110 protein-coding genes and 1 tRNA gene (2 of these 111 running past the window's edge) are annotated in these 108190 nt (G+C 64.8%); 54 read left to right on the top strand and 57 right to left on the bottom strand.

Translation table 11 applies throughout. The annotated features are described in order from the left end of the window. From ACVWYQ_RS04980 to ACVWYQ_RS04995, 4 genes are all read right to left on the bottom strand, one after another. Positions 1–58, bottom strand: partial view of a NirA family protein gene (locus ACVWYQ_RS04980; RefSeq protein WP_275509922.1) — the 5' portion only. The gene continues 1724 nt to the left of window position 1, outside the view; only the first 58 of its 1782 coding nucleotides appear in the window; the start codon lies at positions 56–58; its stop codon lies beyond the left edge, outside the window. Positions 59–392: 334 nt separating this feature from the next. Beyond that, on the bottom strand, positions 393–1556 hold the full coding sequence (locus ACVWYQ_RS04985) for a CmpA/NrtA family ABC transporter substrate-binding protein (protein ID WP_157287585.1): 1164 nt from the start codon (positions 1554–1556) through the stop codon (positions 393–395). Continuing rightward, complete coding sequence (locus ACVWYQ_RS04990; protein ID WP_036012463.1) at positions 1553–2143, bottom strand: ANTAR domain-containing response regulator; 591 nt, start codon at positions 2141–2143, stop codon at positions 1553–1555. The genes ACVWYQ_RS04985 and ACVWYQ_RS04990 overlap by 4 nt, the downstream gene beginning before the upstream one ends. Before the next feature lie 247 nt (positions 2144–2390). Next, positions 2391–2954, bottom strand: coding sequence for a hypothetical protein (locus ACVWYQ_RS04995; RefSeq protein ID WP_271537978.1), 564 nt, complete (start codon positions 2952–2954; stop codon positions 2391–2393). A gap of 280 nt (positions 2955–3234) precedes the next feature. Between ACVWYQ_RS04995 and rimO the strand changes: the two genes are divergently transcribed. Next, on the top strand, positions 3235–4554 hold the full coding sequence (rimO, locus tag ACVWYQ_RS05000; protein ID WP_271537977.1) for a 30S ribosomal protein S12 methylthiotransferase RimO: 1320 nt from the start codon (positions 3235–3237) through the stop codon (positions 4552–4554). Between the two features lie 100 nt (positions 4555–4654). Here the strand turns inward: rimO and ACVWYQ_RS05005 are convergent, their stop codons facing one another. After that, positions 4655–5596, bottom strand: a complete 942-nt coding sequence (locus ACVWYQ_RS05005; protein ID WP_404541036.1) for a hypothetical protein — start codon at positions 5594–5596, stop codon at positions 4655–4657. A gap of 123 nt (positions 5597–5719) precedes the next feature. On the opposite strand from ACVWYQ_RS05005, the gene ACVWYQ_RS05010 reads away from it, so the two are divergent. Continuing rightward, positions 5720–6877: a tetratricopeptide repeat protein gene (locus ACVWYQ_RS05010; RefSeq protein WP_456725488.1), complete on the top strand. Its 1158-nt coding sequence runs from the start codon at positions 5720–5722 to the stop codon at positions 6875–6877. A gap of 437 nt (positions 6878–7314) precedes the next feature. Continuing rightward, complete coding sequence (locus ACVWYQ_RS05015; RefSeq protein ID WP_456725489.1) at positions 7315–8505, top strand: acetylornithine transaminase; 1191 nt, start codon at positions 7315–7317, stop codon at positions 8503–8505. 113 nt (positions 8506–8618) lie between these two features. On the opposite strand, the gene ACVWYQ_RS05020 is transcribed toward ACVWYQ_RS05015, so the two are convergent. The 3 genes from ACVWYQ_RS05020 to pcsA all read right to left on the bottom strand — a co-directional run bounded on the left by ACVWYQ_RS05020 (position 8619) and on the right by pcsA (position 11180). After that, on the bottom strand, positions 8619–9593 hold the full coding sequence (locus tag ACVWYQ_RS05020) for a quinone oxidoreductase family protein (RefSeq protein WP_404541030.1): 975 nt from the start codon (positions 9591–9593) through the stop codon (positions 8619–8621). Between the two features lie 85 nt (positions 9594–9678). Next, entirely contained in the window at positions 9679–10404 is a 726-nt protein-coding gene (locus ACVWYQ_RS05025) for a TerC family protein (RefSeq protein WP_036012482.1), read from the bottom strand. Next, entirely contained in the window at positions 10401–11180 is a 780-nt protein-coding gene (gene pcsA, locus ACVWYQ_RS05030; protein WP_404541028.1) for a phosphatidylcholine synthase, read from the bottom strand. Before pcsA ends, ACVWYQ_RS05025 begins: the two co-directional genes overlap by 4 nt. An 87-nt stretch (positions 11181–11267) precedes the next feature. Between pcsA and ACVWYQ_RS05035 the strand changes: the two genes are divergently transcribed. Next, a complete protein-coding gene (locus tag ACVWYQ_RS05035; RefSeq protein ID WP_404541026.1) occupies positions 11268–12452 on the top strand; it encodes a UbiH/UbiF family hydroxylase in 1185 nt (394 codons plus the stop codon). 227 nt (positions 12453–12679) lie between these two features. On the opposite strand, the gene ACVWYQ_RS05040 is transcribed toward ACVWYQ_RS05035, so the two are convergent. After that, positions 12680–13633, bottom strand: a complete 954-nt coding sequence (locus ACVWYQ_RS05040) for an AEC family transporter (RefSeq protein ID WP_157288139.1) — start codon at positions 13631–13633, stop codon at positions 12680–12682. Positions 13634–13739: 106 nt separating this feature from the next. Here ACVWYQ_RS05040 and hspQ point away from each other — a divergent pair, with 106 nt between their 5' ends. Continuing rightward, on the top strand, positions 13740–14072 hold the full coding sequence (gene hspQ, locus ACVWYQ_RS05045) for a heat shock protein HspQ (RefSeq protein WP_008564941.1): 333 nt from the start codon (positions 13740–13742) through the stop codon (positions 14070–14072). Between the two features lie 296 nt (positions 14073–14368). Here hspQ and ACVWYQ_RS05050 read toward each other — a convergent pair whose 3' ends face one another. After that, a complete protein-coding gene (locus tag ACVWYQ_RS05050; RefSeq protein WP_271537971.1) occupies positions 14369–15205 on the bottom strand; it encodes an invasion associated locus B family protein in 837 nt (278 codons plus the stop codon). A gap of 258 nt (positions 15206–15463) precedes the next feature. On the opposite strand from ACVWYQ_RS05050, the gene ACVWYQ_RS05055 reads away from it, so the two are divergent. From ACVWYQ_RS05055 to ACVWYQ_RS05065, 3 genes are all read left to right on the top strand, one after another. Continuing rightward, on the top strand, positions 15464–17314 hold the full coding sequence (locus ACVWYQ_RS05055; protein WP_271537991.1) for an extracellular solute-binding protein: 1851 nt from the start codon (positions 15464–15466) through the stop codon (positions 17312–17314). 4 nt (positions 17315–17318) lie between these two features. Beyond that, the gene (locus ACVWYQ_RS05060) at positions 17319–18821 is read left to right on the top strand and encodes a class I adenylate-forming enzyme family protein (protein WP_271537970.1); all 1503 of its coding nucleotides are present in this window, start codon (positions 17319–17321) and stop codon (positions 18819–18821) included. Between the two features lie 87 nt (positions 18822–18908). Beyond that, complete coding sequence (locus tag ACVWYQ_RS05065; RefSeq protein WP_271537969.1) at positions 18909–20132, top strand: GGDEF domain-containing protein; 1224 nt, start codon at positions 18909–18911, stop codon at positions 20130–20132. Positions 20133–20261: 129 nt separating this feature from the next. Here the strand turns inward: ACVWYQ_RS05065 and mfd are convergent, their stop codons facing one another. Together mfd and ACVWYQ_RS05075 are read right to left on the bottom strand one after the other, a co-directional pair. Continuing rightward, positions 20262–23780, bottom strand: coding sequence for a transcription-repair coupling factor (gene mfd, locus ACVWYQ_RS05070; protein ID WP_456725490.1), 3519 nt, complete (start codon positions 23778–23780; stop codon positions 20262–20264). Continuing rightward, positions 23777–24070, bottom strand: a complete 294-nt coding sequence (locus ACVWYQ_RS05075; RefSeq protein WP_404541021.1) for an FAD assembly factor SdhE — start codon at positions 24068–24070, stop codon at positions 23777–23779. The genes mfd and ACVWYQ_RS05075 overlap by 4 nt, the downstream gene beginning before the upstream one ends. A 191-nt stretch (positions 24071–24261) precedes the next feature. Between ACVWYQ_RS05075 and recG the strand changes: the two genes are divergently transcribed. After that, positions 24262–26370, top strand: a complete 2109-nt coding sequence (gene recG / locus ACVWYQ_RS05080; RefSeq protein WP_404546209.1) for an ATP-dependent DNA helicase RecG — start codon at positions 24262–24264, stop codon at positions 26368–26370. 160 nt (positions 26371–26530) lie between these two features. Here the strand turns inward: recG and ACVWYQ_RS05085 are convergent, their stop codons facing one another. The 3 genes from ACVWYQ_RS05085 to glmS form a co-directional block, all read right to left on the bottom strand. Then, positions 26531–27388 carry an NAD(P)-dependent oxidoreductase gene (locus ACVWYQ_RS05085; protein WP_404541019.1) on the bottom strand — a complete coding sequence of 286 codons (858 nt, stop codon included), beginning with the start codon at positions 27386–27388 and terminating at the stop codon, positions 26531–26533. Between the two features lie 103 nt (positions 27389–27491). Next, positions 27492–28262 carry a DUF502 domain-containing protein gene (locus ACVWYQ_RS05090; RefSeq protein WP_157286027.1) on the bottom strand — a complete coding sequence of 257 codons (771 nt, stop codon included), beginning with the start codon at positions 28260–28262 and terminating at the stop codon, positions 27492–27494. Between the two features lie 83 nt (positions 28263–28345). Then, positions 28346–30172 (bottom strand): glutamine--fructose-6-phosphate transaminase (isomerizing), encoded by a 1827-nt coding sequence (gene glmS, locus ACVWYQ_RS05095; RefSeq protein ID WP_271537965.1) that lies wholly within the window; start codon positions 30170–30172, stop codon positions 28346–28348. 209 nt (positions 30173–30381) lie between these two features. Here glmS and ACVWYQ_RS05100 point away from each other — a divergent pair, with 209 nt between their 5' ends. Then, positions 30382–30600: a hypothetical protein gene (locus ACVWYQ_RS05100; protein ID WP_036012532.1), complete on the top strand. Its 219-nt coding sequence runs from the start codon at positions 30382–30384 to the stop codon at positions 30598–30600. A 6-nt stretch (positions 30601–30606) separates the two neighbouring features. On the opposite strand, the gene glmU is transcribed toward ACVWYQ_RS05100, so the two are convergent. Then, the gene (gene glmU, locus ACVWYQ_RS05105) at positions 30607–31962 is read right to left on the bottom strand and encodes a bifunctional UDP-N-acetylglucosamine diphosphorylase/glucosamine-1-phosphate N-acetyltransferase GlmU (protein ID WP_456725491.1); all 1356 of its coding nucleotides are present in this window, start codon (positions 31960–31962) and stop codon (positions 30607–30609) included. A gap of 174 nt (positions 31963–32136) precedes the next feature. On the opposite strand from glmU, the gene ACVWYQ_RS05110 reads away from it, so the two are divergent. The 3 genes from ACVWYQ_RS05110 (at position 32137) to ACVWYQ_RS05120 (ending at position 34363) form a co-directional block, all read left to right on the top strand. After that, positions 32137–33516 carry a hypothetical protein gene (locus tag ACVWYQ_RS05110; RefSeq protein ID WP_456725492.1) on the top strand — a complete coding sequence of 460 codons (1380 nt, stop codon included), beginning with the start codon at positions 32137–32139 and terminating at the stop codon, positions 33514–33516. A 133-nt stretch (positions 33517–33649) separates the two neighbouring features. Further along, the gene (locus tag ACVWYQ_RS05115) at positions 33650–34090 is read left to right on the top strand and encodes an MgtC/SapB family protein (protein ID WP_036012541.1); all 441 of its coding nucleotides are present in this window, start codon (positions 33650–33652) and stop codon (positions 34088–34090) included. 117 nt (positions 34091–34207) lie between these two features. Continuing rightward, positions 34208–34363: a hypothetical protein gene (locus ACVWYQ_RS05120; protein WP_162131179.1), complete on the top strand. Its 156-nt coding sequence runs from the start codon at positions 34208–34210 to the stop codon at positions 34361–34363. A 33-nt stretch (positions 34364–34396) separates the two neighbouring features. Here ACVWYQ_RS05120 and ACVWYQ_RS05125 read toward each other — a convergent pair whose 3' ends face one another. Continuing rightward, positions 34397–34543: a hypothetical protein gene (locus ACVWYQ_RS05125; RefSeq protein WP_157286031.1), complete on the bottom strand. Its 147-nt coding sequence runs from the start codon at positions 34541–34543 to the stop codon at positions 34397–34399. A gap of 141 nt (positions 34544–34684) precedes the next feature. On the opposite strand from ACVWYQ_RS05125, the gene ACVWYQ_RS05130 reads away from it, so the two are divergent. Beyond that, on the top strand, positions 34685–35065 hold the full coding sequence (locus tag ACVWYQ_RS05130) for a hypothetical protein (protein ID WP_036039729.1): 381 nt from the start codon (positions 34685–34687) through the stop codon (positions 35063–35065). On the opposite strand, the gene ACVWYQ_RS05135 is transcribed toward ACVWYQ_RS05130, so the two are convergent. Continuing rightward, complete coding sequence (locus tag ACVWYQ_RS05135; RefSeq protein ID WP_456725493.1) at positions 35025–36584, bottom strand: glycoside hydrolase family 17 protein; 1560 nt, start codon at positions 36582–36584, stop codon at positions 35025–35027. The two genes, ACVWYQ_RS05130 and ACVWYQ_RS05135, sit on opposite strands and share 41 nt — an antisense overlap. A 328-nt stretch (positions 36585–36912) precedes the next feature. Between ACVWYQ_RS05135 and ACVWYQ_RS05140 the strand changes: the two genes are divergently transcribed. From ACVWYQ_RS05140 to ACVWYQ_RS05175, 8 genes are all read left to right on the top strand, one after another. Further along, positions 36913–37500, top strand: a complete 588-nt coding sequence (locus ACVWYQ_RS05140) for a beta-1-3, beta-1-6-glucan biosynthesis protein (protein WP_456725494.1) — start codon at positions 36913–36915, stop codon at positions 37498–37500. Positions 37501–37731: 231 nt separating this feature from the next. Then, positions 37732–40395: a glycosyltransferase gene (locus ACVWYQ_RS05145; RefSeq protein ID WP_404541009.1), complete on the top strand. Its 2664-nt coding sequence runs from the start codon at positions 37732–37734 to the stop codon at positions 40393–40395. A gap of 320 nt (positions 40396–40715) precedes the next feature. Next, a tRNA-Lys gene (locus tag ACVWYQ_RS05150) sits at positions 40716–40791 on the top strand. Between the two features lie 179 nt (positions 40792–40970). Continuing rightward, complete coding sequence (locus tag ACVWYQ_RS05155; protein WP_036012559.1) at positions 40971–41318, top strand: response regulator; 348 nt, start codon at positions 40971–40973, stop codon at positions 41316–41318. A 115-nt stretch (positions 41319–41433) separates the two neighbouring features. Then, positions 41434–41625, top strand: a complete 192-nt coding sequence (locus ACVWYQ_RS05160; RefSeq protein ID WP_246732387.1) for a hypothetical protein — start codon at positions 41434–41436, stop codon at positions 41623–41625. A gap of 1442 nt (positions 41626–43067) precedes the next feature. Then, positions 43068–43265, top strand: coding sequence for a hypothetical protein (locus tag ACVWYQ_RS05165; RefSeq protein WP_404541006.1), 198 nt, complete (start codon positions 43068–43070; stop codon positions 43263–43265). 43 nt (positions 43266–43308) lie between these two features. Beyond that, positions 43309–43467 (top strand): hypothetical protein, encoded by a 159-nt coding sequence (locus ACVWYQ_RS05170; protein WP_164936882.1) that lies wholly within the window; start codon positions 43309–43311, stop codon positions 43465–43467. 324 nt (positions 43468–43791) lie between these two features. After that, the gene (locus tag ACVWYQ_RS05175) at positions 43792–43962 is read left to right on the top strand and encodes a hypothetical protein (RefSeq protein ID WP_198399911.1); all 171 of its coding nucleotides are present in this window, start codon (positions 43792–43794) and stop codon (positions 43960–43962) included. Between the two features lie 13 nt (positions 43963–43975). Here ACVWYQ_RS05175 and ACVWYQ_RS05180 read toward each other — a convergent pair whose 3' ends face one another. Beyond that, positions 43976–44647: a hypothetical protein gene (locus ACVWYQ_RS05180; RefSeq protein WP_456725495.1), complete on the bottom strand. Its 672-nt coding sequence runs from the start codon at positions 44645–44647 to the stop codon at positions 43976–43978. A gap of 1268 nt (positions 44648–45915) precedes the next feature. Further along, positions 45916–49014, bottom strand: coding sequence for a DEAD/DEAH box helicase (locus ACVWYQ_RS05185; protein ID WP_456727124.1), 3099 nt, complete (start codon positions 49012–49014; stop codon positions 45916–45918). Between the two features lie 536 nt (positions 49015–49550). On the opposite strand from ACVWYQ_RS05185, the gene ACVWYQ_RS05190 reads away from it, so the two are divergent. After that, on the top strand, positions 49551–49796 hold the full coding sequence (locus ACVWYQ_RS05190) for a hypothetical protein (RefSeq protein ID WP_404541002.1): 246 nt from the start codon (positions 49551–49553) through the stop codon (positions 49794–49796). 4 nt (positions 49797–49800) lie between these two features. On the opposite strand, the gene ACVWYQ_RS05195 is transcribed toward ACVWYQ_RS05190, so the two are convergent. Together ACVWYQ_RS05195 and ACVWYQ_RS05200 are read right to left on the bottom strand one after the other, a co-directional pair. After that, entirely contained in the window at positions 49801–50193 is a 393-nt protein-coding gene (locus tag ACVWYQ_RS05195; protein ID WP_157286040.1) for an NUDIX hydrolase, read from the bottom strand. 134 nt (positions 50194–50327) lie between these two features. After that, the gene (locus ACVWYQ_RS05200) at positions 50328–51407 is read right to left on the bottom strand and encodes an AI-2E family transporter (RefSeq protein ID WP_404541000.1); all 1080 of its coding nucleotides are present in this window, start codon (positions 51405–51407) and stop codon (positions 50328–50330) included. 227 nt (positions 51408–51634) lie between these two features. On the opposite strand from ACVWYQ_RS05200, the gene ACVWYQ_RS05205 reads away from it, so the two are divergent. Both ACVWYQ_RS05205 and ACVWYQ_RS05210 read left to right on the top strand, forming a co-directional pair. Then, positions 51635–51862 carry a hypothetical protein gene (locus ACVWYQ_RS05205; protein ID WP_157286041.1) on the top strand — a complete coding sequence of 76 codons (228 nt, stop codon included), beginning with the start codon at positions 51635–51637 and terminating at the stop codon, positions 51860–51862. Between the two features lie 102 nt (positions 51863–51964). Further along, positions 51965–52267 carry a hypothetical protein gene (locus ACVWYQ_RS05210; protein ID WP_027575377.1) on the top strand — a complete coding sequence of 101 codons (303 nt, stop codon included), beginning with the start codon at positions 51965–51967 and terminating at the stop codon, positions 52265–52267. A 26-nt stretch (positions 52268–52293) separates the two neighbouring features. Here the strand turns inward: ACVWYQ_RS05210 and ACVWYQ_RS05215 are convergent, their stop codons facing one another. From ACVWYQ_RS05215 to ACVWYQ_RS05225, 3 genes are all read right to left on the bottom strand, one after another. Continuing rightward, complete coding sequence (locus ACVWYQ_RS05215; protein WP_456725496.1) at positions 52294–52689, bottom strand: hypothetical protein; 396 nt, start codon at positions 52687–52689, stop codon at positions 52294–52296. Between the two features lie 177 nt (positions 52690–52866). Beyond that, entirely contained in the window at positions 52867–53082 is a 216-nt protein-coding gene (locus tag ACVWYQ_RS05220) for a hypothetical protein (protein ID WP_157286042.1), read from the bottom strand. A gap of 281 nt (positions 53083–53363) precedes the next feature. Continuing rightward, entirely contained in the window at positions 53364–53528 is a 165-nt protein-coding gene (locus ACVWYQ_RS05225) for a hypothetical protein (protein WP_404540997.1), read from the bottom strand. Positions 53529–53834: 306 nt separating this feature from the next. Here ACVWYQ_RS05225 and ACVWYQ_RS05230 point away from each other — a divergent pair, with 306 nt between their 5' ends. From ACVWYQ_RS05230 to ACVWYQ_RS05240, 3 genes are all read left to right on the top strand, one after another. After that, a complete protein-coding gene (locus tag ACVWYQ_RS05230; protein WP_404540995.1) occupies positions 53835–54422 on the top strand; it encodes a formyltransferase family protein in 588 nt (195 codons plus the stop codon). A 240-nt stretch (positions 54423–54662) separates the two neighbouring features. Then, positions 54663–55013 (top strand): hypothetical protein, encoded by a 351-nt coding sequence (locus ACVWYQ_RS05235; RefSeq protein WP_157286043.1) that lies wholly within the window; start codon positions 54663–54665, stop codon positions 55011–55013. Continuing rightward, entirely contained in the window at positions 54958–55503 is a 546-nt protein-coding gene (locus ACVWYQ_RS05240; protein ID WP_271537936.1) for a hypothetical protein, read from the top strand. Before ACVWYQ_RS05235 ends, ACVWYQ_RS05240 begins: the two co-directional genes overlap by 56 nt. A 51-nt stretch (positions 55504–55554) precedes the next feature. Here the strand turns inward: ACVWYQ_RS05240 and ACVWYQ_RS05245 are convergent, their stop codons facing one another. Next, the gene (locus tag ACVWYQ_RS05245; RefSeq protein WP_271537934.1) at positions 55555–55953 is read right to left on the bottom strand and encodes a RidA family protein; all 399 of its coding nucleotides are present in this window, start codon (positions 55951–55953) and stop codon (positions 55555–55557) included. Between the two features lie 152 nt (positions 55954–56105). On the opposite strand from ACVWYQ_RS05245, the gene ACVWYQ_RS05250 reads away from it, so the two are divergent. Both ACVWYQ_RS05250 and ACVWYQ_RS05255 read left to right on the top strand, forming a co-directional pair. Continuing rightward, entirely contained in the window at positions 56106–56981 is an 876-nt protein-coding gene (locus tag ACVWYQ_RS05250) for a DMT family transporter (protein WP_456725497.1), read from the top strand. A gap of 201 nt (positions 56982–57182) precedes the next feature. Further along, on the top strand, positions 57183–58616 hold the full coding sequence (locus ACVWYQ_RS05255) for a caspase family protein (RefSeq protein ID WP_275509946.1): 1434 nt from the start codon (positions 57183–57185) through the stop codon (positions 58614–58616). A 241-nt stretch (positions 58617–58857) separates the two neighbouring features. Here the strand turns inward: ACVWYQ_RS05255 and ACVWYQ_RS05260 are convergent, their stop codons facing one another. Together ACVWYQ_RS05260 and cysK are read right to left on the bottom strand one after the other, a co-directional pair. Then, positions 58858–59097, bottom strand: a complete 240-nt coding sequence (locus ACVWYQ_RS05260) for a BrnA antitoxin family protein (protein ID WP_157286049.1) — start codon at positions 59095–59097, stop codon at positions 58858–58860. A 3-nt stretch (positions 59098–59100) separates the two neighbouring features. Further along, on the bottom strand, positions 59101–60078 hold the full coding sequence (gene cysK, locus ACVWYQ_RS05265) for a cysteine synthase A (protein WP_157286050.1): 978 nt from the start codon (positions 60076–60078) through the stop codon (positions 59101–59103). Between the two features lie 223 nt (positions 60079–60301). Between cysK and ACVWYQ_RS05270 the strand changes: the two genes are divergently transcribed. Beyond that, on the top strand, positions 60302–60520 hold the full coding sequence (locus tag ACVWYQ_RS05270) for a hypothetical protein (protein ID WP_036028144.1): 219 nt from the start codon (positions 60302–60304) through the stop codon (positions 60518–60520). Positions 60521–60535: 15 nt separating this feature from the next. Here the strand turns inward: ACVWYQ_RS05270 and tgt are convergent, their stop codons facing one another. Continuing rightward, on the bottom strand, positions 60536–61681 hold the full coding sequence (gene tgt, locus ACVWYQ_RS05275) for a tRNA guanosine(34) transglycosylase Tgt (protein WP_404540989.1): 1146 nt from the start codon (positions 61679–61681) through the stop codon (positions 60536–60538). Positions 61682–61894: 213 nt separating this feature from the next. Between tgt and ACVWYQ_RS05280 the strand changes: the two genes are divergently transcribed. From ACVWYQ_RS05280 to ACVWYQ_RS05295, 4 genes are all read left to right on the top strand, one after another. After that, a complete protein-coding gene (locus tag ACVWYQ_RS05280) occupies positions 61895–63079 on the top strand; it encodes a patatin-like phospholipase family protein (RefSeq protein ID WP_404540987.1) in 1185 nt (394 codons plus the stop codon). 135 nt (positions 63080–63214) lie between these two features. After that, positions 63215–63961, top strand: a complete 747-nt coding sequence (locus tag ACVWYQ_RS05285; protein WP_036012628.1) for a TetR/AcrR family transcriptional regulator — start codon at positions 63215–63217, stop codon at positions 63959–63961. Between the two features lie 254 nt (positions 63962–64215). Next, positions 64216–64818, top strand: coding sequence for a PepSY domain-containing protein (locus ACVWYQ_RS05290; protein ID WP_192893429.1), 603 nt, complete (start codon positions 64216–64218; stop codon positions 64816–64818). Positions 64819–65076: 258 nt separating this feature from the next. Further along, complete coding sequence (locus ACVWYQ_RS05295) at positions 65077–66102, top strand: aspartate-semialdehyde dehydrogenase (RefSeq protein WP_404540986.1); 1026 nt, start codon at positions 65077–65079, stop codon at positions 66100–66102. A 97-nt stretch (positions 66103–66199) separates the two neighbouring features. On the opposite strand, the gene queA is transcribed toward ACVWYQ_RS05295, so the two are convergent. The 5 genes from queA to coaD form a co-directional block, all read right to left on the bottom strand. Further along, a complete protein-coding gene (gene queA / locus ACVWYQ_RS05300) occupies positions 66200–67273 on the bottom strand; it encodes a tRNA preQ1(34) S-adenosylmethionine ribosyltransferase-isomerase QueA (protein ID WP_404540984.1) in 1074 nt (357 codons plus the stop codon). Positions 67274–67417: 144 nt separating this feature from the next. After that, positions 67418–67882, bottom strand: a complete 465-nt coding sequence (locus ACVWYQ_RS05305) for a peptidylprolyl isomerase (RefSeq protein ID WP_018642141.1) — start codon at positions 67880–67882, stop codon at positions 67418–67420. Continuing rightward, positions 67879–68304, bottom strand: a complete 426-nt coding sequence (locus ACVWYQ_RS05310) for a hypothetical protein (RefSeq protein WP_271537919.1) — start codon at positions 68302–68304, stop codon at positions 67879–67881. The genes ACVWYQ_RS05305 and ACVWYQ_RS05310 overlap by 4 nt, the downstream gene beginning before the upstream one ends. Positions 68305–68313: 9 nt before the next feature. Further along, entirely contained in the window at positions 68314–68877 is a 564-nt protein-coding gene (locus tag ACVWYQ_RS05315; protein ID WP_271537917.1) for a peptidylprolyl isomerase, read from the bottom strand. A 39-nt stretch (positions 68878–68916) separates the two neighbouring features. Beyond that, positions 68917–69411 carry a pantetheine-phosphate adenylyltransferase gene (gene coaD, locus ACVWYQ_RS05320; protein WP_036028155.1) on the bottom strand — a complete coding sequence of 165 codons (495 nt, stop codon included), beginning with the start codon at positions 69409–69411 and terminating at the stop codon, positions 68917–68919. A gap of 269 nt (positions 69412–69680) precedes the next feature. On the opposite strand from coaD, the gene ACVWYQ_RS05325 reads away from it, so the two are divergent. Next, positions 69681–69938, top strand: coding sequence for a hypothetical protein (locus tag ACVWYQ_RS05325; RefSeq protein WP_036012649.1), 258 nt, complete (start codon positions 69681–69683; stop codon positions 69936–69938). Positions 69939–70019: 81 nt separating this feature from the next. Here the strand turns inward: ACVWYQ_RS05325 and gyrA are convergent, their stop codons facing one another. The 3 genes from gyrA to ACVWYQ_RS05340 form a co-directional block, all read right to left on the bottom strand. Beyond that, positions 70020–72752 carry a DNA gyrase subunit A gene (gene gyrA, locus ACVWYQ_RS05330; RefSeq protein WP_404540981.1) on the bottom strand — a complete coding sequence of 911 codons (2733 nt, stop codon included), beginning with the start codon at positions 72750–72752 and terminating at the stop codon, positions 70020–70022. 192 nt (positions 72753–72944) lie between these two features. Beyond that, the gene (locus ACVWYQ_RS05335; protein WP_404540979.1) at positions 72945–73343 is read right to left on the bottom strand and encodes a DUF2306 domain-containing protein; all 399 of its coding nucleotides are present in this window, start codon (positions 73341–73343) and stop codon (positions 72945–72947) included. A gap of 148 nt (positions 73344–73491) precedes the next feature. Then, entirely contained in the window at positions 73492–73986 is a 495-nt protein-coding gene (locus tag ACVWYQ_RS05340; protein WP_025036423.1) for a single-stranded DNA-binding protein, read from the bottom strand. Between the two features lie 437 nt (positions 73987–74423). Here ACVWYQ_RS05340 and ACVWYQ_RS05345 point away from each other — a divergent pair, with 437 nt between their 5' ends. The 5 genes from ACVWYQ_RS05345 to ACVWYQ_RS05365 all read left to right on the top strand — a co-directional run bounded on the left by ACVWYQ_RS05345 (position 74424) and on the right by ACVWYQ_RS05365 (position 81045). Further along, positions 74424–75221 carry an outer membrane protein gene (locus tag ACVWYQ_RS05345; RefSeq protein WP_271537907.1) on the top strand — a complete coding sequence of 266 codons (798 nt, stop codon included), beginning with the start codon at positions 74424–74426 and terminating at the stop codon, positions 75219–75221. Between the two features lie 237 nt (positions 75222–75458). Then, a complete protein-coding gene (locus ACVWYQ_RS05350; RefSeq protein WP_157286061.1) occupies positions 75459–76157 on the top strand; it encodes an outer membrane protein in 699 nt (232 codons plus the stop codon). Positions 76158–76380: 223 nt separating this feature from the next. Then, positions 76381–77136 (top strand): outer membrane protein, encoded by a 756-nt coding sequence (locus tag ACVWYQ_RS05355; protein ID WP_275499975.1) that lies wholly within the window; start codon positions 76381–76383, stop codon positions 77134–77136. 275 nt (positions 77137–77411) lie between these two features. Beyond that, positions 77412–80393 carry an excinuclease ABC subunit UvrA gene (uvrA, locus tag ACVWYQ_RS05360; protein WP_456725498.1) on the top strand — a complete coding sequence of 994 codons (2982 nt, stop codon included), beginning with the start codon at positions 77412–77414 and terminating at the stop codon, positions 80391–80393. Between the two features lie 82 nt (positions 80394–80475). Beyond that, positions 80476–81045: a DinB family protein gene (locus ACVWYQ_RS05365; RefSeq protein ID WP_275499632.1), complete on the top strand. Its 570-nt coding sequence runs from the start codon at positions 80476–80478 to the stop codon at positions 81043–81045. Between the two features lies 1 nt (position 81046). On the opposite strand, the gene ACVWYQ_RS05370 is transcribed toward ACVWYQ_RS05365, so the two are convergent. Beyond that, positions 81047–81583: an RNA 2'-phosphotransferase gene (locus ACVWYQ_RS05370; RefSeq protein ID WP_157286065.1), complete on the bottom strand. Its 537-nt coding sequence runs from the start codon at positions 81581–81583 to the stop codon at positions 81047–81049. Between the two features lie 72 nt (positions 81584–81655). Between ACVWYQ_RS05370 and ACVWYQ_RS05375 the strand changes: the two genes are divergently transcribed. Continuing rightward, positions 81656–81802 carry a hypothetical protein gene (locus ACVWYQ_RS05375; RefSeq protein WP_275509955.1) on the top strand — a complete coding sequence of 49 codons (147 nt, stop codon included), beginning with the start codon at positions 81656–81658 and terminating at the stop codon, positions 81800–81802. Between the two features lie 273 nt (positions 81803–82075). Here ACVWYQ_RS05375 and ACVWYQ_RS05380 read toward each other — a convergent pair whose 3' ends face one another. Continuing rightward, the gene (locus ACVWYQ_RS05380; protein ID WP_456725499.1) at positions 82076–82231 is read right to left on the bottom strand and encodes a DUF5615 family PIN-like protein; all 156 of its coding nucleotides are present in this window, start codon (positions 82229–82231) and stop codon (positions 82076–82078) included. A gap of 1 nt (position 82232) precedes the next feature. Then, positions 82233–82460 carry a DUF433 domain-containing protein gene (locus ACVWYQ_RS05385; RefSeq protein ID WP_100230657.1) on the bottom strand — a complete coding sequence of 76 codons (228 nt, stop codon included), beginning with the start codon at positions 82458–82460 and terminating at the stop codon, positions 82233–82235. A 98-nt stretch (positions 82461–82558) separates the two neighbouring features. Here ACVWYQ_RS05385 and ACVWYQ_RS05390 point away from each other — a divergent pair, with 98 nt between their 5' ends. Next, a complete protein-coding gene (locus tag ACVWYQ_RS05390) occupies positions 82559–83200 on the top strand; it encodes an HAD-IA family hydrolase (protein ID WP_275509956.1) in 642 nt (213 codons plus the stop codon). Between the two features lie 114 nt (positions 83201–83314). Here ACVWYQ_RS05390 and ACVWYQ_RS05395 read toward each other — a convergent pair whose 3' ends face one another. The 6 genes from ACVWYQ_RS05395 to ACVWYQ_RS05420 form a co-directional block, all read right to left on the bottom strand. After that, complete coding sequence (locus ACVWYQ_RS05395; RefSeq protein ID WP_404540973.1) at positions 83315–84268, bottom strand: YVTN family beta-propeller repeat protein; 954 nt, start codon at positions 84266–84268, stop codon at positions 83315–83317. Positions 84269–84270: 2 nt separating this feature from the next. After that, complete coding sequence (locus tag ACVWYQ_RS05400) at positions 84271–84834, bottom strand: SRPBCC family protein (RefSeq protein ID WP_404540971.1); 564 nt, start codon at positions 84832–84834, stop codon at positions 84271–84273. Positions 84835–85779: 945 nt separating this feature from the next. Next, a complete protein-coding gene (locus ACVWYQ_RS05405) occupies positions 85780–86547 on the bottom strand; it encodes an AAA family ATPase (RefSeq protein WP_275499638.1) in 768 nt (255 codons plus the stop codon). A 96-nt stretch (positions 86548–86643) separates the two neighbouring features. Next, the gene (locus ACVWYQ_RS05410; protein ID WP_271537887.1) at positions 86644–87504 is read right to left on the bottom strand and encodes a PCC domain-containing protein; all 861 of its coding nucleotides are present in this window, start codon (positions 87502–87504) and stop codon (positions 86644–86646) included. Between the two features lie 9 nt (positions 87505–87513). Beyond that, positions 87514–89121, bottom strand: a complete 1608-nt coding sequence (locus tag ACVWYQ_RS05415) for an acyl-CoA synthetase (RefSeq protein ID WP_404540969.1) — start codon at positions 89119–89121, stop codon at positions 87514–87516. A gap of 105 nt (positions 89122–89226) precedes the next feature. Then, on the bottom strand, positions 89227–89721 hold the full coding sequence (locus tag ACVWYQ_RS05420; protein ID WP_404540967.1) for a hypothetical protein: 495 nt from the start codon (positions 89719–89721) through the stop codon (positions 89227–89229). Positions 89722–89815: 94 nt separating this feature from the next. Between ACVWYQ_RS05420 and ACVWYQ_RS05425 the strand changes: the two genes are divergently transcribed. Together ACVWYQ_RS05425 and ACVWYQ_RS05430 are read left to right on the top strand one after the other, a co-directional pair. After that, positions 89816–90172 (top strand): hypothetical protein, encoded by a 357-nt coding sequence (locus ACVWYQ_RS05425; RefSeq protein ID WP_271537881.1) that lies wholly within the window; start codon positions 89816–89818, stop codon positions 90170–90172. 83 nt (positions 90173–90255) lie between these two features. Then, on the top strand, positions 90256–90531 hold the full coding sequence (locus ACVWYQ_RS05430) for a GNAT family N-acetyltransferase (RefSeq protein ID WP_225133681.1): 276 nt from the start codon (positions 90256–90258) through the stop codon (positions 90529–90531). 49 nt (positions 90532–90580) lie between these two features. Here ACVWYQ_RS05430 and ACVWYQ_RS05435 read toward each other — a convergent pair whose 3' ends face one another. Next, entirely contained in the window at positions 90581–90976 is a 396-nt protein-coding gene (locus tag ACVWYQ_RS05435) for an SPW repeat protein (RefSeq protein ID WP_198399913.1), read from the bottom strand. A gap of 320 nt (positions 90977–91296) precedes the next feature. Between ACVWYQ_RS05435 and ACVWYQ_RS05440 the strand changes: the two genes are divergently transcribed. Continuing rightward, positions 91297–91572, top strand: a complete 276-nt coding sequence (locus ACVWYQ_RS05440) for a GNAT family N-acetyltransferase (protein ID WP_036044205.1) — start codon at positions 91297–91299, stop codon at positions 91570–91572. A 53-nt stretch (positions 91573–91625) separates the two neighbouring features. Here ACVWYQ_RS05440 and ACVWYQ_RS05445 read toward each other — a convergent pair whose 3' ends face one another. Next, positions 91626–92024 (bottom strand): DUF3597 domain-containing protein, encoded by a 399-nt coding sequence (locus ACVWYQ_RS05445; protein WP_157286077.1) that lies wholly within the window; start codon positions 92022–92024, stop codon positions 91626–91628. Positions 92025–92362: 338 nt separating this feature from the next. Here ACVWYQ_RS05445 and ACVWYQ_RS05450 point away from each other — a divergent pair, with 338 nt between their 5' ends. After that, positions 92363–93271, top strand: coding sequence for a DUF2189 domain-containing protein (locus tag ACVWYQ_RS05450; protein ID WP_275509962.1), 909 nt, complete (start codon positions 92363–92365; stop codon positions 93269–93271). Positions 93272–93390: 119 nt separating this feature from the next. Further along, a complete protein-coding gene (locus ACVWYQ_RS05455) occupies positions 93391–94215 on the top strand; it encodes a lytic murein transglycosylase (RefSeq protein WP_271537869.1) in 825 nt (274 codons plus the stop codon). Positions 94216–94287: 72 nt separating this feature from the next. Here the strand turns inward: ACVWYQ_RS05455 and ACVWYQ_RS05460 are convergent, their stop codons facing one another. Next, positions 94288–94551, bottom strand: coding sequence for a hypothetical protein (locus tag ACVWYQ_RS05460; protein ID WP_271537867.1), 264 nt, complete (start codon positions 94549–94551; stop codon positions 94288–94290). A 554-nt stretch (positions 94552–95105) separates the two neighbouring features. Here ACVWYQ_RS05460 and ACVWYQ_RS05465 point away from each other — a divergent pair. The 4 genes from ACVWYQ_RS05465 to ACVWYQ_RS05480 all read left to right on the top strand — a co-directional run bounded on the left by ACVWYQ_RS05465 (position 95106) and on the right by ACVWYQ_RS05480 (position 98565). Then, entirely contained in the window at positions 95106–95258 is a 153-nt protein-coding gene (locus ACVWYQ_RS05465) for a DUF1127 domain-containing protein (protein WP_007590701.1), read from the top strand. Positions 95259–95385: 127 nt separating this feature from the next. Beyond that, positions 95386–96813 carry a methylenetetrahydrofolate--tRNA-(uracil(54)-C(5))-methyltransferase (FADH(2)-oxidizing) TrmFO gene (gene trmFO, locus ACVWYQ_RS05470; RefSeq protein ID WP_157286081.1) on the top strand — a complete coding sequence of 476 codons (1428 nt, stop codon included), beginning with the start codon at positions 95386–95388 and terminating at the stop codon, positions 96811–96813. A gap of 7 nt (positions 96814–96820) precedes the next feature. Beyond that, positions 96821–97915: an AMP-binding enzyme gene (locus tag ACVWYQ_RS05475; RefSeq protein WP_128261565.1), complete on the top strand. Its 1095-nt coding sequence runs from the start codon at positions 96821–96823 to the stop codon at positions 97913–97915. 95 nt (positions 97916–98010) lie between these two features. Beyond that, positions 98011–98565 carry a CAP domain-containing protein gene (locus ACVWYQ_RS05480; protein WP_198399917.1) on the top strand — a complete coding sequence of 185 codons (555 nt, stop codon included), beginning with the start codon at positions 98011–98013 and terminating at the stop codon, positions 98563–98565. 12 nt (positions 98566–98577) lie between these two features. Here the strand turns inward: ACVWYQ_RS05480 and ACVWYQ_RS05485 are convergent, their stop codons facing one another. Then, positions 98578–99051: a VOC family protein gene (locus tag ACVWYQ_RS05485; protein ID WP_008547150.1), complete on the bottom strand. Its 474-nt coding sequence runs from the start codon at positions 99049–99051 to the stop codon at positions 98578–98580. A gap of 148 nt (positions 99052–99199) precedes the next feature. On the opposite strand from ACVWYQ_RS05485, the gene ACVWYQ_RS05490 reads away from it, so the two are divergent. Further along, complete coding sequence (locus ACVWYQ_RS05490; RefSeq protein ID WP_404540963.1) at positions 99200–100378, top strand: aminotransferase class V-fold PLP-dependent enzyme; 1179 nt, start codon at positions 99200–99202, stop codon at positions 100376–100378. A gap of 7 nt (positions 100379–100385) precedes the next feature. Here the strand turns inward: ACVWYQ_RS05490 and ACVWYQ_RS05495 are convergent, their stop codons facing one another. Genes ACVWYQ_RS05495 through yajC form a run of 6 tightly spaced genes read right to left on the bottom strand, consistent with a single transcriptional unit; the run spans position 100386 to position 106027 of the window. Beyond that, a complete protein-coding gene (locus ACVWYQ_RS05495) occupies positions 100386–101627 on the bottom strand; it encodes a threonine ammonia-lyase (protein ID WP_271537858.1) in 1242 nt (413 codons plus the stop codon). 45 nt (positions 101628–101672) lie between these two features. Beyond that, a complete protein-coding gene (locus ACVWYQ_RS05500) occupies positions 101673–102536 on the bottom strand; it encodes a phytoene/squalene synthase family protein (protein ID WP_271537856.1) in 864 nt (287 codons plus the stop codon). Next, on the bottom strand, positions 102533–102916 hold the full coding sequence (locus ACVWYQ_RS05505; RefSeq protein WP_028179505.1) for an Mth938-like domain-containing protein: 384 nt from the start codon (positions 102914–102916) through the stop codon (positions 102533–102535). Before ACVWYQ_RS05505 ends, ACVWYQ_RS05500 begins: the two co-directional genes overlap by 4 nt. Before the next feature lie 60 nt (positions 102917–102976). Further along, positions 102977–103996 (bottom strand): protein translocase subunit SecF, encoded by a 1020-nt coding sequence (gene secF / locus ACVWYQ_RS05510; RefSeq protein WP_271537853.1) that lies wholly within the window; start codon positions 103994–103996, stop codon positions 102977–102979. A gap of 10 nt (positions 103997–104006) precedes the next feature. Beyond that, a complete protein-coding gene (gene secD / locus ACVWYQ_RS05515; RefSeq protein ID WP_271537851.1) occupies positions 104007–105611 on the bottom strand; it encodes a protein translocase subunit SecD in 1605 nt (534 codons plus the stop codon). A gap of 47 nt (positions 105612–105658) precedes the next feature. Continuing rightward, positions 105659–106027, bottom strand: a complete 369-nt coding sequence (gene yajC / locus ACVWYQ_RS05520) for a preprotein translocase subunit YajC (RefSeq protein WP_036012751.1) — start codon at positions 106025–106027, stop codon at positions 105659–105661. 182 nt (positions 106028–106209) lie between these two features. Between yajC and ACVWYQ_RS05525 the strand changes: the two genes are divergently transcribed. Next, positions 106210–107190 (top strand): ATP-binding protein, encoded by a 981-nt coding sequence (locus ACVWYQ_RS05525; protein ID WP_271537849.1) that lies wholly within the window; start codon positions 106210–106212, stop codon positions 107188–107190. A 176-nt stretch (positions 107191–107366) separates the two neighbouring features. Here the strand turns inward: ACVWYQ_RS05525 and ACVWYQ_RS05530 are convergent, their stop codons facing one another. Further along, positions 107367–108190: the 3' portion of a peptidoglycan DD-metalloendopeptidase family protein gene (locus ACVWYQ_RS05530; protein ID WP_404540959.1), read on the bottom strand. 562 nt of this gene lie beyond the right edge of the window; only the last 824 of its 1386 coding nucleotides appear in the window; its start codon lies off the right edge, out of view; it ends in the stop codon at positions 107367–107369.

Below are 108190 nucleotides of genomic sequence, written 5' to 3' on the forward strand. Positions count from 1 at the left end.
CTTCGAGATAGCGTTTCTGCTCGTCGGTAAAGTCGACTGAGAGCGTATCGATTTTCATGGTCGGTAACGAAGCTCCTGCGGCCACCAAAGTGGCTTCGACGGATTGGCGCGACCCGCGAGGAACTGAAGGCTGGCTCAGAAGCCGGCTTCGTCACCCACGGTCCGATCAGCTTCGTTGCTGCGGGACTTGGCTCAGCAGGCACCTATGACAAGCTGGCCGCAGCGCAACATTCAAGTTGCGTGCCAGCTTGGTCGAAATAAAAACCAATGAAGTTTCAGATAATTAGGATGGGACCCGGAAACTGCCGGCTTGGGAACTCTCCCGAAATACGAGCAGCCAGCTCAAACATTAGCCAAGGATCTTAGATGCTCAAAAGCGAAGCAACCGCGAATCAGGCCTTCCAGCGGCCGACTCCGAAGGCCTCGAGATGCCCACGGATATCGGCGGGGTCGAAGGCCGGACCGGCAAAGGCGCCGAACGCTGCGGGAGCCTCAAGCGGCGCCCTGTTGCCGAGCGCCGCGTCGTAGAGATCGGGCCTGAACACCGCCATCGCCGTCTTGACCCCGTCAGGGGTGAGCGCCGTCTGGCCCCAGCGCACCATCTGCGCATAGAGCCAGGCGGCCTGGACCGGATCGGGCCGCCCTGCCCCTTCGCGTCCGACCAGCAGGTAGCGGCCGCTTTCGCGGAAGGTGCCATCGGGCGAGATCTTCAGGCGCCCCGTGAGGGTGCGTTGGATGACCTCGGCGTCGACGCCGATCCGTTCGGGTTGCGCCAGGATCTGCGCCGCCTCGGTCCGGTTCTCGGGATGCTCGATGAACTCGGCGGCCTTCACGGCTGCCCGCACCAGGGCTGCGACCACGTCCGGATTCTTGTCGGCCCAGGTCTGGCGGATCGCCAGCACCTTCTCCGCCGCACGGACCAGAATGTCGGCGACGAAATGCAGGATATGGCCGACGCCGAGATCGACCGCGACCGAGTTCCAGGGCGCGCCGACGCAGAACGCATCGACATGGCCGTTCTTCAGACTGTCGACCATATAGGGCGGCGGCAGCACCACGAGGCGCACGTCCTCGTCGGGATCGACGCCCGCCGCCGCCATCCAGAACCGCAATTGATAATTGTGGGTGGAGAACGGGAAGGTCATGCCGAAGGTGAGCGGCTCGGCCCCCGCCTTGCGGCGCTTGGCAACCACCTTCGCCAGCGCTTTCGCCGTCGCCATCGGGTCGAAGCGATCGCCGTCGATCTCCTCCATCAGCGCGGCATGGAGCGCCGGCGACACCGTGATGGCATTGCCGTTGATGCCGAGATTGAAGGCCGCGGCGATCGGCACCTTGACGTGACCGAGGCCGAGCGAGGACGCGATCGCCACGGGCGCGAGCAGATGCGCCGCGTCGAACAGGCCGATATTGAGCTTGTCGCGGACGTTGGACCAGGAGACCTCGCGCACCAGCTCGACCTCGAGCCCCTCGGCGGCGGCAAAGCCTTTGTCCACCGCGACGATCAGCGCGGCGGCATCGACCAGCGGAATGAACCCGATGCGGAGGGGAACGGTCATTTCAGCATCTCCGACGCGGTGATGATCGACTGCGCGATCTCGCCGATTTTCTTCTTCTCGCGCATCGCGGTGGAGCGCAGCAGCACATAGGCCTCGTCCTCGGTCAGGCCCTTCACCTTCATCAGAATGCCCTTGGCGCGCTCGATGATCTTGCGGTCCTCGAGCTGCGACTTGGTGCGCTCCAGTTCCTCCTGGAGCTTGGCGAAGGCGTTGAAACGGGACACGCAAAGGTCGAGGATCGGCTTGATGCGCTCCTTCTTCAGCCCGTCGACGATATAGGCCGACACCCCCGCCTCGACCGAGGCCTGGATCGAGGCTGAATCGCTCTGGTCGACGAACATGGCGACCGGCCGCTTCACCGCGCGGCTGACCTGGAACATCGCCTCCAGCACGTCGCGGCTGGGGTTTTCGAGATCGATCACGATGATGTCGGGGTCCGCCGCATAAATACGGGCCAGCAGGCTCTGCATCTCGCTGATATGGACGACTTGGGTAAACCCGGCCTCGCGCAATCCCTCCTCCAGGATCGCGGCCCGGATCGGGCTTTCGTCGACGATCACGATTTTGGGCGACTGTTCGGCGCTCATGGCTCACTCACGGCAGCTGATTCATCCATAGCACGCCGGATCGCCCTGCAAAGGGTTGTAATTATGCGCAATTGGAACTAGCTCAGGCAGGTCAATCAGGCAGATCCGATATGGATCAGACGGCTGCGCCCAAGGTCAGCTTCGTGTCGCTCGGGTGTCCTGACACAACGTAAACTTTCCGTGCCACCCACCCGCAAGAAAACGCTCACGCAGGTCAGCCTTCAGCTGCGAAGCAGAACTCATGCTCTCACGGAATCTTCGCGCCAACGATCATCTTGTCGAGAAGTGGCACCGCGGCCAGCACCGCCGCCTCAGTGCGGCCGGAGACCGCTAGCCGCACGACGTAGGAATTGCCGTCCTTGTCGCGGTCGGCGTAATGCGCGATGACTTCGATCGGCTGGTCCTTCAAGGACGGATTGTCGTAGCGGTTGATGATGACCTTCGGGCTGACCGAGGGAAGCGTGGTGATCTTGGCATGGTCGCCGGATGTCGTCGCCCAATCCTTATCACTCGTTGCGATCCATTGAACCAGTTCGGTCCGGTCCTCGTTATAGCGGCCCTCGGCATAGATGATTGCTTCTGCTTTACCGAATGTCTTCCCTTTAGGAACGAACATCGATGCGCCGTATTTGAGACTCGCGGCCTCGTCCCTCGCCCAACCATGAGGTGCTTTCACGCGTGGCCTGAATTCCGGGCACAATCGTTCCTGCCGATCGCAGACATGGATGATCTTGTCGACTTCAGCGCGGGCCGGAAACATGGCGCCATAAGAAACGGTGACGAAAGCCAAGCCGAAGATGAAGCGGCGCATCGTGGTTAAGCTCCGTGAAATCAAGCAAGAAACCGAATAACAACCAAAACGGGCGTGTTCGAGCAATTCACCTCGGATCCTCCACTCGCTCGATCCGAATGAGCTTCCAGACCAGGAACCGTCAGTCAGTAATATCGTCGCTGGTGACTGGCCGATCACGCCAACTACGCGCGCGTACTGCTTTAGCCGCGCGCCGCATACGTTAGTTGTTGAATTTCGCCATCGGTTCAATTACTTGGATCGCAAATCCACACAATTCAGATAGGCTCCAGGCGATTACATGGACAGAGCGCCGCGCATTTCATTCACGTCACTCGGCTGCCCCAAGGCCTTGGTGGATTCCGAGCGCATCATCACGCGCCTGCGCGCGGAGGGCTATGAGCTCGCCCGCAAGCATGACGGGGCGGACATCGTCATCGTCAACACCTGCGGCTTCCTCGACAGTGCCAAGCAGGAATCGCTCTCGGCGATCGGCGAGGCCATGGCCGAGAACGGCAAGGTGATCGTAACAGGTTGCATGGGCGCGGAACCGGAAGCGATCGAGCAGGCCTATCCGGGCGTGCTCTCCATCACCGGCCCGCAGCAATATGAGAGCGTGCTCGACGCCGTGCATCGTGCACTGCCGCCGGCGCACAATCCGCATCTCGACCTGGTGCCGCCGCAGGGCATCAAGCTGACCCCGCGCCACTACGCCTATCTGAAGATTTCCGAGGGCTGCAACAACCGCTGCACCTTCTGCATCATTCCGAAGCTGCGCGGCGACCTCGTCTCGCGTCCCGCCGATGACGTGCTGCGCGAGGCCGAGCGCCTCGTCGGCGCCGGCGTCAAAGAGCTCCTGGTGATCTCGCAGGACACTTCAGCCTACGGCGTCGATCTCAAATATGCCGAGAGCCCGTGGAAGAACCGCCAGGTCCGCGCAAAATTCCTCGACCTCGCGCGCGAGCTCGGCGAGTTGGGAGCCTGGATCCGGCTGCAATATGTCTACCCCTACCCGCATGTCGACGAGGTCATTGCGCTGATGACCGAGGGCAAGGTGCTGCCCTATCTGGACATCCCGTTCCAGCATGCGAGCCCCGAGGTGCTGAAGGCGATGAAGCGTCCGGCGGCGCAGGACAAGACGCTGGCGCGGATCAAGCGCTGGCGCGAGGAATGTCCCGATCTCGCCTTGCGCTCGACATTCATCGTCGGCTTCCCCGGCGAGACCGATGCCGACTTTGCCTATCTGCTCGACTGGCTCGAGGAGGCCGAGATCGATCGGCTCGGCTGCTTCAAATACGAGCCGGTCGCCGGCGCCACCTCGAACGCGATCGAGAACCCCGTCCCTGAAGAGGTCAAGCAGGAGCGCTACAACGCGCTGATGGCCCGGCAGCAGAAGATCTCGGCGCGGCGGCTGAAGCGCAAGGTCGGCACGCGGCAGCAGGTCATCATCGACGAGGTCGGCCCAACCGTGGCGAAGGGCCGCTCCAAGGCCGATGCGCCGGAGATCGACGGCGCGGTCTATCTCTCCAGCCGCCGCCCCTTGCGTGTCGGCGAGATCGTCACCGCCAAGATCGAGCGCGCCGACGCATACGATCTGCACGGCAGCGTCGCCGGGTTCTGACCGCATTCCGTCATTGCGAGCGTAGCGAAGCAATCCAGAATCCCTCCGCGGGAACAGTCTGGATTGCTTCGCTGCGCTCGCAATGACAGTGTGGAGACGATCACGCCAGCCATTTCGGCACCCAGCGCTCCGGCCTTGGTGCGCGGGCGAGATCGGCCTGAGCCTCGGATAACTTCGCCGGTTCGCCGTCGATGGTCGGGCGCGCATCGTATTCGAAGCTCGGCATGACGCGGCCGTCGGCGTAGAGGCCGAACCTCATCGCATACCATAACCCGAGCTCAGGCTGAGCCTTCCACATCTGTTCGCGCAGATCGCGCAGCAGGGATTCGATCGAAGCGGCTTCCTCGAACGGCTGCGGTCCGCGCGTCAGCACGCGCGCTTGGTATTGCTTGCCGACGATCGCGACCTCGAAACGCGTCTTATCCCAGGCATTCTTGCCCTTGGGCAGATGGGCGGCCAGCCGCCAGCCGAGTTCGGCCATCATGCGATGGTTGGCCCAATAGTCCTCGCGGTCCCGGCTCCATTTTTCCATGAAGCCGCGGAAATCAGGCAGCTCCGGCGCTCCGTCGTCACACGTCGCCTTGTCGACAACGGGCTGGCCAGCGAGCCATTGCGCAAGTTCGACGGTCTGAGGCTCGACGTCGTCACGCGGCTTCAGATCGCTCCAGGCCCTGTCGAATTGCTGCGACGTCAGCCTCGTCAGCAGCGCATCGAGGCTCGGCGCCAGCAGCTCGTAATCACCCTCGGAGCCCAGACCGACGATCGGCGGATTGTCGCGATCAAGACCCGCGCCATACCAGCCGCCGACGACCGAGCCGTCAGGCAGGCGCATGAACAGCGAGAACCTGTCGCGCAAGGGACTGCCGTCGACGATCGGCGCGGAGTCCGAGAATTGGCCCTGCAGCGAGAAGCAGCCGACGCTGCCCCACGGGCGCCCTTTCAGCCAGGCCGCAAAGTCGACCAGCAGCGGCGGCGCCTCGATGCCGGGCGGAAACGCGCCGCGAATGCTGTCGAGGTCAATCGGATAGGGCGTATCGGACAAGGCTTTGAGCTATTTGGTTGGTCCCGCCTTCTTGGTCTGGGCGGTGGCGCATTCGGTTCGAACCAAGTCGCGTCCTTCGATCACAAACGCGCTAGAGGCGCAATGGTTTCGACGCGGGAAACAATGAAACACGATGAAACGTCAGGGATTCTCCTCAAGCTGTCTGCAATCGGCCTGACGATGGCCCTGCTCGCGTTTCCGGCCCCCGCCGACGCGCGATCGCCATCCACGGCGCAGGCCCGCCAGTGGTGCTTCGCAAGCGACGGCGGAGGCAGCGACGACCGGCGCTTCGCCGGCTGCTCGGCCCTGCTCAAGGCCAATCCCGACGATGTGCACGCGCTCGCCAATCGCGGCGAAATGTTTCGGCGACGTGGCGAGCCCGAGCGTGCCGTGGCGGACTTCAGCCGTGCCATCGAGCTCGGTGCCAGGGATCCCGACCTCCTGTATAATCGCGGCATCGCCTATGACGATCTCGGCGAGGCCGATCGCGCCATTGCCGACTACACGCGCGCCATTCGGCTGAACGCCCGCGACCCGCTCTATTTCAACAACCGCGGCAACTCCTACATTCACAAGAAAGCGTACGAGCTCGCGATGGCCGACTACGATCGGGCCATCAAGCTCGATCCGAAATTCGCGCTCGCCTATTTCAATCGCGGCACCGCCTTCAGCAACCACGGCGACGATGCGCGCGCACTTGCGGACTTTAATCTGTCGATCAAGTTCGACCCGAACTACGGGCCGGCCTACGGCAACCGTGCCCGCATTTATCGCGACCGCGGCGACCGCCCCCGAGCGCTGGCCGATTTCGCCAGATCAGTCGATCTCAGTCCGAACAACGACCGCGACTATTATGCGCGCGCGAACATGAATTTTGATACGCACGATTATGCGCTGGCGCTCGACGATTACGACCGCTCCATCAGAGCGAATGCGAACCGCGCGGACGTGTTCAATTCGCGCTGCTTCACCCGCGCGATCGTCGGCCGCCTGCAGGAGGCGCTGGCCGATTGCGAGCAGTCGCTCAAGATGACTCCCAACGAGGCCTACACGCTGGACAGCCGCGCCCTCGCCCATCTCAAGCTGGGCAACCTCGACGCGGCGATCGCCGATTACGATGCCGCGCTGAGCATCAAGCCGGGGCTCGACGGCTCGCTCTACGGCCGCGGACTGGCGAAGCGCAAGAAGGGTGACAGCGAAGGCGCCGAGCGCGACATCGCGGCCGCAAAGGCGATCAACGCCGGCATCGCCGATGTGTTCTCGCACTATGGCGTGGAGTAAGCGTCACGTTAGGAATGTGACACTATAATGCATTCACGCAGCGGTCACGGACTCGGCCTAACTCTGCCCGCGCTGTCCGGAATTCGCCGCTCAAGCTGCTGCGCGTCGGGCTGATGACACGGATTGGGGCGACGAAGAAGCCGAGGAAGCCGCGCACCCGACCTGACCGATGCACGCTCGGCGAGCATCTTGCGAAATGCCTGCTTGACAAGTCCTGCCATTCGGCTGTACGGACGCGCCCCATGATCAACGCTCGGACCAACCAGCGCACCGAAATGCTCCGCCGTCGCTCGCGCGACGACGAGAGGGTGCGCCATGTCCGAGGACGCCGCTGAACCACTGAATTCAGCCAGTTTTTCGAGAAAGGCCGCACCCGCAAGGTGCGGCCTTTCTGCTTTTTGCGCCCTTTTTCCACCCCGCCTCCAGAGGAGTACGACATGACCACGCATCCGTATGACGCGCTGATGGACATCACCGCACGGCCGAAGACCGTGTTCGTCCGCGGCGCCGGCTCCTACCTCTGGGACGACAGCCGCAAGCGCTATCTCGACTTCGTGCAGGGCTGGGCCGTGAACTGCCTCGGCCATTCCCCGCCCGCGATCGCCGACGCGCTCGCAGCTCAAGCCAGGCGGCTGCTGACGCCGAGCCCGGCCTTCTACAACGAGCCGAGCCTGAAGCTGGCGCAGGCGCTGGTCGAGAACAGCGCCTTCGATCAGGTGTTCTTTGCCAATTCGGGCGCGGAAGCCAATGAGGGGGCGATCAAGCTCGCGCGCAAATATGGCAGCCTGCACAAAGGCGGCGCGTTCGAGATCATCAGCTTCGAAGGCGGCTTCCACGGCCGGACGCTGGCGACGATGTCGGCCTCGGGCAAGAAGGCGTTCGAGCCGCTGTTCGAGCCGAAGGTCGCGGGCTTCAAGAAGGCCAAGCTCAACGACATCGGCTCGGTGGAAAAGCTGATCAACGCCAATACCGTCGCCGTGATGCTCGAGCCGATCCAGGGTGAATCCGGCGTATGGCCTGCGACCGATCAGTTCCTGCAGCAGCTGCGCGCGCTGACCGAGGCGCATGGCCTCTTGCTCATCTTCGACGAGATCCAGACCGGCATCGGCCGGACCGGAAAGCTCTTCCATTACGAGCACACCGGCATTGCGCCCGACATCATGACGCTCGGCAAGGGCATCGGCGGCGGCGTGCCGCTCGCGGCCCTGCTCGCGAGCGAACGCGCCTCATGCTTCGAGCACGGCGATCAGGGCGGCACGTTCAACGGCAACCCGATCATGTGCGCGGCGGGCCTCGCGGTGCTCGAGGAGGTCAAGAAGCCCGACTTCCTGAAGGCGGTCACCGAGACCGGCCTCCTGCTCGAAAGCGAGCTGCAGAAGGTCTCGGCCCGGCATGGCCTCGGTGGCGTGCGCGGGCGCGGCCTGTTGCTCGCGCTCGATCTCAAGCTGCCGATCGCACCCGGCATCGTCGCGCAGGCGTTCGAAGCCGGCGTGCTGCTGAACGCGCCGCAGGTCGACAGCTTGCGCTTCATGCCGGCATTGAACGTCACGAAGGAAGAGATCGCCGAGATGATCGAATGTCTCGACGCGATCTTGACCAAGGCCGGCGCGGCGAGACGCGTCGCATAGTGCTGTAGGGTGGGCAAAGCGAAGCGTGCCCACCATTTTTCACCGCAATGAAGATGGTGGGCACGGCGCTCCGCGCCTTTGCCCACCTTACGAAACCGCCGATGCCGAAAGAGTTACGGCTTCAAGATCGAAGCCCCCGTCGTCTTGCGGCTTTCGAGATCGGTGTGCGCCTTGGCGGCGTCCTTGAGTGCGTAGGCGTGGTTGATCGGCACGTGCAGCTTGCCGTTGATGACCGCGGCGAACAGGGTGTCGGCGCCTTCGAGCAGTTCCTTGCGCGTGCCGACATAATCGTTGAGCTTCGGTCGCGTCGCGAACAGCGAGCCGTGATTGTTGAGCTCGGCAATCGCGAATGGCGGCACGGGGCCCGAAGCATTGCCGAACGAGACGAACATGCCGCGCGGCTTCAGGCAGGACAGCGAGCCCGGGAACGTCGCCTTGCCGACGCCGTCATAGACGACGTCGCAGCCCTCGTTGCGGCTGATCTGCTTCACGCGCGCAACGAAATCCTCCTCGTTGTAGAGGATGACGTGATCGCAGCCATTGGCCTCCGCAAGCTCGGCCTTCTCGCGCGAGCCGACGGTGCCGATGACATGCGCGCCAAGCGCCCTCGCCCATTGGCAGGCGAGCAGGCCGATGCCGCCGGCGGCGGCGTGGACCAGAACGCGATGATGCGGCTCGACCTTGAAGGTCTTGTGCAGCAGATACCAGACCGTCAGCCCCTTCAACATCAGCACGGCGCCCTGCTCGTAGGTGATGTGATCGGGCAGCTTGACCAGCTTCTCCCAGGGGATGTTGCGCTCGCCGGTATAGGCGCCGAGATTGTGGTAATACGCAACGCGATCGCCGGGGTGAAAATTCGTGACGCCTGGCCCGACCGCTGTGACCTCGCCCGAGGCCTCATTGCCGGCGATGAAGGGAAGCCCCGGCGCCTTGTAGAGGCCGGTGCGGTAATAGACGTCGATGAAGTTGAGGCCGACCGCGTGCTGGCGGATGCGCACCTCGCCGGGCCCGGGCGCCGGCACGTCGACGCTCTCATAGACCAGGGCTTCGGGGCCTCCGACCTTGTGCACACGGATGGCTTTCGTCATCACCTGACCTCCTCTTCTTGCGGCTGAGCGAAAGCCATCGCGCCCGCCTTGTCAACTCGACGCCGACTGGAACGACCCAACGCGACTACTTGGCGGCTTTCCGGCGGTTGCGCCTCGCCAGCACGTTGAAGAACTCCACCGCCGCCGAGAACGCTATTGCGAAATAGATGTAGCCGCGCGGAATGTGGAAGTGGAATCCGTCCGCAACCAGCGCGACGCCGATCAGCACCAGGAAGGCCAGTGCAAGCATCTTGGTGGTCGGATGCTCCGCGACGAATCGCGCCACCGGGCCCGCCGAAACGTACATGACCGCGCATGCGATCACGACCGCCGCGATCATGATCTTGATGTCCTCGGCCATGCCGATCGCGGTGATGATCGAGTCCAGCGAGAACACGATGTCGATGATCACGATCTGGACGATCACCCAGAAGAAGGCGCTGCCTGTGGAGTCCTTCTCGCTCGCGTCGTGATCGGATTCGACCTCGCCGTGAATCTCATGTGTGGCCTTGGCGATCAGGAAGAGGCCGCCGCCGATCAAGATGAGGTCGCGCCAGGAAAAAGCATAGCCCTGGATCGAGAGCACCGGAGCGGTCAGGCCGATCAGCCAGACCAGGAGACTGAGCAAGATGAGGCGAAAGACCAGTGCCAGCGCAAGCCCGATCTGGCGCGCGCGCTGCGCCGGTTTCTCGGGAAGACGCGAGACGAGCACCGAGATGAAGATGACGTTGTCGATGCCGAGCACGATCTCGAGCGCCGTCAAGGTGAGCAGCGCGGCCCAGGCTTCCGGGCTGGTCAGCAGCTCCATCACGCCGATAATCTCGCCAGGGATTTCGCCAACCGGATCAAGGCATCGCTGAAGCTGATCCAGAGCGCGATGGCGCAGAGCACGATGGTCACCCCGGTGCCGACGCGAAAATCCATTTGCAGTGTGTAGAAGGCGAGCACCGCCCAAATCGCGATCAGCGACATCGTCAACCAGCGCAGCCGCACGACCCTGACAGGGTGCAGCACATGGAACGGCACGAACGTCAGCACGACCAGCGCGGCGACCAGCAGCGTCGCCCACAGCGGCGGCCAATGCAGCAGGAACAGATAGAACGCGGCCGCGTTCCACAGCGCCGGGAAGCCGCGGAAATGATTGTCGTCGGCCTTCATGCGCTGGTCGGCGAAGTACAGTGCACTGGTGACGATGATGGCGATGCCGAGCAAGGGAGCCGCGACCGGCAGCAGCATGCCGCTCGCGACGATCGCATAGGCCGGCACGAAGACATAGGTGCAGAAGTCGACCACGAGATCGAGCACGTCGCCCGACCAGTTCGGCTGCACGTTCTTGACGTCGAGTCGGCGCGCGATCGGCCCATCGATCGCGTCGATGATCAGGGCGACGCCCAGCCATTGAAACATCGCCGCCCAGTGCTCGCGCACGGCCTCCAGCATCGCCAGGAGCGCGAGCGCCGCGCCGAACGCGGTGAAGATGTGCACCGAGAAGGCTGCGGCGCGGATCGCCGGTCTCGGCTTCAGGGAATCCTGCTGCGTATCCATGGCTTCTGCTATCAGAATGCGACCGGTTTGCACATCCGCCATTGCGGCGCACGATCGCAAAATTCGCCATAAAATCAGGGAAATATAGGTGGGCTTGAATTTGCCGCCCGGCGTGTCAAATGTCGTTCCATGATAGACGCATCGACACTCCATGACGCGGCCGTGATTGGCGGCGGACCTGCCGGCCTTGCCGCGGCGATCGCCCTGGCGCAGGCGGGTGCCCGGACCGCACTGGTGGCGCGCCGCGTTCCCTATGCCGACAATCGCACCACCGCATTGCTCGGCGCCTCCATCGATCTATTGGAAGGCCTCGACGTCTGGTCGCGCTGCAGAGACAAGGCGGCTGCGCTGGAAGTCATGCGCCTCGTCGACGACACCGGCCGGCTGTTTCGTGCGCCGGAGGTGCGCTTCTCCTGTCACGAAATCGGCCTCGATGCGTTCGGCTATAACATCGACAATCGCTCGCTGATGCTGGCGCTGGAAGCGCGCGCGGCCGAGCTGCCCAATCTCGTCCGCTTCGACGACGAGGCCGAAAGCGTCGTCATCGAAGCCGTCGACGTCGCGCTGCGCACGGCGTCCGGACAGTTTCTCTCGGCCCGCCTGGTGGTGGGCGCCGACGGCCGGCACTCGCTGTGCCGCGAGGCTGCTGGCATCGAGGTGACGCGGCGCGAGTTGAACCAGACCGCGTTGACCTTCAACGTCAGCCATGCCCGGCCGCATCGCAACGTCTCGACCGAGTTCCACACGCCGCACGGGCCTTGCGTGTTCGTGCCCCTGCCCGGCGACCGCTCCAGCATCGTCTGGGTCGCAGCGCCTGCGCAGGCTGAACGGCTGCGCGGCTTGAGCGACGAGGAGCTGTCGGCGGCGATCGAGAAGCAGTCGCATTCGATCCTGGGCCGGATGAATGTGGAGCCGGGGCGCAACCTGTTCCCGCTCGCGATCGAGCGGCCGAAATGCTTCGGCCGCGACCGTATCGCGCTGGTCGGCGAAGCCGCCCATGTGGTGCCGCCGATCGGTGCCCAGGGACTGAATCTCGGTCTGCGCGATGCCGCCGACATTGCCCGGCTCGCGGGCGAGGCCATCGCCGCGGGACGGGATCCGGGCGCGGACGACGTGCTCAAGCGCTATGACCGCGCGCGCCGGCCGGACATCTTGAGCCGCACCTTTGCGATCGACATCGCCAACCGCTCTTTGCTCAACGACTTCCTACCGCTCCAGCCCGTCCGCGCCGTCGGCATGCACCTCCTCGGCGCCATCGGCCCGCTCCGCCGCTTCGCCATGCGCGAAGGCCTGACGCCGACCTGGCGGCGGTAGCCTTATAGCCTTTAGGTTGAACAGACATGCCGCGGGCTCGGTGCAACCTCTCCCGCTTGCGGGGGAGGTCGGCGCGAAGCGCCGGGTGGGGGCTCTCTCCGCGACGGGATTTTTTCTGCACTCTCGACAATCCCGACGCGGAGAGAGCCCTCTCCCCGACCCTCTTCCGCAAGCGGGAGAGGGAGCGCACCGGCCCCGCGGAAGAGATCAAGCCAATCTCATCACCATCAAGGAAACGCCAACCTTCCCGTCTGGATCGCCCACATCACGCTGGTCAGCGTGACCACCGAGGCGAAGGTGCCGAGCAGCACTGCGACGGAGGCGGACTCGATCCAGGCATCGTTCTGCCGGGCGATGACGAACACGTTGAGCGCCGGCGGCAGCGCGGCCATGAGCACGGCGGTGGCCGCCCAAGGCTGCGCAAACGGGCCGAACGCCAACATCAGGGCGAACGCCGCGAGCGGATGGATCAGCAGCTTGACCGCGATCACGCCCGGCACCTCCCACGGCACCCGATCGAACGGGCGGAGCGCCACGGTGACGCCGAGCACGAACAGCGCGGTCGGCGCGGCCGCGTTCTGCAGGAAGGTGATGGTGCGGTCGAGCGCGACCGGCAGCTCGATATGCAGCGCCGCCACCGCCGCGCCGAAGCAAGCCGACATGATCAGCGGATTGAGCACGATCTGCTTCAGCACGACGCCGAAAGCGTGGACGAGCGAGGGATGGTCGCGGTCGGAAAGCTCGATCAAGAGCGGCACGATCGTGAACAGGAAGATGCTGTCGCAGCAGAAGATCAGCGCGGTCGGCGCAGCCGCCTTCGGCCCCAGCACCGCGAGCGCAAGGCCAGGGCCCATGTAGCCGATATTGCCATAGCCGCCGGAGAGGCCCGCGAGCGTCGCCTCGCGCAGCGTCAGCCGTCCGAGCAGCTTGCCGACCACGAGCGCTAGCGTGAACGCCGCGACCGTCGACAGCGTCGTCGCCACCAGGAACGGCGGGTTATTCAATTCCGAAAACGGCGTCTTCGACATGATCGCGAACAGCAGCGCCGGCAGCGACACGTAGAGCAGGAAGAAGTTCATCCAGGCGAGCCCCGATTCCGGGATGGACTTGACCTTGCCGCAGGCAAAACCGACGAAGATCAAGCCGAAATAAGGCAGCGCCAGATTGAGGATATCGACCATTGCTGAAGTTTTTTCTGAAGGCTTGGGGGCTATCCGCCCCGGAGACGAAGGTTAATTCCAGCTGAGGGCACTAGCATCGGCCACAATCCTGGTCTATCGACGGGGGATGATTAAAGCGCGGACCGCCAAATTCCAGATCGGACAGGTCGTTCGCCACCGGATCTTCTCGTTCCGGGGGGTGATTTTCGACATCGATCCGGAATTCAACAACACCGAGGAATGGTGGTTATCGATTCCCGAGGAAGTGCGACCCCACAAGGACCAGCCGTTCTATCACCTGCTCGCGGAGAACGCGGAATCCGAATACGTCGCCTATGTCTCGGAGCAGAACCTATTGCCGGACGATTCCGGCGAGCCGGTCCGGCATTCCCAGGTCGCCGAGATCTTTATCAAGGACAAGGCCGGCGGCTATCGCCCGCGCAATCCCTCGCTGAACTAAAGCTTCAGAAACCGGGCCGGCGCCTCGGCTCCACCTCTCCCCGACGGGGAGAGGTCGGATTGCTATGGCGCGCATTGCGCGCCTGAGCAATCCGGGTGAGGAGCCGCAGCGCCCAGTGAGACTGTAACCCCTCACCCGGATCGCATCTTGCGATGCGATCCGACCTCTCCCTTCGGGAGAGTTGAACGGAGCCCGATAGTCGGCACCGCGTCCGTTGAGAATTGCGCACCATCGAGCGGCCAGCAAAAAAGGCGCTCCAACCGAGCGCCTTTTTCACGTCCGGGATTTTATCCCGATTACTTCTGACCGGTCGGAGCCGCGCCGGGCGCGCCACCACCCTGCTGCTCGAGCTTCTTGCGTTGCTCTTCGGCCTTCTTCTGCAGCTCTTCCTGCAGCTTCTTCTGGGTCTCCTCGAACACCTTCGGATCGGTCGGCGGACCGTCATAGGCCTTCTGGAATTCGCCGGTGAGCGGCAGCGGCAGCGTCAGCGGCGCGCCGTTGGCATTGATCGCCTGGACAACGAGATTCTGGCCCTTCTTCATGTTGTTGATGAGCTCGGGCGTGGCCTCGTAGTCAGACATGCAGCCGTTCTGGAAGCAGATCACATAGGGCTGCTGCAGCGGCGCGTTGCTGTCGACGATGATGCGGGTGCCGTGCACGAGCTGCATGCCGAGCGGCAGCGTCACGCGCAGGATCTTCTTCGGTTCGCCTTCCGGCTCAATGATCACGGCCGCGATGACCGGCTGGCCCGATTCGATGCGGCCGTCCTTGCCGGTGAAGCAGACCTGCTTGGCATTGGCGTCCTGGCCCTTGAGGCAGAACTTGGTCCAGGGCGCATAGATCAGCTGGATCTGCTGGTCGGCGGGCTGGGCTCCGCCCTGCTGCGGGGCGCCTTGCGCCGGAGCCTGCTGGGCCTGCGGGGATGCTGCGGGCGCCGGAGCCTTGGGAGCTGCCTTGGGAGCAGCCGCCTTCGGAGCCGGGGCCGGGGAGGCCTTGGGCGCGGCGGGGGCGCCTGGGGCCGGCGCAGGGGTCTGAGCCTCGGCGGCAAACGGAACGGCCAACGCCGTCGCCGTCAACAGGGCGAGAAGTCGCCCGCGCGGCCGGACGGACGCGGCCAAGTAACGGAAATTCATTGCGGAAAACCCTTTCTGAACGGGAAGTGCCCGAACCGCTCCGAAGCGCCGAACCTGGCCGCCTTGGGCGCGGCTCTCTCCCCGTCAATTGAGGCGGATAAGTGACGGGCTCGACGCTCTTGCGCGATTGGGTGCCTTCTTAACGTGGCCGACGAAAAGATCAATGCCGACAAGCGTCTTTGGCCGGTCTGGTGCGAAAGCCCCATCAAATTCCCTGTGATAAGATTCGCCCGACGGTCCTCGAATCACCTTGTGCCGATGTTCATGTTCCAGCGCCTCTTCGAGGGCCCCGGCCTCGGCCTCCGCCTCTATACGCTTGCCCTTGCGCTTGCCGGGATGCTGTCGGCGGGCACCGCCGCGGCCGAGGAGGCCCATGCGATCGCCATGCACGGCAAGCCGGCGATGCCCGCCGGCTTCAGCCACATGCCCTACGCCGACCCCGATGCCCCCAAGGGCGGTCGCCTGACCTGGGGCATTCTCGGCACCTTCGACAGCCTCAATCCCTTCATCGTGAGGGGATTGGCGGTGCAGCCGGTCCGCAACTACGTGGTCGAGAGCCTGCTGGCGCGCGGACAGGACGAGCCGTTCACGCTTTACGGCCTGCTCGCCAGGACCGTCGAAACCAATGACGAACGAAGCTTCGTCACCTTCCACCTCGATCCCCGCGCTCGCTTCTCCGACGGCAAGCAGGTCACGGCCGAGGACGTGCTGTTCTCCTGGCAGCTGCTGCGCGACCACGGCCGCCCCAATCACCGGCAGTACTACGGCAAGGTCGCCAAGGCCGAAGCGCCCGATCCCCTCACCGTCCGATTCGACCTGACAGGCGCCAACGACCGCGAGCTGCCGCTGATTCTCGGCCTGATGCCGATCCTGCCGAAGCACGCCATCGACGTCGCGACCTTCGAGGAGACGACGCTGACCGCGCCGATTGGCTCAGGCCCCTATCGCGTCACCGCGGTGAAGCCCGGCGCCAGCGTGACGCTTGCGCGCAATCCCGATTATTGGGGCCGCGACCTCGCCATCAATCGCGGGCTCTACAATTTCGACGAGATCCGGCTCGACTATTTTCGCGAGGCCAACGGGCAGTTCGAGGCGTTCAAGCGCGGCCTCTACGATTTCCGCGTCGAGCACGAGCCGCTGCGCTGGCACGACGGCTATGACTTTCCGGCAGCCAAAAGCGGCGAGGTGATCCGCGACACCGTCAAGCCCGGCCTGCCGCAGCCGTCCGAATTCCTGGTGTTCAACACCCGCCGTCCTGTCTTCGCCGACATCCGCGTGCGGCAGGCTCTGACGCTGCTTTTCGACTTCGAGCTGGTCAACCGCAGCTATTTCTTCGCCCTCTATTCGCGCGTGGCCGGCTATTTCGCCGGCTCGGAGCTGTCGGCCTATGGCAGGCCTGCGGATGCGCGCGAGCGTGAGCTGCTCAAGCCGTTCGCCGCAAAGATTCCGCCCGACATCCTGGACGGCAGCTACCGCCTGCCGGTCACCGACGGATCAGGCCGCGACCGCACCACGCTGCGCGCGGCGCTGAAGCTGCTGTCGGAGGCCGGCTACGATCTCGACGGCACCGTGCTGCGCAATCGCGCGACCAAGAGCCCCTTCACCTTCGAGATCATGGTCACGACGCGCGACCAGGAGCGCATCGCGCTCGCCTTCCAGCGCGACCTCAGACGCGCCGGCATTGAGGCCAGCGTGCGCTCGGTCGATCCCGTGCAATTCGACCAGCGCCGGCTCGCCTACGAGTTCGACATGATCCAGAACCGCTGGGACCAATCGCTGTCGCCCGGCAACGAGCAATATTTCTATTGGGGCAGCGCGGCCGCGGACAATCCGGGCACCCGCAACTACATGGGCGCCAGGGATCCCGCCGTCGATGCCATGATCGCCGCCCTGCTCGAGGCCCGTGAACATACGGATTTCGTTTCGGCGGTGCGCGCGCTCGACCGCGCCCTGATCGCGGGCTTCTACACAATCCCGCTGTTTAACGTATCGGAGCAATGGATCGCGCGCTGGAATCGGATAGAACGGCCCAAGACCACCTCGCTCTCGGGCTATTTGCCGGAGACCTGGTGGTCGAAGGGGCAGCCGCAAGCTCATCAAGCGAAGTGACGCCGTGAACCAGCCAGCAATATCGCCGACGCTCGACACACTGTTTCAGCGCACGCTGATGCGGCAGCCCCACGCGACCGCCCTGCTCGATCCGCTCAACAAGACACGCATCACCGGGCACCATCCGCGGCGGATGACCTACACCGAGGCCGATACCGCCATCGAGGCGCTGTCGGCGCATTTCGTCGAATCGGGCCTGCCGGCCAATTCCGTGATCGCGATCCAGTTGCCGAACACTGTCGAGTTCGTGCTGACCGTGCTCGCCGCCCATCGCGCCGGCCTCGTCGTCGCCGTGCTGCCGCTGCTCTGGCGCCATGCGGAACTGACCGCCGCGCTCAACCGCACCGCCGCGCGCGCCATCGTTACCATGAGCACGGTCGACGGCGTCAGCTATGCCGATCTGGCCATGCACGCCGCGGCCGAGGCGTTCTCGATCCGGCACGTCTACGGCTTCGGAAGCGACCTGCCCGAAGGCATGGCTTCGCTCGACGACGTCCTGGCACGCCCGCCCGGCACCACGCGCGCCGTGATCCAGGACGGCCGCAAGGCGGCCATGATCTCCTTCGACGTCACGGCGGAGGGCTTCCGCCCGGTGCCGCGGCCGCATTTCAGCCTGATCGCGGGCGGCCTTGCGATGTCGCTCGAAGCCGACATCAAGCAGGGCGCGACCGTGATGGCGGCGTTCACGCCGATGTCGTTCGCAGGGCTCGCCTCCTCGCTCGCGGTGTGGCTGCTCTCGGGCGGCACGCTGGCGCTGCATCATCCGTTCGAGAACGATGTGCTGGAGCAGCAGATCAACGAGCACGAATGCGAGGTGCTGATCGCGCCGGCGCAGCTCGCGCTGCGGCTCGGCGATGCCGACCTCGCGGCGCGGATGCCCACCTTGCGCAACGTCATCGGCCTGTGGCGCGCGCCCGAGCAGGTCGCGGCGAGCGATGCCTGGATCGCGCCGCATGCGCCGCTGACCGACGTCTATCTGTTCGGCGAGGCCGGATTGTTCGGCGCCCGCCGCGGCGAGGACGGCATGCCGGTGCCTGTCATGCCCGGGCCGCACGGCGCTCCGCGCGAGCAGTCCGGCTCCTCCATCGCCGGCGAGATCCTGCTGACGCCGAAGGGCACGCTCGGCCTGCGCGGTGCGATGGTGCCGATCGCGGCCTACGCCCCGCCGCAGCCGGTCGGCGAGACGCTGACGGCGCAGCCACCGCGTGACTATGTCGACACCGGCTATGCCGCGCGGCTCGATCGCCCGAGCGGCGCGATCTGCATCACCGCGCCGCCCTCCGGCATCATGGCGGTCGGCGGCTATCGCTTCCTCTCCAACGATTTGCAGGAATGGGCGCGCCGGCTCGGCCAGGGCGCCCTGCTCACGGCGCTGCCCGACCGCCTCTCCGGTCACCGGCTCGCCGGGCGAGCCCAGGACAATGCCCGCGCCCGCGAGGCGCTCAGCGAGCTCGGGCTTAACCCCCTGATGGTCGAGGCTTTTCGCGACCGCTCCGGGCCGGTCTAGGCGCGGTTTCAGCGCCTGCGTTGACGCAGCATTAAGGCGGCCAAACTAGATTGCGGCGGCAAATTGTTGCGCGATCAGAGTTTTTACATGTCCCAGGCGGGCCCGATCCTGTTTGTGTCCGATGCCGAACGCCCCGCCTTCGTGGCGGCGCTGGACGAGGCCCGGCTCTTTCCCGTCGTCGACACCGACTGGACCAGCGCGCCGCGCGCGGTCGAAGAGGTGCAGCCGGCCGCGGTTCTCGCTGCGGTCCATGCCGGGCACGAGCCGCATGTGACGCGGCTCGCAAAGACGATCGCCGCTCAATCGCTTTACCTGCCCTTCGTGGCCCTGGATGCGGCGGGCACGCTGCCGCACAACGCCCTGCCCTTCTCCTCGCGCGGCGGCAGTCCCGACCGGCTGATCGCGCGGCTCCGGGCGGCGCTGCGCGTGCGGACATTGCACGCAACGGTTCTGCGCCGGCTGCCCGAAGTGAAAATCGCGCTGCCGCAGGGCGATCCCGCACGCGATGCCACCGTGCTCCTGATCGGCCGCGGCGCGGCTTACCCTGCGCTCTCCGTCGCGTTCGGCGAACGCGTCGGCGTGGTCGGTGCGCTCTCGATCGAGGCTGCCGCAAAACACCTCAATACCCGCGACCTCGACGGCGTCGTGCTCGCCGAAGGTTTTACCGCGCGCGTGACCGATGCGTTTCTGACCGTGCTCGCCGAGGACACCCGCTTCCGCAGCCTGCCCGTGGTCGTCACCGCCCACCACCTCACCCAGAGCTACGACCTGCCCAATCTCGAGCTGATCACCGGCGAGCCGCCGAGGATCGCGGCCAACGCGCTGCCCTTGATCCGCCAGCACGCCATGGAAGCGCAGCTGAGCCGCACGCTACGCTCGATCGATGCCGGCGGCTGGCTCGATCCACGCAGCGGCCTGCTCACGGTGGAAGCCTTCGCCCGCGATTTCGCCAAGGCTGTCGAGCAGACGCTGGCCCGCGGCGGCGGCCTCTCGGTCGCGCGCTTCGCCTTCGATCCCAACAATCCTCGCGCCCAGCTCGACGCCGCCCGCATCCTCAGCCGCCTGATGCGGCAGATGGATTTTGGCGCCGCGCAGAAGGACGGCTCGGTCATCGTCGTGTTCGCCGAGACCGACTTCCGCACCGCGCATATGATCGCGCGCCGCCTGTCGGCGGTGATGCGGCACACCTCCAACGGCAAGCACGAGATGCGCAGCGATCCCGTCGTCAGCGTGGACTCGCTGTCGCCGTCGGACACGGCAAGGTCCTTGCTGGCGCGGCTGTCGGCGGACGCATCGAGGGCGGCGTCGTAGTTTTTCGCGAGCTGCAGCAACGAGCACCGTCATTGCGAGCGCAGCGAAGGAATCCAGATTCTCTGCGCGGAGAGACTCTGGATTGCTTCGTCGCAAGGGCTCCTCGCAATGACGTGGTGAGAGCCGGGCCTACGCCGCCTTCTTGCTCTCTGCGAGCTGCGCCAGCTGCCGCATGATCTCCGTCGTGCCCGCGAGCCGCTCTTCCGGCGTCTCCCAATCCTGCAGGAACACCACCTTCATATCGGGGCGCACCTTGGCAGCCTGGCCGTAGCTGCGGATGAAGGTCACGAGGCGTTCCGGATAGGCGAAGGAATTGTCGCGGAAGACGATGACGGCGCCCTTTGGACCCGCGTCGATCTTCTCGACATTGGCCCTGCGGCAGAACGCCTTGATCGCGGCGACCTTGAACAGATAGCGCACCTCGTCCGGCAGCACGCCGAAGCGGTCGCGCATCTCGGCGCCGAAATTCTCGATCTCCTCCTCGGTGTCGAGATCGGCCAGGCGCCGGTACAGCGACAGCCGCACCGAGAGGTCGCTGACATAGTCCTCCGGAATCAGCACGGGCATGCCGATGGTGATCTGCGGCGACCAGCGATCGGCGGCGGGCTCTGAGACGCCGGCCTTGAGGTTGACGATCGCCTCCTCCAGCATCGACTGATAGAGCTCGAAGCCGACCTCCTTGATGTGGCCGGACTGCTCCTCGCCGAGCAAATTGCCGGCGCCGCGGATGTCGAGGTCGTGGGACGCCAGCTGGAAGCCGGCGCCCAGCGTCTCCAGCGACTGCAGCACGGTGAGCCGGCGCTCGGCCTGCGCCGTGATCTTCTGCTGCGCCGGCAGCGTGAACAGCGCATAGGCCCGCAGCTTGGAGCGGCCGACGCGGCCGCGCAGCTGGTAGAGCTGGGCAAGGCCGAACATGTCGGCGCGGTGGACGATCAGCGTGTTGGCGTTGGGGATGTCGAGGCCGGACTCGACGATCGTGGTCGACAACAGAACGTCGAACTTGCCGTCGTAGAACGCGGTCATGATGTCCTCGATCACGGCCGGCGGCATCTGGCCATGCGCGACCGCGACCTTCATCTCGGGCACGTTCTTGTCGAGGAAGTCCTTGACCTCGGCGAGGTCGTCGATGCGCGGCACGACGTAGAACGCCTGGCCGCCGCGATAGCGCTCGCGCAAGAGCGCCTCGCGGATCATCAGGGGATCGTGCGGGGCGACGAAGGTGCGCACCGCGAGGCGATCGACCGGTGGTGAAGCGATGATCGAGAGCTCGCGGACGCCGGTCAGTGCCAATTGGAGCGTGCGCGGGATCGGGGTTGCCGACAGCGTCAGCACGTGCACCTCGGCGCGCAGCGCCTTCAGCCGCTCCTTGTGGCTGACGCCGAAATGCTGCTCCTCGTCGACGATGAGCAGGCCAAGGTCGCGGAATTTGATCGCCTTGCCGAGCAACGCGTGGGTGCCTACGACGATGTCGACCGAGCCGTCGGCGATGCCCTTCTTGACCTCGTTGAGCTGCTTGGTCGGGATCAGGCGCGAGGCCTGTGCGACATTGACAGGAAAGCCTTTGAAGCGCTCGCTGAAGGTCCGGTAGTGCTGGCGCGCCAGCAGCGTGGTCGGCACCACGACCGCGACCTGCTTGCCGTCGAGCGCCACGGCGAAGGCGGCGCGCAGCGCCACCTCGGTCTTGCCGAAGCCGACGTCGCCGCAGATCAGGCGATCCATCGGGCGGCCCTTTTCGAGATCCTTCAGCGTCGACTCGATCGCGCCCAGCTGGTCCTCGGTCTCGTCATAGGGGAAACGTGCGCAGAACTCGTCATAGACGCCCTGCTGCACCGGCAGCTTCGGGGCCTCGTGCAGCATGCGCTCGGCCGCGATCTTGATCAGCTCGCCCGCGATCTCGCGGATGCGGTTCTTCAGTTTTGCTTTTCGGGTCTGCCAGCCCGAGCCACCGAGGCGGTCGAGCTCGACCGTGGTTTGATCAGAGCCGTAACGCGACAGCAGCTCGATGTTCTCGACCGGCAGGAACAGCTTGGTCTCGGCGGCATAATGCAGCTCGAGACAGTCATGCGGCGCGCCGGCGACGTCCAGCGTCTGCAGGCCGATGAATCGGCCGATGCCGTGATCGACGTGGACGACGATGTCGCCGGCGGTGAGGCTCGTCACCTCCGAGATGAAATTGTCGAGCTTGCGACTGGCCTTGCGCGGCCGCACCAGGCGGTCGCCGAGGATATCCTGCTCGCTGATGACGGCGATCTCGTCGGTCTCGAACCCGCTCTCGAGGCCGAGCACCGCGAGCATGGTCTCGTTGCGCGGCGTCGCCTGCACCGTCCGCCAGGAATTGACGCTGGTGGTGTGGGCGAGCTTGTGGTCTCGCAGCATCGAGGTCATGCGGTCGCGCGAGCCCTCCGTCCACAGCGCGATCACGACCTTCTTGCGCTGCGCCTGCAAGGCCATCACATGCGCGACGACGGATTCGAATACGTTGACCTTGCTGTCGTTGCGCTCCGGCGCGAAATCGCGGCCCTTGCGCGCACCTGCATCGACGACGCCGGTGCCGTCGGTCGGCACCGAGAACGGCGTCAGCCGCGCCAGCGGGATATCGCCGAGGCGCTTGGCCCATTCCTCCTCGGTCAGATACAGCCGGTCGGGCGGCAGCGGCTTGTAGATCGCGCCGCCGCCGGGATGCTCCATCGCCTCGCGCCTGGCCTCGTAATAGTCGAGGATCTGCTTGAATCGCTCGCGCACGGCGTCCTCGGCCTGCGGCTCGATCGCGATCGCAGCGCCTTGCAGATAATCGAACAGCGTGTCCATCCGGTCCTGGAACAGCGGCAGCCAGTGCTCCATGCCGGGATGGCGGCGGCCCTCGCTGACCGCTTCGTACAGCGCATCGTCGCGCTCGGGCGCGCCGAACTCGGCGACATAGCCCATGCGGAATCTGCGGATGGTGTCGGTGACGAGCTGGAACTCGGAGACCGGCACGAGGTCGAGCGAACGCATGTCGAGCAGCGTGCGCTGGGTCTCGGCGTCGAAGGAGCGGATTGATTCCAGGCTGTCGCCGAAGAAGTCGAAGCGCACCGGCTGCTCGAGGCCGGCCGGAAACAAATCCAAAATGCCGCCGCGCACCGCGTATTCGCCGGGCTCGCGCACGGTGGAGGAGCGGTTGTAGCCGTTGTGCTCGAGCCAGGCGACAACGGTGTCCATCGGCACGACGTTGCCCGGCGCGACCGACAGCGCCTGCGCCGCGACCAGCTCGCGCGCAGGCACGCGCTGCACCACCGCGTTCACCGTCGTCAGCACGATCAGCGGCTTGTCGCTGCCGGTGAGCGAGGCCAGCCGCGCCAGCGTGGTCAGGCGCTGGGCGAGAACGCCGCCATGCGGCGAGACGCGGTCATAGGGTTGGCAATCCCAGGCCGGAAAGGCCAGCACCGGCAGATCGGGCGCGAAGAACCGCAATCCGCGCTCGAGCGACTGCATGCGCCCGCCGTCGCGGCAGACGACCGCAAGGCTGACCGCCGGCTTCTTCGGCCGCCCCGCGATGGCACGGGCGAGATCGGAGACGATAAGGCCTTCGGCACCTTCCGCGACATTGGCGAGCGTCAGCGCGCGGCCGGGCGCGAGCAGCTCGGCCGGAGATTTCATTCCCTGCTTCATGCGTTGCCGTCCGCGATCGGAAACGCCGCCTTGATGCGGGCAAACAGCGCGCCGGCGACGTCGGCCGGCAGCACCTTGTCGCCCGTGATGGCGGCATAGAGATCGGGATCGTTGACCTCGAGCAAGGTTTCGAGCTGGCTCAGGTCGTCATCGGACAGATTGCCGATCTCGGCATCCGCGAAGCGGCCGAGGATCAGGTCCATCTCGCGCGTGCCGCGGTGCCAGCAGCGGAACAGAAGCCGCTTGCGGCGGTCATCCAGCCCGCTGCTCGATCGTGTCGTTCCCGTCATGTCTCAAATCCAGTCAAACGCAGAAAGCCCGGACGTGCCGGGCGGGGGTGATATAGCCACTCGAAGAGGCCATGTCAGCCCTTTGTTGTTGCAATTGTTTATGCTCGTCATTGCCGGGCTTGACCCGGCAATCCATCCTCTTGAATAGATGGATGCGCGGGTCGAGCCCGCGCATGACGATTGCTGCACAAATGCGCCCCAGCCTGCTCAATCCGCTGTTTGCTCCCGTGACCAGCCTGTCCGGCGTCGGTCCGAAGCAGGACAAGCTGCTGCAGTACCTGCTCAGCCGCAGCGAGACGCCGCGGCTGGTTGATCTGCTGCTGCATCTGCCGAGCCAGGTCATCGACCGCCGGGCCCGGCCGAAGATCCGCGACGCGGCCGTTGGAACCATGGTGACACTGGAGGTCACCGTCGATCGTCACCGCCCGTCCCCGCCGCGCAACGCGCGCGCGCCGCATCTGGTCTACGCCAGCGACGATACCGGCGACGTTGTGCTGACCTTCTTCCGCGCCAAGCCGGGCTATGTCGAGAAGCTGCTGCCGGTCGGTGAGAAGCGCTACGTCTCCGGCACGCTGCAGATGTATGACGGCATCCCGCAGATCGTGCATCCCGATCGCGTGCTCGACGAGGAGGCGATCGCAAAGCTCTCCGGGATCGACCCCGTCTACCCGCTGACGGAAGGCCTCGCGCTCGGCTCGCTCCGCCGCGCGATCGCGCAGGCGCTGCAAAAGCTTCCCGCACTGCCGGAATGGATCAGCCCGGAGGTGCTGCGCCGCTGCGACTTCCCGCCGATTACGGAAGCGCTCAACCGCGTGCATCAGCCGGTCGAGCTGACCGACATCCTGCCCGACCGTCCCTTCTGGTCGCGCCTCGCTTTCGACGAGCTGTTGGCCGGCCAGCTCGCGCTTGCCCTGATCCGCGCGCAGCTGCGCCGCCCCGCCGGCGTGCGCAATGCCGGCGACGGACATCTGCGCAACAAGATCATCGACGCCCTGCCTTACGCGCTGACGCCGTCGCAGCGCAACGCTGCGGCGGCGATTGCCGAAGACCTCAAGCAGCCGCTGCGCATGCTGCGCCTGCTGCAGGGTGACGTCGGCTCAGGCAAGACCGTGGTGGCGCTGCTCGCGGCCGCCGCGGTTGCAGAGGTCGGCAAGCAGGCGGCGCTGATGGCCCCGACCGAGATTCTGGCGCGCCAACACATCAAGACCATCGCCCCGCTTGCCGAGCGCGCCGGCATGCGTGTCGCCATCCTCACCGGCCGCGAGAAGGGCAAGGAGCGGCGCGAGATCATCAGCCAGCTTGCCGACGGCGAGATCGACCTGCTCGTCGGCACCCATGCGCTGATCCAGGACGATGTCGTGTTCAGGGATCTCGCGCTCGCCATCGTCGACGAGCAGCACCGTTTCGGCGTGCGCGAGCGCCTCGCGCTGACGTCCAAGGGCGAGGCTGTCGACGTGCTGGTGCTGAGCGCGACCCCGATCCCCCGCACGCTGGTGCTGACCTATTTCGGCGACATGGACATCTCCGAGCTGCGCGAAAAGCCGGCCGGCCGCCAGCCGATCGATACCCGCGCCGTGCCGATGAGCCGCATCGGCGAGGTCATGGAAGGCGTCGGCCGTGCGGTCGAAGCCGGCAAGCTGGTCTACTGGATCTGCCCCCTGGTCGAGGAGTCCGAGGCTGAGGGCACCGAGCATCTCACCAACGCCACCAAGCGTTTCGAGACCCTGCAAAAGCGCTTCGACGATCGCGTCGGGCTCGTCCACGGCCAGATGAAGGGCACCGAGAAGGACCGCGTTATGGCCCAGTTCGCCGCGCACGAGATCGGCCTGCTGGTCGCGACCACCGTGGTCGAGGTCGGCGTCGACGTTCCGGCCGCCACCATCATGGTGATCGAGAACGCCGAGCGTTTCGGTCTTGCCCAGCTCCACCAGCTCCGCGGCCGCATCGGGCGCGGCTCCGAAGCATCGACCTGCATCCTGCTGTATGGCGAGCCGCTCGGCGAGATGTCGAAGGCGCGGCTGAAAGTGATCCGCGAGACCACCGACGGCTTCCGCATCGCCGAGGAAGACCTGAAGCTGCGCGGCGAAGGCGACGTGCTGGGCGTACGCCAGAGCGGCCTGCCCGGCTACCGCATCGCGCGCCCGGAGGTGCATGGCCAGTTGATCGCCCAGGCAAGAGACGAGGCTCTGCGAATCCTTAAAGAGGATCCGAAGCTCAAAGGCGAGCGCGGTGAGGCGCTGCGGTGCCTGCTGTATCTCTATGAACGAGACGAAGCGATTCCGCTGATCGGAGCGGGTTAACATTGAGGCAGTGCCGCAAGGTTCGTGACAGACGCAAAGGCACCGGATCCTCCACGTCATTGCGAGCGCAGCGAAGCAATCCAGACTGCCTCCGCGGAAAGATTCTGGATTGCTTCGCTGCGCTCGCAATGACGTGTTGAGGGAGCGAGAATGCGCGCGATCAGGCCTTCTTCCGCGCGATGCTCGCCGCGAATGCCTTCATCAGCTCCGCATCCACAGCCTCCCCCATCGCATCCTCCGCCAGATGCTCGAACCACCGCGCAAAGCCCTCGTAGATCTGGCTGGCCGGATGATCGGGCCCGAGGAATCCTGAAATCTCCCGCATCTCGGCGACCCAGCGATAGGCCTTCGGAATCATGTCGGGCAGCGCGATCTCGAGCCGCGCCAGGATGGCGGGTTGGCTCAGCGCGAGCTCGTCGCGGAGCGCATCGGCTGCGCCCGCCCTCGTGGCTGCGATCACCATCGCCGAGCCGATGCCGGCGAGGCCCTTGACGATGCCGGCATAGGACATTTTCAACGCGGACGCCGCGCCGACCGGGCCTTGGACGATCCGCACGTCGAGGCCGAGATCCCCAAGCACGGCAACGTCCTTGGCGTGCTCGCCCGACATGTAGAAGGCCGGGCTCTTGCCACCTGGCTGCGGCGGAAAGCCGATGATGCCGGCATCGACGAACGGCGCCTGCACCGAGCCGATGATCTCCTCGATTCTTTGCACGGTATCGACATTGACGGCATTGCAATCGACCACGACCGGCTTCTTCTCGCGCCTGACGATCAGCGCGGCCAGCCGTTCGGCCAGCGCGACGGCCTGGCCCGGCGGCACGATCGAGAGGATGATGTCGGCGTCCGCGATCGCGTCGTCCTCGGCGCCGACCATGCCGGCGTCCGCCGCACGTTTGCGCGTCGCCTCGCTCCGCCCCTGCAGCGACGTCAGCACGCGCGCACCGTTCTCGCTGAGGCGGCGGGCCACGGCGCTGCCCATTGCACCGGGCGCGAGGATCGCAATGGTTTTGGACATCGTGCACTCCAGGTCGAATTCCGAGCGGCAGGTTCGGTCGAGCTGAGCCTAGCAGAGGACGAATGCGCCCGCGTGAACGCGACCATCCCGCAACGGAATGGCCCTACTCCGCCTTCGCAGGCTCGGGCCGGAGCGTGGAGGCATTGGCGATCCGCGCAGCATTCGCCATGCCCGCAAGCGCGGCCGCCTTCTTCGGATCGGGCGACGAGCCCGGCTGCACCACGCCGGCCGACATGATCAGCGTCGCGGCGTCCTCGGCGGTGAGATCGACCTCGATGATCTTGCTCTTGGGGACATAGAAGAAAAAGCCGGTTGTCGGATTCGGCGAGCACGGCAGGAACACCGACACGTGCTCCTCCTGCCCCGGCAGGCTGCGCGAGATGTCCTCGTTCGGCGATTGCGAAATCAGCACGATCGACCACATGCCCGGCGAAGGAAACTCGACCAGGCCAACTCTCCGGAAGCTCGAGCCCTTGCCCGAGAACAGCGTCTCGAACACCTGCTTCAGGCCGCGATAGATCGCGCGCACCGCCGGGATCCGGCCGAGAAAGGTCTCGCCGACATCGACCAGCGTGCGGCCGATCAGATTGGCCGCGAGGAAGCCGACCAGCGTCAGCGTGAAGAATGCGACAATCAGTCCCCAGCCGGGAATGACGTAGGGAAGATAGGTTTCCGGCCGGTAGGCCAGCGGCACAAACGGCCGCACCACGCCGTCGACCCAGGTGACGAACCACCAGACCAGATAGAGGGTGATAGCGATCGGCCCCGTCACCACGAGGCCAGTCAGGAAATAATTGCGGAAACGGCCCATCAGACCGGTATGCGGTTCCGGAACGGGATCAAGAGGCGCAGGCGCGTCGTCGCGGGGGGTCATTCGGGTTCCAGGTCGGTCGCTACCACAAGCTAGAGTCTTCTAGCAGGTTTTGGAAGAGAGCGGCCGATCGATATCCAGATTGCCTATTCCACGGTCACCGATTTCGCGAGATTGCGCGGCTGGTCGACGTCGGTCCCCATCACGACGGCCGTGTGATAGGCGAGCAGCTGCACCGGGACGGCATAGACCATCGGCGTGAAGGCTGCTGCCATATCGGGCATGACGATGGTGACGAGGGACTCGACCGTCGCCTCCGCCGCGCCCATGGCATCGGTCATCAGGATGATGTTGCCGCCGCGCGCGGCGACCTCCTGCATGTTGGAAACCGTCTTCTCGAACACGCGATCATGTGGGGCGATGACGACGACCGGCATGGTCTCGTCGATCAGCGCGATCGGGCCGTGCTTGAGCTCGCCGGCGGCATAGCCCTCGGCGTGGATGTAGGAGATCTCCTTCAGCTTGAGCGCGCCTTCGAGCGCCAGCGGGAAGCTGGTGCCGCGGCCGAGATAGAGCACGTCGCGCGACTTGGCGATCCGGTGCGCCAGCTTCTCGATCTGGAGCTCGCTCGTGAGCGCATCGGCCATCAGGCGCGGAACCTCGACGAGCCCGTGGACCAGCTTGGTCTCGTCGTCGTCCGACAATTCGCCGCGCGCCTTGCCGGCCGCGATCGCAAGGTTTGCCAGCACCATGAGCTGGCACGTGAACGCCTTGGTCGAGGCGACGCCGATCTCCGGTCCCGCCAGCGTCTGCAGCACCGTCTCGCTCTCGCGCGCGATCGTCGAGGTCGGCACGTTGACGACCGCGATCGTGTGCACGCCCTCGGCCTTGGCATAGCGCAGCGCCGCCAGCGTGTCGGCGGTCTCGCCCGACTGCGAGATGAAGATGGCGAGGTCGCCCTTGCGCAAGGGGGCCTCGCGGTAGCGGAATTCGGAGGCGACGTCGACCTCGACCGGCAGGCGCGCAAAGCGCTCGAACCAGTATTTGGCGACGAACCCGGCATAGCTCGCTGTGCCGCAAGCGGTGATGTTGATGCGCTGGATGTTCTTGAAATCGAACGGCAGCTTGACCGGCAGCGCGACGCGCTCGGTCGCCATGTCGACGTAGCGCGCCAGCGTGTGGCCGACCACCTCCGGCTGCTCGTGGATCTCCTTGGCCATGAAGTGACGGTAATTGGCCTTGTCGACCAGCGAGGTCGAGGCGGCGTGCCTGATCTTGTCGCGCTGGACGGCATGGCCGTCCTTGTCGAAGATCGCGGCGCTCTTGCGGGTCAGCACCACCCAGTCGCCGTCCTCGAGATAGCTGATCGTGTCGGTGAACGGGCCGAGCGCGATGGCGTCCGAGCCGAGATACATCTCGCCGTCGCCGTAGCCGATCGCCAGCGGCGGGCCGTTGCGGGCACCGATCATGAGGTCGTTGTCGCCGGCGAAGATGAAGCCGAGCGCGAAGGCGCCGCGCAGGCGCGCCAGCGTCAGCTTCACCGCTTCCACTGGCTTATTGCCGCGCGTGAGCAAATCGTCGACGAGATGCAGCACAATCTCGGTGTCGGTCTCGGTGTGGAACACCGTGCCCTTCTTTTCGAGCTCCTCGCGCAGCTCGCGGAAATTCTCGATGATGCCGTTATGGACCACGGCGACGCGCTCGGTCGCGTGCGGGTGGGCGTTGTTGACGGTCGGCTTGCCGTGGGTGGCCCAGCGGGTGTGACCGATGCCGGTGGTGCCCTTGAGCGGCTCGGCCTCGAGCCGCTTCTCCAGATTCTTCAGCTTGCCCTCGGCGCGGCGGCGCTCCAGGTGCTTGCCTTCGAGCGTGGCAACGCCCGCGGAATCGTAGCCGCGATATTCGAGACGTTTGAGCGAATCCACCAATTGCTCTGCAACCGGCGCGCGCCCGAGAATGCCGACAATCCCGCACATGCGGATCACTATCCCCCAAATCGTCGAAAAATCGCCTAAACGACGCGCCCGGTTTTTAGCGAAAATCGCAGGGAACCAGATACTCAATAATTATTGCTGATTGAGACAGCACGGGCGCGACCGCTGCGTCGATTTGGCGGGCTTAAACCGCGCGCGTTAACCTATTCTCAATACATTTGGCCAACGATTCCGGTCGGGAGAACCAGGCCATGAAAGGCTCATCCGACCGCAAGGGTCTGTCGTCGATGTATCTGCGCGCCAGCGAGACCACGGGCACGCACCTTGCGCATTGGCCGCCGCCGCTGCGCGGCAAAGAGAACAAGCCCCTCTTCATCAAGCATCCCGAAGGCGAGCCGGTGAAGCGCGCCAAGCCGCGCGGCTGGCGCCTGACCCGCGCGATCTTCTCCGAATTCGCCGACGAAGAATAGCGCCGCTCACGTCTCCGGCTTCTTGCCGCCGGTCTTCATCTCGCGATAGCGCGCCGCGCCGCCCTCGCGAATGGTCTGCTGGTTGCGCTCCAGCGCCATCGCGTCGTCGGGTACGTCCTTCGTGATCACCGAGCCCGAGCCGATATAGGCGCCATTGCCGATCGTCACCGGGGCGACCAGCGAGGAGTTGGTGCCGACGAAGGCGCCCTGCCCGATCACCGTCTTGTGCTTCTTGAAGCCATCGTAGTTGCAGGTGATGGTGCCGGCGCCGATGTTGGAATTGGCGCCGACGGTGGCATCGCCGATATAGGAGAGATGGTTGACCTTGACGCCGGCCTCCAGCGTCGCCGCCTTAGTCTCCACGAAATTGCCGATGCGCGCGCCGTCGCCGAGCGAGGTGCCGGGACGCAGCCGCGCATAGGGTCCGATCGAGACCTTCTTGCCGAGCGTGGTCTCGACGATGTGCGAGAACGAGTGGATCACCGCGCCGTCCGCGATCGACACGCCGGGGCCGATCACCACGAACGGCTCGATCGTCACGTCCTTGCCGAACACGGTGTCAGTGGACAGATACACCGTCTCCGGCGCGATCAGCGTGACCCCGGCCTCCATCGCCGCCCTGCGCAAACGCGCCTGCATTACGGCTTCGGCCTCGGCCAGCTGCGCCTTGGTGTTGATGCCGCGCACCTCGTCCTCGCTGGTCTCGATCACCACCGACTCCCATCCCTGCCTGCGGACGATTTCGACCGCATCCGTCAGATAATATTCGCCCTTGGAATTGGCATTGCCGATCTGCCCGAGAATGTCGAGCGCGCGGCTTCCGTCGATCGCCATCACGCCGGCATTGCACAGATCGATCTTGCGCTCGTGCTCGCTGGCGTCGGCTTGCTCGCGGATCGCAACCAGGCGGTCGCCTTCGACGATGAAGCGGCCGTAGCCGGTCGGATCGGCGGCGCGAAAGCCGAGCGCAGCAATGGCAGCGCCGCGGGCAAGCGGCGCGCGAAGCCGCGCAAAGGTCTCGGCCGAGATCAGCGGCGTGTCGCCGAACGCGATCAGGAGATCATCGGCGCCGCGTGCGATCGCCTCGCGCGCCGCCAGCACCGCATGCGCGGTGCCGAGCCGCTCGGCTTGCACGAAGGTCAGCGCGTCGGGGCGGATGCGCTTGGCTTCATCCGCGACTGCCTGATGATCGGGGCCGATCACGACGGCAAGCGAGGTGCCGGTTCCCTTGGGTGCGGCGGCGAGCACATGCGCGAGCAGACTCTGGTGCGCGACCGGATGCAGCACCTTCGGCAGGCTCGATCGCATGCGCGTGCCTTCGCCGGCGGCGAGCACGATCGTGAGGCTGGAACGGGCGGTCATCGAAATCCTGACAGCTATGGCCGAATCAAATTGGCGCGGACGGGCGGCAACGCCCTCGGAAGCTATCGCCTAGCTACCCCCGCAAACGCCCGGAATTCAAGTGCGGCGCCCTTTTCCTGTTAATGTTCCCTGATTGATTCGGGGAAGCCGGACGGGGCTGGGCGCTTAACATTCATGGCAAAGGATTCCGACCCACTGGCGGACGCCTTCTCCACCAAGGAGACCGGCGGGCTGTTCTCCGGACTTTTGGCCGAGGAAAGCACTTTCGACCGGCGCTTGATGTGGCGGCTGGGCTCGTGGGGCGTGGCGGCCGTCGGCGCCGTCGTCTTGGCCGTGATGGCCAACCAGGCCCAGCTCGGCTGGCGGCGCGACCAGGTTGCGTCCGCCGATCTCGTGCGCCAGGCCGACCGGCTGCAGCTGCTGACCAAGGAGAGCCAGAACGAAGCGCGCCGGCTCGCCGCCGCGATCGAGACGCTGAACAGCGACCGCGACCGGCTGTATTCGCGCGTCACCGTGCTGGAGCAAGGGCTCGATTCCGTCACCGGCGCCATTGCCAAGCAAACGGCCACGCCGCCGCCGGGCGCGAAGCCGCAGGACGCAGCACCCACGGCTCCCAGTGTCGCGCCGGTCGCTTCGACGCCGACGGCGACGAGCGAGAAGCCGCGCAGCGAAGCCGCCAAGGATGGTCAAAAGGACGCTCAGAAGGATTCGCCAAAGGATGCCCAGAAGGAAACGTTGAAGGAGCCGCCGAGCCCGCCGCCGCAGACCGCGGCCGCCGCCTCGCTCGTGCAACAGACTCCAGCCATGACTTCGGCGCTGCCGACCATTCCGCTGGTGCCCGCCAAGTCGCTCATGGCGCCACCTGATCCGGCCGCATCGAAACTGATTCAACCTGAGACAGCCGAGCAGAAGGCCGAGCCGGCAACCGCCGCAGCCGAAATCGTGGCGGCAGCAACCAAGCCGCAGGACGCCGCCGAGAGCGAATCCCCTGCCATCGCCGTTCAGCAGACGCGCTTTGCGATCGATCTCGGCGGCGCCAACTCGGTTGACGGCCTGCGCGCGCTCTGGCGCGGCGTGACCAAGTCCAACCCGGAGATCGCGGCGCTGCGGCCGATCATCATGATCAAGGAAGGCAACACCGGCCTCGGCATGCAGCTCCGCCTGGGCGCCGGCCCCCTGGTCAATGCCGCCGCCGCCGCAAAATTCTGCGCGGGTCTCGTCGAGAACGGCCGCCCTTGCGAGACCACCGTGTTCGACGGCCAGCGCCTGTCGATGCGCAGCGGTCCGGACAAGGCGCAAGAGAAGACTCAGGACAGAGTCCCGGACAAGGGTTCGGAGACGAGCCAGGACGCTGGCCCTGCAGCCGAAACGGCGCCTGTGTCGAGCGCGAAGCCTGAAAAGCCGCAACGCCGCCGCAGCTACTCCTCAAAACGCACCAAGCGCGACGAGCCCGCCCCCGCTCCCGCCGCGCAGCCGGCGCCAGCACCGGCGAAACCGGAGGCGGCAGCGTCGTCCGCGGGATCGACGCTGTCGTCGTTCTTCAGGCGGCCATGACGCCTCGGTCCCGGCGCGCACGCAGCCAGCATGCGACCAACGGACGCTTGGACCTCGGCCGCGCTTGGCAGCAAGTTCGCAGGTCCATGTCCGACGCGCGCGAAGCGTCGCCCCTCCAGAAACGCGGGTCTTGATGAACGAACTGGATGATGTGCTGAGGCTACTCGTCGCGGCGGCTACGGGCCTCGTGATCGGCATCGACCGCGACATGAACGACAAGCCGGTGGGCATGCGCACCCTGGCGCTGGTGGCCTTGGGCTCTGCGCTGATCTCGATTTCCGTGATCGAGTTTCAGAATTTGCGCGACCACCCGGATGCAGTCTCGAGGGTGGTCCAAGGCATTGTTACCGGCGTGCTGAGCGGCGTCGGCTTCATCGGTGCGGGCGTCATCCTGCACGACGTCAAGGCCAAGACGGTTCATGGCCTCACTACGGCGGCGACTGTCTGGATCGCTGCCGGTCTTGGCATCGCCTGCGCGCTGGGCGCCTGGCTGCTGGTGGGCGCCGCCATCGCAGTCACGTTATTCGTGCTGTTCGCGCTCAGCTGGCTCGAACGTCGCTTGGGGTTGAAGTAAGTCTGGTAGTCGCACATCGCCGGTGAGCGGCTTCATGCCTCCGCCCAAGTACCAAATGATACGAACGAGACCAACCAGACACGGCACACTCCGCACCGGACTTGATTCGGAGCGGAGATGACGGACGCGAACTTTCTGCGGGAGCAACTCGCGTTGATCCGCGAACTGGCCGAGCGGGCCGATCCCCACATCAGGAAGCGACTGCTCGCCTTGGCTGAAAAATACGAGCGCCGGCTGGCGGAGCAGAGCCGGAACACGCAAGGTCGCAATTGATCGCCCGCTGATCGTCCTTGGCGCAGGCGATGACTATTCCATGCGCGCCTTTTCCTTCAGATCGCGGATGCGCATCTCCGCCTCGTCCTTCGAGCGGACGATTTCCGACCAATCCTCGACCCGCGCCTCCCTGCTCAGCCTCTTGAGCTCGCTCAGCTGCTCCTGCGTCGGCTTCTCCATGCCTCACTCCTAGGCGGTGTTGGCAACACAACGTTGAGAACCAGCGGGAGGCTCGCGTGTTCCTGGAGAGTGCCCGGGCGGATCAACAGAAACCTCGCCTGCCCTGTTGCCTGGCCGCGCCTTCCCGACCATATTGCCGCCATGACAAAGAAGCCCTTCCGCCTCACGCCCTACCAGGTGCAGTTCCTGCTCGTGGTCGGATTCGTCACCGTCGGCTCTGCGCTCTACGTGCGCTATCTCGCGATCGAGTTTTCGCAAGTAGCGCTCGCCTGCGACGCCGGGCTTCAGACCCTGGTCTGCAAGTCGCGCTCGGTCTCGACCGTGCTGTTCAAGAATTCGGTATTCGGTATCGTGGCGCTGGTGGTTGCGACGCTGAACCTGATGCGGCCGTCGATCGTGCTGCTGACCGTCGGCCTCATCGCCGCCGGCCTCGGCATCGTGCTCTACAATGTCGTGCTGTCGGGCCTTGCGATCGGCCTGCTTATTCTTGGCTTTGCTCGGCCCGCGCCCGCCACAGCGTGAGGGCGAACAACAGATAGATCGCGCAGGTCCATAGCGACTGCCAATTGTCGCGGCCTTCGTTGAATAGCACGTACACGGCCGACAGCGCCAGCACCCCCGCGAACACGGCTTCGGCGATCGGACGCTGGCCGATCTGCGGCCGGTTCAGCATCAGAAGTGCAAACGGCACTACCGCCATCGTCAGCGCGGCGTAGGGAAAATCCTTGTAACGCGGGTCGAACACGAAGCCGAGCGCGGTCGCGGAGGCGATCACCGCCGTCACCGCCAGCGTCAGGCCGAGCACCGCGGTGAGCTTCGACCATTTCCTCCCCTCGCGCGGGCCGAGGAGGTCGAGGAAGGTCGGCAGGCTGCGGCCGATCACCATCGCCTGCGCGCAGAAGATCGGCGACAGGATGCCGGCCAGCAGCAACGCGCCCCAGAGCAGCCAGCCGCCGATCCCGTAGCTCTCGTAGTACATCTTGTCGGCGCCGATCCCGAGCAGGATTCCGGCGGTGGTCGCCGAGATGCCGACGCCCAGCCAGGCCGGGAAACGCGGCGTCCACGGCCGGCGGCGCAGCGTGATCAGCGCGACCGCGAACACCAGCACGGAAAGGCCCATGCCCGCGCCCATGTACCACTTCCAGTACGGGAAATTGCTGATCGGCTGGCCCGGCGGATATTTCAGGCTCCGGCGCACCGAGTCGTAGAGGCCCCAATAGCCGCCGACGGTGCCTTCCAGCCTGCGCTTCCAGGGCTGGTCGTAGGACTCGATGAGGTTGACGCGGAACTTGTTCGCCTTCGCGAGGCCGAGGATTTCCGAGACGACGCGCGCCTGATTGGTGCGCGAGGGCAGTGCGCCGTCGCGCATGCGGCCCGCGCTCGGCCAGCCGGTTTCGCCGATCAGGATCTCCTTGCCGGGAAACGCCACCGCCATGCGCTCGCGGATCTGTTCGACATGGGCGGCAGCGAACTTCGCCTTGATCGGGAAATCCTCCCAATAGGGCAGGATATGAATCGTGACGAAGTCGACGGCGTCATACACCTCGCGGTTCTTCAGCCAATATTCCCACACATCGGCATAGGTGACGGGCACGCCGACCTGGGTCTTCACCAGGCGGATGAGAGCGACGAGGTCCGCCGTCGTCATCTCACCGCGCAGCAGCACCTCGTTGCCGACGATGACGGAGGTGATGACGTCAGGGAATTGCTTGATGAGGCGAATGGCCAGCCCGGCCTGCTCGTAGTTCTTGGTGCGGTTGCTGGAGAGCCAGATGCCCTGCAGCACCTTCATCCCGCCGACCTTGGCGGCGATCGCCGGCACCTGGTCGAGCCCGTTCTCCAGCGAATAAGTCCGGACGCAGTCGGTGATCTCCTTGAGTTGGCGCAGGTCCTGCTCGATCTGGTCGGCCTCGATATGGGTCCATGCGTCCAGCGGCGACTGCTCGCCGCGGAACGGCGCGTAGGAGACGCATTGAACCTTGTCGGCGGGATCGATCGGGGCGCGCGCGAGCGTGATCGGCGTGGCAAGCCACCACCACACGGCAGCGATCGCACCCAGTGAGACGAGCAGAAGCGCCAGTGGCGTACGAAGAGAAATCGGTTCCGTCCTCCGCGAAGGGCCGTCGATTACCTTCTCGCACGCCGTCTGCCAAGGGGGCACGTCCGGTGGATCCCTCGCGCCCCCAGGGAATTTACCTGCGCCGGTTCAAAGGTGATCTAGGATCGTGACTTTGCTGGACAAAATTCGAAATACAGGTCATGGACTCCGAAAGACTTTTCCGCCGCATTGGAGACCCATTTGGACGCCATCAGCTAGCGCGTCCGCGGGGCTCCTGACGCGGACGGCCAGCGGATACATTGGGGAATTCATGCGGCAACGGGTGTTCGAGTCACGAAATGCGGTCCTGCGGCAGTTCGCCGCCACCTTGGCCGTCTGCTGCCTGCTCGTTCTGACCGGTGCTGGCGGCGCCTCCGCCCAGAGCGGTCCGCCGGGCCCCGAACAGGGCAAGGCGGCCGCCCAGCCCGCCGACGCCGCCAAGGACGCCGCCCAGAATCAGCGCCGCACCGACGAATTCGCGGAAGCCGCCCAGGTCATCAACGGCCCGGCCGGCAATCCCGAATGCGTCTGGCTCGGCCGGCGCGTGGTGCGGCTGATGTGGCGGGATGACCTCGATACCGCGTTCCGCCATCTCGACCTCTACGACCGCTTCGGCTGCCCCGGCGGCCACATCCAGGCCGCGTTCCGCTGCCTGACCCGCTTCGGCGGCCAGATCGATCCCAAGGTGGCGGAAACCCTGGATAGTCGTGTGCACGCGTGCTGGATCAACCCGGCCGCCCAGCCGCAGCAGGCGGCGGCTGCGGCCGCCCAGCCGGCAGCGCCGGCCGCCAATGCGCAGCCGCAGCCGGCCGCGAGCCCCTCGCCTGCGGCAAGCCCGTCCCCCACGCCGGCGAAATAGCCCAAGCCAAAATAGCTCCGGTCGTTTCAGCTGCCGTTCAGGAACGACCGGCCATAGAGACGGTTGGCACTGCCGCGCGTCGTTCGAAAAGGCCATGCCCTCATAAGGACATGAGGCCATGACAGTTGTGAAACCGCGCGGCAGAGATATGCTCCCTTTGCCGCGGACTTGGTCGGATCTCGGGGTCGGATCCGCTTCCCTGCCACCTCAGCCCCTATTGGTTTAGCCGCGATGCGCGTTGTCGCCGCCGTTCTGTTGCTCGTGTCTGCGCTCCACGCAGGCAGTTGGGGAGTCCTGCGCGACAGGGAACCTGCGCCGGACTTCAAGGGCCTGGTGCCGAGCCTGTCCTATACGCCGTTCGAACCGGGCCATGTCGTCGACCTCAACGTCGACCCCGACAAGATCCGCTCGGACTTGAAGAAGCTCTCGACCCTCACGCGAGCGATCCGGTCCTACACCGCGACGGAAGGCAGCGAGCTGGTGCCGCCGATCGCGGCCGAGTTCGGCCTCAAGGTCACGGTCGGCGCGTGGATCGACAAGGACGAGGATCGCAACGAGCGGGAGATCAAGGCCGCCATCGAGCTCGCCCGCAAGAACAGCAACGTGATCGGCATCGTGGTCGGCAACGAGGTGATCTACCGCGGCGAGATGAAGGTCGAGGACCTCATCAGCAAGATCAAGAAGGTCAAGAGCGCGGTCCGTGTTCCCGTGACGACGGGCGAGATCTGGAACATCTGGCGTGATTTTCCGGACCTCGCCTCGAGCGTCGACTTCATCGCCGCGCACGTGCTGCCCTATTGGGAAAATTTCCGTTCGGATCAGGCCGTCGACCAGGCCGTGGACCGCTACAACCTCCTGCGCAATCAGTTCCCGGGCAAGCGCATCGTGATCGCCGAGTTCGGCTGGCCGAGCGCAGGCTACAATTTGCGCAACGCAGATCCAGGTCCGTTCCAGCAGGCGCTGACCTTGCGCAACTTCGTCACCCGCGCCGAAGCGCTCGGCATGGACTACAACATCGTCGAAGCCCTCGATCGGCCCTGGAAGTTCTTCGAAGGCGGCGTCGGTCCGTATTGGGGCGTCCTCAATGCCAGCGGCGAGCCGAAATTTGCCTGGACCGGCCCGGTCGAGAACCCCGACTATTGGAAGCTGATGGGCATCGCGCTGCTGGTCGGGGTGCTGCTGTCGCTGCCGATCCTGCGGATCGAGAAGGCGACCGCGAGGCAAGCCTTCCTGCTATCGGCGACCGCCAACGGCGTCGGCGCCTGGGCCGCGACCGTGTTCGCCTATTGGAACGGCCACTACTTCCTGTTCGGCTCGGCTTTCGCGCTGACGCTCGGCATGATCCTCCTTGTTCCGCTGGTCCTCATCGCGATGGCGCGCATCGACGAGATCGCCGCGGTTGCCTTCGGCCGGCCGCCGCAGCGCCTGATCGCCAAGAACAAGCCGGTCGAGAGCGTGCCTGAGGATTACTGCCCGAAGGTCTCGATCCATATCCCCGCTTATTTCGAGCCCGTCGAGATGCTGAAGCAGACGCTCGATGCGCTGTCGCGGCTGAACTACCCGAACTACGAATGCGTGGTCATCATCAACAACACGCCGGATCCCGCCTTCTGGCAGCCGATCCAGGACCATTGCCGCGCGCTCGGTGAACGCTTCAAATTCATCAACGCCGAGAAGGTGCAGGGCTTCAAGGCCGGCGCGCTCCGGATCGCGATGGACCGCACCGCGGCGGATGCCGAGATCATCGGCATCCTCGATGCCGACTATGTCGTCGAGCCCGACTGGCTGAAGGACCTCGTGCCTGCTTTTGCCGACCCGCGCGTCGGCCTCGTGCAGGCACCGCAGGAGCACCGCGACGGCGATCTGTCGATCATGCACTACATCATGAACGGCGAATATGCCGGCTTCTTCGACATCGGCATGGTCCAGCGCAATGAGGCCAACGCCATCATCGTGCACGGCACGATGTGCCTGATCCGCCGCGCCGCGATGGACATGGCCGGCGGTTGGTCGAGCGACACGATCTGCGAGGACAGCGATCTTGGCCTTGCCATCCAGGAGCTCGGCTGGACCACCCACTACACCAACACCCGCTACGGCGCAGGCCTGCTGCCGGACACCTACGAGGCCTTCAAGAAGCAGCGACACCGCTGGGCCTATGGCGGCCTGCAGATCGTCAAGAAGCACTGGCGCCGCTTCCTGCCCGGCGCGAGCCGGCTGACGCCGGACCAGAAGCGCGAATATGGCCTCGGCTGGCTGAACTGGCTGGGCGCCGAAAGCCTCGGCGTGGTCGTGGCGCTGCTCAACCTCATCTGGGTGCCGATCGTCGCCTTCGCCGACATCGCCATTCCCGACAAGATCCTGACGCTGCCGATTATCGGCGCCTTCATCGTCTCGCTGGTGCACTTCCTGTCGATGTACCGCGCCCGCGTCGCCATCAAGCCCGGCCAGATGCTGGGTGCCATGATCGCGGCGATGAGCGTGCAATGGACGGTGTCGCGCGCGGTGGCGCAGGGCCTGATCACCGAGCACATCGCCTTCGCCCGCACCTCCAAAGGCGGCCTGTCCCGCATGTCGATCGAGTTCCAGGCGTTCTGGGAGGCCGTGATCGGCACCCTGCTCCTGGTCGGCGCCGGCGTGCTGATCGCCACCAACAGCTACAAGCAGATCACCGAGATCTACATCTTCGCCGGCGTCTTGGTGCTGCAGAGCCTGCCGTTCCTCGCCGCGGTCGCCATCGCCATCCTCGAGCTCAGCCGCATCAACTCGTTCCAGTTCTGGCGCGACAGCGCGATCCGCACCGCCGAGCTGATCGGCCTGCGCCCTGTCGCGCTGCCCCACCCGAGCGCAACGCCGCAGCCGGTGCCGAGCGAGGTGCGGCGGGAGACGAACTGATCCTGCTCCACGCCGGTCTTCGGACCTCGTGCTTTGAAGTCACGAGGTCTTCGGCGTGGATGGCCGGCCGCCAATCGAGGTGAGAATTTTGGCCTAAGCGACGGATAGCCCAGGCCAATCCCCGCTCCTGCCGCGATCTTCGGCAACCACCCGCACTATTGACCTCGGCAGCCACTCCCCCTACACAGCGCGGGCCGAAGGCATGATCCGGAAACAGCCGGTTTTCCCCGCAACGCGATCTCTAGGCGAAGCGGCAAGACATGCCTCTCGAATGTCCGAACACGATGGCGATCTCTTATCTTAGCCATCAGCGGCCATGGGAGCGCGTAGCTCAGCCGGTAGAGCACGTGACTTTTAATCACGGGGTCCTGGGTTCGAGCCCCAGCGCGCTCACCAATAAAATCAAGTAGCAAAAATCGAAATGCCGTCCGGCTCACCAGGAGGGCAGGAACAAAGGCCACCCGTTCCAGCTTGAGTCTCGCTGGCTCGTTGGCCGAGGCGGCCCGACCAGCCGGCACTACGTTTTCTGCGCATGGTCCTCACGTCGTGGACGAAGAGCGCGACTGGAGGGAGACTTGCGGGTTCTTGTAGCCGAAGACGAAGACCTGATCCGGGACGTGGTGGTCGACATCCTGGAAACTCACGGGCATGAGGTGATGGAAGCTGATAGCGGCGAGCGCGCGCTCGAGCTTTGTGCCGAAGCCACACCCGATCTCTTGTTCACCGACATCAGGTTGGCAGGTTCGCTGACGGGCTGGGATGTCGCCATCCAGTGCAGGCAATCCAATCCGCGCATGCCTGTGATCTACGCGACCGGCTATACGCACGCCGCTCCGCGTCCGGTGTCCGGGAGCATCATGCTCCAGAAGCCGTTCGGGCTTGAACGCCTCTTGGAAGCGATGCAGTCGCTCGCGGGCGATTAGCTGCAGCCAGCCGCGGTCATGCTCCGCAGACTGACAATTGTCAGTCGTTCGACTCCACGCAGGAATGACGGGCCTTCCGCACGCTTTGGCAGGAATGCCAAATATCTCGCCCGGGATGATCAAGCCGCTGCGGCTCGCTCTGCTGTATGGGCACCTGATCGCGCGGGGCGCGCGGCTGTATCATCCGGGCGGCTCGCATCCGGTGTGCAGCCTGTCATTAGCCAAGCAAATGGTCGCGGCTGGTTTGCTCCACGCAAATGGCGAGAGCTTCGAGCTGACGCAGGAAGGCCGAACCTTCGCCGGTTGATGCACACTGCATCATCGGCTTCCCCATGAACTCAACGCCCGCTGGCGCGTGACCACGGTCGTGAAGTCAAGGGAGGCGTTCCAAGCAGCCCGCCCACCGGATCTGCCAAAACCGCTGACAAACTACGGTGACAGTGCACTCAACTGTGAACGAAAACCCGACCAATTACCACTTTTTCCCGAAACGATTCACATATGCGAATGAAGCTACAAAGAAGAATGCCACTTCTGAGAGGTGCTGGGCAAATCGGGAGCATGCTTCATTGACTGACGAGGTTCCGCTGCAAAGCCGATTCTTCATTCGCATGGGCGGCAAGGGTTGGATGGTCTACGATCGAGAACGCAGGGGCCCAGCACTGATCGGGACCGACATGGCGGCCAATCTGACCAAGGAGCGAGCTGAACAATTGCTACTTCTGCTGATGCCCTCGCGCGCGGAGAAACCGCGTGCGGCGAATGGGGGTGGCTCGCGGGCGTGAACCGGCGGGCCTCCAAGGTTGCGGTCCACTTTCTCGGGCGCCGCATTCGAACGTGTTCACCGGCCACCGTTCGCGTTGCCGTCGGGGCCGGTTCTGGCCTAGACCTCGAAGATTTAATTCTAGACGGTATCTTTTGAGACACCCAGCTCGAATGTTTGAGCAGACGATATCACCCGGCGTGCCACGCTGAGTGGTGCGTCGGGCGGCCTCGGTGTGTCCGCAGCCAGCCCCGGGACGCCCGGGGCCGTTCCTTTGGATTCACGTTTGTTGATGCAGGAACATCCCTCCAGGACGAACCTGTCGTTACCAGGGCTGGCAAGTTTCATGTCGGACCTATGGTAACCAGGTAGGACCGCTATCCAGAGCGGCGGCCCTCGTTCTGAAGCGTGGCACGGGGGCCGCGCCTAGCGCCTCTTTGGCCGATCGGTTTCTGCTGATCGCGATTTAGGGTTGGCACCCTTGCGTATTGTCGGGGGCGGCTTGCCCTCGTGACTATGTCTCTCTTGCATTTGCTCGGCTGCGACTACGCGCGAGCGCAGGTCTTCCAATTCGGAAAGCCCAGAAGCAAGCTCATCGAAACGCTGCTTCAGAACAGCGGTGTGATCGAAAGTGCCCATGTACCCCCTCCGTCACCCGAGCCGACCAAAAAGTGGGAAAATCATGCAATCGAGGAATGCAGAGGCATGGAGCCAGTTCCTTTGAACAGTGCTGCGCCGTTGTCGCAGTTCGAGCGATGCGACTCGGCTCCTCCATCTGCGAACGTTCAGGGGCAGGCGTCACGGCTGCGATCCAATGACGGCCCCGACCGTGGGGGGCTTTTGGGGTGTGAGGCCGGGGCCGCTGGAGGTGCTTGGACCTTGGGGAAGGCCAAAGCCATCGAAGACTAGGAAAAATCGGCAATCGCTTCTGCTCGCTTTCGCACATTGCTTGTACGTTTTGTTTGCGCAAACGGAGCCAGTTGCCAATGAAGGACTATCTGGCGCAGATCGAGAAACTTCGCAAAGATGCGGCCGAACGCGCCCTGATCCGCGACTTGGCTACCGATCCAGCAAAGCGCGAAGTATTCGACAGTTCGGTGGTGGTCGACATGCTGAGCGGAGCTGCGGAGATGCCGATGCACGGCCAATCCAGATCAGCATGGGAACGTTTCGAACGGCGGTGAGTCCTACAGGCGCAATCCATCCCGTTTCCTCGTGGATCGAACGATGGAAAAAGCACTCGCCTATGCCATCTCGGCGGCCCTTGTGGGCTTCGGTCTCTTGATCTTTTTCGCCGGTCTGTCTTCCAGCTCGCCCGCCTTATGGACGATCGTCGCGCTGGTCCCGATCACGATCGGGATCGTGAGCGCCTTTGGTCCTGTGTGACTTGATGTGGAAACCAGGGCTTTAGGTCAGCCCGTCTGTATTTTCCGAATCGGCAACCCGTGTTCGCTCTCTCGTAGCCTCCAACCGCTGGTGACCCGCGTGAGCCATTTCGTCTCGATGCTTCTGCTTGCGACGGCCCTGGTCCTGACGTTGTGCTTCGGAGTGGCGGCCTGGCGCCTCTCGGCAGACAAAGAGGCCGACATCACCGCCACGATCTCCCATCAGGAATACGGTTGGAGGCCAAGGCCCAGCAACTGAAACTTTGACAAACCCGCTGACATCGCGCCGGAAACGTGTAGCATTCCTCAAAACCGGAGGAACGGCATGTTTGAAATCAACGGTTTCGACACGGCGGGCGTCGTCAATCTCAAGCGGTCCTCACTCGCCGCGGCCCTCAAAAAGGCCAGGGAGCTGGTCCAGGACGGGTGCTGGGACGTTCAGGTAGTTGATCCCACAGGCCGGGTCTATACCTCGTTCGAGGAGGAAGCGGCCTAGCTAGGACGCATCCTCAGCTCTCCGGCCCCGCCACCGCAGCCGGGACGCTCAGCGGCGCCCCTCCGATCGACACCGGGCCCAGAGGCCCCAGAGGCTTGGGCTCACGCACCAGCCGCTTGCGCATCGCGGCGGACAGTCCGTAGCGCGCATTCGCTCTGCGAACGGACGACGTCACGTCCGACATCATCACATTCTGCAGCGAGTCGACCTTGGCGATCAGCGTGGAGAGCTGCGACGAGATCTTCTTCACGTCGACCCGCTCCTCCGTGATGCTCTGCCGCAGGGACAGCAGCACCAGCGAATCCTGCTGCAGCAGGGCTGCATTCTGCTGCAGGGTCTGGTTGTTCTCCTGCAGCGAAGCCGTGTGCTGCTGCTGGGCCGACTGGATCTCTTTCAGCGCGGTGACGACCGGATCCGGCTTCGGTGCCGGTGCCTCCTGCCGCGGCAGCAGTTCGGCGAGGCTGGCAACATTCAATGACGGCATGCCGGAGGGCGACGTATAGATGGCCGCCGCGCCGTTGATGGCGAGCGCACACACCGCCAGCGGCAGGATCGTCTTGCGGCGGGGCGTGATTGGCGGCGTTTCAGCTTCCGGGCCTGCGGGCTCCTGCGCGCCTGCAGCGTCTGCAAGGGCGACGGCGTCGAGCTCTTCGGCGAAGCTTGGCGTTTCGAAGGACGTGGTCATTTGCACTGACCCCCATGGAGCGAGCAACAGGAAGCCGCCCCTGGAACGCCCTCGCGACGATCCGCTTACGCAGCACCCATACACAACTGCCTAAAATTGTCGGCTTTCTGGATTAATTCCGCGTTAGCGGCGCGGCCGGCGGACGGCCCGGCAACCCCGGCCGATTACGGATCCGGTGCAAGCTCCTCGCCGCGCACCGGCAACAGCCATGCTAGCAGCGGATTTTCCGAAGTTGGCATAATGCCACTGTTGCCCGACAAATCAACGGCCAAGTGACGGCGCCTCCGTCACGGACCCGGCACGATAGGCCTGATCCGGGTCGTGGACCACGCTTGCTTGGGCCAACCTCGGCCGCGATGGACGCGCCGATGCAGAACGCCTTATCGCACAAGCACATAGCTACTGTGCATGGGGTTGTTTTCGCACTTTCCGGTTTACCCCTCGTCCAGCAACTCGAACAGCTCGTGCGTCCGCTCAAACGCGAGCGCCACATTCCTTTGGAGAGCGCGATGCACCGAATCGACCTGTTCCCCCGTCGCTCGCAGATTACAAACCTGGTCCTATCGGGCTCGTAACGCGTTTGGGCGACACAGTCGTTCGTCGCTCGACCTGGGCCTTGGCATCCAGCACCTTGTCTCCAGCTCGTGCGGCTCGCGGCCGACTGATCTGGTCCGAAAGGCTCGAGCCTCTCCCTGACAGACGATTTGAACCAACACTGGCGTTTCCTTGAGCCTGTGTTGCCGGTCGGAATCTGCTTTGGGAGAACGCCGAACCAGCGGCCTTTTGATCTTCATTGCTCGTGCCGCTGCCAATCGCGCCGATCGGGAGGCCATTTTGAGCGTGACCAGCCCCGGCATTTCTCGCGGCCTGAGCTGCCGCCCGCGACCTCGCAGGCGTGGCGGGCTGGACGTTCGAATTGGTCGCTCCGCTGTTGGTGCGCAGATCTCCGCCGGGCGCGGTGTCCTTCGTCCCCATCCCTGGGGGAGCTGAGGGACCTGCATTGCCCGCACTCGTCCCCATTCCAGAAGGCGCCGAGCCGCCAGCGCTACCCTGCCCCGTTCCCATGCCCGCTCCGGCGGAGCCGGCATTTGCGCCGCCTGCTTGCACCAGGGCCAACAGACATGAGCTTGCGACAATCGTGGCAATCACTGGACGAATGGCATGTGACATCGGACGATCTCCTTCGCCACGCCCAAATTAACTATAATGGTGAAGCAGGGTTTCCGCTACGAATTCGCGGTTGTGCGCGCTGACGAACGCGCAAGCCCCTACCCCTCATCCAGCAGCTCGAACAGCTCCTCCACCAGCTCGAACGGCGCATCACGCATCGGGCTGTGATAGACGACGCGGTCGCCGTCGCGTTGCAGCGATTTTCCGCGCGACTTGCGCAGGCGTCCGGGCAGGAACGTCGCGGCGGCAGCTTCAGGGCCGACGTCGAGGCGGATGATGCCGCGTCGCTTGCATTCGATCCTGAGCTTGGCCGCGGCGAAGAAGTCGCGCGCGAGCTTTGGCAAGGGTCCGAAGCGGCGGGAGGTTTCCTCCTCGAGGTCGTCGAGATCGTCCTCGTCGTTGCATCGAGCGGCGCGGGCATAGAGCTCGAGCCGCACCGGCTCGGACTGCACATAGCTCTCGGGCAGCATGTCCCCGACCGGCAGGTTGAGGTCTGGCACCCACAGCTGCTCGTCGCTCTTCTCCGAGGCCATTTTCAGCAGGTGGCTGTAGAGCACCGGCCCGAACACCTGGACGTGGCCGGATTGCTGCTCCGAGAACAAATCGCCTGCGCCTCGCAGATCCAGATCGCGCTCGCTGATGGCAAAGCCCGCGCCCGGCCGGCTGAACTCCTCGAGCACAGCAAGGCGCTTCTCGGATTGTCCGGACTCCGTCTCGGTGAGCAGATGCGCGTAGGCGCGGATGCCGCCGCGGCCGACGCGTCCGCGCAGCTGGTGCAGCTGCGCAAGGCCGAACTTTTCCGGCCAGCACACCACGATGGTGTTGGCGCGGGGAATGTCGAGACCGCTCTCGACGATGTTGGTGGCGAGCAGGACGTCGGCCTGACCTTCGACGAAGCTCATCATGCGGTCGTCGATCTCGTCGGCCGCCAACCTGCCGTGCAGGCAGACGATGCGAAGATCCGGCGCCACGGCCCGCACCCGCGCCAGCATGGGATCGAGATCCTGGATGCGCGGGCAGATCAAGAAGCTTTGGCCGTGGCGGCGCTGCTCGCGCAGCAGCGCCGAGGCGATCGCCGCATCCGACAGCGGCGCGATCCGGGTCGCCACCGGAAGCCGGTGCACCGGGGGCGAGGCGATCACGCTGAGATCGCGGAAGCCGGCAAGGCCGGCGGCCAGCGTCCGCGGGATCGGCGTCGCGCTCATCATCAGCACATGGACGTTCCTGGCGAGCCCGGCGAGCTTGGCCTTCTCCGCCGCGCCAAAATGCTGCTCCTCGTCGACGATGACGAGGCCGAGATCGTCGAACCTGACGTCCTTGCCGGTGAGCGCCTGCGTGCCGATCACGACCTTGATCCGGCCGCTGCGCAGGCCCTCCCTGGTCTCCCGCAGCGCCGCGCCCGATGTCGCGCGCGAGAGGTTGCCGACCTCGATGCCGAACGGGGCAAAGCGCTTCTGAAACGTCGCGACGTGCTGGCGCGCCAGCACCGTCGTCGGCACCGCGACCGCAACTTGCTTGCCCGACAGCACCACCGCGGCCGCAGCGCGCAGCGCGACCTCGGTCTTGCCGAAGCCGACGTCGCCGCAGATCACCCGATCCATCGGATGGCCGGATGCGAGATCATCCAGCACGTCCCGGATCGCCTGGGCCTGGTCGATCGTCGTGAAGTAAGGAAAACGCGCGACGAACTTCTCGTAGGCCGATCCCGGCGGCACCAGCTTTTCGCCGCGCCGCCGCCGGCGCTGGCTGATGTGCTTGGCGAGCGCCTTGCCGGCGATCTGGATCTCGCGCTCGGCCTCGCTGCGGCGCGCCCACCACGTGCTGCCGTCCGCCTTGTCGAGCGAAAGCCTGCCGAGCTCGGCGGCGTAAGGCCACATCAAGGCGAGATCGGGCGGCGGCACCAGCACCGCATTGTCGCCGGCGAACTTCAGGCGGATCATCTCGCGCATCGCGCCGCCGCCGGTGTTGACGGTCTGCAGGCCGTCGAGCACGGCAAGGCCGCGCTGGAGATGAACGACCACCGTGCCCTGCTCCGGCGCATCGGCATGGTCGAAGGCCGCGCTCCAGGCGCGCGCCATCGGCTGCGGATGATGCGCGCGGCTGCCGAGCACGTCGGACGCCGTCACCACCACCAGAGGCTTCTTCGCCGGCACGACGAAGCCGGCATCGAGATCGGCGAGCAGCGCCATCTCACCGCCCCGCCCGCGCGCCGCCTCCTCCCAGTCTTCGCAGCGCTCCGCCTTGACGCCGCTCATCCGCTCCATCACGCGCAGATCGTCCTCGTGCGCGGCAACGAGGATCAGCCGCGACCCGGCCCGGCGCGTCTCCTCGACGAAGCCGCGCAACGCCTTCCGAGAGGATGTCAGCTTCGAAAATTCCGGGATGGCCTGGAACGGCGCCGTCCGCGGCAGCACCTTGATGCCCTTGGAGAGCCGCTTCCAATCGCTGCGCCCGAGATATTCGCGCTCCCGCTCGCTGCGGGGCGCGGCCTCCTCGATCGTATCGAGCCATCCGTCGGCATGCGACGGCACGCCGGCATCGGCGATCCATCTGGCGCCCGCGCAATAATCGAACAGGCTGGCGCGCTTGCCGCCTTTGCCGGCAAGGCCGAGCCGCTCCGACATGGGATCGACGAGCAGCTCCTTGGTCTCGAAGATGATCCTGTGCTCATGCGGGTCGAAGGCCACGATCCGTTTGATCGTGTGCTGCGAATGCTCGATCCGGAACGGCCCCAGCGCGCCTGCGGGAAATATCTCGAAGGTCTGGCCGTGGAACAGCGCCCCGCCCGGATAGTCCGGCTCATCGTCGAGATCGTAACCGAGGGCTTGGAGGCGGGACTCCAGCTCCTGCTCGGCGAACGTGCCGCCCACCTTCAAGCTCAGGCTCAGGCGCGACAGGCTGGCCGGTGGCGGCATCCGCTCCATCACCGCTTCGGCCGTCGATACCAGAAACACCGGCTTCTTGGATTTCGCAAGGCGCCTCAGCACGGAGGCTCTGCGCCCCGCGAGCTCGTGCGAGGGCTCAAGCTGATCGAACGGCAAGGTGTTCAAGCGCGGAAACACCAGCACCTCGCAGGCGGCGTCGAGCGCGTGAATGACGCTGCCGAGCCGCTCCGCCCTGTTCTCGCTCTCGGCGAGAAACACGATGCCGCTGCGTCCGGACTGCTTCCATTGTGCAAGCAGATGAAGGGCCATCATGCCGAGAGGCGACGAAGACGAGATCGTGCGCTGCGATCCCTTGCTCTTCTTCGGCGGCTTCTTGGCCACCCTTGCCTTCGTGGAAAGCCTCACTTGGACCCGTTTCTGCTCTTGAACCGCCGCAAACTGAATGCGAGCCGCCTTGCCCCTCGAATCGGCAGCTCGGCGCCATGCATATGGGATTTGCCCTGCGAACGCACCCCTCCTCAACAACGTTCGAGGCGGCGGCGCGATCCCTTTCGATCTGCTCTTGGCTGTGAGAATGGAGGCACGAAAAAGCCCCAGCGCTTGGAGCCACGCTGGGGCGTTTCGTTCGAAATGAATCGGTTAAGCAATGACGTCTTCATAGCAGCGGTTTCGCCACGCGCTTGTGAACTGGTTCACACGCCTTGTTGGCTCGGCGATATCTGGCGGCATCCAGCCACGCCGGCATTCAAGCTTTCTTCAGACATTTCGGATCAGCTGACGATCCATTTCAAAGTGATTGTCATCCGCGCATGAGTTCGGTCCAGGTTCAGTGCACGCGGTGCAAGAACGTGTTTCGCGATCGCGCCGGCCGGTTGCAGGACGGCTATTCCAGGCAATGTCCGAGCTGCGAAGTCGTGCTGTTCTTCGCCGAGGACTCGCAGCATCCTTTCATCAAGCGGGCAATGCGCAGTGCGCGCCAGGTCCGCAAGGAGATGCGGGAGCTCCAGGCCGCGAAGCTCGCCGCACCCGAGCCGGAGGTGGCGCAGTCGAGGAGGTTTGCCGGCAGGACGCGATCGGCGACGCGGGAGGACTAGCGGCTCAACTTCGCCGCCGCTTGCGCGGAAACAGGCGGTCGCGGATGTAGCGCGAGGTCGCCGTCAGGCGGATGCCGCGGGGCTTATGCCAGGCGGCGCGGTCGATCTCCTTCTTGTCGCCGATCGCCAGCCTGCCCTTGGCGGACTTGGCGATGAAGATCGCGTCGCTCATCTTGCGGCCGGAGCGCTTGTTCCTCGCCTTCACTTCCTTCCAGAGGCTGATCCTGCCGAGCTTCAGCTTGGGCAATTCCTCCTTGATCTCGCGCCGCAGGCAGTCCTTCTCCGACTCGCGCGCACGCTTGCGGCCGCCCGGAAACATCCACAGGCCGTCCGACCGGCGTCTGACCAACAATACCTTGCCGCGCCTGGCGGCAACCAGCTTGGAAGACTTTGCCATTGCTGCCGTTGTCGAAAACAGAATCGACCCAATGGTAACTTGTCTAGTCGAACAGACAAGTTAGCGACGCGCCTTGATCACAGGCCACGAGCTATCCGGCATGGGCGGCTGACACTGCGCTGGCGGGCGCGAGATCACCCCTTCCCCGCCTCCGCCCGGTCCTCGGTCCTGATCCAGGCCATCATCATTTCCCAGGCCACCGACAGGATGATCGGTCCGATGAACAGTCCGACGATGCCGTGGGCCAGCGTACCGCCGATCACGCCGACGAAGATCACGATGGTCGGGGTGGTCAGGCCACGGCCCATGACGAGCGGCTTCAGCATGGTGTCGATGAAGCCGACCAGGACGAGGAACACGGTGAGCAGCAGCGCCGTGGTGACGTCCTTGGCGGTCCAGATCCAGATGATCACAGGCAGCAGCACCAGGAAAGCACCGATCTGCACGATCGAGAGCAGCAGCACGATGAAGGCAAGGAGGCCCGCGCTCGGCACCGAGGCGAGCTTGAAGCCGATTCCGGCGAGCAGCGCCTGGACGATCGCCACGCCAATGACGCCCTGCGCCACGGCGCGGATGGTCGCACCGGCGAGCGAGAGGAAATGCTCGCTTTGCTCCGGCACGATGCGAAACAGGAAGTTGCGGCCGGCCGCGACCAGGCGTGGCCCATGCGGAAACAGGAAGCCGGCCACGAACACGGAGACGAGAAACTGGAGCGTGCCAAGGCCGGCGTCGCCCGCGAGCGAGAGCAGCGGGCCGGCCAGCGGCTGAAGATACGGCGCCACCTCGCGCACCGCCGTCCGAACGTTGTTGTAGGCCTGATCCCAGAGCTCGTAGAGCCAGGGGCCGACCAGCGGCCAGGATTTGAGCTGCTCCGGCGCCGATTGGAGCACGAGGTCGCCGGTGCCGAGCTGGTGCGCCAGCTCACGCACGCCGTCCACCGCGCTGATGCCGAGCCAGGTCGCCGGACCGATGACGATACCCAGCGTGACCAGGGTCAGGATTGCTGCTGCGGTTTTGGGCCGGCCGCCCAGGATCTTTGCAACCCAGCTGAACGCCGGATAGAACGCGACCGCCAGCACGCCGCTCCAGGCCAGGATCGGCACGAATGGGCGGATGATCAGGAAGGTCCAGATGATCAGCAGGGCGAGCAGGCCGAGGCGGATCACGAGCTGGATGACGTCCTCGCCCGTCAGCAACTGACGGAGGCTTTTCACGGGCACAGCTTTCCTTGCGGCATGAACGCAACTTCCGCGCTTGCGGGCTCAGCCGTTATTGCCAGCAACGCATCTGGCGTCAAGACGACCGGGTGCCGGATACCGCATCGTCCGTCCCAACCCGGCTTGGCTAACGCGGGTTAACCGGATTTCCCCGCGCCGGTTTACGCCGCTGCAAATGCTGGTGACTACCTTCCATCCGCAGTCACCGAAATGCATTCTGGGCCATGGCCAACAGCATCTGGACGATCGAACAATTCACCTGTGCGAGTTGCGGCATGAACTACACCGCGACCAGAGAGGAGCACAGCGAGGCTCACAGCGGCAGCTTCAAATGCGGCATCTGCAGCGGCATCGTGCATGCCTGGTCCGGCAAGCACCACTTCTTCGGCTGGCAGGCCGTGAAGACGAGGCCGCCCGTGTTCGGGCGGCGCTGGGCCGGCGTCGAATGGTAAGCCGCCTGCGGTGACGCCGGATCCGCCGAATTGCGCCGGCGCCGTTTGCACTCCGTTCACCGATCGCGGCTAGATCAGGACGGATCCTCCGCTTCGAACGCCATGGCCGACCTCAACGCCGTCCTGACCAGGCTCAACGACCGTCTGCTTCGCCTTGAGGGCGAGCTGTTCGTGCTGCGCTCGCTGGCGCGCGCGACATTGACCGCGGGCGACGACCATGCCGCGCGCATGCGCAAGCTGGTCGAGGCCGCAAAAGTCGCGCTCGACGACGAGGCCAAGCGCCCTCTCGACAAGCCGACCCGAAAATATGTCGATGCCGCAACCGCACTGGTGGAGGAGCTGCTGGTCGAACCCACCCCGGCGCGGCCGCTGTTCACGGTGATCGACGGCGGCCGGCGCGACTGAGCGCGCCCGCCTCAGCACGGCGATGATTACCGCCCATACATGCCCGGCGCACGTGCCCCGTGCGGGTAGCACTGTCCCTGCGAGTAATTGTAATCATAGCCGTCCGGACACAGCCCGCCGCGTCGTCCGTAATATTGAGGGCGACCGTAAGTGCCGGGCGCGTGCGCACGATTCGGGTAGCACTCGCCTGTCGAGTAATTATAGTCGTAACCGTGCGGGCACAGGCCACCACGGCGCCCATAGCCCGAGCCGTGGCCCCCGGTGTAGACACCCGGCGCGTGACGGTCGTTGGGATAGCAGCGGCCGTTCGAGTGGTTGTAATCATAGCCGTGCGGACATTGCCCGCCCGGACCGCCCCTGAACTGAACCTGCTCCACCATGGGCGCTGTCGGTGCCGCAGGCACGGTTGCAAACGCAAGCAAGCCGGCCAGCGCAAGCTCGATCATGACGATTCCTCCAAATCACGTGGACAAGCCTATCAGGATTCGCGTCCCACGAAACGACATGACAATTGAGGCAAAGCTGGGCTGAACCCTGCATGAACCGAGCTTGGACTGTGACAATGCGTCAACGCCAAGCCCCACGCACGATGCCGACGTCTAGATCGTGGATTTGTCCGCCTTGAGCCGGCTGAGCCCCGCCTCGATGATCGCGATCTCCTCGTCGATCTGGCCGATCGGCAGGCTGAAATCATAGCCGGACCGGCTCTTCAGATCGACCGCGAGCCGCTGCCTATGCATCATCAGCTCGTCCAGTCCACGGCGGTTCTTCAGACGCACATAGGCGTCGACGATCTGCTCGATCGCGTTCGGCATGAGATCTGTCCCGGCGAAAAGGCCCGGCGGCGCGCCCACGCAGGCAGACGATTTCGGTGTCGCGGTACGCAGTACAAATCCGCGACGGATTCGTCGATACGCCAAGCTGGTTGAGATCGTGTTACCGTTCGATGATTTCGTCAGTCATGGGCATGAAAGGCCGCCGGCGGCCAAAAGCCGGGGTCGAAAACGGATGCGGGTTGAAATGTCACCAGCCCCCGTTGGCGCACCCTTATCAGCCAATCCGAGGCATCTCTGTTAAGAACGAACACAGGAACCCGCTACATGCGCGCGTCGACGACACAGAAATAGGTGCGCGGCAATTTGCGATAGGCGCGGTAACGGTAATACGGCCGGTAGGCGCAGCCGCGATAGAGCGCGGGCGGCTCCTCGCCGTAATAAGCGCCATGATAGAAATTGATCACCGGCCCCTGGGCGGTAGGCATCCCAGATCGGCCCCACCGATGGCGCGACGCCGGTCTCGGGCCGGGACCGCCGGGTAAGGCCCGCCAGCTTGGGCCGATGTGGCCGCCAGCAGTGTCGCGACAAGGAGAAACCCGACGCTGCGCATGCCTTCGCTCCCGAGCCGGTGTCATGCCCGAATGGAAGCACCGGACAGTGCGAATCCCGGCGTTCGCGCAAGCGGCGCCCGGCGCATTGTTGATAACCCACGCAAACGCTGCGCGGGTGGTGACAGGGCACGGGGACGTGTTATCGGGGGATGACGCAGTTGCGAGACGGATCGGACACCCATGCGAATTACCCTCGTCGGCTCCCGCCATTTTGGCGTGACCACCCTGAACATGCTCCGGGAGCACAGCGTCTCGGTCGTTCGGATCGTGGTGGCGGACGCCGATGACCGCCTTGCCGCGGCGGCCAAGGCGGCGGGCATCGAGGTGCAGGTGCAAGCCAATCCCAAGCTGGTGGTGGCCTCCGAGATCGCCCCGGATACCGATCTGATCATCACAGCGCACAGCCATGCCAGGATCGGCAAGGATGCGCTCGCCGCCGCCAGGCTCGGCGGGATCGGCTATCATCCATCGCTGCTGCCGCGCCACCGCGGCAAGGCCGCGGTGGAATGGACCATCAAGGAAGGCGACCCGATCGCCGGCGGCACGATCTACCATCTCGCCGACCGCATGGATGCCGGCGCGATCGCCGCCCAGGACTGGTGCTTCGTCAAGAAGGGCGAGACCGCACGAGAGCTTTGGGAGCGCGCGCTGGCGCCGCTCGGGCTCAAGCTGCTGGCCGATGTGATCGATTACGCCAAGGTCCACAAGGCGCTACCCGCCAAAGTCCAGGACGAGCAGTTCGCGACCTCCGCGCCCAGCCTCTCCTGAGCCAAGCCCCTCTGAGCCAGCCCTCTGAGCCGAAGTCTCCTGGAGCAAGCTCTTTCCGAGTCGTCCTGACGTTTACCCTTAACGTGCGGCGCTCTTGATTCTGCTTCGGAAATTGGAGCCAAAAGCGCAAATAAACCATTGTTCCCAAAGGAACAATTTTCGCTTTGGCATCGCAACAAATTTCCGTCACATTTCGTCCGAATAAGCGTCAGCAACTCAGACACATTCAAGGACGAATTCATGCGTTTTGGTCGCATTGCGGTGTTCTGTGCCGCCCCAGTTCTCGCTGGCACCCTCGCCGCCCCCGCGTTCGCCCAGAATCCCTATGACGGCAATTGGCAAGTCACCATCGTGACCAAGACCGGTTCGTGCGAGCCGACCGCAAGCTCGATGCTGACGGTTGCCGACGGCAAGATCACCGCGCCCGGCGCTAACGTTTCCGGCACCATCGGCAGCGGGGGACTTGTGAAAGTTTCGATCAATGGTGCATATGCCAACGGTCAACTCAGCGGCAACGCCGGATCGGGGAAGTGGAATGGAGCATCTGCAGGCATACCGTGCAGCGGGCGGTGGGAAGCATCGCGTCAATAAACCAATTGAGGCTCGCGCCCGGAACCGGCGGCTGCTGATTGCGGCCGCCGTTTTGTTTACGGCGGGGATCGCTACCACCCAAAGCAAGGCCCAGTCCGGCCCGTTCGCCCCGCTGGCGGGCAGCTGGAGCGGCGGTGGCACGGTTACGCTCGATGACGGCTCGACCGAGCGGATCCGCTGCCGGGCCAAATACGCTCCGATCGGACCGACCATGGAGATGTCGCTGACCTGTGCCAGCGATGCCTACAAATTCAACCTCGGCGCCAACGTGAAGGCCGAAGGCGGCGCCATTGCAGGCAGTTGGTCCGAGACCAGCCGCAATATCTCCGGTTCGCTCCAGGGCCGCGGCAGCGGCGGAAGCTACGAGCTGGTGGCCTCAACCGCGGGCTTCAACGCCAACATCTCTCTCAAGACGTCCGGCAACAAGCAGAACGTCACGATGCGCGCGGACAGTCAATTCCGCGGCGCGAACATCTCGATGTCGAAATAAGACGCAAGTTGACGCGACAGTCGATCCGGCGCCCGCGCCGGATCGATTTTTTTATGGGCCGGGCACGTACGCGGTGACCTCGATCTCGACCTTGGCACGCTCGTCCACGAGGCCTCCGATATAGAGCAGCGTCGAGGGCGGAAAATTGCGGCCGAGCGTTTCCTTCCAGGCCGCGCCAATGCCGGCACCTGCCGCTTCGTACTCGGCGCGGCTGGTCAGGTACCAGGTCAGGCGGACGATGTGCTCGGGGCCGGCACCGGCCTCGGCCAGCAGCTTGACGATCCGCTTCAGCGCCGTCGCGACCTGGGCTGCCATGTCGGGATCGTAACTGCCGGCCTCGTCGCCCCCGGTTTGGCCGGCGAGTACCACCCACCGGCCCGGCCCCTCGGTCACGACGCCATGGGAAAAGCCGCGCGGTTTTTTCCACTCGGCCGGCTGCAAGATGCGCATGGGCAATGCCTCCCGATCTTTGTCGTTGTTCGCTGATTGCCTTAGCATGCAGCCCAGCATCGCTGCATCCACAGATTTGGCCGTTGCAAACGGCGGCAATGTCGCCGATACCGGCCGCCCCTCCTCGGTCTATCCGTCCACATCCGCCGCAGATGAGCACCACACCGTCGAAAATGATGGCTGCACTGTGGATGGCCGGCTGGCTGTCGCTGATGCTGATCATGGCGGTGGCCGGGCGCGAGACCACGCGCGAGCTGAATGTTTTTCAGATCATGGAAATGAGGTCGCTGGCCGGCTTCGTCTTGCTCTCACCGATCATCTACCGCGCCGGCGGCTGGAAGGTGCTCAAGACATCGCGCCTGCCGCAGCATGTCGGCCGCAATTTGGTGCACTATGTTGCCCAGCTCGGCTGGTTCTTCGCACTGACACTGATTCCGATCGGCCAGGTGGTGGCAATCGAGTTCACCATGCCGATCTGGACGGCCGTCCTCGCGGCGAGCTTCCTGTCCGAGCGGATGACGCCATGGAAGATCGCCGCCATCGTGCTCGGCCTCGTCGGCGTTATCGTCATTGTCCGCCCCTCGACCGGGGAGATCAATCCAGGGCAGCTCATCGCGCTTGGCGCCGCCATGGGATTTGGCGTCGCGATGGCGCTGGTCAAATCGCTGACCCGCACCGAGAGCGCGCTCTCGATCCTGTTCTGGATGCTGGTGGTGCAGTCGGTTGCGGGCTTCATTCCGACGCTGATGGTCTGGACCTGGCCGTCGCTCTATGTCTGGGGCTGGGTCGGCGTGATCGCCGTCTGCGGCACGTTCTCACATTATTGCCTGGCCAGTGCGATGCGCTACGCCGACGCGACGATCGTGGTGCCGATGGACTTCCTGCGGGTTCCACTGACTGCAACTGCCGGTTGGCTGTTGTATTCCGAGCGGCTCGACTCCTGGACCGTGCTCGGCGCCGCGCTGATCCTGTTTGGCAATTTACTCAATTTGAAGCCCGCTTCGTCGGTTCCCGCCCGCGCCAGGTGAACCTCGCGCCGCCTCGCGCGACAAAACCAAGTGGCCGTGTGATTTGGATCACGTTGGAGCGACACTCCATCGTGCACATTCGGCCACACAGCAGCGGGTTGAACGCAACGGACTGCCGTTTTGGTGGCGCGAAGTCGGGCACTTCGTGTAGGTTCTTTGCCGATCTGTTGCTGCCTGCAATTCGATTCTGGGGATTTCAGAATGCGCTATCTCACCCTCCTCGCTTCGCTGATGTGCATGGCGCTGTCAGTCAGTGCCGCCAAGGCTGATCGCCGCGTCGCTTTCGTGGTCGGCAACGGCTCCTACAAGAATGTCGCACAATTGCCGAACCCGCCGATCGACGCCAAGGCGATGGCGGCCACGCTACGCAATGTCGGTTTCGAGGTGATCGAAGGCTCCAATCTCAGCCGCGACCAGATGACCGAGAAGCTGCTTGATTTCGGCCGCAAGGCGCAAGGCTCCGATATCGCGCTGTTCTATTATGCCGGCCACGGCATCGCCGTCAGCGGCACCAATTACCTGCTGCCCGTCGACGCCGACATCAAGTCGGAGATGGACGTCAAGCTGGGCGCCGCCATCAACATCGACCTGACTCTCGAGCAGACCATGGGCGATGCCAAGGTCAAGCTCGTCTTCCTCGATGCCTGCCGCGACAATCCGTTCGCCGCCAAGATCAAGTCGAATTCGGCGACGCGCAGCGTCAACGTCCAGAGCGGCCTCGCCGAGATGAAGTCCGGCGAAGGAACGCTGATCGCGTTCGCCACCGGCCCGGGCCAGACCGCGCTCGACGGCCAGGAGGGCAACAACAGCCCGTTCACGCGGGCGTTGATCGACAACATCACCAAGCCCGGCGTCGAGATCCAGCAGGCCATGACGTCGGTGCGCGCTCAGGTCAATGAAGAGACCCGCAAGGGCCAGCTGCCCTGGGGCCACACCAATCTGACCGGCTCCGTCTATCTCAATCAGGCGCCGACCACCCAGGTCGCCGCTGCGGCCCCGACCGCGACCGGCATCGTGCCGGCGGCGACCGGAAGCTCGGACGGTGTCGAGCTCGAATACTGGCGCTCGGTCAAGGAGTCCAACAAGGCCGAGGAGCTCAATGCCTACCTCACCGCTTACCCGAACGGCCAGTTCAAGGCGCTGGCGCTGGCGCGGCTGGCGGCGATCAAGAGCGGCCCCTCGACCGCGACCCGCACGCTCAATGCCGGCGTCGATCCCGCCACCTTCACGGATGAGGCTACCCAAGTGACCGAGGACCAAATCGGTCTCGACAAGAACAAGCGTCGCGACGTGCAGCGTCGACTCACGGCGCTCGGCTTCGACACCAACCAGACCGGCGTATTCAACGACGAAACGCGGTCCGTGCTCAAGCGCTGGCAGACGGCGCGCGGCTACCCGTCGTCAGGCTACCTCAACAAGCACCAGCACAAGGCCCTGCTCTCGGAAATCGTGGCTGCCCCGGCAACGGCGAGCGACGGCAGCCAGAAGCCGGCTCGGCGCGCCGCCACCGCCCCGGCTCAGAGCAGCGCGCCGGCACCGGCTCCCCAGCCACGCAGCAATCCCGGCGATGCTGCCGGTGCGGCCTTCGTCGGCGGCGTCGTCGGCGGCATGATGGGCGGCATGTTCCGTCGTTGAGTCGAAACGAGATCGACAATGCAAAAAGCCCGGCTCGCGCCGGGCTTTTTCGTTGGTGCGATGATGCTGCCGCGTACTCCGTCATTGCGAGCGCAACGAAGCAATCCAGAATCTCTCCGCGGTGACAGCCTGGATTGCTTCGTCGCAAGAGCTCCTCGCAACGACGATGATAGAGATGTGCGCCAAACGGATGTCACAGTCTGCGGAGAGACGCCGCTGGTCGGACGTGTCCGGTCGGAGCCTACTTCCCTGCCACCTTGCGCAGCGCCTCGTTGATGCGATCCTGCCAGCCGGGACCGCCCTCCTGGAAGAACTCCAGCACGTCCTGGTCGATGCGCAGCGTGACCTGCTCCTTGATGCCGGGCACGGCGTTTTGCTTGGGCGGCGCGGCGGCGACCTTGGCCGTTACCTTCTTGAACGCCGCCTCGGCCTCGGTCCTGGCATCGCCCAGCGTGCGCGGCCGTCTCGTTTGATCCGCCATGTCCTAGATTCCCTCAAACAGAGCCGTCGAAAGATACCGCTCGGAGAAGGACGGCACGATCGCCAGGATGGTCTTCCCGGAAGCTTCCGGCCGCTTGCCGATCTCGAGCGCGGCGGCGATCGCAGCGCCTGAGGAGATGCCGCCCGGAATGCCCTCATGCCGCGCCAGCGCGCGCGAGGTCTCGATCGCCGTGGTCGAGTTGATCTTCACGATCTCATCGATCACGGAGCGGTCGAGGATGTCAGGGACGAAGCCGGCACCGATGCCTTGGATCTTGTGGGGAGTATGCTGTCCCCCCGAGAGCACCGGGCTCTCCTCCGGCTCGACCGCAACCACACGCAAGCCCGGCTTGCGCGGCTTGAGCACCTGGCCGACGCCGGTGATCGTGCCGCCGGTGCCGACGCCGGCCACAAAGAAGTCGATGCTGCCGCCGGTGTCGCTCCAGATCTCCTCCGCGGTGGTGCGGCGGTGCACCTCCGGATTGGCGAGGTTCTTGAACTGCTGCGGCATCACTGAATTCGGCGTCGTCTTCAAGAGCTCCTCGGCGGCCGCGATGGCACCCTTCATGCCCTGCGCCGCCGGCGTCAGCACCAGCTCCGCGCCGAGAAAGGCCAGCATCTTGCGTCGCTCGATCGACATCGATTCCGGCATCACCAGCTTGAGCCGGTAGCCGCGGGAAGCCGCCACGAAGGCGAGCGCAATGCCGGTATTGCCGGAGGTCGGCTCGATCAGCACGGTGTCCGGCTTGACGATGCCCGCCTTCTCCATCGCGATGATCATGGCCGCTCCGATACGGTCCTTCACGCTCGCGGCAGGATTGAAATATTCAAGTTTTGCCAAAATGGTCGCGTTCACGTCGTGCATACCGGGCAGCCGGCGCAAGCGCACGATGGGCGTGTTGCCAAAGGCATCGACGATCGAGTCATAGATCCGGCCACGGCCGGGTTGGTGCGCTGCACCCGTGTTGGACGATGCGTCCATGATGAACTCCCTGTGGCGACGATCTGCACGTCTGTCGCGGCCTTGCGCAGTTACGGACAGCTTGCGGCGACGCGCAAGCGGCAATGCAGCACATGTTAAATACGCTGCATCGCAAAATCGCGTGAGCTTTAATTAGCAGAAAACCAACGCATTTGTGTTGCGACCTCGTCAACTGATTCTGCTTATGTTAGACTTAGGTCTAGAAAGCAGGGAGGTCACCACGATGTCAGCGGTTGCTGAAGTGATGTCGACCGTAGCGCTAAGGCGTGATCCGCGTTGCAGCGAGTTGCCGACCTGTCCCGTCTGCGCCGACTCCATGGTCGCCGCTGAAGCGTCTGCCTACGTCTCGGACCACATCATCAGCTATCTCTGGACGTGCGACAATTGCGGCTACGGCTTCGTGACCAAGCATGCCGTGAAGCGGCGGCTCGTGTGCAACTGAGTTTGGACCATTGATCTAGCGCGGGGCGATATCGCCCCTCGCCCAGTCCGCGCGCGTACGCTGATAGAACTCCTCGAAATTTCCTTGTGCGATCGCGTCCCTGATGCCCTGCATCAGGGACTGGTAGTACGCGACATTGATCTCGGACAGCAGCATCGCGCCCAGCGTCTCGCCCGCCTTGACGAGATGATGGAGATAGGCGCGCGCGCAGTTCCGCGTCGACGGCCATGAGCTCTCTTCATCGAGCGGACGCGGATCGTCCGCATGGCGCGCGTTGCGCAAATTGACCTGGCCGTGGCGCGTGAAGGCGACGCCGTGCCGGCCGTTGCGGGTCGGCATCACGCAGTCGAACATGTCGATGCCGCGCCTCACCGCTTCGAGGATGTCATCGGGCGTGCCGACGCCCATTAGATAGCGTGGCCGCTGCTTCGGAAGCAGCGGCGCGGTCTCGTCGATCATCGCCAGCATGACCGCCTGCGGTTCGCCGACGGCGAGCCCGCCGATCGCATAGCCATGGAAGCCGATCCCGACCAGGCCTTGCGCGCTCGCGTGTCGTAGCTCGGGCACGTCGCCGCCCTGCACGATGCCGAACAGCATGTAGCCATCCGGGGCGCTCGCGAAGGCGCGCTTGCTTCTCTCCGCCCAACGCAGCGACAATTGCATCGCGCGCTCGATGTCGGCGCGCTCGGCAGGCAACCGCACGCATTCATCCATCTGCATGGCGATGTCGGAGCCGAGCAAACGCTGCACCTCGATCGACCGCTCCGGCGACAGCTCGACCTTGGCGCCGTCGATGTGCGAGCGGAACGTGACGGCGTGCTCGCTGACCTTGCGCAAATCCGCCAGCGACATCACCTGAAAGCCGCCGGAATCCGTCAACATCGGTCCGTTCCAGCCTGTGAACGTCTGCAAGCCGCCGAGCGCCGCGATCCGCTCGGCGCTTGGACGCAGCATCAGATGGTAGGTGTTGCCGAGCACGATGTCGGCGCCGGCATCGCGCACCTCGCGCCAGTGCATGCCCTTCATGGCACCGGCGGTGCCGACCGGCATGAAGGCCGGGGTCCGCACCACGCCATGCGGGGTGGTCAGCCGCCCGGTGCGCGCGGCCCCGTCGGTGGCGAGCAACTCAAAGTGATTGGGAAGGTCATTGTCGGGATTCATGGCGGTGCTTATTGCGTGTCGGAGCAGGCTGATCAACCCGCCGACCGCGCTTGGGCCGGTTCGTGCATCAGACTGGGACACCGACCACACAAGGATCGTACGCCGCGCCCTTGTCAAACGAAACGATACAGTGTAGTTTTGTACGTGGGGCTGGACGAGATGCCGCGGCGAACTTGCCGGCGGCGGTAGATACGTGATCGCCAGCCACCGACAATGCCGTACCCTTCGTGTTCGACCGACGCATCCGTCTCCTCGCGTGACCGGATCAGGCAGACTGGTGTCGGCCTGATCGGATTAGTGCTCCTGATCTGCAGCCTGGCGCTCGGCGCCTGCACCTCCCTGCCCCGCACGCCCTATACCGCCGCGGAGGCGAGCACGTCGCGCGTGCTCGATATCGAGGGTCTGCGGCGCTACGCCGACGAGCCGGTCACCAAGTTCAGCTTCGAGAAGGACAACAGCACTGCCACGAGAACCTATCTGGCGCTCTCCGGCGGCGGCGCTGACGGCGCCTACGGCGTCGGCGTGCTCGCCGGCTGGACCGCGACCCGAACCCGCCCCAGCTTCTCGGTCGTCTCGGGCGTCAGCACCGGCGGCCTGATCGCACCGTTCGCGTTTCTCGGACCGCAATATGACGACACGCTGAAGGAGGTCTACACCAGCGGTATCGCGGAGAGTCTCCTGAACGATCCCAGCATCATGCGCGTGCTGTTCGGATCCGGCCTATTCGGCAACACCAGGCTGCGCGAGCTCGTCGCACGCTATGTCGGACCCGAGATCATGGCGCAGGTCGCGCGCGAGAATGCCAAGGGCCGCAGGCTCTTGGTGGTGACGACCGACCTCGACACGCAGCGCACCGCGATCTGGGACATGGGCAGGATTGCCGCGGTCGGAACGCCCGAGGCGCTCAAGCTGTTTCGCGACGTGATGGCAGCCTCCGCCAGCATTCCCCTGGTGTTTCCGCCCATCATGATCGACGCCGAAGGCGGGGGCCGCAAGTTTCAGGAGATGCATGTCGACGGCGGCGTGACCGCGCCGGTGCTGACCTTGCCGGAAGCTCTGCTGTTCCAGAGCGGCCGTCTGCCCGGCAATGCGAGGATGGACATCTACATCCTCGTCAACAAGAAGATCGAACGCAATTTCGAGCTGGTGTCCAATGGCACCATCGACGTCGCTTCACGCAGCTTGTCGGCGATCACCCAATCGCAGACGCGCTCGATCATCTTCTCGACCTACGATTTCGCCAAGCGCAACCGGCTGGGCTTCCATCTTTCCTACATCGCGCGCGACTATCCCGCCCCGCCGTCGGAAGGATTCGATACCGGCTATATGCGGGCGCTGTATCAGTACGGATACGAGAAGGCTGCATCCGGCCAGGCCTGGTCCTCGACGCTGCCGTGATCCCTCGTGACGGAACGAGGCAATACCGAAACCGTTGACGATATGGCCAATTCGGCCAGATTCGCGATGACGCTTCCGCTCCTGCGCGATATAGAGCGAATGACCGATATCACGACCGCGCAGGAATCATTGGGCATGGGATTGACTGCGACCAGGACAAGACCGGCAGCGCCACGGCGCGAGGTACCGAAATCGCGCGGTGGCCGGCCGACGAAGACTGCTGCGATCGAGCGCGATCTGCGGCTGATCGAGGTCGCCACCCGCCTGTTCCTGGACCGCGGCTTCGATGCGACCTCGCTCGATGCGGTCGCGGAAGCTGCGCGGGTCAGCAAGCCCACCGTCTATTCCCGCTATGGCGACAAGCGCGGCCTGTTCGCGGCCGTGCTGAGGCGCGAGATCGAACGCTGGCTTGCGCCGCTGTCGGCGGCGGCGGAGACGCAGCTCTCCAGCGCCTCGAACATCCCGGTCGAGCAGCGGCTGGTCGAGATCGGACGCGAGATGCTGACCTTCACCTGCGGCCCGGATGCCGTCGCCTTCAGCCGCATGATGACGGCACAGGCGATCAACTTCCCCGACGTCGCCAAGCTCGGCAAGGAGGAAGGCTGGCTGAAGGCCGTCGCCACCACGGCGCGCTTCTTCGACCATCTGGTGGCGCAAGGCGCGCTCGATGTCGACGACACCACCATCGCAGCCGAGGTGTTCCTCGACGTCGTCGTCGGCCACACCCATCGTATGGCGACGTTCGGAACGGCGCTGGAGCTGAAGGCTGCCGAGAAGCGCATGCGCGCGGCGATCAAGCTGTTCCTGGCCGGCGCGCTGGGACCTGCCGACCGCGTCCAGGACACCTCGAAACTCGCGCCACGGCGCCGCTCCTCCCGCTGACAATTCCGTGAGCTTGCGTGCTTTCCCCAAGGGGCGACGGTGCGGCGTCATTGACCGAAATAAAACGATACGGTATGGTTTAGTTATAAGGCGATGCGGACCGCTTTTTTCACCAGCCCCAAAGGAGGCCCGTATCACCCAGATCGCCGCGCCGGGTACAGCCTGCCGCGGCGCTCCGCGGCCGGCCGATGCCCAAGGCCGGCCGCGAATTCTTTACGATCATCCGGCACACTCGCTGGCCGAGGGTTTCGAGCATGACGACTGCCAAACGATGGACCTCGCACCTGCTTGCGATCGCATTGCCCGCGCTGCTCATCGCCGCGCCGGCACAGGCTGTCGTGACCGCGAGCACGCCGACCGCGCTTCACAGCGACACAGATGGTGATGCCGAAGCGGACCGCCAGGCAGTCAGCCGCGAAATAGAGCGATTCCGCAGCTCCTCGATCACAATCAGCCAGGCCATGGCGATTGCCGAAGCCCGCCATGCCGGCGCCACCACTGCCGATGTGAGCTTCGACGGCGGCTCGGGCGTGCCGGTCTACCGGGTGAAGACCCTGCACAACGACCGGATCTGGCGCCACACCATCAATGCTTCGACCGGCGAACTGGTCGGCGGGGAAGCCGCCCTGCCCCTCACCGAGCTCGACCGCGAGGACCGTAGCAACCTCGCAGCGCTGGGTGCGATCAGGCACCGCCTCTCCGATGCCGTGCGCGTCGCCGAGCGTGCCGCCGCGGGCAAGGCCATCAGCGGCGGGCTGGTCCGTGAACGCGGCCGGCTGAACTTCTCGATCGTCGTCGTCAGCGGCGACGACCTCAAGGAGGTCACCCTGGAGCCGCCGGGCGCCAAGGGGAAATAGCGGGTGCCAAATAGCGGCAGGCTGCCCCCGGCATCGTCCGGACCGAAAAGCCATTGACGGCCGCAAAACTCTCCCGCATAAGTCGCCGCCATGTTCACGACCACCAAACGCACGATCAAAACCACCACGGCCGAAGGGGCCCGGGGAGGCGTGCGCGCGTAGGTCGTCGACTTAAACGCATCAGCTCTACGGCAAGCCCCGCCCTCGATGGTCCGGGGCTTTTTTGTTGTCTAAATTCTCAATGCAACGGAGGACAAAGTGAGCAACGATCCCGTCGTCGCGATTGTCGGCGTCACCGGCGCGGTGGGCGCCGAATTCATCGCCACCATGGACAAGCGCGGCTTTCGCGTCGGCAAGCTCAAGGCACTGGCGAGCGCCCGCTCGGCCGGCAAGACGGTGTCGTTCCGCGGGCAGAGCGTGGTCATCGAGGAATTGACCGAGCGCTCCTTCGACGGCGTCGATATCGCGCTGTTCTCCGCCGGCGGCAGCATCTCAAGGAAGTATGCGCCGATCGCGGTGAAGGCCGGCGCCATCGTGGTCGACAATTCCTCGGCCTTCCGCATGGATCCGAACGTGCCGCTGGTGATCCCCGAGATCAACGCGAGCCGCATCCGCGACCACAAGGGCATCATTGCCAACCCGAACTGCGCCGCGATCACCGCCCTGGTGCCGCTGTGGCCGATCCACCAGCACAACCGCATCAAGCGCGTGATCATCTCGACCTATCAGGCGGCCAGCGGCGCCGGCGCCGCCGCGATGGAGGAGCTCGTCGAATCCACCCGCGCCAACCTCAACGGGCAGGTCTATACGCCCAAGGTGATGCCGCACCCCTACGCCTTCAATCTGTTCAACCACAACACCGCCATCGACCCCGAGACCGGCTACAACGACGAAGAGACCAAGGTCATCAAGGAGACCCGCAAGATCTTCGAGGACGACAGCATCGCCGTCGGCGTCACCTGCGTGCGTGTGCCGGTGCTGCGCGCCCATTGCGAAGCCATCACCTTCGAATGCGAGAAGCCGATCAGCGAGGACCAGGTCCGTGCCATCATGGCGCAGGCGCCCGGCGTGAAGGTGGTCGACGACCGCGCCAAGAACTACTTCCCGATGCCGATCGACGCCTCGGGCCAGGACGACGTCCTGGTCGGCCGCATCCGCAAGGATCTCAGCGACCCCACCGGGCACTCGATCTCGATGTTCGTGGCGGCCGATCAGCTGCTCAAGGGCGCGGCGCTGAATGCGGTGCAGATCGCGGAACTCCTGCCGCAGCGGGTGATGGCGTAACGAAGGTTGCGTAGGGTGGATTGGCCGAAGGCGTAATCCACCTCTTCGCTTCCGCGGAGACGAGCAGTGGTGGGTTACGCCTTGCGGCTAACCCACCCTACCGCTCGGCCCGAAACAGCAAACACGCATCGCCATACGAATAGAAGCGATAGCCCTGCGCGATCGCGTGCGCATAGGCCTGCTTCATCGTCGCGAGCCCCGAGAAGGCCGACACCAGCATGAACAGCGTCGACTTCGGCAGGTGGAAATTGGTTATCAGCGCGTCGACCGCGCGGAAGCGGTAGCCGGGCGTGATGAAGATCGACGTCTCGGCTGCGAATGGCTGGATCGTGCCGTCCTCGCTCGCGGCGCTTTCGAGCAGCCGCAACGACGTCGTGCCGACCGCAACGATGCGGCCGCCGTTCTTCCGCGCAACGTTGAGCCGCTCCGCCGTTTCGGCCGAGATCGTGCCCCACTCGGCGTGCATCTTGTGGCCGTCGGTGTCGTCGACCTTGACCGGCAGGAACGTCCCTGCCCCGACATGCAGCGTCACGCGGTTGAGGGCAACGCCGCGGTCGCGCAACGACTGTTCCAGCGCCGGCGTGAAATGCAGTCCCGCGGTTGGCGCTGCAACTGCGCCTTCACTCGCCGCGAACATGGTCTGGTAATCAGCGAGGTCCTGATCGTCTGGCGTGCGCTTGGAGGCGATGTAGGGCGGCAGCGGCGGGCTGCCGAGATCGGCGATGGCCTGGTCCAGCGCCGGGCCGTGGAACGAGAACGCCAGCGTCACCTCGCCCTCGGTGCCCTTGGCCTCGACCTCGGCGTCGAGATGACCGAGCAGGCAGACCTTGCCTTCGTTGCCAAAGCGGATGCGGTCGCCGGGGGCGAGCTTCTTGGCCGGCTTCACCAGCGCCTGCCAGCGCGAGCCGTCGAGACGCTTGATCAGTGTCGCCTCGATCTTCGGCTCGGTGTCGCGGCCGATGCGGCGACCCTTCAATTGCGCCGCAATCACCTTGGTGTCGTTGACGACGAGCTGGTCGCCGGGCTTCAGCCATTGCGGCAGGTCGGAAATGATCTGGTCGCGCAGCGCGCCATTCTCGACGACCAGCATCCTCGCGGAATCGCGCGGGCTCGCCGGGCGCAAAGCGATGCGCTCGGGCGGCAGATCGAAATCGAAGAGATCGGTGCGCATGAGCAGGCTTGGCGCGACACAGCCAGACCCTCATGGTGAGGAGGCGCTTAGCGCCGTCTCGAACCATGAAGGCCGGGTTGCAGCAGTGGGGCCTTCATCCTTCGAGACGCGCGTTCCGCGCTCCTCAGGATGAGGATCGAGTGACTATTCCTTGTCCGCGGCCATCCGCGCCTTGACGATCTTGTCGGGGTTCTGCACCGGCTCGCCGCGCTTGATCTTGTCGACGTTCTCCATGCCCTCGGTGACCTTGCCCCACACCGTGTACTGGTTGTCGAGGAAGCGGGCGTCGTCGAAACAGATGAAGAACTGGCTGTCGCCGGAATCGGGATTGGCGGCGCGGGCCATCGAGGCGGTGCCGCGCACATGCGGCTCCTTGTTGAACTCGGCCTTCAGCTTCTTGCCGGAGCCGCCGGTGCCGGTGCCGTGCGGGCAGCCGGTCTGCGCCATGAAGCCCTCGATCACGCGGTGAAACACGATGCCGTCGTAGAAGCCCTCACGGACCAGCTCCTTGATGCGCGCGACATGGCCGGGCGCGAGGTCGGGGCGCATTTCGATGGTGACGGGGCCCTGCGTGGTCTCGAGGATCAGGGTGTTTTCGGTGACGCTCATGCTCGTCTCTCTTGCGTTGGGGGTGAAGTCTTCTCGGGTGACGTCTTGCGGCTGCGGAACTGGATCGCGAATGGACGTCCCGCGGCGGCGCCGGCCATTGCATCGGTAAATGGCACCGGCGTGCAGCGTTGCAACGCCTCCATCACCGCGATCCGGTATTGCAGCCGGTCATTGTCGGAGGCCTCCGCGGATTCATAGGTAATCCTCGGATGGCCCAGAATGTTTCCGGCCCGGTTAAAGCTCACGAGGACGGTGATGTCGAGTGGGCGGGCCCTCGCCGGCGACGGCGGTCTCCAGCAGGTGCGCAGGTGCCGGAAGATGTCCTGGATCGTGTCGACCTGGGCGGCCTCCACGGCCGCACGGGAGGTGGCGAGCAGCAGCACCACGGCAACCAGCAGGAGCCTGCCACCGCGGCGCGCCATGGCCCCCGCCTATTTGATGTCTGAGGCGACCTGCACCTTCACCATCTTGTCGGGATCGGTGACAGAGCCGCCGGGCGAGCCGGCGGGCGCCTTCTTGAGCTTGTCGACGACGTCCATGCCCTGCACCACCTCGCCGATCACGGTGTACTGGCCGTCGAGGCTGCCGCCGTCGGCGAACATGATGAAGAACTGCGAGTTGGCGCTGTCGACGCTGTCGCCGCGTCGGGCCATGCCGACGATGCCGCGGGCAAAATGCACCTTGGAGAATTCCTGCTTCAGGTTCGGGTATTTCGAGCCGCCGGTGCCGTTGAATTTCTCGCCATCGCCGGTCTGCGCCATGAAGCCGTCCATGACGCGGTGGAACGGCACGTTGTTGTAGAAGCCCTCGCGCGCGAGCTGCTTGATGCGCTCGGCATGCTGGGGCGCGATGTCGGTCCTGAGCTTGATGACGATGCGGCCCTTGGTGCTGTCGATGACGATGGCGTTGGCCTTGTCGAGATTTGCCGGCAATTGCTGCGCCACCGCCGGTACCGCGAACAGAAGCGCGGCAAGAACTGCGAGAATTCGGATCATGACAACTCCGGATCAGAGAGAAGAGGAAGCGCGCCGTTTTCAGGCGAATTTGGCCTTGAGCTGTGCCGCGACCTGCGGCGGGACGAAGGCCGAGACGTCCCCGCCCATGCCGGCGATCTGGCGCACCAAAGTGGCGGTGATCGGGCGGACCATGGGAGAGGCCGGCAGGAAGACCGTATGCACCTCGGGAGCCATGGCCTCGTTCATGCCGGCGAGCTGCATCTCGTAGTCGAGGTCAGTGCCGTCGCGCAGGCCCCGAATCATGATGGTCGCGCCGTGCTTGCGCGCTGCGGTGACCGACAGATCGTCGAACGTCGTCGCCTCCAGCACGCAGCCGGCCTGCGCCGCGATCGGACCGCAGACGTCCTCGAGCATCTTGAGGCGCTCCTCGGTCGAGAACAGCGGTTTCTTGCCGGGATGCACCCCGATCGCGACCACGAGCCTGTCGCACAAGGAAACGCTGTGCCGGACCACGTCCAGATGGCCGTTGGTGATGGGGTCGAAGGAACCTGGGTAGAAGGCGATGCGCGGCATGGCCCCGTCCTACCGCGCCCGGCCCGGGCCGGCAAGCCGGGCAGGTTCCTTGCCCGTTTCCGGTCCAGCCCCTCCGAAAATGTCCCGTCGGGCGTCAGCGGCAGCCGGTTTGTTTCGCCCTCGGGGCGACCACGAAACAAAACGGAGCGGGAACGAAACCATTTCCCACATCGGCGAAGACGTCCGGAAACTGGCCATGGTTACTAATCCGGGCCAACGAACGACGGGCCGCGTACTGGGAGTAGGCGGCCGCATCACAGGGGACTGTCATGATCAAGACCATTTCAGCGATCGCTCTGTCTGCGTGTGTTGCCGCGGCCCTCACCCTCCTGCCCGGCTTTGCCCCGAAGGTTGAAGCCAGCGTGCCGCAGCCGCTGGCCAAGAGCGACCGGCTCGACATCCGCAGCATCGGCCGTGACTGCTCGCAGCAGGCCTGGCCGAACTTCGAAGCCTCCTGCCTGCGTAGCGCCGGCACTAAGGCCAATGTCCGCGAGGCACGCCTCGTGACCGCCAACCGCACGCCGTAATCGGGCTTGACGATTTCGCGTCAGCTAGGCGGTTCACAGCCCGGATCGAGCGCAGCGCAATTCGGGCTGCCTGGCTGAACGTTACTCCCCGTTGGCTCCGTTGCCGTTCTCGGCCTCTTCCGTGATGTGCTCGACTGACACCACGTGCTCGTCCTCGGCGGTGTCGAACACGATCACGCCTTGCGTCGAGCGGCCGGCGATGCGGATGCCTTCGACCGGGCAGCGGATCAGCTGACCCTTGTCGGTGACCAGCATGATTTGATCCGCCTCCTCCACGGGGAACGAGGCGACGAGATTGCCGTTGCGGTTGTTGACGCTCATGGCGACGATGCCTTTGCCGCCGCGGCCGGTGGTGCGGTACTCGTAGGACGAGGTCCGCTTGCCGTAGCCGTTGACGGAGACGGTCAGCACGACCTGCTCCTGCGCCGACATTTCGACATAGCGCTCCTGCGGGAGCTGGAAGCTGCCCGAGGTCTCCTCGGCCTCGGCATCGGCCGGTGCCTCTTCCGCGGCGGCTTCGCCCGCGACCGCGCGGCGCATCTTCAAATAGGCCGAGCGCTCGTCCGAGGTGGTGTCGACGTGGCGCAGGATCGCCAGCGAAATCACCTTGTCGCCTTCGCCGAGCGCGATGCCGCGCACGCCCATCGAGGTGCGCCCGGTGAACACGCGCACGTCGGTGACGGGGAAGCGGATGCACTGGCCGCCGGCAGCGGTCAGCAGCACGTCGTCGCGCTCGGTGCAGATCTGCACGTCGACGATCGCCTCGTTGTCGTCGAGCTTCATCGCGATGATGCCGGAGCGGCGGACGTCGACGAAGTCGGACAGCTTGTTGCGCCGGACGTTGCCGCCCGTGGTCGCGAACATCACGTCGAGCTGGCCCCAGGTCGATTCATCCTCCGGCAGCGGCATGATGGTGGTGATGCGCTCGCCCTGCTCCAGCGGCAGGATGTTGATCATGGCCTTGCCGCGCGCGTTCGGCGCGGCCATCGGCAGCCGCCAGACCTTTTCCTTGTAGACCTGGCCGCGCGAGGAGAAGAACAGCACCGGAGTATGGGTCGAGGCGACAAAGAGCCGGCTGACAAAATCCTCATCGCGGGTCTGCATGCCGGAGCGGCCCTTGCCGCCGCGGCGCTGCGCCCGGTAGGCCGACAGCGGCACGCGCTTGACGTAGCCGGCGTGCGAGACCGTGACGACCATGTCCTCGCGCTGGATCAGGTCCTCGTCCTCGACCTCGCCCTCCTGCTCCATGATCACGGTGCGGCGGGGCGTTGCGAACTCGGCCTTCACCTCGGCAAGCTCGGTCTTGATGATGTCCAGGATGCGCGCGCGTGAGCGCAGGATCGCGAGATAGTCGCCGATCTCCCCGGCGAGCTTCGACAGCTCGCCGCCAATCTCGTCGCGGCCGAGCGCGGTGAGACGTGCGAGACGCAATTCGAGGATCGCCCTCGCCTGCTCCAGCGACAGGCGGATCGTGCCGTCCTCGTTGATCCGGTGACGCGGGTCATCGATCAGCGTGATGATGTCCTCGACGTCGCGCGCGGGCCAATCGCGCGTCATCAGGGTATCACGGGCCGCCGCTGGTGTCGGCGAGGTGCGGATCACCTTGATGATCTCGTCGATGTTGGCGACCGCGATGGCGAGGCCGACCTGCTCATGGGCGCGCTCACGCGCCTTGCGCAGCTTGTACTTGGTGCGCCGGGTGACGACCTGCTCGCGGAAGCCGACGAAGATCGTCAACATATCCTTCAAGTTCATCGTCTGCGGACGCCCGGAATCGAGCGCAACTGCGTTGACGCCGAAGCTCGTCTGCAGCGGGGTGAACTTGTAGAGCTGGTTCAGTACCACGTCGGGCACGGCGTCGCGCTTGAGCTCGACGACGACGCGATAGCCATCGCGGTCGGACTCGTCGCGCAGGTCGGAGATGCCCTCGATCTTCTTTTCCTTGTAGAGTTCGGCGATGCGCTCGACCATCGTCGCCTTGTTCACCTGATACGGAATCTCGGTGATGACGATCGCCTCTCGATCCTTGCGAATGGTCTCGAACGTGACCTTGCCGCGCATGACGATGGAGCCGCGGCCGAGATGGTAGGCGCTGCGGATGCCCTGGCGTCCGAGGATGATGCCGCCAGTCGGGAAATCCGGGCCGGGAATGATGTTGATGAGCTCGTCGATGGTCAGCGAGGGATTGTCGATCAGCGCAATACAGGCGTCGATCACCTCGCCGAGATTGTGCGGCGGGATGTTGGTCGCCATGCCGACGGCAATGCCGCCGGCGCCGTTGACCAGCAGGTTCGGGAACCGCGCTGGCAGGACCACCGGCTCCTTCTCGGAACCGTCGTAATTGTCCTGGAAGTCGACGGTGTCGCTGTCGATGTCCTCGAGCAGCTTCAGCGCGATCTTGGTCAGGCGGGACTCGGTGTAGCGCATGGCCGCCGCCGGATCGCCATCGACCGAGCCGAAATTGCCCTGCCCGTCCACCAGCAACTCGCGCATCGAGAAGTCCTGCGCCATGCGCACCAGCGCGTCATAGATCGCCTGGTCGCCATGAGGGTGGTATTTACCCATGACGTCACCGACGATACCGGCGGACTTCTTGTGCTTCTTGTCGGGCGTGAAGCCCTGCTCGTTCATCGAGAACAGGATGCGCCGATGCACCGGCTTCAGGCCATCGCGCGCATCGGGCAGCGCGCGCGATACGATCACGCTCATGGCGTAATCGAGGTAGGACTTCTTCATCTCGTCGAGGATGGAGACGGGGCGAATGTCCGAGGGTTGCGCCGGCTGGTCGCCGGGCTTGTTATCGTCGTCAGCCAAGGGGAAATCCGGTGAGGTTTTATCTGGGAATCATATAGCGCATCGAGGGTTGGATAACCACCCTGACAGGGCCGCCGGAGGCGCTTTTTCCCTTCGTTTTTTCATGCACTTACCGGGGTGACGAGAGGTCATTTCCGGACAGCCCTCGGACGTCGGCAACCCCTGCGCCGGAGAGTGGATTTCGGCCACGGCTCAAGGCCCGAAAACCACTGTATGCATGAGCCGGCCGGGCATGAGGGTGAACAGCCCGGCAATGACGAGTGCGCCGAAGAAGATCGAGGCCATCGTGATCTTGTGGCGGCGAACATTGTGAGCTCTTGCAGCCGTCACGCCCAATACGAGCATCGCCAACGCGAAGATCGAGAGCAGATGGATCGGGCTCCATTGACCGACCAGACGGATTTCGTGAATCCAGAACGAGGTGAGCGCCACGACGAGCATCAGCACCACCCAGACCCAGCCCAGAGCCCGGTGCGGAAGGGTGCCCTTGGGGGCGATGAGCTGAACAATTCCGAGGACGAATGCAGCCATCGCGGCAAAGGCATGCAGCGGGATCGCCGGAGCAGCAGCAAGAAGCGGTCCAAGACTCATGCAGCAGTCCCCGATCGGCAGCGGCTCGCCGTCTGACGCACAACATGAGGCAAGCTTAGAAAATCAAGCTTTGCCCGTTGATTGACGAGAAATCCAAGCGCGGCACGCGAGCACACCGATGCAAAGGACGAGCGCCCGCTATTTGACCTCAGAACGGGATATCGTCGTCCATGTCGCTGTTGCGGCCGCCGCCGGCGGCAACGGGACGGCGCGGCGCGCTGCTGACGGGTCCGGAGGAGCCGAAGTCGCCGCCCGGCTCGTCGCCGAAGCTGCCACCTCCGCCGCCGCCACCGCGGCCGTCCAGCATCGTCAGCGTCGAGTTGAAGCCCTGCAGCACGACCTCGGTCGAATATTTCTCGACGCCGCTCTGGTCGGTGTACTTGCGGGTCTGGAGCGCGCCTTCGATGTAAACCTTTGCGCCCTTCTTCAGATACTGTTCGACGATCTTGCAAAGCGGCTCAGAGAAGATCACGACGCGATGCCACTCGGTCTTCTCCTTGCGCTCGCCCGTGTTCTTGTCGCGCCAGGTCTCCGAGGTCGCGATGCTCAAATTCGCGATCGGCCGCCCGTCCTGGGTGCGGCGGATTTCGGGATCCTTGCCGAGATTTCCAACCAGAATGACCTTGTTGACGCTTCCCGCCATCGCCGCTCTCCACTCCGAATGCCACTGAATTTCAAAAGGGCGAATCCGCTGCCCGCGTTCCTCTGCGCCCGCTAGGGCGACCCTATACGCTTGCGGGCACCGATCAGCCTGCCACCCCCGGGGTTATCCCCATATATAGCATCCCCTTCCGTTTTGTTCCAGATTTGTTCTTCATCGCAATAGGACAGCCATTCTGGCCCATTGCCAAAATAATGAGCAGCGCTCCGATGGAACCTTCTTGGGTTCCCCTGAACGAGAAAAACCGCTTAACATTCATTAAGTTGTTCCATTCACTTGAGTGGCGAGTGTGGCATTCCGGAGACGGACTCTGCCCCATTCTTAGGCTACATTCGCGTTGGAATTGATTCATATGGGCGTCGCGCCTGATCAGCCGCTTCGGGGAGTTTCAAGAAGCGGACGAAACTGGGGAGACTGTAATGAACAAGGTTCTGTTTGGTGCAATCGGTGCAATGGCGTTGGGGCTGTCGGGGCCGGCAAGTGCAGCGGATCTTGCTGCGCGTCCCTACACAAAGGCTCCGGCCCCTGTCGCTACCGTTTACGACTGGAGCGGCTTCTACATCGGTATCAACGGCGGCGGCGGCACGAGCCGTAAGTGCTGGGATTTCGTCGACACCACGGGCCTCGTCACCGGCGCCGCCGGCACCCTCGTCGGTGAAGGATGTCACAACGCGACCGGAGGCACGGTCGGTGGCCAGGTCGGCTACCGCTGGCAGTCCGCTAATTGGGTGTTCGGCGTCGAAGGCCAGGGCAACTGGGCCGACTTCTCCGGCGACAATGTCAGCCTCGTCTTCCCGGGCTCCGCGCTCGTCACCGGCAGCCGCAACCGGTCTCAGATCGATGCCTTCGGCCTGATCACCGGCCAGGTCGGCTATGCCTGGAACAATATCCTGGTCTACGTCAAGGGCGGCGCCGCCGTCGTCAGCGACGAGTTCGACGTCTACGCGGCGCCAGGCACGCCCGGTGCGGGCACCCTGCTCGCCTCGGCCGATCACACCCGCTGGGGCGGCACCGTCGGCGCGGGCGTCGAGTTCGGATTCGCACCGAACTGGACGCTCGGATTCGAGTACAACCACCTCTTCCTGGGCCACCAGACCCGGGACTTCACGACGCCAGGCGGTGCCTTCTTCGGATCCGATCGCATATATCAGGACGTCGACATGGGTTTGGTCCGGCTGAATTATCGCTTCGGCGGCCCGCTGGTCGCGAGGTACTGATTCCCTCTGATTTCGTGAGCGATGGAAGGGCCGGCCCCAGCGCCGGCCCTTCTTTTTTGCGCACGACGGCTGGACGTCAATAAGTCAGCAACCATCACCTTTTCGGCTGTTGTGGCTTTTCGGAGACACAACTTGCGGCTTTGGTGGTGTAAAGACGGCGCCAGTTGGGCCGTTGAGTCCGCTGCCCTTCCGTGAGGGAAGGCAACAACAGAAACTGGGACTGGGATTAAGTTGAAAATGAAAAAGGTTTTGTTGGCTTCGGCCTGTTTGTTCGCTCTCGCGGCCCCCGCTTCGGCTGCTGATCTGGCAGCCCGCCCCTACACCAAGGCGCCCGCGCCTGTGGCCTCGGTCTACAACTGGACCGGCTTCTATCTCGGTATCGTCGGCGGCGGCGCCTGGGAAAACAGCTCCGATGATCCGCGCATGCAGGGCGGTTTCGTCGGCGGCACCGTTGGCTACAACTGGCAGACCTCCAACGTCGTGTTCGGCATCGAAGCTGATGGCGCGTGGGCTGACGTAAACGCCTCAGCGACCGGTCTTGTTGATTTTGGTGGCGCCCTCGTTCCCACGACGGTCAGTTCGCGTATCGACGCGCTCGGCACCGTGCGTGGTCGCATCGGCTGGCTCGCTTCCCCGAGCGTCCTGCTGTACGCCACGGGTGGTTACGCCTGGATCAACAACAAGATCAGCGTCAGCGCGCCCCCTGTTCTGAGCCTCTCGGAGAGCCAGTTCCATTCGGGCTGGACGGTCGGCGCGGGCGTCGAGGCGATGTTTGCTCCGAACTGGTCGGTCAAGGGCGAGTACCTCTATCGCAGCCTGGGCGGCGAGACCTACTTCTCGGGCGTCTTCCCGGTCAACACCGGCACTCTCGACCTCCACACCGTGCAGGTCGGCGTGAACTACCACTTCGGCGGCCCGGTCGTCGCCAAGTACTGAGCTTCGTCTCTGACGCATCATCGTCACGAAAGGCCGGCCTCGCGCCGGCCTTTTTGTTTGTTGCGGCCGCCCGTTCGCTCGCGTTTTCGAAGGGGTGTGGCCGCTGGGTGACACAACCTTTGGCTTAAATGGTGTAAAAGCAATGACGTTGCTTGAGTCATAAGGTCCGCTGCTCTTCCGCTCTCCGGAAGACCGGAATGAGAAATGGAAGTGGGGAATGGATATGAAGAAGCTTTTGCTGGCTTCGGCCAGCTTGTTCGCACTCAGCGCGTTGTCACCGGCCTCGGCGGCCGATTTGGCGGCCCGCCCCTACACCAAGGCTCCGGTGGCGCCGATCGCGGTGTACAACTGGAGCGGCTTCTACCTCGGCGCCAACGCCGGCGGTGGCTGGAGCCGCAACTGTTGGGATCTCACCAGTGTCGGCCCCGTCGTGGTCGCTCCGGCGGTGGCCGAAGGTTGTCACAATGCGACCGGCGCACTCGTCGGCGGCCAGATCGGTTATCGCTGGCAGTCCGCCAACTGGGTGTTCGGTCTCGAAGCCCAGGGCGACTGGGCTGACCTGAAGGGTTCGAACATCAGCTCGCCTGCCGCGCTCGCGCCGCTGGTGAACGAGACCAGGATCGACGCCATCGGCCTCTTCACTGGCCAGGTCGGTTATGCCTGGAACAACGTGCTTTGGTACGTGAAGGGCGGCGCTGCCGTCACTCACAACAAGTACACTGGCAGTTTTGGCGGCGTTACGCTCGACACCGCGAACGAAACGCGCTGGGGCGGTACGGTCGGCACCGGCATAGAATTCGGCTTCGCCCCGAACTGGTCGGTCGCTGTCGAATACAACCACCTGTTCATGGGCAGGCACAACGAGACCTTCACCTTCCTCGGCGTGACCACTCGCACCGACAGCATCAAGCAGGACGTGGACATGGCTACCGTTCGCCTCAACTACACCTTCGGTGGCCCGGTCGTCGCGAAGTACTGATCAAGACCGACGTCACATCGTCACGAAAGGCCGGCCTCGCGCCGGCCTTTCTTTTTTGGCCGGGTTGCTCCGGGAGCGGTTCCGCGCGTTCCTGCTGCCAGATCCCGCCAGCACGCCAACAATCCGTTGACGATTCGCAAGTCCCACTGGAAATCCGCCGCCGTTCTTCCTACGTTCGCTGCCATACCCATCGGCGCCGATCCCGGTTCCGGGCGCAGCGCGCCTTTTTTGTTGGCGCGATCGCGCACCTTTGGGCTTCCTTGAGGGCAACTCGGATGGATGAAGTGATCAAGGCGAAGCGCCAACAACAGAACGCGGGCTCGAGCCTGCGCGCAATTACGATCCGCGGCGCGCGCGAGCACAACCTCAAGAATATCGACGTCGAGATTCCCCGCGACAAGCTGGTGGTGTTCACCGGGCTATCCGGCTCCGGCAAATCCTCGCTCGCCTTCGACACGATCTATGCCGAGGGCCAGCGCCGCTACGTCGAATCGCTGTCGGCCTATGCCCGCCAGTTTCTGGAGATGATGCAGAAGCCCGACGTCGACCAGATCGACGGCCTGTCGCCGGCAATCTCGATCGAGCAGAAGACGACGTCGAAGAACCCGCGCTCCACCGTCGGCACCGTCACCGAGATCTACGACTACATGCGCCTCTTGTGGGCCCGCGTCGGCGTGCCCTATTCGCCGGCCACGGGCCTGCCGATCGAGAGCCAGACCGTCTCCCAGATGGTCGACCGCGTGCTGGCGCTGCCCGAGGGCACCCGCCTCTATCTGCTCGCCCCCGTCGTGCGCGGCCGCAAGGGCGAGTACAGGAAGGAGCTCGCCGAATGGCTCAAGAAGGGCTTTCAGCGCGTCAAGATCGACGGCACCTTCCATGAGCTGGCGGAAGCCCCTAGCCTCGACAAGAAATTCCCGCACGACATCGACGTGGTGGTCGATCGCATCGTGGTGCGCGCCGATATCGGCCAGCGCCTCGCCGAGAGCTTTGAGACCGCGCTGAAGCTCGCCGAAGGCCTTGCCGTCGTCGAGTTCGCCGATGCGCCCGCGGCTTCTGCGCCTGCGGAGGAAAAGAAGAAGACCGCGAAAATCCACGACAAGAGCGGGCCCGAGCGCATCCTGTTCTCGGAAAAGTTCGCCTGCCCGGTCTCCGGCTTCACCATCCCCGAGATCGAGCCGCGCCTGTTCTCCTTCAACAATCCCTATGGCGCCTGCCCCGCCTGCGGCGGCCTCGGCGTCGAGCAGCATGTCGACGAAGACCTCGTCATCCCCGAGAAGGATCTGACGCTGCGCAAGGGCGCGATCGCGCCCTGGGCCAAATCGTCGTCGCCCTATTACGTGCAGACGCTGACCGCGCTCGGCAAGCACTACAAGTTCACGCTCGACACCAAGTGGAAGGATCTGCCGAAGAAGACGCAAAACGCGCTCCTCTACGGCTCGGGCGAGGACGAGATCAAGTTCTCCTACGAGGACGGGGTGCGCTCCTACGACACCAAGAAGCCGTTCGAGGGCGTCATCACCAACATCAACCGCCGCTACCGCGAGACCGAGAGCGAGTGGGCGCGCGAGGAGCTGGCGAAATATTTCCACGACGTCCCCTGCGAGGGCTGCAAGGGCTTTCGGCTCAAGCCCGAGGCGCTCTGCGTCAAGGTCGGCGGCAAGCATATCGGCGAAATCTCGGAGCTGTCCGTGAAGGGCGCCGGCGCGTGGTTCGAGACCGTGCCGGAGGCGCTGAACGCGCAGCAGAACGAGATCGCGGGCCGCATCCTGAAGGAGATCCGCGAGCGCCTCACCTTCCTGCTCGACGTCGGCCTCAATTATCTGACGCTGTCCCGCTCCTCCGGCACGCTGTCCGGCGGCGAGAGCCAGCGCATCCGCCTCGCCTCGCAGATCGGCTCGGGGCTCACAGGCGTGCTCTACGTGCTGGACGAGCCTTCGATCGGCCTGCACCAGCGCGACAACGCCCGCCTGCTCGATACGCTGAAGCGGCTGCGCGACCTCGGCAACACCGTGGTCGTGGTCGAGCATGACGAGGACGCCATCCGCCTTGCGGACTACGTGCTCGACATCGGCCCCGGCGCCGGCATGCATGGCGGCAACATCGTCGCCGAAGGCACGCCCGCCGAGATCATGCGCAACCCGAAATCGCTGACCGGCAAGTACCTGACCGGCGAGCTCGAGGTCGAGGTGCCGGAGCGGCGTCCGCCGAACCATCGCCGTACCATCAAGGTGGTGAACGCGCGAGGCAATAACCTCAAGAACGTCACGGCGGAAATTCCGCTCGGCCTGTTCACCTGCGTCACCGGCGTCTCCGGCGGCGGCAAGTCGACGCTGCTGATCGATACGCTCTACCGCGCCATTGCCCGCAAGCTCAACAACGCCAGCGAAGGCGCGGCGCCGCACGACCGCATCGAGGGCCTCGAGCACGTCGACAAGATCATCGACATCGACCAGTCGCCGATCGGCCGCACCCCGCGTTCGAATCCGGCGACCTATACCGGCGCGTTCACGCCGATCCGTGAATGGTTCGCCGGCCTGCCGGAAGCGAAAGCACGGGGCTACGAGCCCGGCCGCTTCTCCTTCAACGTCAAGGGCGGCCGCTGCGAGGCCTGCCAGGGCGACGGCGTCATCAAGATCGAGATGCACTTCCTGCCCGACGTCTACGTCACCTGCGACGTCTGCAAGGGCAAGCGCTACAACCGCGAGACGCTGGAGGTGCTGTTCAAGGGCAAGAGCATCGCCGACGTGCTCGACATGACCGTCGAGGAAGCCGCCGAGTTCTTCAAGGCGGTGCCGCGCGTGCGCGAGACTTTTCAGACATTGCACCGCGTCGGCCTCGACTACATCCATGTCGGCCAGCAAGCGACGACGCTCTCGGGCGGCGAAGCCCAGCGCGTCAAGCTCGCCAAGGAATTGTCAAAGCGCGCCACCGGCCGCACGCTCTACATCCTGGACGAGCCCACCACCGGCCTGCACTTCCACGACGTCAAGAAGCTGCTGGAGGTGCTGCACGAGCTGGTCGCGCAGGGCAACACGGTCGTCGTCATCGAGCACAATCTCGAAGTCATCAAGACCGCCGACTGGGTCATCGACTTGGGGCCCGAAGGCGGCGACGGCGGCGGCGAGATCGTCGCCTGGGGCCCGCCGGAGGACATCGCCAAGGCGCCGCGGAGCTATACGGGGAAGTTCCTGGCTCCCGTGCTGGAGAAGGCGCGGAAGCCGAAGCGGAGGCGAACCGCGAGCGAGGCGGCGGAGTAGATTGCGCTGCATCGAAGCCACAGGGCTGTAGCGCGGATTAGCGGAGCGTAATCCGCCACTATTCGATCGGGAAAGAACCGACATGTCCGCTGGACTCGTCCAAACCTACCGCGCCTTCGCCCACAACAACGCTTGGGCGAACCATCGCCTGCTCGCCGCCTGCGCTGCGCTATCCCAGTCTGAATTCGAAGCCCACCGCACCGGCTTCTTTCCAAGCCTGCAGCGTACGCTGAACCACATCTACATCATCGACTTCTTCTACATCGATGCGCTTGAAGGGGGCTGGCTCGGACCGGCAGCCTGGAAGAACGAGGTGCCGTACCCCTCGTTAGCCGAGCTCAAAGCTGCCCAAGCCGCAATGGACAACCGCCTGATTGCGATCTGCGATGCGCTGACAACTAAACGGCTCGACGCCTTCGTCCGGATCAACCGCGACACGACCGTGCAGACCGAACGCTGCGACCGACTGCTCATGCATCTCTTCCAACATCAAATTCATCATCGCGGACAGGCGCATGCCATGCTGTGCGAAACGGATGTCGCGCCCCCGCAGCTCGACGAATTCTTCGCGGAAGGCGAAGCGCCGCTGCGAGCCGCCGAATTCGCCGAACTAGGCTGGACCGAGGAGACTGTTTGGAAATCCAGGACGTAAGCTAGGCCAGGAACTCCGGCGGCACATGGTCGGTCAGCCACACACCGTTCTCTGCGCGAAAAAAATTGAATCCCTTGGCATGCATGCTGCCGGCATCGACCTTGAAGATGTGCGGCTTGCCGTGGCGCTGACCGACACGCTGCGCCGTTGCCTCGTCGGAGGACAGGTGCACCTGCTGGCGCGCCTGCGGCTTCAGGCCCTCGGACAGGATCGCCTCGACAAACCGTGTCGCCGTGCCATGATACAGGATCGACGGCGGCTCCTGCGGCGCCAAGCCAAGTTCAACCGAGACGGAATGTCCTTGCGCGGCGCGAATGCGATCAGTTTCAGGGGATAGCGAGAAACGCTTCTTGTCGCTCTCTGCGACGACACGCAGCAGATCGTCGCGGCCAAACTTTGTGCCGGCGGCATTTCCCTTGGCGATCAGGTCGTCGATGCTGGCCCACCCGTGCGAATCCAGTACCAACCCGATCGTTTCCGGCTGGTGGCGCAGGATGAGGCTCAGAAACTTGCTGAGCTGGGTGTCATTGATCGGCATGGTTACCCTTCCAGTCCCGCATCACTACACTCAAGTGGTTGGCAAGGCCAGATGATCGATCTGGAGGGAGCAATGGCCAGTCGAACCTATACGCTATTTCGGAACGCGATCCTTGCCGAGCAACAGGTGACTTGCGTCTACGAGGGCCGCCGTCGCGAGCTCTGTCCGCATATCATCGGCACCAACAAGTCCGGCGAGGAAGCCGTGCTGGCCTGGTAGTTTGCAGGCGAAAGCAGCGGACCGCTGCCGCAATGGCGGTGCCTAAAGCTGGCCAATGTCAGTGGTGCCCGGGCGCGGGATGGCCGCTGGCATGAAGGCGGCTCGCATCGAACAATTCAGACTTGCGTCAGCAACATCGATCTCGACATCAACGTTGACGTCCGCGGGCTGCGGTCTCGCTAGCTTCCGACGAATTCAATCACCGCCTCGCCCCGTGCGACGGCTTCGGCAATTTGAGGCATGGCGGCTAGAAACTGGCGGATCAGCGCGCGATTATCGATGTTGCCCACGCGCACCCATAGCACGATCGGTCACCCCGTCGATCGCATTTGCCATCCCGAACTCGGCCACATGAACCGCGTCGTATCCGGCGCGACGCATGGCTTCCGCGAGTGCCGAAGGAAGCTGAGCATCGATCAAGTATGGCAAGCTATTTGGCCGCTATGATCGGGTGGTCGACCTGACGGGCGGCGTAGGCGAGCACCGCGTCGATGTCGGCCTCTTCCAAATATGGATAATCCTCGAGAATACTCTCGCGCGACTGTCCCGCGGACAGCAATCCCAGAATGTCGGCGACCGTAATGCGCAGATCGCGAATACAGGGGCGTCCATGCATACGCTGCGGATCGACCGTAATCCTTGCCAGTAGCTCCGACATCTGTCACCTCTGGATCTCAATATAGCATTTCCAATCACATCTGTCAGCGCGTCGCCGGCTGGACACGACGTGCCAGCCCCCGGTGCTTCCGTCTCCTCATGCCCTACGCCCTCGCCATCTTCGATCTCGACGGCACGCTCGCCGACAGCTTTCCCTGGTTCCTGCGCACCATCAACGATGTCGCTGATCGCTTCAATTTTCGTCGCGTCGCGGATGGGGAGATTGAAGAGCTGAGGCACGCCTCGAGCCGCGAGATCCTCGCCCGACTCGAGGTGCCTTTGTGGAAGCTGCCGGCAATCGCGCGGCATGCGCGGCGGCTGAAGGCGGAGGCTGCAGCTGAGATTCCGCTGTTTGCCGGCGTCGAGGCGATGCTGCGGACGCTGGCCGAGAACGGCGTGCAGCTGGCGCTGGTGACGTCCGACAGCGAGGCCAATGCGCGCGAGAAGCTTGGCGAGGCTGCAGCGTTGTTCGAGCAGTTCGACTGCTCTGCCTCGCTGTTCGGCAAGGCCGCGAAATTCCGCCGGGTCATCCGGCGCGCGGGCGTTGAGCCCGACAAGGTCATTTCGATCGGCGACGAGGTCCGCGACATCGAGGCGGCACGGGCCGTTGGAATTGCCTGCGGCGCGGTATGCTGGGGCTATGCGGCGCCGGCGGCGTTGCGGGCGTTCGGGCCGGATCATGTGTTCGAGCGGATGGATGAGATTGCATCGACGCTAGCTCGGACTCGTAGGGTGGGTTAGCCGCGCATTCGCGGCGTAACCCACCACTTCTGTCTCCGCTGAAACCAAAGAGGTGGGTTACGCCTTCCGACTGCGCTCCGCGCAGCCGCAAGGCTAACCCACCCTACACACCCCCTACTCCGCCCTGCGCAAGAACGCGCCGAACGCACGCGGGCCGTCGCCGGTCTTGATCTCGCCAATGACCTTGAGCTCGGCCGCGTCGATGATACTTAGCGTGTTGCTTTCCCAGCAGGCGACGATGACGCGCTTGCCGTCGGCAGTTGCCGCAATGCCTTCGGGATAGTCGCCGACATTGATGCGCTTGACCGGCTTGAGGCTCGCCAGGTCGAACACGCTGACGGTGCCGCCATATTGGTCGCTGACGAAGCCCCGGCCTTGCGTCAGCGCCACCGCATAGGGGCGCATCCCCGCCGGCACGCGGCCGATCTCGCGGGCCTTCGCGATATCGATCACGGAGACGTCGTCGGAGCCGACATTGGCGGTGTAGGCGCGCTTGCCCTCGACATCGATGGTGACGCCGAACGGGCGGGTGCCGACCTTGATCACGGCCTTGCGTTGGCGCGTCGCCGTGTCCACCACCGAGACGCTGTCGTCGTCGCGGTCCGCCGAGAGCAGCAGCTTGCCGTCGGGCGTCACCGCAAGACCCGACGGCGAGGCGCCGACCGCGATGCTGGCGACAACGCTGCGCGAGGCCGTATCGATCACCCGCACCGCGGCCGCGTACCAATCGGCGACATAGACCGTCTTGCCATCGGGCGCCACGGCAATGCCGAGCGGCCCGCCACCGACCTCGACGCGGCCGGCGACCTGCCGCGTGGCAGCGTCGACCACCGTCACCGCCTTGGCATCCGGGCTCGTGACATAGGCAAAGCGCCCGTCGGCGCTGACGGCGACGCCCGCCGGCTTGCCCCCGATCGGGATGGTCGCAACGCCGCGCGCGCCAGCGAGATCCACCACCATCAGATCTTCGCTGAGCTGGTTGGTGACGAACGCCTCGTCGGCGCGCGCGCTTCCACAGCCGGCTTGACAAAGGCTGGCGGCGAGCGCCGCCAGAACCAGTACCCGCACGTTCAGCTGCCGCTCTCGATCTTCTTCTTGAGCGCCTCGAGCCCGGTCTTGTAGAGCCCGCTCACCGCCTTGATCGCGGCCTCGTCGCTCAGCTCCGGCGGCGGGTCGTTGTTGGGATAGCCGCGATAGAATGCGCCGGCCCATTCCAGCTTCGCCTTGCCGTCGGGCGCGGGCGAGACCGTCAGGGTCGAGGAATAATTGGTCACCGGCAGCACCTTCACGTCGACCTTGGTGATCCGGTACGAATAGCTCTGCATGTCGGGCTCGTATTTGTAGAGCTCCTCTTCGACCGTCCCGCCGCCCGTCAGGGTCAGCTTGCGTGTGGCGCCGATCTCGTTGCCCTTCTCGCCTTCGGTCTTGGTGACCGGCTGAAGCCAGCTCATGTCCTGGAAATTGCCGATCACCGCCCACACCTTGGCCGGAGCCGCGTTGATCTCGATGGATTCCCGCACCTTCTGCCGCGTCGGTCCATGGGCCCGGACCGGCTCGAAGGCCGTCATCAGAGCCATCCCCGCCACCGCCAGCGCCGCCACCCCGGCGATCGCCGGTCCGCTTCTCATCCTCATCTCGTTTCCTCGTTTCTCAATCTGCGCGACTTGGAACGCGCGCTGAGGTCATGCTAGCGCATTTTTGGGCCATGGGGAGACCCGTTCGTGGCACGGCGGTGGCAAAGCCAATGCACACCATTGATTGGGTTGGCGGACGGGCAAAACACCAGACCGGGGTCAACCATGCCAAGCCGAAATAATTCGCTTTACTCGAATTCGGAATTATCGCATGTTGCGACCACCCCAACCCGGGCCGAGGGGCGCATCGCGATCGTCACGAACGCGGGATGGGAGGTGGTGGACGCAGGCAGCGTCGCGCGCAAGCGGTTTGCAGGGCGGATCACTCCGTGAGCAGGCGAGGCGCGCACACGACGGGCGCAGTCTCGCGTACGGCAAAATCGTGTGGTCCTGGCGCCCGGGGTCTGTGCGCCAAGGCTTGCGGTGACGTTGCGGGCCGACCGGGCCCCGCACCGTCAGTCATCCGCAAGGCGACGGGGGCAATAGTGCATCGCTCCCCGGGGAGAGCACGACATAAGCCGTCAACCCACTGCGCAGGGAAGGCCGGATGTTTGGCTTCACCTGTATGCCGCTGTGCAGCTTTTTCAAGCACACGCTTCGCACAGTGGACCGCGGGTGCCAGCCGGCACCCGGCCTTCCCTGCGCCCTCGGCATTTTCGAGGGTGGTGAATGCAGCAAAGCTCGGGCGGACTCTGCCGCGAGGATGCGAGCCTATGCCAGCCAATCGACGACGGTCTCGTGCCCCGGACGCTGCGCAGCACGAAGTGATGCGCTGCAGAGCCGGGGCCCACGTATCCGCGGTATTGGGAGTTGCTGGGTCCCGGCTCTGCGCCGCAACGCTCACGCGTTGCAGCTTGTCCGGGACACGAAGGTTGGCCGCTGGATTGCTTCGTCGCAAGAGCTCCTCGCAATGACGGCGGAGAGAACGACCGTCGACTACGACATTCACTCCCCCAGCGTCGCCTCCACGAACCCGCGCGGATCGGCACAAAACTCGCGCATCAGCCGGTAATGGTCGGTCTGCTCCACCGTGACAAGCTCCAGGCCGTATTTGCCGAGCCGCAGCAGCCGCGCGTTGGGATAGGCCATGAGCATCGGCGAATGCGTTGCCATGATGACCTGGCAGATGCGGGACTCTTCCATGCGCCGCAGCAGCTTGAGGAATTCGATCTGGCGCGCTGGCGACAACGCCGATTCCGGCTCGTCGAAGATGAAGATGCCCTGGCGCTGGCAACGCTCCTCGAAGAAACGCAGGAAGCCTTCGCCATGGGAGTGCGACAGGAAATCGGGGCCGACCTGGCCGGCGTCGCGCGCAGCCTTGTCCAGATATCGCGCGACCGAGAAAAAGCTCTCCGCACGAAAGAACCAACCGTTCGTAATCTTCGGCAGCCAGCTTGCGCGCAGCGCCTTGGAGAGTTGGCCGCCCATCTCCTCGCGCGCTTCGGAATGATCGACCGGCCTGTAGCCCTTGCCGCCGCCGGCATCGTCATAGCCGGCGAGCGCTGCGATGCCTTCGAGGATGGTCGACTTCCCGGTGCCGTTTTCTCCGACGATGATCGTGATGGGGCTGTCGAAGCTAAGCTCGAAATCATCCGGGAAGATGGGCAAGCAAAACGGATAGGCCTCGCGGTCGCGAACCTGCGACGGGTCGAGCCATATCCGCTTCAGATACGGCGCTGGCAGGTTGATCGTTCGATTGCCTTTTCGTGCCATGACGTCCTGCCGCTACTCGCATCCGCAACGGAACATGACAGGAACATCCGGATTGCAAAAGCGCTATCTTGCACCCGCCACGTCACGGCGCACGAGCTAGTCCCCTGCCTCCAGCACCAGCTCCATCGTCATCAGCACCGGATTGTCGCCACGGATCAGACGCCCCTCCGCAACGCCGCCGGTGTAGTCGATCAGGGCGACATCGAGCGCAGCTTCCAGCGCGCCGGAGGCGCCGGGCGCGATTGTCCCTGCCGTGATTGCCAGCTCCGTCGCAAACGGCTCGGTCACGCCGCCATGGCTGAAGCGCGCGCCGATGGTCGAGCCGACGCCGCCATGGATCTTCGCGCGGGCGATGCCGTTCGTGCGGCAGAACGCTTCGAGTGCGCCGGCAAAATCCTGGTTCGGGCGCAGGCGGAGCGCGAAGGCGCGGCTCGTCGTGCGCGCGCCGGTGCTTGCAGCCGCGACCGGTCCGAACAGCTTGAAATTGGTCTCCGCATCCGGCTCGGCCGTGAACATCGCACCGTCCAGACCGAAGGCCTCGACCTCGAACGGCTCGGCGACGACGGTCTCGTCCGGCATCATGTGGCCACCGCTCGTCTTGCCGTCAGCCTCCGTCCACAGTCCGTGGCAATGAAAGAACGGCGCACCGTCGCGCGTGCCGAGCGTCATGCTGCCGAGCCTCAAACGCGTCGCGCCGGCGGGCCGGAACGTATCGCTGTAGAACGCCGCATTCTCACCGGTCTTCGACAGCGCCGGCATGACATAGGCGAACGGCCCCAGCGCGCCGCGGCGGAAGTTCAGCACGCCGCCAGCAAAGCCCTCCGACGCAAAGCCGCGCCGCGCTGCCTCCAGAAGCGGCATGCCGGCCTGAAGCGTGAAGGAAAAGGCGCGCCCCCTCGCCTCCACCCATTGAATGCGTTCGGGAGGCGGCGCCCCCGGCTGCTTGATACTCCGCATCTGCTGTGCTCAGCCGGTCTTCGCCTTGTCGAGGTCGAGCAGCCCGCGCGCCTCGAGCTCGTCGCGCACCATGCGCTTCGGCACCTTGCCGTAGCCCGATTTCGGCAGCGCGTCCCAGAAGAAGAAGCGCTTCGGCATCTTGTAGCGCGGCACTTTCGGCGACAGGAACGCCGCCATCTCCGCTTCGGTCACCGCCTTCGCGCCTTTTCTGACGACACAGACGGCGACGCCGACCTCGCCCCAGGTCGCGTCGGGCACGCCGAGCACGGCGACCTCGCCGATCCCGGGATGGGTCAGGATCTTCTCCTCGATCTCACGCGGATAGATATTGGAGCCGCCGGAGATGTACATGTCCGACGCACGTCCGGTGATGTACACAAAACCCTCCTCGTCCATGTGGCCGAGATCGCCGGTGCGGAACCAGCCGTTGCGGAACGCCTTCGCATTGGCTTCGGGGTTGTCGTAATACCCGGCGAACACGGCAGGCCCGATCACGCAGATCTCGCCGCTCTGGTTGGCCTTGAGCTCGCGGCCCTCATCGTCCTGAATCGACACCTGCATGCCGGTACGCTCGAAGCCGCAGGTGCCGATCCTGGCGTGCGGGCCGTCCTCCGGGTCGTGCAGCGCCGCCGGCAATACGGTGATGTTACCGGTGACCTCACCGAGGCCAAAATACTGCACGATCACCTTGCCGAGCTTCTTCAGCGCCGCCTTCTGGTCCTCGCGATACATCGGCGCGCCCGCATAGATGACGTAGCGCAGCGAGGAATGGTCATACTTGTCGGCGGCGGGATGCTCGACCATCATCTTCAGGATGGTCGGCACGGTGAAGAGATTGCTGACGCGATGCGCCTCGATCAGGCGGAACGCCTCGTTGATGTCGAATTTCTCGGTCGGCAGCAGCACGGTGCGCGCGCCGCGCGCGGTCTGCATCAATTGGTGCACGCCGGCGCCGTGCGACAACGGTGCCACCACCAGCGAGGCATCCTGCTCGGTCGTGCCGGGCGTCAGATCGGCGAGATGATTGGTGACGACGAATCCCATCTGGCCATGGGTGAGCACGGCTGCCTTGGAGCGTCCGGTGGTGCCGGAGGTGAAGAAGAACCAGCAGGGATCGTCATGCTCGACGGCGACATTCTCCACAACGGCGCCCGCATGCGAGGCGATCGCATCGGCCACCGAGCGCTCGCCGAACGCGGCCTTGCCGTCGACGCTCCAGGTGAACTCCAGCGCACCGTCCTTCACCGCCGCGGCGTGCTCGGGGAAATCGACATGGCACAGGAACGCCTTGGCGCCGGAGGCCTGCGCGAGATAGCTGACTTCATCCGGCATCAGACGGAAATTGGTGGGCACCCAGACCGCGCCGAGGCGAAACGCGGCGAACATCGAGACAAACATCTCATCGCCATTCTTGGAATGGACGAGGATGCGATCGCCCTTGGCAATTCCCCGCGCGGCGAGCGCCGCGGCCAGGGCGGAGACCTGCGCATCGATCTCGCGCCAGGTCCAGGACTTGTCTCCCCAGACGAAGCCGGGACGCGCGCCATGCCGCCGCGCATTCTGAGTCAGCATATAGGCGAGATTCATGACGCGGCGGGACATGCGCAGGGGCTGCATCGGGCTTCCTCTTCGACGACGGGCGGCACGCAAGCCGTCCGTTCATTGCAGCCCATTTATCGCCATCGCCGTTGCCCCCGCAAGGCCGGCTGCCGCGGACCTGGCCTACTGCTTGAACGCAAACGGCGTCGCGGTGATGGCCTTGGTCTTCCAGCAGGCTTGCGGACCAAAGCCGCCGCAGAAACTGCCATGCAGGTCGAAGCGGATCGTGCGCGCGGCGCCGCGCTTCACCGGCGGGGCCATGATCTTATAGCGGAGCACGTAGCCGTCGAACACCTCGCGCACGCTGCCGTCCGGCAGCGTCACCAGGATCTTCACGACGCAGCCGCCGGTTCCGCAGTAGGTCGTCTCGCGATCGCCGCATCTGGTGTCCTGGAAATCGACGATGTAGTCCTCACGACCATCGCCGGTCAGGTCGATCCTGCGCACCGTATCATGCGCGAAGGTCACCTCGCCGCCTTGCTGGCTCTCGCATTCCTCATTGGCAAAGCGCACAGCCTTCTGCACGCCGGGCGGATAATCGGCCGGATTGAACGGCTTTGCGTCGTCGGCACGCGCGCCGGTCACGAGCAAGCTGAGCAGAAGGATCAGATATCGCATGGTCGTTGGTCGCAACCACAACCGCTATCGTTCAGAGAATCTTAAACATGATCGACGCAACCTCGCTCAGTTCTCGCGTACAGAGTGCCGCATCATGGTCAAAGCGCCTGCCCTCCTTCTGTTGTCACTGGCGCTCGCCGGATGTGCCGCGACTCCGCAAGCGCATCTGGCATCCGATCTCGCCGTCAAGCCTGCGCGCTATGCCTGGGATGGCGCCGGCGAGGATCCCAACCGGCCGCGCGCCGCCTCGCAGCCGACGCGGACTGCCGGCCGCGCCGCGCGCAACAGGTCGCAAGCCGAGGCTCAGCCCCATTCGAGGGAATGGTGGCAGGCGGATGGCATCGAGGCCGAACAGGATGCCAGGGTCAACCGCTCCCTGGTCATCTGCCAGGGCTGCCTCCGCCCGCAGCCACAGGCCGAAGATTCCAGGCTCGCCAAAGCGACCGATTGAACGGAACAGCTTCGGATTGGAAACCCCGGCCGGACCGTGCGTTACGATCTCGTGCGCGAGGCCGGCAGCTGCAAGGCAACGATATGAGCGACGTCATCAACAACAAGGCCCATCACCGCTATGAGCTCGACGTGGAGGGTCATCTTGCGACCGAGCACTACCGGCTCGACGGCGGTGTCATCACCTTCGAGCACACCGACGTGCCGAAGGAGCTTGGCGGCAAGGGCATTGGCTCGAAGCTGGTGCAAGGCGCGCTCGACCAGGTCCGCGCCGAGGGATTGAAGCTGATCCCGCAATGCCCGTTCGTGAAGGCGTGGATCGACAAGCACCCGGACTATGCAGATCTCGTGACACGGTGAGTGCATAGGCCCGCCGCTCGTGGCCGGCGGGCCTGCCGTAACTTAGGGTCTATTGTCCGTGCTTGAGCAAGTCCTGGTCATTCATATCCCAGTCCTGCCACAGCTGGAGAATGCCGAGCAGCACCACCACCGCACCGAGGGCCGTGTGATAGATGCGGAGAAATCCCTCACCGGAATAGCCGATCACGTATGGCGAGGCGATGAGCCACAGTCCGACCAGGATGGTCGTGACCTCTTGCCAGCGCTGCAAGGCGACATATTCGAGCTGGCTGATGCCAAATACGACGAGACCGATCGCAACGGTGTTCAGGATGGCCGTCTGGTGACCGGAGATCGCCTGATCCTGGATCGGGAACCACGGCGAGGCCACGATCAACGCGCCCAGCAGCATCCCACACCAGTCTTCCCATGTTCGATGAGTATTCAAGAAACCAGAATCCGACATCGTACCCTCCTGCAAAAGAGGCATACGTCTGCGGCTGGCGATCATGACACTCCGAATGTCTAGCGACCCTGCCGGCCGCATTCGGGCGTATGTCCTTTCCAGGACGTGGGAACCGAACCCCGGCTTGCAAGAGCGGTATCGGGAATTATTTGCGGAGCCGCGGACCATGCTCGCCGGGCGCCATGGCCATACCGCAGTGCGGTGAGGGCGGCGCGCATTTGCAGATATCTCATCTGCACCAATCTCCCCTGGTCTCACCTTGGCAAGGGCCGTGTCAGCCCCCTAGATCAGGAGGCATCTGCAGTTCGGAGGGATCCCGCATGGCGGCTTCGGTACGCGACAACAAGGACAGGAGCCGCTTCGAGCTCGATGTCGGCGACGACATCGCCTTCGCCAATTACCGGCTGACTCCGTCGGCCGTAATCATCACCCACACCGAGACGCCGCGCGCGTTGCGCGGGCGCGGCATCGGCTCCGAGCTGGTCAAGGGCGCGCTCGACCTGATCCGGCGCGACGGCAAGAAGGTGATCGCCGGCTGCGGCTTCGTCGTCGACTATCTCGACCGGCATCCGGAGGATGCGGATCTGGTCGCCTGAACGCAAAAGGGCCCGCGGCGATCGCGGGCCCTGCGGCACTACCCCAGGTCCGGTCAGTGCTTGATCTCCGGCGGCAGCTTGCCGCCATTAGCGGCGAGCTTGGACATCACCTGCTTGTGCAGCCAGACGTTCATGCTCGCCGAGTCGTTCATGTCGCCGCTGTAGCCCAGCTCCTTGGCGAGATCCTTGCGCGCAGCGAGGCTGGAATCGATGTCGAGCGCCTTCATGAGATCGACGATGGAGGTACGCCATTCCAGCTTCTCGCCCTTGTGCGCGGCCGCCGCCTTGTCGACGATCGCCGCCACGTCGACCGCGGCCATGGGCGCGCCGGCCGGAGCCGAAGGACTTGCCGACCCTGCGGGGGCGCCCGGCGAAGCGGCGCCACCGGCCGGTGCAGCGGAGGCCGGCTGGCCGCCGAAGATCGCGCTGATGATTTTCCCGAAAATGCTCATGTCTGCTCCCCGAAAAGGAATCCGTTGGAAGGGCCTTGCGTGGCACTTATAGACGAAGTTGGTGCGCCGCGCCCGCGAACTTCCGCGAGCGGACAGCAGCATCAGCTTATCTGCGGCGAAATGACGACAGAATGACGCCGCATTGATTGCGCCGCGGCATCGAATTTCATCCAAGCGTGAGGGACAGGACTCGGACTTGGGAGTATGCTTGCCGTTCAGCTCGCGATGCCATCCGGAATTCGCGTCTGGTCGGGATCGCGGGATTTCAAGAGAATGGGCGGCCGCTTGCGCCGTTTGCCGGCGCCGGATGCAGCCGCTTGGCAAGGGAGCTAGCGACCATGGCCACACTCTACCAGGGCAATGTCCCCACGGTGGCCCAGCCCACGGATGCGGCTGGACCGGTGATCCGAACCATTCAATTGTCCGATCTGCACGACGCGCTCAGGCGCGGCTGGGAGGATTTCAAGGCCGTTCCGAGCCACGCGATCATCCTCTGCGTGATCTACCCGGTGCTCGGCCTCATGCTCGCCCGTGTGGTGATGGGCTATTCGGTGCTGCCGCTGCTGTTTCCGCTCGCCGCGGGCTTCGCGCTGATCGGGCCTTTCGCTGCGCTCGGGCTCTACGAGCTTTCCAGCCGACGCGAGCGCTATGAACCGGCCAGCGCCTGGGATGCCATGGAGGTGCTGCGATCGCCGTCGTTCGGCGCGATGCTCGGCCTCGGTACGTTGCTGCTCGCCCTGTTCGTCACCTGGGTGGCGACCGCGCAGGCGATCTATGTCGCGGCGTTCGGCTACGAGGGCGTCACCGGATTCTCGGACTTCATGATGCGCGTGCTGACGACGCAGCAAGGCTGGTGGCTGATCGTGGTTGGCTGCGGCACCGGATTCCTGTTCGCGCTTGCCGCGCTCTGTCTCAGTGCCGTGTCGTTCCCCTTGATGCTGGACCGCCATGCCGGTGCGTTCGAGGCGATGAGCACCTCGCTGCGCGTGGTCGCAAAAAACCCGGTGCCGATGGCGGCCTGGGGCCTGATCGTGGCGGTGCTGCTCGCGCTCGGCACGATCCCGGCCTTCCTCGGCCTCGCCGTTGTGGTCCCGCTGCTCGGGCACGCCACGTGGCACCTTTACCGCAAGGTGATCGTGTCCGATCCGGGCGCACGTCCGGTCCCGCCTCCGCCGCATCGGCCGCGCAAGCCGGCCGCCGACTTCCCGGCCAACCTTTTCCCGTGGCGGAATCGGACTGACGTCTGACAATCTCGTGACGTGCGGCCCTGGCCGGTTCGGACAGGGCCGCACGCCTTGCTTTGGCCGCGGTTACAGCCGAGATTATGCTGCCGGTCAGGTCAATTCACGGAAATCCATTTCATCTGATGACTCCGACGATTTCTCGTCTTGCTCTCGCAGCCTTGGCCGTCTCCGCGTCCCTTTTCTCAGTCCAGCCAGCGCCCGCCGCGGTTGCCTGCGACTCGGGCAATTTCGACGCTTGGCTGGCTGATTTCAAAACCGACGCTGCGGCGAAGGGCATCTCGCAGCAGACCATCACTGCCGCGCTTGCCGGCGTCACACTCGACCAGAGCGTGCTTAACCGCGACCGCTCGCAAAAGGTATTCACCCAGAGCTTCGAGGAGTTCTCCGGCCGCATGGTGCCGCCACGCTTGGAGCGCGGCTCCAACAGGATGAAGCAATACGGCTCGGTGCTGTCGCGCATCGAGCAGGCCTATGGCGTGCCGGGCGAAGTCCTGGTCGCGATCTGGGGCCTGGAGACCGATTTCGGCGTCAACACCGGCAAGTTCGCAACCATCCGCTCGCTTGCAACGCTCGCTTACGATTGCCGTCGCTCCGAGCAGTTTCGCGCCGAGCTGTTGGATGCGCTGCGCATCGTCCAGCGCGGCGATCTTGCGCCCGCCGAGATGAAAGGCGCCTGGGCCGGGGAGCTCGGCCAGACCCAATTCATGCCGTCATCCTGGATGAAATATGCCATCGACTTCGACGGCAACGGCAAGCGCGATCTTCTGCATAACGTGCCCGACGTGCTCGCCTCCACCGCCAATTATCTGGTCGGCTATGGCTGGCAGAAGGGCAAGGACTGGCAGCCGGGCAGCCCGAACTTTGAGGTGCTCAAGCAGTGGAACAAGAGCGAGGTCTACTCCAAGACCGTGGCCTATTTTGCCGCCCAGCTCGCGCGCGCCCCTTAGACTAAACACGTCAAAACGCTAGGGCCGATCGCAAGGCGACCGGCCCTCTTGGGTGAATTTACTTGGGCGCGTTTACTTGCCCATGGTGGCATGCATCGCCTTGTTCAGGTGCGCACCGCATGCACCCATTTTGCCGTTGAGCAGCGAGTCCTGAGCCGCAGCGATCTCCTTCTGCGCGACGAACTTGCTGTCGCCGTCGGCCATGTTCTCGATCGCAGTTTCGGTTTTCTCCAGATTGGCCCCGCTGCAACCGCCGATGGCGTGCTTGGCGGCCTCGGCGGGCGCGACGGCGAACGCAACAGCGGCGACGGCGATAACCCCGAGTAACTTCGTCATGACGTTACTTCCTTCTTCAGATGAGGCAGACCAGCGAAATTGCCGGAATCTGCAGCACGACTTTTCTCAGGGCGCGGCAACTTGCCGCAATCAACTCCTCGCGAGAACTGCGTGATGTTGCACTCGGCACAGAGCAGCATGCAGAGATTCGGTGCGCCGATGTACGAATATCGGTGCCGGAACGGCTTTTGAATGAATCAATTTTCACTTCTAAGATTTCGGATGCATGCAAATCATGCATACGTGTTTTGGGCTGAGTCGCTATTACGCTCGCTAGCGCACTGTGAAAAGCACCCTATGTCCACGTGGGCGTTGCACGTCTAGGGTTTGAGCATAAGCCCGTGAATTCACGGTGATTTGTGGCTCCCAGTCGGACATAGTGCCCGGCGGACGAGCAGGAGCGCCCGTCAGTTAATCGTTGGTTACGATCGATATGCGTACAGCGCTTAGCTGCATCGCAACATCGGAACTTTCGCACTGCACCACTCTCACTTATATTCATTTCAACGATGAGGCCTCAAGCAAAGGCTGAATCGAACTACAGGAGACTACCAATGCTGCTCTCGCTCATCCGCATGATCCAGGCCTTCCGGGACTATCAGCGCAATGTTGCCGAGCTGTCCCAGCTCAGCGATCGCGAATTGGCCGACATCGGCCTCGATCGCTCGGACATCCCGCGCGTTGCCGCCGGTCAGTATCAGGGCTGATATCCTTCAGCCCTCCACTAGAACGGACCGATAGCGCCCGCCTCGTGCGGGCGTTGTCGCATCTGGTGGCAGAAAACTCGATCTCGGCGATTCCACTCTCCGCCGAAAAGCGCTACCTGTCCGCCCCATGACAGGACCCCAATCCAACCTCGTCCACGTGATCGGTGCCGGCCTCGCCGGTTCGGAAGCTGCCTGGCAGATTGCGAAGTCCGGCGTGCCCGTGGTGCTGCACGAGATGCGGCCGACCCGCATGACCGAGGCGCACCGCACCGACGGACTTGCCGAGCTCGTCTGCTCCAACTCATTCCGCTCGGATGACGCCGCCAACAACGCCGTCGGCCTGCTCCATGCGGAGATGCGCCGCCTCGGCTCGCTGATCATGCGCGCGGCCGACGCCAACCAGGTGCCCGCCGGCGGCGCACTCGCGGTCGATCGCGACGGCTTCTCGGCGGCCGTCACCAAGGCGCTGAACGATCATCCCCTGATCGAGATCGCGCGCGGCGAGATCGCGGGCCTGCCGCCGGCCGCGTGGAGCAACGTCATCGTCGCCACCGGCCCCCTCACCTCCGCGCCGCTGGCCGACGCCATCCGCGAGCTGACCGACGAGAACGCCCTCGCCTTCTTCGACGCCATCGCGCCGATCGTGCACCGCGAATCCATCGACATGTCGGTGGCCTGGTTCCAATCGCGCTACGACAAGATCGGCCCCGGCGGCAACGGTGCCGACTACATCAACTGCCCCATGACCAAGGAGCAGTATGAGGGCTTCGTCGCCGCACTGATCGCCGGCGAGAAGACTGAGTTCAAGGAATGGGAGACCAACACGCCCTATTTCGACGGCTGCCTGCCGATCGAGGTGATGGCGGAGCGCGGCCCCGAGACGCTGCGTCATGGTCCCATGAAGCCGGTCGGCCTCACCAATCCGCACGATCCCACCACCAAGCCCTACGCAATTGTTCAGCTGCGCCAGGACAACAAGCTCGGCACGCTCTACAACATCGTCGGCTTCCAGACCAAGCTGAAGTATGGCGAGCAGCAGCGCATCTTCCGCACCATTCCGGGGTTGGAGAACGCCGAATTCGCCCGCCTCGGCGGCCTGCATCGCAACACCTTCCTGAACTCGCCGAAGCTGCTCGACGGCCAGCTGCGGCTGCGCGCACAGACGCGGCTGCGCTTCGCCGGCCAGATGACGGGCTGCGAAGGATATGTGGAATCCGCCAGCGTCGGCTTGATCGCGGGTCTCTATGCAGCCGCGGAAGCGCGCGGCGAGACGCTTGTCAGCCCGCCGGCTACGACCGCACTGGGATCGCTGCTCGGTCACATCACCGGCGGCCATATCGAGACCATCGAGCCGGGCACGCGCTCGTTCCAGCCGATGAACATCAATTTCGGCCTGTTTCCACCGCTCACGAGCGTGCCTACGAAGAAGCCCGACGGCACGCGGCTGCGCGGCAACGAGAAGACGGTGGCCAAGAAGCAGGCGCTGAGCGCACGGGCGCTCGCCGATCTCGATCGCTGGATCGCCGATCACCTGCGCATTGCCGCCGCCGCGTGAGTTTGCAATGAGCTTGCCCAAAGACGACGCCGCAGAGCTGTCGGCGCGCTGGACCGAAGGCGTGATGCTCAAGCGCGACGTGTTCTCGACTGTCGAGCGCGGCCGTTTCCGCAGCGAAAGCGGCGAGATCGACGCGGTGCTGCGCCGGCTCGACGAGGTGCCATGGTGGTCGTTTCTGCTGGCACGCCACCTGTTCGCCCGCGAGAAGCAGGCCCTGGTGCGGGCCAAGGGCCTCGACGTCGGCCCCGAGCTGCTCTGGGCCGGGCGCCGCGCTCTGGTGCGCGGCTTCGTCGACGGCGTCGCGCTGCACCTGGCAAAGCCCCATGGCGATGTCGCCTATTTCCGCTCCGCCAAGGCCGCACTGCGTCGGCTGCGCCGCGCCGGCATCTGCCACAACGATCTCGCCAAGGAGCAGAACTGGCTGGTCGGCCGCGACGGCCGCGCCTATGTCACCGACTTCCAGCTCGCCGCGTGCTTCAAGCGCCGCGGCCGGCTCTATCGCATCCTCGCCTATGAAGACCTCCGGCATCTGCTCAAGCACAAGCGCTCCTACGCGCCCGAGGCGCTGACGCCGCGAGAGCGAAAGATCCTGGCGAGGAAGTCGTTCGCCGCGAGCCTGTGGCTCGCCACCGGCAAGAAGGTCTATCGCGCCATCACCCGCGGCCTGTTCAACTTCACCGACCGCGAGGGCGGCGGCCGTCGGCTCGTCAACGACGCGCCGGTGCTGGCCGAGTTGATCCGCCGGAATCCCGCCGTGCGCGACGCCGCCATCGTCGCCTTTGCCGACCGTCGCTCCGGCGTCGGGCTTTACGCCTTCGTCGAAGCCGATCAGGCCGCGCTCGAGGGCCAGCTCCGCAGCGAGCTTGCCGCCGCCAAGGGACCGAAGCCGCCCGAGCACATCCAGGTCGTGCACGCCCTGCCACGGAACACCAGCGGCAAGCCGCGCATCGAGGTCCTGCAACTGGTCGCCATGAACCAGCTCGACCTGATCGAGCCGATGATGAAGAACGAGCAAGATCGCGCCTTCCTCAAGGATATCCTGGAGCAGCGCAAGAACCTGCGCGACCGCTTCAATTTCGAGGCGAAGCTCCCGACGAGCTAGCGCGGAATCTGCGCCTTGAAGCCTCCACAATGGCGATCGAGAAGCGCTTGGATCACGCAGAATTGGCAGAGATCATGGGCGCTCGGGGGACGATGATGCATCGTATGGTTGGCGGAACGATCGCCGGCCTTGTGCTGCTGGCAGGGGCGCCTGCGCTGGCCGACTCACCGGCGGAGCTGATCTCCAGCTTCCGTCTCAAGCATGGTGAGGCCCGCGTTGTCCGCGACGCCACCCTCGATCGCATAGCCATGGATCAGGCCCGCGCGATGGCGGCGAAGGACGACCTCAGCCACGACGCACTCGGCCCATTCAACCGGCGCGTCGCACCGGCCGGCGCGGGCCGTGCCGCAGAGAACATCGCCTACGGCTACGAAAGCTTCGAGAAGACGCTGGGCCAGTGGATCGACTCCTCCGGGCACCGCAAGAACCTGTTGCTGCACAACGCCTCGCGCGTCGGCATTGCCAGCGCCAAGAATGCGAGTGGCAAGCGCACTTATTGGGCAATGGTGATCGCGGGCGATTACGGGCTCAAGGGCAAAGGCAAGAAAAAGGACAAGGAGCCCGTCGTCGCGGTGAAGCGCGAGGTACCGCCCGCGAGCAAGCCGAAGTCCGGCAATTGTCACGTCAAGCTGCTCGGCCTCTGCATCTGAGGCGCGACCGTCTCAGCCGCGGCGCGCGGCTTCGATCGCGGCGACGTCGATCTTCGTCATCCCCATCATCGCATCGAAGGCGCGCTTGGCCTCCGTGCCACCGGCGGCCAACGCCTCAGTCAGCACACGCGGCGTGATCTGCCAGGAGACTCCCCATCTGTCCTTGCACCAGCCGCACGCACTCTCCTGCCCGCCATTGCCGACGATGGCGTTCCAGTAGCGATCGGTCTCCGCCTGATCGTCGGTGGCGATCTGGAACGAGAAGGCCTCGTTGTGCTTGAAGACGGGTCCGCCATTGAGGCCGAGACAGGCAACGCCGGCTACTGTGAACTCGACGGTCAGGACATCGCCTGCCTTGCCGGACGGATAGTCGCTGGGCGCGCGATGGACCGCACTCACCGCGCTGTCGGGAAACGTCTCGGCATAGAAGCGGGCCGCGGCTTCAGCATCCTTGTCGTACCAGAGGCAGATCGTGTTCTTTGCCATTGGGTATTCCCTGTGATTCCGTGCCAGATTGCGCTTCCGATCAGCATAGGCATCCCGATCCGCATGCTCCAGCTGGAACAGTCGTTTGCCCGAGCTTGCTCGCGTACGTCATTGTGTCTACGAGGAACCTGACGATGGAGGCTCTGACGTGATCGACATCAACCAGATTCGTGCCGACACGCCTGCTGCCTCCCGGCTCGCGTATCTCCACAATGCCGGTGCGGCTCTCATGCCCGCGCCCGTCGTCGCGGCGATGAAGGGACATATCGATCTCGAGACCGAGATCGGCGGCTATGCCGCAGCCGATCGCGCGTCAGATCGGCTCGAAGCCGTTTACGGCTCAGTGGCCCGGCTCCTGAACGCATCGCCGGATGAAATCGCCCTGGTGGAAAACGCGACGGTTGCCTGGCAGATGGCGTTCTATTCGCTTCCATTTCGAGAGGGCGACCGGATCCTGACGGCCGAAGCGGAGTACGCCGCCAACTATGTTGCGTTTCTTCAGGCCGCCAAACGCACAGGCGCGGTCATCGATGTGGTACCGAGCGATGCGACGGGCGAGTTCGATGTCGGCGCACTCGAACGTATGATCGACGAACGCGTGAAGCTGATCGCCGTCACCTGGGTTCCGACCAATGGCGGGCTAACCAATCCCGCAGCGGCCATCGGCAGAATTGCGCGAGCACACGGCATCCCCTATCTGCTCGATGCCTGCCAGGCGATCGGCCAGATGGAGGTCGACGTCGAGGCGATCGGTTGCGACATGCTGTCGGCCACGGGACGCAAATTCCTGCGGGGGCCGCGTGGTACCGGCTTTCTCTATGTGCGCGGCCCGCTGCTGCAGCAGCTCGAGCCACCGATGATCGACCATTTTGCAGCGCCCTGGGTCTCGCGCGATGAATATCGGCTCCGCGACGATGCCCGCCGCTTCGAGACATGGGAGAATAATTACGCCGCCCGGCTTGGGCTCGGCGCTGCCGTCGATTATGCGCTCGACATCGGCATGGATGCCATCGAGGAGCGCTGCCGGCTGCTCGCGGGCCGCCTTCGCAGCGGCCTCGCTTCCATTCGCGGCATCACTATTCACGACCTTGGCCGCAAGCCTGGCGCCATCGTCAGCTTCACTTTGGATCGATATGAAGCGGAGGCCATTGTCAGCAGCGCCGCGGCGGCGGGCATCACAATCGGCGCTTCAGACCCGTCGAGTACCCGCATCGATGCCGAGATCCGCGAGCTGCCGCCGCTCGTCCGGGCTTCTCCCCACTACTACAACACCCAAGCCGAGATCGACCGGCTGATCGACCACGTCGCGGATTTGGCGTCACGTTAGCGCGTGCTCAGGTGCAGCGCGCGCTCAGTCCGGATGCGCTGAGCCTGGCCATCACCTCGTCGAGATGCGCGGCATCGCGGGTCTCAATGACAAGCTGCAGCAGCGTCGCCTTGGCCGGCAGGTCGGAGAAGGTCCGCTGGTGTGAGACCTCGATGATGTTCGCACCCGCCTCGGCCAGCAGTGCCGCTACCGCGGCGAGCTGCCCCGGCCTGTCGGGGATATCGAGCGACAACTGCGTCAGCCGCCCCTCGCGCGCCAGCTCGCGGGTGAGCACGGAGGCGATCAGCCGCGTGTCGATATTGCCTCCACTCAGCACGAGGCCGACCTTCTCGCCGGCAAAGCGGGACGGATCGGACATCAGCGCGGCGAGGCCGGCGGCGCCAGCGCCCTCGACGACGGTCTTCTCGATTGAGATCAGGGTCGCGACTGCGCGCTCGAGCTCGGCTTCGTTGACGAGCGCAATATCGTCGACGAGGCGCCGAACGATTTCGGTGGTGATCTTGCCCGGTGATTTCACCGCGATGCCCTCGGCGAGCGTATCGCCGCGCGCCGGCAGATTGCCGTCGTGAATGGCGTTGTACATCGAGGGATAGAGCCAAGCCTCGACGCCCAGTATCCTGAGCGACGGCTTGATCGACTTCGCGGCAATGGCAATCCCGCTGATCAGACCGCCGCCGCCGATCGGGACGACCAGCGTGTCGAGTTCCGGGACCGCCTTCAGCACTTCCAGCCCGATCGTGCCCTGCCCGGCGATGACGAGCGGATCGTCGTAAGGATGGACGAAGACCATGCCGTGCGCTTCACCGTGGCTGCGCGCAAAGGCGGCCGCCTCCTCCAGCGTCGCGCCCGTGACCACCACCTCGGCGCCGTGATGCCTGGTGTTCTCGATCTTCACCATGGGCGTGCCGATCGGCATCACGATGGTGGCGGGAATGCCGAGCCGCTTGGCGTGATAGGCAACGCCTTGCGCGTGGTTGCCCGCGGACATCGCGATCACGCCCCGCGCGCGCTCGTCCGGCGTCAGCGCGGTGAGCCGGTTGAGCGCGCCGCGCTCCTTGAACGAGGAGGTGAACTGCAGGTTCTCGAATTTGAGCCAGATGTCGCAGCCGCAGATGCTGCTCAGCGTCCGGCTGTGGCTACAGGGCGTCTCGACAACGGCGCCTTGGATGGTCTTGGCGGCGGCGTGAATGTCTTCCGGGGCGACCGGAAGGCCGCTGAGATCGAACGAGCTTTGGGACATGTCAGCCATAGGACAGCATAGAGCATTTGGGCGGGCCAGGCGATAAGCCGGCGTCTATTTGGTAAATTCACGCGATCGCGAGGCGCGCCACAGCGTCCAGAGCGTGCGCAACCGCGAGGTCGGCTGCAACCTAAACGGATTGCGTCCCGGGCGCGACAGGCGCTCGAGATCGGCCTGCGCCTGGCGCAGCGGCAGAAACGCCGGCCGCAACGGCGGCGCCAGCTGCGCCAGCAGCGATGAAGCCGCGGTCATATGCTGCCGGGCTTCGCCCGCGAGCTGCTCCAGCACCGCATGGAGATTGGGCGTCTCCTTGCCGGCGAAGACATCCCCCATGCTGCAATCGTGCTGCTCCAGCACCTGCTGCGGCACGAACAATTGCCGGTGCGCGGCATCGCGCGGCAGATTGGCGATGACCTGCACGATACCCTGCGCCAGCCCGGCATGGCGGGCGACATGCTCGGCCGCCTCCGAAGGCGGTCCCAACACTTGCGCTGCCAGGGCAAACAACGCCGATGAGGTCGCCGCGAGGTAACCTTCCAGCGCGGCCATGGTCGGCATCGGGTCGTTGTAGAGATCGAACTGGTGCTCCTCGGCAAGCAGCGACAGCGGCTCGACCGGCAGGTCGAAATCGCGGATCGCACGAAGCAGCTCCGCCGCCACCGGATTACCCTCGGCGCTGCCATGGACATGGCCCGACAGCATGTCGGTCCACCATTGCAGGCGGATCTCGCCGGGCAAGGGCTGGCTCACCTGGTCGCGGACGCGGACGATCTCGACGTTGAAGGCGTACAGCGCCAGCAACGCGCGGCGCTCGGCGGCCGCCACGAATAGGGTCGCGGCGTAGCGCGGAAAGTCATGGCTGCGCACGAGATCGGCGCAGAACGCGGCGGAGTCGGATGGCGGCGCCGGGCTGCTCATGGCACGGCGATCAGCGCGGCGGCAACCCGCCGCCGTTCGCCGATCATGATGTTGTAGGTGCGCACGGCCGGGCCGGTCTGCATCGTGTCCAGCACCACCCTCACCGCCTTGAGCGCCTGACGCAGCTCCGGCGGCGGCAGCCACAGCCCCGTTCCAGTGCCGACCAGAAGCGTGTCGATGCTGTTGGCCGCCGTGAACACCCGATCCAGCGAGTAGCGGTCGATCTTCGCGGGGTCGGTCACGTCCCAGGCCCAGATCGCGTCGGGCAGGCAGAGCAGCGAGCCCCGATGGGACATGCCGGCAAAGGCGAAGCCGCCTTTGCCATAGGCGTCGATCGGCGCCGAGCGCGGGAAATGCGGAGCGTTGGGATCGCCGGCCATGAGTTTCGTCCGAATGGGCTTACTGCCCTCGCAAACGCCTGCGAGGGCACGAGGTTCGGATCATGCCTTGCTTTTCTTCGCCGGCGTCGTCGTATCGGGCGCGTCTTCGCGGTGCTCGCCGACGCCGAGATAGATCAGGATCGGCGCTGCAATGAAGATCGAGGTGTAGGTGCCGACCAGCACCACGCCGAACATCATCACCGCGGTGAAGCTGTGGATAGCATGGCCGCCGAACAAGAGCAGCGCGAGCAGCGCGAGCGTCACCGTGACGTGGGTGATGATCGAGCGCGACAGCGTCGAGTTGATGGATTCGTTGAGCAGCTGGGGCATCGGCATCTTCTTGTAGCGACGCAGCATTTCCCGGATGCGATCGTAGATGACGACGGTGTCGTTGAGCGAGTAGCCGAGAATCGTCAGAAGCGCGGCGATGCTGGTCAGATCGAAATCGACCTGGCTGATCGACATGAAGCCGATCGTTAGCACGATGTCGTGCACGTTGGCGATCATCGCGCCCAGCGCGAACTGCCATTCGAACCGGAACCAGAGATAAATCAGGATCCCGACGATCGCGAGCATCAGGCCGAGCATGCCGTAGGCCAGGAGCTCGCCGGCGACGCGCGGACCCAGCACCTCGGTGCGCTGAATGTCGACACTGTCGCCAAGCGCGCCACGAACCTTCTGCAGGGCTGCCTGCTGGGCCGCGTCGCCGCCCGGCTGCTCCGCAACGCGGATCAGGACGTTCTCCGGACCGCCGAACTGCTGCAGCTGGACCTCGCCGAGGCCCAGGCCGTCGAGCGAGGTACGCATCGCCGCGATGTCGGCGGCGCCGGACTTCGCCTTCACCTCCAGCAGCGTGCCGCCCTTGAAGTCGATACCGAGGTTCAGGCCGTGGGTGAAGAACAATACGATCGCGACGATCGACAGCGCCGCCGAGATCGGAAAGCTGATGCGACGGAAGCGCGTGAAGTCGAAATGCGTATCGTCGGGGACGATGCGCAGCGACGGCAGCAGGCCGAGCGCCGAGACCACGGTGAGAATGGCGATGAGAACGCCGAGCCCGATGAGAACGGTCTGAGTCACGATCAGGCTCCTAGATCGGCACGCTCTGCGGCCGCTTCCACCGCACCCACCAGGCGACGATCAGCCGGGTCAGGGTGAAGGCGGTGAACACCGTGGTGATGATGCCGATGCCGAGCGTCACGGCGAAGCCGCGCACCGGACCGGTGCCGATGTAGAAAAGCACCGCGGCGGCAATGAATGTGGTGATGTTGGAATCGAGGATGGTGGCGAGCGCCCGCTTGAAGCCGGCGTCGATCGCCGAGATCGCATTGCGTCCGCCGCGCAATTCCTCGCGGATGCGTTCGTAGATCAGCACGTTGGAATCGACGGCGATGCCGACGGTGAGCACGATGCCGGCGATACCAGGCAGCGTCAGCGTGGCATTGAGCAGCGACAGCAGGCCGAAGATCATTGCGACGTTGATGGCCACCGCGATGTTGGCGAACACGCCGAACAGCCGGTAGGTCACGAGCATGAAGATGATGACGAGGATCGAGCCGACATAGGCCGCCAGCTGACCCTTCTCGATCGAGTCCTGGCCGAGTCCCGGACCCACGGTGCGCTCCTCGACCACCGTGAGCGGAGCCGGCAATGCGCCGGCGCGCAACAGGATGGCCAGATCGTTGGCCGACTGCACCGTGAAATTGCCGGAGATCTGGCCCTGGCCGCCGGTGATGGGCTCGCGGATGACGGGCGCCGAGATCACCTTGTTGTCCAGCACGATCGCGAACGGCAGCCCCACGTTCTCCTGCGTGGCCTGCGAGAATTTGCGCGCGCCCGAGGTGTTGAACTTGAAGCTGACGACCGGCTCACCCGTGCGCTGGTCAAAGGTCGCCTGCGCATCGGTCAGGTCGCCGCCGGCGACCAGCACCTGCTTCTTGACCACGTAGGGCGTCGGCGGAGGCGAGGCGCTCATCAGCAGTTCGGATTCCGGCGGCACCCTGCCCGCTTGCGCCTGATCCGGCGGCACGGAGGTGTCGACCATGCGGAATTCCATCTTCGCGGTCCTGCCCAGCAGTTCCTTCAGGCGGGTCGGGTCCTGAAGACCGGGGACCTGCACCAGGATGCGGTCGTTGCCCTGGCGCTGGATGACGGGCTCGACGGTGCCGAGCTCGTTGACGCGGCGTTCGACGATCTGGATCGACTGCTCGATGGTCTTTCGCAGGCGATCGAGCACCGCGGCCTGCGGGACGCTCAGGCGGATCACCCCGCCGCCGGCATCAGTCACCTCGAGGTCACGCTGACCGCTGGATCCCATCAGGCCGCCCAGCGGCTGGGACAGCTCGCGCAGCTTGGCGAGCGCCGGCTGCACGTCGGTTTCCTTGGTGATGCGAACCTCGACCGCGTCATTGCGGACGGTGACGCCGCCGGTGAAGCCGATCTTGGCGTCGCGCAACGTCCGGCGAACCTCGTCGCGGATCTGATCCAGCCGTTCCTTCTTCACATAGGCAGCGTCGACCTCGAGTAGCAGATAGGAGCCGCCCTGGAGGTCGAGGCCGAGCACGAGGCGGCGCTGCGCCCAGGCGGGCCAGCTCTTGACTTGCGCCTCGGGGAAGAAGTTGGGGACCGCGCAGAGGCACACGATCAGCGCCGTCAGGATAATCCCCAGCGCCTTCCACCGCGTGAAATACAACATCGACTGGACCTGTCAGATCAGGAGACTTGAGACTCGCGGTGAAGCTCTCACTTCGCCGCGGTGTCGTCCTTGGCGCTCTCTTTTGCGCTTTCCTTGGCCGGCTCGCCCTTGGCACGAACGCCCGAGATCATCTGGCGCATCTGCCGCACGCGCACGCCGTCGGAAATCTCGAACTCGATCTGGTCGTCGTCGACCACCTTGGTAACCTTGCCGACGAGACCTCCCGAGGTCACGATGGTGTCGCCGCGGCGGATATTCTTCACGAGCTCGGCGTGGTCGCGGACCTTCTTCTGCTGCGGGCGCAGAATCAGGAAGTACATGATCACGAAGATCAGGGCGAACGGCAGCAGCGACATCAACATGCTGTTGGTGTCGCCAGCGGCCGCGGCCTGGGCATACGCAGGGGTAATCAGCATTCGGACGATCCTCGTGAGAACGGGGGAAAGCCGGTCAGGCCCTCGAAGGCGACCGGTTCGGTCAAATTCGCGCGGACTATAGCGGCCATTGCCCCAATTGCAACGCTGCCAGACTGCCCTTTTGGGCCACCTTGCGGCGGCCCGTGAGGCCCGATAAGGCTGCGTTCTCAGGAACTTCGGACATGCCCAAAAACCATAGCAAAAGCCCGGCCGGCAAAGGCCCCCGCACCCCTGCCAACAAGCCCACCCGTGTCGCGGCAAAACGCCCCACGGCGGCGGTCACCAAGGCAGAGCCAGACCCCGCGCAGGAGCGCATCGTCCGTGCCCTGGAGACCATTGCGGCGCACCTCTCCGCCCAAGGCAAGCCGGCGGTCGAGGCCGAGTCGTTCAAGCGGGCGGACGCCTATGTCTGGCATCCCGACGGACGCCTCTCGGCGGTGCCGCGCGTGAGCCGCGTCGAGCTGTTCCTGCTCAAGGGCGTCGACCGGATGCGCGACATCCTGATGGAGAACACCGAGCGCTTCGCCAACGGCCTGCCTGCCAACAACGCCCTGCTCTGGGGCGCACGCGGCATGGGCAAGTCGTCACTGGTGAAGGCAGCGCATGCCAGCATCAACGCGGAGCGCAAATCGGCCGACAAGCTCAAGCTGATCGAGATCCACCGTGAGGACATCGAGAGCCTGCCGGCCCTGATGGAGCAGCTGCGAGCCTCTTCCTTCCGTTTCATCGTGTTCTGTGACGACCTCTCCTTCGACGGCAACGATGCCTCCTACAAGTCGCTCAAGGCGGTGCTCGAAGGCGGCATCGAGGGCCGGCCAGAGAACGTCGTCCTCTACGCCACCTCCAACCGGCGCCATCTGCTGGCGCGGGAGATGATCGAGAACGAGCGCTCGACCGCGATCAATCCGGGCGAAGCGGTGGAGGAGAAGGTCTCGCTGTCGGATCGCTTCGGCCTCTGGCTCGGCTTCCACCGCTGTAGCCAGGACGAATATCTCGCCATGGTGAGCGGCTATTGCAGCCATTTCGGCATCGGGATCGACGACGAGGCGCTCGAGCGCGAGGCGCTGGAATGGTCGACGACACGCGGCTCGCGCTCGGGCCGCGTTGCCTGGCAGTTCGTGCAGGAGCTGGCGGGACGGCTGGGTGTGAAGCTGACGGCGTAGTAGCGCGAGCTGTTACCCCGAATTCAACTGTCATCGCCCGCCTTGTGCGCGCTTGCGCACTGGAGCGGGCGATCCGGTATTCCAGAGACCGTTGTGATCGATCGAGAGGCTGCGGCGTACTGGGTCGCCCGGTCGAGCCGGGCGACGACACTGTTCGTGCGGAGGCTACGTAAGTCTCACGCCCCGTTGAGGAATTGAAGCGGGTCAACCGGGCTCGATCCCTTGCGGATCTCGAAGTGGAGCTGCGGCGACGCCACTTCCCCGGATTGACCCGACTTGGCAATGACCTGGCCGCGCTTGATGGTATCGCCGCGCTTCACCAACAGCTCACTCGCATGGGCATATGCGGTGACGTAGCCGTTGGAGTGCCGAACCAGAACCAGATTGCCGTAACCCTTCAGCTCGTTGCCGGAATAGGCGACGACGCCATCTTCGGCCGCCTTGACCGGCGTCCCCTCGGGCACCGCGAGATTGATGCCGTCATTGGACTTGCCATTGGTCTTGGCACCGTAGCTCGTGACCACCTTGCCGCGGACGGGCCAGCGGAAGGTCGGCAGCGCGCCGGTGGCCTCCGCAGCCTTCGCCGGCGTCTCGGCAGCCTTCTCTTCCACATTGCTCGTGGCCTGGGCGAGCCGCGCGCTCTGCACGGGCGCAGCGGCCGTGGCCACCTTGGTCACGGGCGCCGGAGCTGCCGCGACGGGCTGGAGCGTTCCGGCCACCGGTGCAGCCGCGATCGGAGCCGCAGCGACCGGCGCCGCGACGGCGGCTGTCTTGGCACCGGGCACGGTCAGCTTGGTGCCGAGCTTCAGCTTTGCCGACGGATCGAGGCCGTTGGCACGGGCGAGCTCTGCCGCCGAGATGCGGTTCTTGCGCGCGATGCTGGCGAGCGTGTCGCCGCGGTTGACGAAGTGCGTGCTCGGCGGTGCCGCGACGGCAGCAACCGGCTTCGCCGCAGGCACTGCCGCGACCGGGGCCATCGCGGGCGCCGGTGCAGCTGCCG

This window comes from Bradyrhizobium sp. USDA 3397 (assembly GCF_054060965.1).

What these genes read in the sequence shown, in the direction of transcription:
- ACVWYQ_RS05290 (WP_192893429.1), top strand. Translation starts at nt 64,216, where the DNA reads ATGACGACTGCCAAACGATGGACCTCGCACCTGCTTGCGATCGCATTG.
- ACVWYQ_RS05055 (WP_271537991.1), top strand. Translation starts at nt 15,464, where the DNA reads ATGTTCATGTTCCAGCGCCTCTTCGAGGGCCCCGGCCTCGGCCTCCGC.
- ACVWYQ_RS05050 (WP_271537971.1), bottom strand. Translation starts at nt 15,205, where the DNA reads ATGAATTTCCGTTACTTGGCCGCGTCCGTCCGGCCGCGCGGGCGACTT.
- ACVWYQ_RS05460 (WP_271537867.1), bottom strand. Translation starts at nt 94,551, where the DNA reads ATGACGAAGTTACTCGGGGTTATCGCCGTCGCCGCTGTTGCGTTCGCC.
- ACVWYQ_RS05110 (WP_456725492.1), top strand. Translation starts at nt 32,137, where the DNA reads ATGGCAAAGGATTCCGACCCACTGGCGGACGCCTTCTCCACCAAGGAG.
- rimO (WP_271537977.1), top strand. Translation starts at nt 3,235, where the DNA reads ATGGACAGAGCGCCGCGCATTTCATTCACGTCACTCGGCTGCCCCAAG.
- ACVWYQ_RS05435 (WP_198399913.1), bottom strand. Translation starts at nt 90,976, where the DNA reads ATGTCGGATTCTGGTTTCTTGAATACTCATCGAACATGGGAAGACTGG.
- ACVWYQ_RS05015 (WP_456725489.1), top strand. Translation starts at nt 7,315, where the DNA reads ATGACCACGCATCCGTATGACGCGCTGATGGACATCACCGCACGGCCG.
- mfd (WP_456725490.1), bottom strand. Translation starts at nt 23,780, where the DNA reads ATGAAGCAGGGAATGAAATCTCCGGCCGAGCTGCTCGCGCCCGGCCGC.
- ACVWYQ_RS05245 (WP_271537934.1), bottom strand. Translation starts at nt 55,953, where the DNA reads ATGCGCATCTTGCAGCCGGCCGAGTGGAAAAAACCGCGCGGCTTTTCC.
- ACVWYQ_RS05305 (WP_018642141.1), bottom strand. Translation starts at nt 67,882, where the DNA reads ATGAGCGTCACCGAAAACACCCTGATCCTCGAGACCACGCAGGGCCCC.
- ACVWYQ_RS05445 (WP_157286077.1), bottom strand. Translation starts at nt 92,024, where the DNA reads ATGAGCATTTTCGGGAAAATCATCAGCGCGATCTTCGGCGGCCAGCCG.
- ACVWYQ_RS04985 (WP_157287585.1), bottom strand. Translation starts at nt 1,556, where the DNA reads ATGACCGTTCCCCTCCGCATCGGGTTCATTCCGCTGGTCGATGCCGCC.
- ACVWYQ_RS05125 (WP_157286031.1), bottom strand. Translation starts at nt 34,543, where the DNA reads ATGGAGAAGCCGACGCAGGAGCAGCTGAGCGAGCTCAAGAGGCTGAGC.
- ACVWYQ_RS05130 (WP_036039729.1), top strand. Translation starts at nt 34,685, where the DNA reads ATGACAAAGAAGCCCTTCCGCCTCACGCCCTACCAGGTGCAGTTCCTG.
- ACVWYQ_RS05220 (WP_157286042.1), bottom strand. Translation starts at nt 53,082, where the DNA reads ATGCCGAACGCGATCGAGCAGATCGTCGACGCCTATGTGCGTCTGAAG.
- ACVWYQ_RS05160 (WP_246732387.1), top strand. Translation starts at nt 41,434, where the DNA reads ATGATCAAGCCGCTGCGGCTCGCTCTGCTGTATGGGCACCTGATCGCG.
- ACVWYQ_RS05480 (WP_198399917.1), top strand. Translation starts at nt 98,011, where the DNA reads ATGCATCGTATGGTTGGCGGAACGATCGCCGGCCTTGTGCTGCTGGCA.
- ACVWYQ_RS05205 (WP_157286041.1), top strand. Translation starts at nt 51,635, where the DNA reads ATGGCCAACAGCATCTGGACGATCGAACAATTCACCTGTGCGAGTTGC.
- tgt (WP_404540989.1), bottom strand. Translation starts at nt 61,681, where the DNA reads ATGAATCCCGACAATGACCTTCCCAATCACTTTGAGTTGCTCGCCACC.
- ACVWYQ_RS05505 (WP_028179505.1), bottom strand. Translation starts at nt 102,916, where the DNA reads ATGGCCGGCGATCCCAACGCTCCGCATTTCCCGCGCTCGGCGCCGATC.
- ACVWYQ_RS05040 (WP_157288139.1), bottom strand. Translation starts at nt 13,633, where the DNA reads ATGGTCGATATCCTCAATCTGGCGCTGCCTTATTTCGGCTTGATCTTC.
- ACVWYQ_RS05525 (WP_271537849.1), top strand. Translation starts at nt 106,210, where the DNA reads ATGCCCAAAAACCATAGCAAAAGCCCGGCCGGCAAAGGCCCCCGCACC.
- ACVWYQ_RS05450 (WP_275509962.1), top strand. Translation starts at nt 92,363, where the DNA reads ATGGCCACACTCTACCAGGGCAATGTCCCCACGGTGGCCCAGCCCACG.
- ACVWYQ_RS05195 (WP_157286040.1), bottom strand. Translation starts at nt 50,193, where the DNA reads ATGGCAAAGTCTTCCAAGCTGGTTGCCGCCAGGCGCGGCAAGGTATTG.
- ACVWYQ_RS05410 (WP_271537887.1), bottom strand. Translation starts at nt 87,504, where the DNA reads ATGCGGAGTATCAAGCAGCCGGGGGCGCCGCCTCCCGAACGCATTCAA.
- recG (WP_404546209.1), top strand. Translation starts at nt 24,262, where the DNA reads ATGCGCCCCAGCCTGCTCAATCCGCTGTTTGCTCCCGTGACCAGCCTG.
- ACVWYQ_RS05425 (WP_271537881.1), top strand. Translation starts at nt 89,816, where the DNA reads ATGGTCAAAGCGCCTGCCCTCCTTCTGTTGTCACTGGCGCTCGCCGGA.
- ACVWYQ_RS05230 (WP_404540995.1), top strand. Translation starts at nt 53,835, where the DNA reads ATGCGAATTACCCTCGTCGGCTCCCGCCATTTTGGCGTGACCACCCTG.
- ACVWYQ_RS05115 (WP_036012541.1), top strand. Translation starts at nt 33,650, where the DNA reads ATGAACGAACTGGATGATGTGCTGAGGCTACTCGTCGCGGCGGCTACG.
- uvrA (WP_456725498.1), top strand. Translation starts at nt 77,412, where the DNA reads ATGGATGAAGTGATCAAGGCGAAGCGCCAACAACAGAACGCGGGCTCG.
- coaD (WP_036028155.1), bottom strand. Translation starts at nt 69,411, where the DNA reads ATGCCGCGCATCGCCTTCTACCCAGGTTCCTTCGACCCCATCACCAAC.
- ACVWYQ_RS05350 (WP_157286061.1), top strand. Translation starts at nt 75,459, where the DNA reads ATGAAAAAGGTTTTGTTGGCTTCGGCCTGTTTGTTCGCTCTCGCGGCC.
- hspQ (WP_008564941.1), top strand. Translation starts at nt 13,740, where the DNA reads ATGATTAAAGCGCGGACCGCCAAATTCCAGATCGGACAGGTCGTTCGC.
- queA (WP_404540984.1), bottom strand. Translation starts at nt 67,273, where the DNA reads ATGCGCACCGATCTCTTCGATTTCGATCTGCCGCCCGAGCGCATCGCT.
- ACVWYQ_RS05075 (WP_404541021.1), bottom strand. Translation starts at nt 24,070, where the DNA reads ATGACGGGAACGACACGATCGAGCAGCGGGCTGGATGACCGCCGCAAG.
- ACVWYQ_RS05325 (WP_036012649.1), top strand. Translation starts at nt 69,681, where the DNA reads ATGATCAAGACCATTTCAGCGATCGCTCTGTCTGCGTGTGTTGCCGCG.
- ACVWYQ_RS05345 (WP_271537907.1), top strand. Translation starts at nt 74,424, where the DNA reads ATGAACAAGGTTCTGTTTGGTGCAATCGGTGCAATGGCGTTGGGGCTG.
- ACVWYQ_RS05140 (WP_456725494.1), top strand. Translation starts at nt 36,913, where the DNA reads ATGCGGCAACGGGTGTTCGAGTCACGAAATGCGGTCCTGCGGCAGTTC.
- ACVWYQ_RS04990 (WP_036012463.1), bottom strand. Translation starts at nt 2,143, where the DNA reads ATGAGCGCCGAACAGTCGCCCAAAATCGTGATCGTCGACGAAAGCCCG.
- ACVWYQ_RS05120 (WP_162131179.1), top strand. Translation starts at nt 34,208, where the DNA reads ATGACGGACGCGAACTTTCTGCGGGAGCAACTCGCGTTGATCCGCGAA.
- ACVWYQ_RS05260 (WP_157286049.1), bottom strand. Translation starts at nt 59,097, where the DNA reads ATGGCGGATCAAACGAGACGGCCGCGCACGCTGGGCGATGCCAGGACC.
- ACVWYQ_RS04995 (WP_271537978.1), bottom strand. Translation starts at nt 2,954, where the DNA reads ATGCGCCGCTTCATCTTCGGCTTGGCTTTCGTCACCGTTTCTTATGGC.
- ACVWYQ_RS05020 (WP_404541030.1), bottom strand. Translation starts at nt 9,593, where the DNA reads ATGACGAAAGCCATCCGTGTGCACAAGGTCGGAGGCCCCGAAGCCCTG.
- ACVWYQ_RS05240 (WP_271537936.1), top strand. Translation starts at nt 54,958, where the DNA reads ATGGAGCATCTGCAGGCATACCGTGCAGCGGGCGGTGGGAAGCATCGC.
- ACVWYQ_RS05385 (WP_100230657.1), bottom strand. Translation starts at nt 82,460, where the DNA reads ATGTCGGAGCTACTGGCAAGGATTACGGTCGATCCGCAGCGTATGCAT.
- ACVWYQ_RS05165 (WP_404541006.1), top strand. Translation starts at nt 43,068, where the DNA reads ATGAAGGACTATCTGGCGCAGATCGAGAAACTTCGCAAAGATGCGGCC.
- ACVWYQ_RS05420 (WP_404540967.1), bottom strand. Translation starts at nt 89,721, where the DNA reads ATGCGATATCTGATCCTTCTGCTCAGCTTGCTCGTGACCGGCGCGCGT.
- ACVWYQ_RS05390 (WP_275509956.1), top strand. Translation starts at nt 82,559, where the DNA reads ATGCCCTACGCCCTCGCCATCTTCGATCTCGACGGCACGCTCGCCGAC.
- ACVWYQ_RS05225 (WP_404540997.1), bottom strand. Translation starts at nt 53,528, where the DNA reads ATGCCTACCGCCCAGGGGCCGGTGATCAATTTCTATCATGGCGCTTAT.
- ACVWYQ_RS05310 (WP_271537919.1), bottom strand. Translation starts at nt 68,304, where the DNA reads ATGGCGCGCCGCGGTGGCAGGCTCCTGCTGGTTGCCGTGGTGCTGCTG.
- ACVWYQ_RS05210 (WP_027575377.1), top strand. Translation starts at nt 51,965, where the DNA reads ATGGCCGACCTCAACGCCGTCCTGACCAGGCTCAACGACCGTCTGCTT.
- ACVWYQ_RS05235 (WP_157286043.1), top strand. Translation starts at nt 54,663, where the DNA reads ATGCGTTTTGGTCGCATTGCGGTGTTCTGTGCCGCCCCAGTTCTCGCT.
- ACVWYQ_RS05255 (WP_275509946.1), top strand. Translation starts at nt 57,183, where the DNA reads ATGCGCTATCTCACCCTCCTCGCTTCGCTGATGTGCATGGCGCTGTCA.
- ACVWYQ_RS05440 (WP_036044205.1), top strand. Translation starts at nt 91,297, where the DNA reads ATGGCGGCTTCGGTACGCGACAACAAGGACAGGAGCCGCTTCGAGCTC.
- ACVWYQ_RS05355 (WP_275499975.1), top strand. Translation starts at nt 76,381, where the DNA reads ATGAAGAAGCTTTTGCTGGCTTCGGCCAGCTTGTTCGCACTCAGCGCG.
- ACVWYQ_RS05475 (WP_128261565.1), top strand. Translation starts at nt 96,821, where the DNA reads ATGAGCTTGCCCAAAGACGACGCCGCAGAGCTGTCGGCGCGCTGGACC.
- ACVWYQ_RS05375 (WP_275509955.1), top strand. Translation starts at nt 81,656, where the DNA reads ATGGCCAGTCGAACCTATACGCTATTTCGGAACGCGATCCTTGCCGAG.
- ACVWYQ_RS05185 (WP_456727124.1), bottom strand. Translation starts at nt 49,014, where the DNA reads ATGATGGCCCTTCATCTGCTTGCACAATGGAAGCAGTCCGGACGCAGC.
- ACVWYQ_RS05180 (WP_456725495.1), bottom strand. Translation starts at nt 44,647, where the DNA reads ATGACCACGTCCTTCGAAACGCCAAGCTTCGCCGAAGAGCTCGACGCC.
- cysK (WP_157286050.1), bottom strand. Translation starts at nt 60,078, where the DNA reads ATGGACGCATCGTCCAACACGGGTGCAGCGCACCAACCCGGCCGTGGC.
- ACVWYQ_RS05270 (WP_036028144.1), top strand. Translation starts at nt 60,302, where the DNA reads ATGTCAGCGGTTGCTGAAGTGATGTCGACCGTAGCGCTAAGGCGTGAT.
- ACVWYQ_RS05170 (WP_164936882.1), top strand. Translation starts at nt 43,309, where the DNA reads ATGGAAAAAGCACTCGCCTATGCCATCTCGGCGGCCCTTGTGGGCTTC.
- ACVWYQ_RS05405 (WP_275499638.1), bottom strand. Translation starts at nt 86,547, where the DNA reads ATGGCACGAAAAGGCAATCGAACGATCAACCTGCCAGCGCCGTATCTG.
- ACVWYQ_RS05370 (WP_157286065.1), bottom strand. Translation starts at nt 81,583, where the DNA reads ATGCCGATCAATGACACCCAGCTCAGCAAGTTTCTGAGCCTCATCCTG.
- ACVWYQ_RS05335 (WP_404540979.1), bottom strand. Translation starts at nt 73,343, where the DNA reads ATGAGTCTTGGACCGCTTCTTGCTGCTGCTCCGGCGATCCCGCTGCAT.
- pcsA (WP_404541028.1), bottom strand. Translation starts at nt 11,180, where the DNA reads ATGGCGGATGTGCAAACCGGTCGCATTCTGATAGCAGAAGCCATGGAT.
- ACVWYQ_RS05090 (WP_157286027.1), bottom strand. Translation starts at nt 28,262, where the DNA reads ATGACCCCCCGCGACGACGCGCCTGCGCCTCTTGATCCCGTTCCGGAA.
- ACVWYQ_RS05315 (WP_271537917.1), bottom strand. Translation starts at nt 68,877, where the DNA reads ATGATCCGAATTCTCGCAGTTCTTGCCGCGCTTCTGTTCGCGGTACCG.
- ACVWYQ_RS05145 (WP_404541009.1), top strand. Translation starts at nt 37,732, where the DNA reads ATGCGCGTTGTCGCCGCCGTTCTGTTGCTCGTGTCTGCGCTCCACGCA.
- yajC (WP_036012751.1), bottom strand. Translation starts at nt 106,027, where the DNA reads ATGCTGATTACCCCTGCGTATGCCCAGGCCGCGGCCGCTGGCGACACC.
- ACVWYQ_RS05365 (WP_275499632.1), top strand. Translation starts at nt 80,476, where the DNA reads ATGTCCGCTGGACTCGTCCAAACCTACCGCGCCTTCGCCCACAACAAC.
- ACVWYQ_RS05280 (WP_404540987.1), top strand. Translation starts at nt 61,895, where the DNA reads ATGCCGTACCCTTCGTGTTCGACCGACGCATCCGTCTCCTCGCGTGAC.
- ACVWYQ_RS05455 (WP_271537869.1), top strand. Translation starts at nt 93,391, where the DNA reads ATGACTCCGACGATTTCTCGTCTTGCTCTCGCAGCCTTGGCCGTCTCC.
- glmU (WP_456725491.1), bottom strand. Translation starts at nt 31,962, where the DNA reads ATGACCGCCCGTTCCAGCCTCACGATCGTGCTCGCCGCCGGCGAAGGC.
- ACVWYQ_RS05415 (WP_404540969.1), bottom strand. Translation starts at nt 89,121, where the DNA reads ATGCAGCCCCTGCGCATGTCCCGCCGCGTCATGAATCTCGCCTATATG.
- ACVWYQ_RS05495 (WP_271537858.1), bottom strand. Translation starts at nt 101,627, where the DNA reads ATGGCTGACATGTCCCAAAGCTCGTTCGATCTCAGCGGCCTTCCGGTC.
- ACVWYQ_RS05430 (WP_225133681.1), top strand. Translation starts at nt 90,256, where the DNA reads ATGAGCGACGTCATCAACAACAAGGCCCATCACCGCTATGAGCTCGAC.
- ACVWYQ_RS05035 (WP_404541026.1), top strand. Translation starts at nt 11,268, where the DNA reads ATGATAGACGCATCGACACTCCATGACGCGGCCGTGATTGGCGGCGGA.
- ACVWYQ_RS05100 (WP_036012532.1), top strand. Translation starts at nt 30,382, where the DNA reads ATGAAAGGCTCATCCGACCGCAAGGGTCTGTCGTCGATGTATCTGCGC.
- ACVWYQ_RS05065 (WP_271537969.1), top strand. Translation starts at nt 18,909, where the DNA reads ATGTCCCAGGCGGGCCCGATCCTGTTTGTGTCCGATGCCGAACGCCCC.
- glmS (WP_271537965.1), bottom strand. Translation starts at nt 30,172, where the DNA reads ATGTGCGGGATTGTCGGCATTCTCGGGCGCGCGCCGGTTGCAGAGCAA.
- ACVWYQ_RS05250 (WP_456725497.1), top strand. Translation starts at nt 56,106, where the DNA reads ATGAGCACCACACCGTCGAAAATGATGGCTGCACTGTGGATGGCCGGC.
- trmFO (WP_157286081.1), top strand. Translation starts at nt 95,386, where the DNA reads ATGACAGGACCCCAATCCAACCTCGTCCACGTGATCGGTGCCGGCCTC.
- secD (WP_271537851.1), bottom strand. Translation starts at nt 105,611, where the DNA reads ATGTTGTATTTCACGCGGTGGAAGGCGCTGGGGATTATCCTGACGGCG.
- ACVWYQ_RS05500 (WP_271537856.1), bottom strand. Translation starts at nt 102,536, where the DNA reads ATGAGCAGCCCGGCGCCGCCATCCGACTCCGCCGCGTTCTGCGCCGAT.
- ACVWYQ_RS05085 (WP_404541019.1), bottom strand. Translation starts at nt 27,388, where the DNA reads ATGTCCAAAACCATTGCGATCCTCGCGCCCGGTGCAATGGGCAGCGCC.
- ACVWYQ_RS05465 (WP_007590701.1), top strand. Translation starts at nt 95,106, where the DNA reads ATGCTGCTCTCGCTCATCCGCATGATCCAGGCCTTCCGGGACTATCAG.
- ACVWYQ_RS05175 (WP_198399911.1), top strand. Translation starts at nt 43,792, where the DNA reads ATGTTTGAAATCAACGGTTTCGACACGGCGGGCGTCGTCAATCTCAAG.
- ACVWYQ_RS05400 (WP_404540971.1), bottom strand. Translation starts at nt 84,834, where the DNA reads ATGAGGATGAGAAGCGGACCGGCGATCGCCGGGGTGGCGGCGCTGGCG.
- ACVWYQ_RS05485 (WP_008547150.1), bottom strand. Translation starts at nt 99,051, where the DNA reads ATGGCAAAGAACACGATCTGCCTCTGGTACGACAAGGATGCTGAAGCC.
- ACVWYQ_RS05285 (WP_036012628.1), top strand. Translation starts at nt 63,215, where the DNA reads ATGGGATTGACTGCGACCAGGACAAGACCGGCAGCGCCACGGCGCGAG.
- ACVWYQ_RS05010 (WP_456725488.1), top strand. Translation starts at nt 5,720, where the DNA reads ATGAAACACGATGAAACGTCAGGGATTCTCCTCAAGCTGTCTGCAATC.
- ACVWYQ_RS05340 (WP_025036423.1), bottom strand. Translation starts at nt 73,986, where the DNA reads ATGGCGGGAAGCGTCAACAAGGTCATTCTGGTTGGAAATCTCGGCAAG.